The organism is Pantoea sp. SGAir0215, from assembly GCF_043543215.1.
Genome location: NZ_CP028031.1, coordinates 3,686,447 through 3,800,489 on the forward strand (window position 1 = coordinate 3,686,447; position 114,043 = coordinate 3,800,489).

Below are 114,043 nucleotides of genomic sequence, written 5' to 3' on the forward strand. Positions count from 1 at the left end.
CCATTTTCATCTGCCAGACCAGACCAGTAAACGCCGCAACGGCCATCGCGCTGTATATCCCCATCGACCACATGGCCGCCGGAACATGAATATACATAATGCGAAAACTGTCACCCTGCTGGTAGTCTGCCGGTGCATAGCCAAATCCCCATATCCAGGCCAGCAGCAGTACCGCCGCACTGGCCAGGGCGAACCCCGGCACCAGCCGACCGCACAACTGATACAGCCGTTCGGGCTTCGCCAGCTGATGTAATCCTTTCCACATGTTTACTTGCTCACTTTTAAATAAACGCGAATAACACGTCTGATGCGTGCTGATTTAGTGCAGCGTAATCCGCAACGCCGCGGCGGTGGCAAACGGGGCCAGCGTCGCACTCGCGACCAGCATCGCCCCCAGCAACGCCAGGTAACCGCCAATGGCTAACCCCTGACCTGCGGCGTCGATGGCCGCGCTGGCAAAAATCAGTACCGGAATAGCCAGTGGCAGAACCAACAGGCTGAGCAGCACGCCGCCGCGACGCAACCCAACGGTCAGCCCCACGCCAATCGCGCCGAGAAAACTCAGCGTCGGTGTTCCTAACAGCAGCGTCAGTGCCACCGCCCGCCAGCCCGGCATATCCAGGGACAGCAACAGGGCCGCCAGGGGCGAAAGCAGAATTAACGGCAAGCCCGTGACCAGCCAGTGGGCGATGATTTTCCCCAGCACCGTGACCGGCAGCGGTACAGGCGACAATAAAAGTTGCTCCAGCGTGCCGTCGTTAAGGTCATCACGAAACAGCCTTTCCAGCGCGAGCAGCGAAGAGAGCAATGCCGCAACCCAGACAATGCCGGGTGCGATCCGTGCCAGCTGATGAGGATCGGGACCGATACCCAACGGGAAGAGCGTGATGACAATCAGGAAAAACCACAGTGGATTCATCACTTCGGCGCCGCGACGACAGGCGATACGTAATTCGCGCTGAATAAGACGACACAACATTACTGCCACTCCACGGCATGCAGGCGGATAGTATTGATCTGCCCCGTCAGCCCCGGTAGCGCCTGATGGCTGGTCACGATGACAGCCCCCCCCTGCTGCGTGTGCGCCACAAAGCGGCTCATTAACGTCTCTACCCCCGTGTGATCGAGGGCGGTTAAAGGTTCGTCCAGGATCCATAAGGTTGCCCGGGTCAGCCACAGCCGGGCCAGGGCGATGCGCCGCTGTTGTCCGGCAGAGAGCTGCGCGGCCGCGACCTCTTCATAACCTGCCAGGCCGACGCTGGCCAGTGCAGTAAAAAGGTGTTCATCGCGGCAGTCTGGATGATAAAAGCGCAGATTTTCCAGCGCCGATAACGCCGATGAGATCCCCGGCAGATGCCCCAGGTAAAGCATGGCCTGATGCCAGGTGTCGCGTTGCCGGTGAATCGGCTGCGACTGCCAGCGCACCTCACCATGTTCAGGCGTGCTCAGTCCGGCCAGGATACGCAGCAGCGACGTTTTCCCGGCCCCGTTTGGCCCTTCAATTTGTACGATGTCACCTGCCGACACGCGAAACGTAAGCGCCTCAAAGAGCGCGCGCTCATCACGCACACAAAGCAGATTAATGATTTCCAACATGGAGGGGTAAATCGCGCCAGCCAAATAAGGCGCAAATGATAGCACAATGTTACAGCGTGCCGAAGGCTGTGCGCGCTCCCCTTTTGCGCAGGGCTTAGATATTCGTGCTTTTCAGCGCGTCTGGTGGATAAAAAGCGCACCACGGCAGAAGGTTGTCACGTTTGTTCGCTGTCGCAGAAACAGTTTCGTTAGCCAAAAAACGACTACGCTTATAACGCATTTGTACTGTTACCAGGAGAAAACATGAAGCCTTCATCAAGCATAAGTCAGGGACCTAACGATGTAGACAGCGAAGAAAAAGAACAGGGAAAGGAGGATATTGAAGTAGATGAAGACGCCCTGCCCTCGCGTGCCGCCGCTATCCACGAAGAGATTCGACAGGACGGGGAAAAAGAGCTGGAGCGGGATGGCATGGCGCTGCTGTGGTCAGCGATTGCGGCCGGGCTGTCAATGGGGGCTTCACTGATGGCCAAGGGCATTTTTCAGGTTCATCTGGACGGCGTCCCCGGCGCCTATTTACTGGAAAACCTTGGCTACACCTTTGGCTTTGTGATTGTGATTATGGCACGGCAGCAGCTTTTCACTGAAAACACCGTGACGGCCGTTCTGCCCGTTATGCACAAACCCACCACAAGCAATCTTGGTTTATTGCTTCGCCTGTGGGGCATTGTGCTACTGGGCAACCTTATTGGTACCGCGTTCGCCGCCTTAGCGTTTAACGAAATGCCCATTTTTGATGAAGCCACTCGCCAGGCCTTTACGGATATCAGCATGAAGGTGATGGAACATACGCCGGGCGAGATGTTTGCTAACGCGGTGATCTCCGGCTGGATCATTGCCACAATGGTCTGGATGTTCCCTTATGCGGGAGCGGCCAAACTGTTTGTCATTGTGATGATGACCTGGCTGGTCGCACTGGGCGATCTGGCACATATCGTGGTGGGTTCCGTTGAGGTGCTTTACCTGGTGTTTAACGGCAGCGTGCCCTGGACCGCGTTTCTCTGGCCTTTTGCTGTTCCAACCCTGTTGGGTAACCTGACGGGCGGTACGCTGATTTTCGCCCTGATAAGTCACGCCCAGATTCGCAATGATATGGGCGAAGCTGCTCAGGCAAAGGCGAAGGCAGAACGGCGCAAAGCGGAGAAAAAACGTCAGCAGCAGCAAGAAGAACGCTAAATTGCTGACAGAATGAGCAAACGCGCGGCAGTGTAGTGAATCCTGCCGCTTAACTGCGGTATACTGCGCTGGCGTCTCCTTAGTTAAATGGATATAACGAGCCCCTCCTAAGGGCTAGTTGCAGGTTCGATTCCTGCAGGGGACACCACGTACAGCCTTCTGACATTCACCAAATTCACTCATCCTTCTTATCTTTAATACCGCCTCTGCTCTGCCTGGGTGACGACGGCCAGTTTCTGCGCATTTCAACATGAACGATTACACATACACATTTCCTGTTTAAGCATTCACGCTTTATTAAGGCTCAGAACGGCCGGCACTTTTAGGCAAGCGGTCAACATCTCATCGTGTTTTTTGCGACCAGCTTGCCCCTGTCGACAGACTGAAGAAAAGTGTAACGCCTGGCCGATAACACGCAATCTTCCTAAATAATCAAGTCGGGGACATTCTCAGAATCAGAAAGAAAATGAAGCGCCTTTATGTGGATCGCTGTCGCATCCGACATCGCCTGTGCATCCTGCCAGATGTCCAGTGCACTCAACTCGGACACCGGGTTCAGATTGATTTTTTCAAACAGTGACGCATAAACCCCGGCAGCAGGACGCTCCAGCACCACACTCTCGCCACCCGCGGCATTTTCATTTTTTACAGACATCAGCATCTTCCTTATTAATCCGTTATTAATCCGTTAAAGCACCGTGAGCCTATGGCTGTTTCGGGGCCAGCGCAGACAACTCAGACCGGAGTTCGGCGCTTAATGCCGGATCGAGCAGGATTTTTTCCAGCTCTTTTCGGAATGCCTGGTTGTCCAGCAGGCTGGCCTTTAAATCACGAAGTAAATTGCGCATGGAAAGCATGGCTTTGAGCTGAGGTATTTGTCGGGAGACCTGCTCCGGCGAGAAATCCTTCATGCTCTGAAAGGTCAGACGGATATTTTCTTCGCTACCGTCACCAGCAAGCGTGTTTTTAACGGTAAGACTGACTTTCGGGGAATATTCGGAAAGCACAGCGTCGAAATTATTTTTGTTCAGATTAAATTTTTTTCGCTCAGATAACGGTGCTGTCTCCTGCCCATGGCTGAAATCGCCCGCAACCAGCAATTTCAGAGGGAGCTCGGTTTTCTTGCTCGCGCCGCCGGTATGCAGATCAAGTTTCAGATTAATACGTGCTTTGGGTATTTCGGACTGAAAGGAAGAATTAGACATAGCTGTCCCTGTACTATGAAGTTATAGAAGCGGTCACTGCCAGCGAGAAATTAAAAGAAAAGCAAACCCTTTATTAGCACTATCCCGGTTCCCGTCATCTGACAGGAATCAAAACCCCGGGATGTAAAGCGGGCGCATTCCATTCACCAGCACGTCGACACGGTATTTTTCAGGTACTTTTCAGAAATAAAAAAACGTCCAGCAAGCACCTGGAGACGGAGTTTATGAACGTTTCATGCATGACAGGAAATAAAAACATGTAACTAAAAGTTACAGAGATATGCTTTAACAATATTTTATCATATTTATGATTTATATGATTTTTATTTAAAAACCCTTCAGAGCTTATGGAATAAGGATGTTCAGTAAGTGATCAATGTATTTCAGAGTATGACATGTGCAAAATCCCACCAGTCACATGAGAACGTTAATTTTTCATTGTTAAAAAAATAACTTTCAGGAAGCGAGTGTGAAAAGGGGGGAATATGACGAGACCGTCATGTCAGCATAATTTCTTTTATTGACGTAAATCAATTCTGGTTATTTTCGCTTAAAAAAAACTGAAATCAATGTATGTCACCTGTCTGTATAAACGTATTTCAGACATCGGAGAGAGGAAAGATTATCGTTATCTGCGTGCTTGTCACCTGTCACCGCATCTGACCGCGAGTTATGCGATGCCATCACTTACGTCAGCCAGAATAAATCCGGCCGGTGCACTCACCTGCAGCTATCGAAGATGATGAAATCAGCTGGTGTCACGATGTTGTTTGCGTTGGGAACGAGAGGTTTACAATTAAACGGAAGGGAACGGTGCAGGGCATATTTACGCGATCAAAACGCGTCGATATAACATCATTGTCAGGCGCCCTCCAGGGCCGGGGCCTGCCAGATAATGTCGAAGGGCAGTACCGCAGCTGCCCTTCTCTGTTTACCCGTCATACCCGTAAACACGGGTAGCGACGCAGAACCTTATCGTTCAGTCGTTCTGTAAACCTATCGCCGTGTGTGGCTAAAGAGATCCGGGCGATTGAGGTTAATATAATCGACGCCCGCCGCCGCAATTTCCTGATGAATCGCTATATCGTCATCACCGTAATAAACCATAATCTCAAGCCCGGTCTTACGGCTTGCTTCAAGAATACCGGGATGACGCATCTGCTCTACGTTTACCTCAATGATCGATGCATGATGCACGGTGGCAACGAGAGAGGGAGACATCGCGATATTGAGGGTCATCATTTTGCGAAAGTCCGGCGCAACGGCCTGAAGGCCAGCGCGCATCGTTTCGGAAAACGAAAAGAAAAACGTATCACGGACCATACCGAGATCGCGTACCAGTGCAGCCACTTTGACCGGATCGCAGTATTTCAGCTCAATATAAACGCCCGCGCGGCCGCGCAGATGTTCGAGATAGGCATCAAGTCGCGGCACCCTGGCGTCTTTAAAACGCTCATCGAACCAGCTTCCCGCATCCAGTGCATCAATATCGCGCGACAGAGCATGCCCAACAGGGCCCGTCCCGTTCGTGGTGCGATCCAGCGTCTCGTCATGGATAACGTAGAGCACACCATCGGCGCTCTCCCGTACATCCAGCTCAATGTAATCAGCCCCCTGTTCAAGCGCCAGATCGGCGGCAAAGAAGGTGTTCTCTGGCGCAAAATGGTTGGCGCCACGGTGTGATACGATTCGGGTCATGGAAATCTTGTCCTGTAAGCTAGCCAGCGTGAACCTGTCTGCTGGGGTGGCCGGTTACGGCGAGGTTGGCATGAAGATCGACGATGCGTTTACCGACAGCATTGAAGATCAGAGTCAGTTCGGGTTGGCACGCTATTCCTACCCGGGAACCAGGCGCATGACGCACCGCTTCACCATATTCCAGCGCGCGAAGCGTGCCGGCCGGCGTGTCAATCGTGTAGAAAACTTCACGTCCCATCGGCTCAACGGTCATGATCTCCCCACACAAGGGAGCCTCGTCAGCGGCAATAAGGTTGATATCTTCCGGACGCAGACCAAAACAAACGGGGCCGTCGTATTCGTGGTTCAGTTCGAGTGTCGTTTGCCCCAGGTGCAGAAACCCGCCGACGGCCTGTCCTTCCACAAGATTCATCGGCGGCGAGCCGATAAACCCTGCAACAAAGCGATCGGCCGGACGTCTGTACAGGTCATCAGGTGTCCCAATCTGCACTATCTCGCCATGATTCATACAGATGATCCGATCGGCCATGGTAATGGCTTCCAGCTGGTCATGGGTGACGATCAAGGTGGTGAAGCCGAGACGTTTCTGGAGATTCTTGAGTTCCGTCCGCATGGTGATACGGAGCGTCGCGTCGAGGTTAGAAAGCGGTTCGTCGAGTAACAGAATATTCGGTTCCTTGACCAGTGCCCGCGCCAGCGCCACGCGCTGTTGCTGCCCCCCTGAAAGCTGCGACGGGCGTCGATCAAGCAGTGCGCTTATTTGCACCAGATTAGCCGCCTCTTCCACGCGCCTGGCAATGTGCTCCTTACCTGTTTTTTTAAAACGTAACGGAAAAGCGATGTTTTCGCGTACCGTCAGGTTCGGGTAAAGCGCATAAGACTGGAAGACGATACCGACGTTGCGATCGCGGGCATCGATGCGATTGACGTTGTGCCCGTCAAACGCGATCTCACCGCTGGTCGGCGCATAAAGCCCTGCCAGCAGAAACAGCGTTGTCGATTTACCGCATCCTGAGGGGCCGAGAATGGCGACGAATTCGCCGTTCTCAATGGTAAGATTCATCGGTTTCAGGACCTGAGTCTCGCCCCAGTTTTTGCTGACATTGTTAAGAGTGATCGAGGCCATGACAATTATCCCTTGATACCGCCAAAACTCATTTGAGTGATGTATTTCTGCGTAAAGGTGTAGAGAACGAGCACAGGGAGTAAATAAATGATGCCCACAGCGGCGATCATGCCGTAATCCGCACCCGTATTATCCTGTGCGACAAAGAACAGGTAGAGGCTCATCGTCATCTGGCTTTTGTCGATAAGTAGCGTCTGGACAAAAACGTACTCCTCCCAACCACGTAAAAAGGTGAAGGTGGCAATCGCAATCAGTCCGCTACGCACCTGGGGCAATACCACCATACGAAAAGCCTGAAAACGGGTCGCACCGTCGGTCACCGCGCTCATTTCAATATCCCAGGGCACTGCGTCGAAAAAGCCCTTCAGGACGAAGATCGCATAAGGCAGCTCCAGCGCACTCATCACCATCACCACACCGAAAAGATGGTTGAGCAGGCCCATAAAGTGAAGCTGGATAAAGATGGCAATGGTGAGCGCCAGCGCGGGGAAAGCATGTAACAGCAGCAAGCCACGCAGAAAATTTTGCCGCCCGGCAAAGGCAAAGCGCGATAACGCGTAGGCGGCTGGGGTAGCGACGATCGTGACAATCAGCGTTTGTGAAACGCCAAAGATCAGCGAGCTTCCAAGTGCCGTCCAGGCCGATGGCATCAGGTCCACGCGCGTGGTGCCCGTATTCGCGATGTCGCGCATCCAGAGAAAACGGTAGTTGTGCAACGTCATGTGTGGCATCAGAAAAATCATCACAAGCAGCAGCACAACGATCCCCAGCGCAGCCCAGGACAATACCGGTCTGCGTAAACGCTCTGCCAGGAAAGCAAGCGCGATCGCTCCGATATACGCGACGCCCGCAATTGCGCTGGTGCGCCACAGAACAAGCCGGCTGACGGACGCATCAGACGTGGTCAGCGATTTGGCCAGAAGCCAGAGGTAAGGCAGCAGAATCGGCACTGACATCACCGTCAGGAAGAGAATGAGCGCAGAAAGGAAGCCGACACGGTTGATTGTGCCTCTGCGTTCAAGACGCGCCCATTTCGATTTGGCCACGGCCGGGTTTGGAACGAGTGACATCACAATACCTCGATTTTCGGCGCGGCAAACGTCGCGCGCATATTACTGACCCGCCATTGCATTAAGGTCACGCCTACGCCGATCACCATCAGGCCAAGCGCCAGCACCGCGCCATAGGCGTAAGCCCCATTTTCAAAGGCGCGACGGTAGATATAGAGCGCATAAGGCGTCGAATCGTAGACGGGACCGCCACCGGTGATGAGCAGAATGTACTCGTAGGTCGTCAGCAAGGAGAGCCCCTGATAGATGGTGATAAACCGAATGGGCTGAGACAGTGCGGGGGCCACTACATAGCGCAGCACGCCCCATTCGCTCGCCCCATCCACTCGCGCCGCATTGGCAAGATGTGCAGGGATGGAACGAATGGATGAAGTCAGAATGACCATGGCAAACGATGCCCCGACCAGGCCATTTGCCACAATGATGAGAAACAAGGGGAAATCATTACGCAGATTCATGAGCGGCAGACCGAAGGATCCGGTTACCTGATTGAGCAAACCAGACGGCGTAGGATCGGCAACCCATATCCACAGAATACTGTAGAGGACGGCCGGCGACATGCGTGGCAAAAGCCAGAGACCGCGAAAAAGATTACCCAGCCTGTCGGGAATGGCCGTCGTTGTTATCGCCAACAGGACACCCAGCCCGACGTTAAAAATAAACAGCGTCGCCGTGACATAAATCAGCGTCGTCAGCAGCACCGCAGGCATGCGCGCATCGCGTAAGACAATCCGCTCGACGTTTTGCAGCGTGAAGTGACCGACCCGCAGATCAGCGCCCATATCGGTAAAGGCGATGACGGTATTGACGATAATGGGCGCCAGGAAAAAGACGGCCAACAGCGCGATAGCAGGCGCGAGATAGAACACAGGTCGGGCCGGCCGGTGCGCCCGAGGCTGAAACTGAGACATGACCACATCTCCCTGGAGAGTAAGCGACGCTTTACAGGCTAAGCACTATTTTTTGGCGACAGACGACCGGATTTCTATATCGTCGCCAAACTGCAGTTCGAGCTCTTCGGCGATAAAATCAACGGCCTGTTTTGCCGTCATTTTTGCTGTTTCAACCGCCTGGAGACCGCTGAACAGCACCTTGTTATAGCTGCCAAACTGGATATGATTAGGCACGAACTTCGCATGTACCATCATGGGCGAAGCGGCTGACAGCACCCAGTTATCGCGGTATTTCGGCATCGCCGTTTGCGCGTTGCTGATGGCCGTGTGATAGGACGTCACAGCATGTTCGTTGTTGAAATAAGGCAACGTCGCCAGTGCCACCAGTTCGGCAGCAATGTCAGCATTTTTGCTTTTGGCGTTCACCGTATAGAGAAGCGGATGCGACAGGTTTGAGGGCTGACCGCCCTTTTTGGCCGCAGGCGCCGGGATCCAGCCTATCTTATGAAAATACCCTTCTTTGTCTGTCGGCCAGACCGCGCCATTTTTGTCGCCCAGTTGCCAGGCAACCGCCCAGACGCCCTGGTGAAAGATAAAGGCCTTCTCCTGCTTGAACGCGTTCTGAATGGCATCCCAGCTCATCGCCGTGTTATCGACCGGCGTCACTCCCTGCTTCGCATTGCGCTCATACCAGCCAAGCGCATCCGCCATTTCTGCTTTAGGGAAGATGAGCTTGCCGGTCTTGTCATCCATAAATTTCACGCCGTAAGACTGAAAAACCATCAGATAATCAATACCGACATTCGGCCGGTGCAACATGCCGTACTGAGCCGCTTTACCGTCCACGACCTCTTTGGCAAGGGCCGTCAGATCGTCCAGTGTAAAATCACCGGACTCCACCCTGGCCGGTATGGCGTTGATAAAGGCTTCATCCTTGCCGATTTTTCTCAACATATCTTTGTTGTAAAAAAACATGCGTATTTCAGCATCCTGCGGTATGCCATAGATCTTTCCATCGTTTGCCTTTGCCGACGCCCACAGGACGGGCAGGATGTCGCCATAGACCCACGGTGCCGCCGCGATCTTATCGTTCATTTGCATGGCATAGCCGTCCTTCGCAAACTGACCAATCCATTCATGGGGCAGCACATAAATATCCGGCCCTTGTCCGACGGACATCGCCTTCAGCATATCCATGGCGAAGTCGTCCCAGCCTTTGACAGCACTGCTATTGGCCTGAATCACAATATGTTTGTCGACGCCCGCAGCCTTAAATTGCTTGTTCATGATGTCGGCTGCATCTTCAATGTTGGTAATGCGGTTCGGTGCGCTACGCTCGGCGAGCGTGGCGAGTTTAATCGTTATCTCTTCTGCGTGAGTCATGCCAACACACAACGCGGACATCACGAGGGTGGCGAGGACTGTGAGTTTTTTTGACATGGTGTTTATTCCCGTTGTGCCTATTATTTAAGTAAGTTAATTTATTTAAATGACAGGTTCATGACCATGTGAAAACGACAGGGAGAAGGTGCGTTGACTTCATCAAAACATTGGGAAGGAATCGGTACGACCCAGTCGGCCGTACTACGTTATCTGCGTCGCAACGACGCCGCATCACGTGCTGAGATCGCCGATTGTTGCGGGGTGACAGCGGCGGCCGTCAGCATGATGACCCGCGATCTCATCAAGCGAGGTATCATCATCGAAGGAGCCCGGCGTTCATCTGGCCGGGGCGCGCCCCACATTGATCTGATGCTTAATTCCTCCATCGGCTATGCCGTTGGGATTCATGCCAGCCGCTTCTCTGTTACGCTGATGCTGCTTGATTTCAAAGGGAAACGGGTCGACGAAATTGAACTGACCGGCCACTATGATACCTTTGCCCGCGCCCGCTCAGAGATACAGAAGGGCCACAAAACGTTGCTTGAGAGAAACCACATACCGGATCATTTACTGATTGGCGCAGGCATTGCCATGCCGACGCGCTTCCAGCGCGGTCAGGCTCCGCTCCATCTGGCTCCCGAAGTGCTTTCCTGGGATGAACCCGGGCTGTTCGAAGCCATTCAGCAGGCGCTGGGCTGTCCGGTGTTAATCGAAAATGATGCCAATGCTGCCGCCATGGGCGAAATGACGCTGGGTAATGCGGCTAATCATGACGATTTTATCTATCTCTATCTGTCAGAGGGCGTCGGCAGTGGCCTTATCCTGGGCAAACAACGTTATCGCGGTCATCTGGGCAATGCGGGCGAAATTGGGCTGCTGCTGCCACTCGACAGGCCCCGCCCCTCTTTTACTGACCTTGCGGCGTGGTGTAAGCATCGCCTTGGCCAGATACCTGAAGGCCGCGCTGAGGCTGTCTGGCACCATTTTCTTAGCGAAAACACAGCGGTTCTCGACGAATGGATCGCACGTACTGGCCCGGAGATCGCCCGGCTGGGCTTTATGCTGAATGCGGTCCTCGCGCCAGCGGCGATCTATCTGGGTGGGACACTTCCGCAGATGGTGCGTGAACGGCTTGCGGCCTGGCTCGACTTTTCCACTGTGGATACGTTAAACGGCACACCTGTCGTGCAGCCTGAAATCTGTCTGCCGGACGTCGCGACCACGGATACGGTCGCATTCGGAGCCGCCGCCATGGTCCTGCATAATGTTGCTCAGCAGGATAACGGGCATCGCGACGGGGTCAACTGACCGCTCAGCGGCGGTGACGGAATGAAGGAAACCGACGCGGCAAACATCGGCGACGGTTCTCTGAGTTGGCCGCGGATAAACAGGTCTCTGTGAAATGAGAGCCAGTCCGCAGCGAGCGTCGGTTTATTTGCGACCGCAGCGTGGGACAGGTTTGGTTTAATTTGCCCGCACTATAATCCCCACTTGGGGCCAGCCGGTGAAAGCGTGATCGGGATGGGCTTGCCGCTTACCGCCACGCGTGGTGCAGAAGGCGTGTTCCACTGAAAAAGACAGATATGCCAGCCGCCGGGAATAAGACGCGAACGGTCAATAATCCCATCCGCGCCTGTTGCTCTGGCTTTATCTGCGTTGTGCCATGAATCCGGGATTCGCCCCTGCTGCAGCGCCGTTCGCCAACTGCCGTCAGCGGCTTCTGGCAGGATTCCCAGTTGCTCACATTTAGCCTTATCGCGCTGATCTACCAGCCAGGCCCCTGACAGGCGTAGTGGAATCAGGACGCGTGAAAGGCCATCCTCACGCATATAGCCCGATACCGCCATGATGGACCATTCCGGCAGCGGACTCATATACAAGGCCGGTTGCCCGTGGCGATGATAACGCCCCGCGCTTTGCGGGCCGGGTGCGGCAAGCACCGCCTGCGCCTTCGCGGTTAACACAGCGCGATAAAAAAGGCCGCCCACGGGCAATAGTGCGTGATGCATGTTTGTCTTTTCTCCCGCAACAACCCCATCCCTGCGATTGCTGAACGCGCCAGTTAATCGCTTAGTGCGTAGCCACGAACCAGCCCGACCTGTCGGCGCATGTCTGCCTTGCCTGCGCACAAGCCGGTGATACACAGGCGCGGGGCCAGCCGATCATCAGATTCGTTCCATCTGCCCGGACGACACGGTGTGATGCCGTTTAGGATGCGACTTTGGATGCGCCGGATTACATTGCTCATGTGTGCCGGGCAGATAAAATCTGCCGTCCTGAGAGGGCGCAGTACCGCCGGGACAACCATTCATGCCGCGCTGACCATTGTGGCCAGGCAGCCCAGCACCGCCAGGTTGATTGTCCATACTTCCGCCGTTACCGCCCGCTCCGCCATTTCCACCTTCCCCACCGTTCCCCCCTGGCGCGGCATAGCAGACTGATGCGGTTAACAACAAAATAAGCAAAGCAGCGCCTCTGCGCATGGTGTGACCTCCGTGATTCGCGATTATTTTTCGACAGTAATGACATCCGGCGTTTGCGCCACAATCTTCAACGGCGTGCCTTTTATAGCCTGCCCGAGCGCTTCACGAAGCGTCATGGTGCCCTCTACAGGATTCACCTGAACAGCCCCAGTGCGCGACAAATCCGTCTGGATAAAACACCCGGTACCGTGCGCCAACTGTTGCGCCGTTTCGTCAAAGCGCGACAAATGAAGATTGTAGGTCGCTTCCGCATCACATTTACCCGCAGGGATGTGACCAGAAGATGACTGGCTGCACGACGTACACGTCAGCGCCAGCAGCAAGCAGGCTGAGTTGAAGGATGTGAAATGCATAACGCCTCCGGGCACAGGAAAACTTGTGTCTTTGTCCCATAGTCAACTGTTTCTGTCAGCGTGCAGAGTATGTCTGAGTGTGATCGCAGGCGAGGAGGTGGGAAATGTTCGGTTCGCTATCGTGCCGCTTCGCACTGGCGGTAATGACCTCTCTTAGCAGAGAAAGTCACGTTTTACGGTGTCGTGCTCACCGGGCGCGACGGAACGCGTCTTCGCCGTCCCTGGCGCTACCATGATTTTACGGTGATGTGTCCTGTGTAAACAAAACGGAACCGTAGCGGGCATGGCGCCCTTTCCTGTCTGGGCGTCATGCCCGTTTTTGCTGCGCATTGACAAGATGCTGGGGTTGATTGATCGCTTTGCGCGCAATCCAGTAGAGCAGAACCCGCTCGTCGTCACTGTCGCGGTCCGCCATTGACAATAATTTCAGTGCCAGGGTAGATTTCGTGACAGGCTGCTGTTCTGCGCTCAGTTCGATCACTGCCTGACCGATAATGCAGCAAACTTCATCCTCACTGGTGATGGATTCATATGTCCGGTCTTTCATATTTCCTCCTGTTGAATGGACTTTAAGCCTGGCAAAAAAATGCTAAGCCTGCCGGGAAAAGAGGTTGGCCGTAATATTCCCTTACTGCTGTTTACCTGCCTTCATTAACTTGACTCACCTCGTTACACTTACCCCACGCGGCCATTCATTCCGCCCTGACAGCATTTCATTCCGCGTTGCATTCCGTTCATGCGCTTTCCGCCCTCGCGCGTAGGGGTTTTGGTTATTCTGACGCCAGTATTCAGTTTCCCCCTGGGAGTAACATAATGAACGCGACTCAACAGACTGCCCACCAGCGTACACGCTGGCTCACACTTATCGGTACGGTGATAACCCAGTTAGCGCTGGGGTCCGTTTATACCTGGAGCTTATTCAATGGTCAGCTCGCGCAAAAACTGGATGCGCCCGTAAGCCAGATCGCATTTTCATTTGGTTTACTGAGCCTGGGGCTGGCCATCTCTTCTTCACTGGCTGGCAAGCTGCAGGAGCGTTTTGGCGTCCGTAAGGTCACTATCGGCGCAGGTATATTGATGGCGCTGGGATTAGGGCTGACCGCCCATGCAGATAATCTGATCATGCTGTACCTGAGCGCGGGCGTGTTGTTAGGTCTGGCCGATGGCGCAGGGTATCTGATGACGCTATCCAACTGTGTGAAATGGTTTCCTGAACGTAAAGGCATGATATCGGCCTGCGCCATTGGCGCTTACGGTCTGGGTAGTCTGGGATTTAAATTCATTTGCGGGGCACTGTTGGCACGATTTGGGCTTGAACAGACCTTTGTGCTCTGGGGCCTGCTGGCAATGGCGATGATTATTGCTGGCGGACTGATGATGCGCGATGCGCCGCTGCAATCTGCGTCAGCTACTCAGGCAGAAGCGACGCGTCAGTATACGTTGGCCGAATCGGTGCGTCTGCCACAGTACTGGATGCTGGCGTTGATGTTTCTGACTGCCTGTATGAGCGGGCTGTATGTGATTGGCGTTGCAAAAGACATCGGGGAAGGTTTGGTTCACCTCAGCACCCAGACCGCCGCTAACGCCGTCACGGTCATCGCGGTAGCAAACCTGAGTGGTCGGTTAGTACTGGGCGTGCTGTCCGATAAAATGGTGCGTATTCGCGTGATCTCACTGGCCCAACTGGTTTCACTGATCGGTATGAGCCTGATGCTGTTTACACAGATGAATCAAACCACGTTTTTCCTGTCCCTGGCCTGCATTGCGTTTAGCTTCGGCGGCACCATTACCGTCTTCCCTTCGCTGGTCAGTGACTTTTTCGGCTTGAATAATCTGACCAAAAATTATGGCCTGATTTATCTCGGCTTTGGCATTGGCAGCGTAATGGGTTCGCTGGTGGCCTCAATGTTTGGCGGCTTTACGGTCACTTTCAGCCTCATTATGACCCTGCTGGTTATATCACTGGTGCTGTCACTGACAATCCGCCTGCCGCAGAGCCAGCCAGCCCATGAACCGCTGTTGCAGCGTCAGTAATGTTACAGGGCCAGATAAGCCTGGCCCTCATCATCAGCCGCGAAAACGCGGCTCTTCCATACCGGCCACGTCGACATCCACCGCAAAAATATCGCCCGACTGCGGATAGCGGGCGAGATCCTCTTCGCTGAGGTTTTCGCGTGAGCTGGTGATGAACAGCGTCTTGAGATCGCTGCCGCCAAACGTCACCATGGTGGGCCATTTCACCGGCAGTGTAATCTCATCGACGATTTCACCGTCGTGCGGATCAATACGCACGACGCGTCCGCCGTCAAACAGGGCTGACCAATAATAGCCCTCACTGTCGACAGCCGCCCCATCGGGCAAGCCACCACGGGCATCAAACCGCCGGAAGATTTCACGCTGCCCCGGCTCGCCCTGAGCATCAAGCGGATAGCGATAGAGCACTTCATTCGGCGTATCGCTGTGATACATCCACTGACGGTCAGGAGAAAAGGCAACGCCATTGGAAATTTTGATGTCGCGTGCCTTCACCTCAAGCGTCAAATCAGGCGTTACGCGACAAAGCAAGCCGCCGTTTTTATCCTGTGGCTCCCATAAACTGCCGCACCAGAAATTACCCCAGGGATCCACGCGGCCATCATTGAAGCGGCTTTTCCCGGCGATACCGGGATTATCCGCCACTTTTTTTTGCGGTTTCCCCTGCTCGTCCAGCAGCCAGACGCCGCTACGCAGTGCGGCAATGATACCGCCCTGTTCCCGCAGGCCGATGCATCCGACTTCTTCTGCCTGAGGAAATGTAGAGAGCTCACCACTCGCCGGATCGAAACGATGGATGGCCGGTGCCAGAATATCCACACACCACAGCACCTGTTCCTGCACAGCCCAGAGCGGACATTCTGCCAGCTCTGCCTGAAGCGGCAGAACGTTTTTTACCCTATGCGTCATGTTTGTCTCCCTTTAATTGTCCTGATATTACTGTAGCGCTAATTTCCATCTTCACACATTCACGTCAGCCTTGTTTTTAAGACAGGTCTCACGCATATTAATACCTATTCGGTCTATTCCGATTGGAATATGCGCTCACCCTCTTTTTCGCGTTCTTTTTTGAAATATCGCGACATATTTATCGAAATAACTCTACACAGGCTGCATTTTTGCTGCACTTTTTCGGCGTATTATCCTGAGTATTGAAAAAGAGGAGGTGCCGTATGCCAGACATCGTTACCGCCGCGCTGTTCCCTCAGTCGGTAGCCTTTATTTCTCCTGGACAGGAGGCGTTATCCGCAGACGTTCCAGCGCAGCAGAAAGGAGACATAAAACAAAATGATATTCACTGAAGGGCAAAGATTTCACACAGCATAATATAAAAAGAAGGTGGGATATAATCCCACCTCATTTATTCATTAACTTTTCACTGCGTAATTACACTGATACCAGGTTTTCTTTAAACCTGGTATTGTGCTGTCCTGAACAGGGAGTGACTCTACTTTATCAAAACCTTTATTGCTGCAGTAATTCGCGATATCAATTTCCATTGCATCACGATTCACTTTCAGCGGGTCGAAACGATATTGTACGGTATTTGAACTGGGATCTTCATCAACACGTTCAAACGCCCCGGGTTTACTGGCGGTACAACCGCTCAGAAAAATAAGTGCAAATGCACCCATGATTGCCATTTTCATTTTATTTCCTCACATTTTGACGCAGTGTAAGGCGCTGCAAAATGCGCATCTATAGGATTAGTACGCGAACAACTGCGTATTTACGAAGTTTTACCAATTGATTCAATACGGTTAAACAACTGGCAGGTTATGCCAATAAACTGCGACACTGATTCCAGTGAAAAGCCTCACGAACAACACCAGGAATTACTCTAAAAAAAGCCTCTCTCAGCATTTAGCCCGCCACTGGCGGGCTTTTTTCTTTTTAACCTTCGCCTGAAAGCGCAATCATTCTACGAAGCAGATTGGCGGCTTGCTTGTCCGGGAGTGCGAGGATGGCACTATAAAGATCGACAGACATGGCACACATGGAAGACCGATCAACGGCGGCATCGGCAGGCATATTCAGCTGTTGCAGCTTATTGCCCCACTTCAGGTAGAGATGGTCGACGATGGTTTTGAGATCGTGCTGCGCCTGCTTGCGGTCCAGCGGTTGTTCGTCCCCCAGACTGTTAAGCAGCAAATACTCGGTGGCATCGGCATCTTTTTGGTTCAGGCTGGCGGGCAGAGTTTCAACCAGATTGATACCGCCCTTTACCTGCGGATAAAGGAACTGAAAACAGAGGCCCGGGTCAATTTTATTGAGCGTCTGCATTTCTTCCACCGAGACGCCAATATATTTCAATACGGCCGCGTCAGTACCCCGCATAAGGCGCTGATTGATCACATCCGTCAACAACCCGCGCAGTTCGCCCGTTGCCTGCAACATGGGTTCGCCTTCACGCAGTTTGCGCGCCAGATCGCGCGTCAGTATTTGCCACAGCGCGGGTTCCTGAGTGCGTAGCACCCGATACACCGTAGCCTGTGCCATATAATCTGCCGCGCGCTCGTAGCGTTTCTCCTGCTGCTGCTGAGGCTGGATCCAGCTGAACCATAAAACATTCGACAACAACAGCGGCAGGATAAAAAGAACCACGCCCTGCCACGCTTTAAGCCGGGTGGTTCTGACTAACATAACGATGATAATCGCCAGCAGCACAAAGGCGGCCAGCGTAAGAAAAAGCAGGAGAGTCATACTACGTTGTTAATCCTTACGCACATCGATCAGTACCGGGCAATGCGCGCGTTCAACCACAGCGGCACTCACAGATCCTTTTAATAACCGGTTAAAGGGCGATAAATGACGTCGCCCCATAATAATCATGCTGGCATTGAGCTGCTGGGACTGGGCCACGATTGTCTCCGCCGCTTCGCCGGCCAGAATCATACCTCGCGCCTTAATGCCGGCCTGGAGCAAGGGTGCCAGGGCATGACGTACCACCATTTCAGCGGTATTTTGCTCATCCTGCGCGGCCACAAAATCTGCCGGATCTTCACCGGCATCAATATCAATGGGCTGGCTACAGGATGAATAGGCGGGATCGATACAACACAGCACAATCACTTGTGCATCATGCGCCTGTGCTTCTTCGATCGTTAACGACACCACTTTCTTCGCGACCGGTGAATTATCGATAGCCATTAATACTGTTTTCATTGAGCACTCATCCTTCAACAGCGGCAATTTTGCCAATTTCACGAATCAGAGCCTGTTTGCACAGCAACATTTCTTCACGATAGCGTGATTCATGCTTCTTAAACCGCGCCGTGGGCACCAGTAAGGAGACCGCAAAGCGGCCAAACAGCGTATCGAGCGCAAAGGCCATGGTTGAAACGCCTTCAAGAGTTTCACCACGGTCGTAGGAAATGCTGGTTTCACGCACTTCCCGAAGCATCTCTAACAGTGCTGCCTGCGTCTTAACCGTCTTGTCCGTCAGTTCGCGCCAGGCATCCCCCACCAGCGTCCGGACGTCTTCATCGCTTTCCAGCGCCAGCAAGGCGCGGCCACCCGAGGTGCTGTAGAGCGGCAGCTCCAGTCCGATACGGGGAACCACCCGCAGCTCGCGCGACGCCACAACATAATGAATGACGGCAAGCTGCGCACCACTGGCGCGGGACAGGGAGACCGTTTCATTGGTATCCGCCGACAGTTTTTCCAGCAGTGGCTTGACCAAATCGACCACATCCGTGTTCACGCTGGCGAGCAGCTTCAGTAAAGCTGGCCCGAGACGCAATCCGCCCGCCCCACTGCTTCGAACCAGTTCGGCGCTGTCCAGCGCGGCCACAATGCGCTGTACGGTAGAACGCGGCAGATCGACCGCATGCGCAATTTCGCCCAGACTCATGCCACCGGGATGCTCGCCCAGAGCATTAAGAATTTTAGCCGCGCGCGCAATAACCTGAATACCGCCCGTTTTTTCATCTTCGCGGCTGGATGATTGTTGAGTCATAGCGTCGTCCTTTTTGAGCTGGCTTACTGTAACCCGAAAAGCGCACGTTTTACAGCGTGTACCACATTGCAATACAGCATATTGCCATGTAATATCGCCTCGCCTGTATCGCATCGCAATACATCGAACCAAAAAAACAATGAGACACCTGCTATGACGACCCAGCCTGGCACTGCGCCGCCGCTGCATCCCTTTACCTTACGTCTCGCCCTGGGCCTGCTTGGCGTCTGGATCGCGGCGCTGACCTCCGGGCTCAACGATCGCGTCAGTGATATTGCGCTGGCCGATATTCGTGCTGCCCTCGGTATGGGCTACGACGACGGAAGCTGGATTGTTTCGGCTTATCAGGCTGCCGAAGTGGCCGCCATGATGATTGCGCCGTGGCTCGCGGTGACGTTTTCCCTGCGCCGCTTTACGTTATTTGTTTCGGTCGGCTTTATGCTGTCCGGAATACTGTTACCGCTGATGACCGATCCTGTGCTCTTTATGGTATTACGCGTGATCCAGGGGCTCTTTGGCGGCGCGCTGCCGCCGATGCTGATGACCGTCGCCCTGCGTTTTCTGCCACCGCCGTTCAAGCTCTATGGATTAGGCGCCTATGCCCTTACTGCCACCTTCGGGCCGAATATGGCCGCGTCGCTGGCCGCCTTCTGGACCGATCAGGTCAGCTGGATGTTTGTCTTCTGGCAGGTTGTGCCCGGTATGCTGATAGCCCTCGTATTAACCGGCTGGGGATTGCCTCAGGATCCGTTGCGCACAGAACGTTTTCAGCAGATCGATCTGTTCGGGATGCTCACAGGCTGTAGCGGGATGGCGTTAATCATTCTGGTACTCAGCCAGGGCGAACGGCTTGACTGGCTGGATTCTCCGCTGATTGCCACTATGCTGCTGGCCGCCGTGCCGTTACTCATCGTCTTTTTAATCAATGAGTGGTTCCATCCCCTGCCGCTGTTTAAGTTGCAGATGCTGCGGCGACCTAACCTGCTGCACGGCCTGCTGGTACTGGCCGGCGTCCTGATCGTGTCGCTGTCTGGCTCTGCCCTGCCTTCCAGCTATTTTGCCCAAGTCGATGGCTTTCGCATCGCCCAGTTCGCGCCGCTGGCGTTGACCATTGGGTTGCCCCAGCTCATTGTGGCGCCGTTGCTTGCCGCCCTGCTGAATATCCGCTGGATTGACTGTCGCTGGATGCTGGCAGTGGGCTTGTGCTTCCTGATTGCCTCCTGCCTGCTCGGTATGCAGATCACAACGGACTGGGCGCGGGATAACTTCTGGCTGATTCAGGCGTTGCAGGCCGTAGGCCAGCCGATGGTGATTCTGCCCGTGCTGATGAGCGCGACCAGCGTGGTAGCACCGCCTGAAGGACCTTTTGCCTCGGCGATGTTCAACACGGTACGCGGGTTTTCCAGCATTGCGGCCTCTACCCTGGTGTCATGGTTTGTCAGCCATCGTGAACAGTTTCACTCCAGTATCCTCGTCAACCAGGCGGGCAGCAGGCCGTGGCTGATGACCGCCCCCAACAGCAGTCAGGCCAGCAGTCAGTTTCCGCTGTTGCCCGATGGCAGCGTGAGTTCCGTCGAGAATCTGCGCGGCTTTGCTACCCAGATAAAGCACCAGGCGCTGGTGCTCGGCCTGAGTGATACCTGGCTGCTGCTGATCGGTTTTGCGCTGCTGCTGCTGGTCGTCACCGCCTGGCTGCCCAAACGCGTCTGGCCGCCCCAAACCTTGATTCAACCTGCAACCTCCACGTCGAGATAACTGTATATGCGTGCTTTAGTAATGAGAAAAACCGTGCTGCTTTCCCTGCTGCTGCTGGTTTTGCTGGCGATGGCGCTGATTGTCTGGTCCGTGATGACCCGTAACGATCACCGTACCAATGATGCCTGGGTCAATGCCGATTACACCCTTGTTGCGCCCAAAGTGTCGGGGTACATCGCCAGCGTCAGGGTGAAAGATAACCAGCAGGTTGCCGCCGGTGAACTCCTGGCGACGCTGGACGATCGCGATTACAAAGTGGCACTGGAAAGCGCGGAGGCCGCATTGCAGGTCAGTGAAGCCAAACTGTTGAGCAGCAAAGCACAGCTGGAGCAGCAGCAGTCGGTCATTGATGAACAGAAGGCCAGCGTTTCCGCCAGTCAGGCTTCGGCGCAGTATGCCGGACAGAGTGCCGAACGCTATAACCGTCTCTATCAGCGCGGCACCGTTGCCGCTGACGAGCAGCAAAAAGCCAGCTCGGCACAGCGCTCTGCCAGCGCCGCGGTGCGTCAGAGTGAAGCCGCGCTCGCTTCTGCGATTAAGCAGGTTGGCGTGCTGCAGGCAGCCGTCCGATCCGCCGAAGCGGATGTTGCTGCCGCCCGAGCCAGCGTCGATCAGGCACGTCTTAATCTGTCTTACACCCGCATTGTGGCCCCGGTGGCCGGCATGGTGGGACAGCGCGCAGTGCGCCTGGGCGCCTATGTTTCCGCCGGTACCCGTTTGCTGGCGGTGGTGCCGTTACAACAAACCTATATCACCGCGAATTATCTGGAAACGCAGTTGCAGGATGTGCGTCCGGGTCAACCCGTCCGCATCAGGGTAGATGCTTTGCCTGACCAGATTTTTACCGGTCACGTCGACAGTATTGCCCCCGCGACAGGCGCGACATTTGCGGCGATTGCTCCCGATAATGCGACCGGCAACTACACGAAAGTGGTTCAGCGATTACCGGTTAAAATTGTCCTGGACCAGAACCAGAAAAACCTGGCGCAACTCCGCGTGGGCATGTCGGCAGTGCCGGACATTGACGTTCGATAAAAATGTGAACAAACTCTCAGAACCAAACTATTTATTTTCGGTCTGAATACGCGTAGATTAGCCCCGATCCTGTTCTGAGTTATTCAGTTCGTACGGGAGATCGTTGACCGTAAATCTGAACGGCGACCTTATCCTTTCTGTCCGCGTTGCGCTGGATGGGATCGCCAATATCGTAACCGCTCAGAGGAGTTCGCTTGTGAAATATGCGCTGATGGGAATTTCTTTCTTTGTACTACTTTGGGTCGGCACCTTTGTGCTGATGCTGTAGTCTCTGCAGGCATTCCACAGGGGCGACAGGTGGTCGCCCCAATGGGATGTTAAATCTGTTCTTCCATACTTTTCACGCTGCCCGGCAAAATGCCGTCGGCGCGAAACATCGCCTTAATGCCTCTTACCGCCTGTCGGATACGATCGCTGTTTTCAATCAGTGCAAAACGGACGTGCGTATCGCCATAATCACCGAAGCCCACGCCGGGTGAAACGCATACTTTCGCTTCCTGCAGCATGTGCTTGGCAAATTCCAGCGAGCCCAGATGCGCATAATGATCCGGAATCTTTGCCCAGACGTACATCGATGCTTTGGGAATATCCACCATCCAGCCCGCTTCATGCAGCCCTTTCACCAGCACGTCGCGGCGACGTTTATACTGTTCGGCAATATCGCGCACGCACTGCTGATCCCCTTCCAGGGCCGCAATCGCCGCGACCTGTAAGGGCGTAAAGGTGCCGTAATCGTGATAGCTCTTGATTCGGGCTAAGGCGGCGACCAGCTCTTTGTTGCCCACCATAAAACCTATGCGCCAGCCGGCCATGTTATAGCTTTTTGACAGGGTGAAAAATTCGACGGCCACATCCCGTGCGCCAGGCACCTGCATAATGGACGGCGCTTTCCAGCCATCATAGACGATATCGGCATAGGCCAAATCGTGAATGACCAGCACGTTGTACTGTTTGGCCAGCGCGATGACGCGCTCAAAAAAGTCCAGCTCTACGCACTGAGAAGTGGGATTCGACGGGAAACCCAGCACCATCATTTTAGGTTTGGGATAGCTCTCGCGAATAGCACGCTCCAGCTCATTGAAGAAATCAATGCCCTCCACCAGCGGGACGGAGCGCACCTGAGCGCCTGCGATAACGGCCCCATAGATATGAATGGGATAGCTGGGATTCGGCACCAGCACCGTGTCGCCATGGTCAAGCGTGGCCAGCATCAGGTGAGCCAGACCTTCTTTGGAACCAATGGTGACTATCGCTTCCGATTCGGGATCAATATCTACCTGATAACGCTCCTGATACCAGCGTGAAATAGCACGCCGCAGGCGAGGAATACCGCGCGATGTGGAATAGCCGTGCGTATCTTCACGTTGAGCCACCTGGCACAGTTTTTCGACAATGTGCGGCGGCGTCGCGCCATCGGGATTACCCATTGAAAGGTCGATGATATCTTCGCCGCGCCGACGCGCAGCCATCTTCAGTTCAGCGGTAATGTTAAAGACGTAAGGGGGCAGGCGTTCAATACGCGAGAAACGACGAGTGGTGCTGTTATCAGCCATGGTATCCTCTGGAAACGTTAGCGCCCGGACCGTCCGAGCGACGCTGGTCACTGTGGTGACCTCAACAAGAACATAACGCGCTAATAACAACTTTGTCGAGAGGAGCAGAAAATTTTTTATTTTCCCGGATTGAGCCGCTCGAGCAGCCAGTCATTCACCCAGCGGTCATTCAGCAGATAATTATTTTGCAGCGTCCGTTTCAGCAGAAAGCCGTTTTTTTCCAGAATTCGCCGGGAAGCCCAGTTTCCTTCCACCACCAGCGCCCGGAGTTTGAGAAAATCGGCGTCGAACAAACACGCACACAGCGCTTCCAGCGCTTCACTGCCAAACCCCTGACCACAGTGGCGATGCAGCAGCATATATCCCACCTCCGCCTGACGGGCGGGCTGCCATTCAGGCGTACAACCCAATAACCCGATGGCTTCCCCGCTGTCGCGCCGCCTGATGACCAGGCATAACATGTGAAAACTGCCGGGTTGCCAGGGTGCCAGACGCTGACGAAACCGCTCACGGATATCATCTTCATCGGGAATGTCACTTACCCAGCGCATAGTATCGCGATCTTCATGTACCGCACGAAACAGCTGCCAGTCTACAGGCTGCAAAGAGGTTAACGTCAAACGCGAGGTAGTCAGATGCATACATCACTCCGGGCGATAACACGTAATAAAGTCACCGGGCCTGACCACAGTGGACCGGGCCGCACTGGCAGCGGAAAAACGTTCCTCTTAAATGAGCTCAACATTTCCTCTTTTTCAGCTTTTGAATAAATTGATCTAAAACATGAACTGCCCGGCTGGCTGTCAGGCACGCTGGCACAACATCATCACATTTTTTATCATAACCTTCTTTGACCTCGCTGAAGAGTCGCCTGTGACTTCACACTTTACTATGCTTCTGGCCGTCTTTGACCGTGCGGCGCTGATGCTGATTTGCCTGTTTTTTCTGACGCGAACCCCACCTTTTCGTCAGATCCTGCAGAAAGATGAGCATACGGCGCTGGAAAAAGCGGCCGTGATTGCCATTTTTTCACTGTTTGCACTTTTCAGTACCTGGTCAGGGGTCAATGTCGACGGTTCATTGCTCAACGTACGGGTGATCGCCGTGATGGCTGGCGGTATTTTGTTTGGTCCCTGGGTTGGCATTACCACCGGTGTGATTGCCGGTCTGCACCGCTTCCTGATAGATATTCATGGTGTGACGTCAGTGCCCTGCCTGATGACCAGCATCATCGCCGGCATTGTCGCCGGTGCCATTCATCGCCGGGTGCAGCGCGAACGGCGCTGGCTGGTAGGGATTCTGGGCGGCATGTTTTGCGAAAGTCTGACCATGCTGCTTATCGTGTTGTGGGCCACGCCCACCGCGCTCGGGCTGACCATTGTTTCTGAAATTGCCCTGCCGATGATTCTGGGCGCCGCCAGCATTGGCTTAATCGTGTTGCTGGTGCAGAGCGTGGAAGGTGAAAAAGAGGCTATTGCGGCACGTCAGGCAAAACTGGCGCTGGATATCGCTAACCAGACCCTGCCGCTGTTCCGTCAGGTCAACAGCGATTCCCTGCGCCGTGTCTGTGACATCATTAGACGGGAAATCAAGGCCGATGCCGTCGCGATGACCAACAAGCAGAAGATTTTGGCCTATGTTGGCTACGGTGAACACAATTACCAGCATGGTGACGACGGGATCAGCCCGACGACGGCGCAGGCGATGCACAGTGGGAAGATCATCATCAAAAACAATGACGAAGCCCACCGGACGAAAGATATTCACTCCATGATCGTCATCCCCTTGTGGGAAAAAGGCAAGGTGACCGGCACGCTGAAGATTTATTACCGTCGTGCGCACCGCATCACCGGCTCGCTGAAAGAGATGGCGGTAGGCCTGTCCCAGATTATTTCGACGCAGCTGGAAGTCTCGCGTACGGAGCAACTGCGCGAAATGGCCAATAAAGCGGAACTGCGTGCCCTGCAGAGCAAAATTAATCCGCATTTCCTGTTCAATGCGCTGAATGCCATTTCGTCATCTATCCGGCTCAATCCCGATACGGCGCGCCAGTTGGTCATCAACTTATCGCGCTATCTGCGCTACAACCTCGAACTGAATGACGATGAGCTTATCGATATCAAGAAAGAACTCTGGCAGGTAAAAGATTATATAGCGATTGAGCAGGCGCGCTTTGGCGATAAGTTAACCATGATTTATGACATTGACGAGGATTTGCATTTTTCCCTGCCCAGCCTGCTGATTCAGCCGTTGGTGGAGAATGCTATTGTTCATGGCATTCAGCCCTGTAAAGGTAAAGGTGTGGTGACGTTAAGTGTGCGAGACCTGGGCGACCGCGTGCGCATCGCCGTGCGTGATACCGGTAAAGGGATCAGTGACGAGGTGATTGATCGTGTGGCTCGCAACGAAATGCCCGGCAATAAAATTGGCCTGTTAAATGTCCATCACCGGGTGAAGTTACTCTCGGGCGAAGGGCTGCACATTGCGCGTCATCAGCCCGGCACCGAAATCGCGTTTACACTGAGCAAAACCGGGCAGTTACTGGTGGGGAACCTTGCATGAAAGCCATCATCGTCGAGGACGAATTTCTGGCCCAGCAAGAGCTGAGCTGGATGATTCAGCAACACAGTAAGATTGAGATAGCGGCCTGCTTTGATGACGGTCTGGATGTCCTCAAATATCTGCAGCAGCATCGGGTTGATGTGATCTTTCTCGACATCAATATTCCCTCTCTGGATGGCATGTTACTGGCAAAGAGTATTCATCAGTTTGTTCATAAGCCCCTGATTGTGTTTATCACGGCCTGGAAAGAGCATGCCGTGGAAGCCTTTGAACTGGAAGCGTTTGACTATATTCTGAAACCGTATCATGAATCCCGTATCGTCACGATGCTGAACAAGCTGGATGCCACCTGGCAGCAACAGCACGCGCCCACTCAGACGCCAATGGCGCAGAGCGTACTGACCGTGAATCTGACCAAAGATGAACGCATTATCGTGACCGACGTGAATGACATTTACTACGTTGAGGCGCACGAGAAGTTAACCTTCGTCTATACCCGCCGTGAAGCCTATGTGATGTCGATGACAATGACGGAATTCTGCTCACGCCTGCCCGAACACCTGTTCTTTCGCTGCCACCGGTCCTACTGCGTCAACCTCAACAAAATCCGGGAAATCGAACCCTGGTTTAACAATACCTATCTGCTGAAGTTGCGGGATATGGAAGTACAGGTACCGGTCAGCCGCAGCAAAGTAAAAGCGTTTCGGCTACTGATGCGGTTGTGAGAGGGAAAGGCGGCTCTGCCCTTGCGTCGGGCAGGACAGAGCCTGCAAACTAGAGAATACGGCCCAGCGTCTGGCGCAGGTGCGCACCGGCACCCAACAGCCCGGGTTGGTCATGCGTGATCATATAAACCGGGATATCGGCAACATAGTCACGGAAGCGCCCTTTGTCTTCAAAAGCGGCACGAAAACCCGAGGCTTTGAAGAACTCCAGGAAACGCGGCACGATCCCGCCCGCGATGTAAACGCCACCGAAGGTCCCGAGGTTCAGCGCCAGATTACCGCCAAAACGTCCCATGATGACGCAGAACAGCGATAAGGCACGACGGCAGTCGGTGCAGCTGTCCGCCAGGGCGCGCTCACTGACTTCGCGTGGCTTCAGATTCTCCGGCTCACGCTTATCGACTTTTACAATCGCACGGTAGAGATTGACCAGACCAGCGCCTGACAACACACGTTCTGCTGAAACATGACCTAATTCTTCCCTTAAGACTTCCAGAATTTGATCTTCTTCTTCGCTGTTAGCGGCAAAATCAACATGTCCCCCTTCACCGGGTAAACTGACCCAGCGCTGATCGACGTGTACCAGATGGCTGACGCCGAGGCCGGTTCCCGCACCGTAAATCGCGATCGGTTTATCCTTCACCGCCGATTTACCGCCAAACTGGATGACATGCTCTTCGCCGAGCATAGGAATCGCCATGGAGACAGCGGTGAAATCGTTAATAATTTCCAGGTGTTCAAAACCGATGTTCGCCTTCAACTTTTTAGTCGAGAAGGCCCAGTCGTGGTTGGTCATTTCAACCCAGTCATCGGTAATCGGGCAGGCAATGGCGATACAGCCGTCTTTAATATCCTGCTTTTGTTCATCAAGATAATGGCGGATGACGGCTTCGAGGCTGTCGTAGTCTGATGTTGCGAATGTTTTGGTCTGGGAGATGCTGCCGCTTTCCACCTCACACAAAGCGAGGCGGGCATTGGTGCCGCCGACATCGCCGACCAAGGCATAAGTTGTCATTCTTCTGGTGCTCCGCTTGGGGGTCTTAAAGAGTTGGAGGACACTATAAAATCCTGCCGATAAAACAACAACGCCCACCGAAGCTTGAGGTGAGCGTCTGACTCGTGTGTGCAACAGCCTAACCGCGTTAGTCTGGCCTGCACAGAGGCAACTTTCCGAATCTCATCCGCCGTTGCGCTGGCTCAGACAGGCTGAGACTTTACGTAACAGGGGCGGCAGGTCATCTTTTTGCATCACGACTTCAATAAACGACAGTCTGTGTTGTTGTGTCAGTTGCGCCATCAGTGCGGTCAGTTGCACGGTTTCACTGATGCGCCAGCTTTGTGCCTGACAGTGTAAACTGAATGCCTGCGGCAGCGCTGTCCAGTTCCACTGGGCAATATCATTATAACGCTGGTCTGCGCCATGAATGGCCCGCTCCACAGTATAGCCTTCATTATTGAGCAGAAAAATGATTGGATGCTGATCATCCCGCAGCATTGAGCCGAGTTCCTGAATGGTCAACTGTGCCGAACCATCGCCAATGATCAGGATGACGCGCTGTGACGGGCGTGCCGTCTGGGCACCAAACGCGGCTGGCAGAGTATAACCGATGGATCCCCATAACGGCTGTACCAGCAGCTGCGCCCCGGCAGGCAGGCGCAGCGCCGCCGCGCCAAACGCCGCGGTGCCTTGATCCGCCAGAATAATATCGCCGGGCTGAATAAAAGACTGCATGGCCTGCCAAAAGGCAGACTGGCTGATGATGGCCGCGTCAGGGACAGGCGCCGCCGGTTTCACTGGCCCGGCGGACTGCCAGCCTGCGCCATAGCGTTCGAACAACGGCAGTAATGTCTGCAACGCATCGGCCATCGACAACGGGGCAAACGTCTGTCCCGCGACGCTGGCGCTGTGTGGCTGCACGTCGATCAGCCGATCGGGGCGAAATTGCTGAGTGAATCCAGCGGTAATCGTATCCGTAAAGCGCACGCCGACGCAGAGCGTGACGTCTGCCTCTTCAATTTGCTGGCGTACCCGGCCTTCACTGCCCTCACCTGCGTAAGTGCCCACAAACCCCGGCTGCTGCTCATCCAGCACGCCTTTGCCCATCAGCAGTGTGGCGCACGGAAAAGCACGCCCGGCACGTAACGCAGCCAGCGCCGGTTGCTGTTGCCAGCGCTGCGCCAGGAAATCGGCCAGGAGTGAGACGCGTTGCGCCGGTGCCAGTAACCGCTCGGCGGCCTGGCGAAACGCGCTGCGCAGGGATTCGGGTGACGAAGCCGACGATACCAGGGGATGAACGGGCGCAGCGGTTTCGGCCTGGGCAACATCGACAGGCAACAGCAGATAGCCCGGACGATGTTGCTGGATCACGCTGCACAAAACCCGGTCAATTTCGGCGGTGGCATTCTCAGCGGTCAGTTGCGCGGTGGCGACGTTAACCTCTTTTGCCATGCGGATGAAATGGCCAAAATCGCCATCCCCTAAGGTGTGGTGCACGCAGTCTCCCTGCTGCATCGCCTGGCTCGACGGCGCGCCCACGATATGAATCACGGGCACGTACTCTGCGAAGCTGCCTGCCAGACCGTTGATTGCGCTGAGCTCCCCTACGCCAAAGGTGGTCAGCAACGCCGCCATACCCGAACAGCGTCCATAGCCATCCGCAGCGTAAGCGGCATTCAGCTCATTGGCACATCCCACCCAACTTATTGTCGGATGCGCAATCACCCGATCCAGAAACTGCAGATTAAAGTCACCCGGTACGCCGAACAGATGTCGAATACCGCACGCCTGCAAACGCGCCAACAGATAATCACCAACCGTATAAGAGGACATAGCGAATTCCTTTAGGGGAGTGTTTTGATAAGTATCTGACATGGCGTTAATTTAGCGAACAGTGCCTGTCATTTCGCCAACGGATTACATGGCAAGCAAGCGTTACGACCGTGGATTATTCGGCAGATATGCGATCTGACACGGATTAATCCTGAGTGTAACCGTATACACTCCCACTGTTTTGGCACATTTAATCGTTTTCACTCAGGACTTTTCTATGACAGCTTTTCCTCGCCCCGACAGGTATCAGCATATGCAATGGCGTCGAAGTGGACGCAGTGGACTGAAGCTTCCTGCGATTTCACTGGGCCTGTGGCATAACTTTGGTGACAGCACCCAATTAGCGACCAGCCGGCAGTTGCTGCGCCATGCGTTTGACTGCGGCATCACCCATTTTGACCTGGCGAATAACTACGGTCCGCCGCCCGGTTCCGCAGAAAGCAATTTTGGTCGCATTATGCGCGACGATTTTCAGGCGCATCGCGACGAGCTGATTATTTCGACCAAGGCCGGTTATACCATGTGGGAAGGCCCTTACGGCGACTGGGGTTCGCGCAAGTATCTGGTCGCGAGTCTGGACCAGAGCCTGCGTCGAATGGGCCTGGATTACGTTGACATCTTTTACCATCACCGTCCCGATCCGGAAACGCCGCTGGAAGAAACCATGCGGGCGCTGGATCACGTTGTCCGTCAGGGCAAGGCGCTGTATGCCGCCATTTCCAACTATCCGGCAGAGCGGGCTGCTGAAGCGATGACGATTCTGCGCGATCTGGGGACACCCTGCCTGATTCATCAGCCCCGCTACTCCCTGTTTGAACGCACACCGGAACAGGGCTTATTGCAGACGCTGGATGAGCATGGCACAGGCTGTATCGCATTTTCGCCCCTCGCGGGTGGTGTGCTGACCGATCGCTATCTGAAGGGTATTCCCTCCGATTCCCGCGTCGCCAGCGGCAGTAAGTTCCTGAATGAAAATCAGCTGACGGAAGAGAAAATGGCCAGGGTGCGTAAGCTGAACGATCTGGCAGAACAGCGTGGGCAGAAACTGGCGCAAATGGCGTTAACGTGGGTGCTGCGCGATCCGCGCATTACCTCCGTGCTGATCGGGGCCAGTAAAACGGCACAAATTGACGACGCGGTGCAGATGCTGACCCAGTCACCGCTCTCGACAGACGAACTCGCCGCCATTGAGGCGATACTGGCCTGATACGGGTTGCCCGCGTACGCGGGCGGCTGTGCCAGAAAACTCTCAAAGCCCTGTTTTTCGCGTATTTTCAGACAACATGTGCAGGCTTCTTTGTGCAATACCGTCAGAATGACGTGACAGCAGTAATCATAAGCTGCTGCAGGAGAAGATAATGATACGTGGAGTATGCTTTGCTGCTTTCATAGCAGTGTTAACGCCGCTGGCGATGCACACAGCACAAGCCTCGGGAAATGAGATACGCCTGGCTCCAGGCGTCACGCTGCATCTGGGCGACCGGGACCGCCGGGGTTATTACTGGGATGGCGACCGCTGGCGTGAACCGCGCTGGTTTAACGATAGCTACGCTTATAAGGAAAGACGCTGGTGGCGGCATGATGCCTGGCGACGTCATCAGGAAGCGGAACGGGAACGTCGCTGGCACGCGCGTGAACGGCAACGCCAGTGGGAACATGAACGACGCCACTGGCGTCATGCGCACCCTGAGCCGCATCGCTACCGCTAACCGTCCTCTGCCGGCCTGCGTGCCGGCAGACAACCTGCGGTTACTCCTCGCGGCTTTTAACCCGGGCGAGCGCAAAGCCATCCCAGCCTTTTTCGCCCACGGTCTGAATCGCGGTCGCCTCCAGTCGGGGATCGCTGGCCAGCAGCCGCAGACACTCACGTACGCCCTGCACGTTGCCGTCGGTAGAACCGGCATCAATCACGGCACCTCCGCGAACAATGTTATCGACGATAATGAGACTGCCGGGCCGGGAGAGCCGAATGGCCCAGCGAAGATAGCCGGGATTATTTTTTTTGTCCGCATCAATAAAAATGAGATCAAAGGGAGCCTGCAGATGCGGCAGGACGTCCAGCGCCGCCCCCACATGCAGCCTAACCCGTTCGGACAGGCCAGCCTGATGAATATTTTCGCGGGCAACCTGCGCATGGCGGGGATCGGCTTCTATCGTGGTGATGGTTCCCCCCTCGCCCAGCGCCTGCGCCATCCAGATCGTGCTGTAGCCGCCGAGTGTGCCGATTTCGAGCACACGTGAGGCATTCTGAATGCTGATTAACAGCGCCAGCATTTTACCTTGCATCGCCGAAACATCATGAGCTGGCAGCCCGGCCTGACTGTTTGCCTGGAGGGCCGCGCTGAGGTGGTTATCGGGCGGCGCTAACAACTGTGAAAAATAATCGTCAACGGCGGCCCATTTCACATGGTCGTCTGAAGGGTAATCTGGCGTGCGCATGATGTCACTCCTGACTCGGGAAGAGAGTGACATTATAAACTGTGGCATTCAGCGCTTAAAGCCGTGCCCGATCGCTGCCGGGTAAGGCTACATGCCCATGGCCTGTCCGACGAGCAGGTAAATATTCAGGCTGACCACCAGCACCACAATGATTCGACCGGTGTTCTGCATCAGACGACTGTTTACCAGGGCTTCGCCCATCAGCTCACGGTTCCCCGTAAAGACCAGCAAAGGGATCAGCGCCAGTGCAATACCAAAGCTCAGCAGGACCTGGCTCATCACCAGCACACGCGTGGGATCCCAGCCCGCCCAGATCACGATAAATGACGGCACCATGGTGACGGCACGACGGACCCAGAGAGGGATATGGAAATTGATAAAGCCCTGCATTACCACCTGGCCCGCCAGCGTACCCACCACGGTGGAGGATAACCCCGCCGCGACCAGGCTCAGGCCGAATACCGTCGCGGCAGCATGACCGAGCAAGGGCTGCAAGGTGGTGTAAGCCTGATCGAGTTCCGCAATACCGCTGTGGCCGCTAAAGTGAAAAGCCGCAGCGGCCGTGGCCATCATCGCCAGATTAACAAAACCGGCGATGGTCATCGCGATCGCCACATCCAGCTTAGTGGAAGAGTAACGTTGCGCCTGGCTGTCGCGGCTTTTTCCCTGCGTTAAGGCAGAATGCAGGTAGATGACGTGCGGCATAATGGTTGCACCCAGCACACCGGCCGCCAGGAAAACCGCATCGGCATTCGGCAGTGAAGGCAGCGCCATGCCCGTCACCAGTTCGCTGACTTTTGGCTGGGAGAAAAACAGTTCAACAATATAAGCGGCCGCAACAAACAGGAGTAATCCGCCGATCACCAGCTCCAGCGGCTTTTGCCCGCGGTTTTGCAGCATCAAAATCAGAACGGTGGCCACACCGGTAAGGACCGCGCCCTGCATCAGTGAGACGCCCAGCAGCAGTTTGAATCCCAGAGCCGCGCCAATAAACTCCGCCAGATCGGTCGCCATCGCGATGATCTCTGCCTGCACCCAGTAAAACCACACGGCCGGACGCGGGAACCGATCGCGAATGTGTTCCGCCAGATTCTTGCCCGTGGCAATACCGAGCTTTGCTGACATCAGCTGGATAAGCATGGCCATAATGTTGGCCCACACCACCACCCACAGCAACTGGTAGCCATACGCGGCACCGGCCTGAATATTGGTCGCGAAGTTGCCCGGATCGATATAGCCGATCGCGGCGATAAAGGCAGGCCCCAGTAAAGCGAGTTTGATTTTTCTGGCGCCACGCGCTGCGCGTTCTGCGGCACGGCTTTCTAGCATATCGGGTACCCTGTCTGAGTTAACCTGTGTAGCTTAAGGCGACACAGGTACGAGTGAAATTCGGTTTCGCTAATCGCTATGATAGATAATGCTATAAAGTATAGCCATTGCTATAAATCAGGGCTAAGAAAGCCCTACTTATACAACGTATTTTAGTCACTCTACGTGTTGTGCAAATTACAGACAATAGATTTAAGTGAAATCCATGTGAATATTTTGGTTACAGGACGTGATCGCTGAGAGTTTTCTGAGAAATTTGGCGATAGTGAATACTTATATTGTGGATGAGATCTCGTTTTTCGGTAAGCCGTTACATAGAATACGCAGCAAAATACAATCCTCCTCAAATTTGGAGCAAACATGTCCCATATTTTGCAGTTTCTTTTAGCACTAGTGGTAGTCAGTGTGCTGGCCTTGCTGGTCAGCCACGACAGAAAAAGTATTCGGGTTCGCTACATTATTCAGCTTCTGGTTATCGAAATCATTCTGGCCTGGTTCTTCCTGAACTCAGAAGCCGGTCTGGGATTCGTCAAAGGCTTCGCCGGTTTCTTCGACCATCTTCTGAAATATGCGGCTCAGGGCACCAACTTTGTCTTTGGCAACATGAACGATAAAGGTCTGGCCTTCTTCTTCCTGAACGTCCTGTGTCCGATTGTGTTCATTTCGGCGCTGATCGGGATTCTTCAGCACTTCCGCATCCTGCCATGGGTGATTCGCGGCATCGGTACGGTGCTGTCTAAGATCAACGGCATGGGTAAACTGGAATCGTTTAACGCCGTAAGCTCTCTGATTTTGGGACAGTCTGAGAACTTTATTGCGTATAAAGACATTCTGGGCAAAATGTCACAGCGTCGTATGTACACGATGGCGGCGACCGCGATGTCCACCGTGTCCATGTCGATTGTAGGTGCCTACATGACCATGCTGCAGCCTAAGTATGTGGTTGCTGCGCTGGTGCTGAACATGTTCAGTACCTTTATTGTACTGTCGCTGATCAACCCTTACCGCGTCGATAACGAAGAAGACCTGCAGTTGCAGGATCTGCACCAGGGTCAGAGCTTCTTTGAAATGCTGGGCGAATATATCCTGGCCGGTTTCCGTGTAGCCATCATCGTCGCAGCAATGCTGATTGGTTTTATCGCCCTGATTTCTGGCCTGAATGCGCTGTTTGACTTCATTTTCGGTATCACGTTCCAGGGCGTGCTGGGTTACGTCTTCTATCCTTTTGCCTGGGTGATGGGCGTGCCATCAGGCGAAGCGCTGCAGGTTGGCAGCATCATGGCCACGAAACTGGTTTCCAATGAGTTTGTGGCGATGATGGATTTGCAGAAAATCGCCAGCCAGCTGTCGCCAAATGCCGAAGGTATTCTGTCGGTTTTCCTGGTGTCTTTTGCTAACTTCTCGTCTATCGGCATCGTCGCGGGCGCGATTAAAGGCCTGAATGAAGAGCAAGGCAACGTTGTTTCGCGCTTCGGTCTGAAACTGCTGTATGGCTCAACGCTGGTCAGCGTGCTGTCCGCAGCCATTGCAGGCCTGGTGCTGGCATTCTGATTCCGGGCTTACGCAACAGACAAGGCGAGCCAACTGGCTCGCCTTGTTGCTTTTAACCAGAGACGGTTTGACGCTTACGCTTTACCCTTCCTGAGTCACCCTGCTACTTTGCATTGACAGCAGTTTGCAGTCTGCCCCTTGCCACACAGTCCTCTCTCTTGTTAAAGGAGCGTTTATGGCGTTGGATGCCGAGGGTTACATCGCCGTTCCACCTGTGACCGCCTTTCAACCGGCGTTTCAGGCAATCGTTGACGATACTATTCATCAACTCCGTCTGACCGTCGGCGATGATCTTCACAGCCTGTGGCTCTATGGCAGCGTTGCGTTTGGCACAGCCGTCGAAGGGCAGTCTGATCTGGATGTCTGCCTTGTCTTTCGTCATCCGCTCGCGCCCGCTACGCGCGACAGCCTGGCGGCCGTAAAAGAGAGGCTTACGGCAAGGCATCCTGTCGTCAGTAAAATCGACGTTGATAAAGGCACGCTAAGTGAGGTGATGGATCCGAACAACCTTAATACATGGGGATACTGGCTAAAGCATCACTGCCGCTGCCTTTACGGTGAAGATTTATCGGTGCGTTTTAACCGGTTCAGACCCTCAAAAGCGCTGGCGAGGGCACTAAATGGCGATTTCACAAAGGTTTTAGACGAGTATGTCGCGAAACTGTCCTGCGCCTTGCCCGGCCGCCAGCAGTGGCAACGCGCCGCCGCCAGAAAAGTTATTCGCTCAACGAATATGCTGCGCCAGGATAGCGACGCGGACTGGCCTGCAACGCTTGCCGAGCATGTATCGCGCTTTGTTCTGCGTTATCCCGACCAGGAAGCTGCCATCGCCTTCTTTCTCGCCGAAAGTTATCAGCCCGGCGCATCAGCCAGGGAATTTATCTCGCAGCTTGACGCGTTCAGGGGATGGCTGGTTCAGCAGTTGGAACAATCGTAACGAGAACGTACGAGGGAAATATGAAAAGCGCCCGATAAAACGAGAAGGCGACGCAGGCTCAACTCACCCGTCCGTATGAGCCAGGCGGTGTTTTAAAATGAATAGTTAATTTACAGGTGAAACTGACAGGTTAACCCCTACTAACAGGATCGTTTTATCGATTATTAGCAACGCCCTCCCTGACTGGCACCCTTTGAATTCTTATTTCGTTAAAAGGATAAATCATCTCCCCATTAGCCAACGCCCTGCCTTTACTGATTCAGCAAACATTTTTACCGTCAGAGAATTTTTGTCTTGCTTAACTGGTTCAGTCGTAAACCATTTTCTGAAAAACCATGACATTTTCCAGGGATAGTCATTATCAATATTCAGTGTTGAACACCGATTTGAAACTGGTCAGAATACTGATCTAGCGCTTCAACTAAATCATCAAATTCTGCGTATTCCTGTAACCTGTCATTGATTTGAAGTGGAACGATGATGCCTGTTCGGGAGATGTGACTACAGACCAAAGCGGATTATTTTCACAAACCGCCACTAACATTCTGTGGAAAGGTATGAATAAAGTCACTCACTTGGTATTTTAGGGCTGCTTTGACCCTGACCCAAAATCCTGTTCCATTCATAAACACAATTCCGGCATGATTAATACTCCCCCGAGCGGACATAGAGCAGCGGGGAGAAAATGTAGTTGCCCGAAACGGGGATGAGGTAATTGTGATTATTTTTTATGTGGTATGTCATTGAGGGGATATGAGGTACACCCGCCCACAGTAGGATGAAGATTAAATAATTGTAAACCACTAATATTTTAGAATAAACCAACCATAATAAGGTATAATCTCTTACACATTACCCTGTGAGGGAGATTGATTTTCAATCAAATTTAAATAGCCTTTAATAGGATTAAAACACATATAATTAACTCATAAAAAATATCAATATTTTTTCAAAGCGCTGCTAATTAATATGATCCTCTTATCATACTATTGAATAAATCAATCAACGTTTTGCTTTGGGTAATCTCTACTTTGAGGATTTTTTGGTGGCTTCCCTTTTTGAGTTGTGATAAAAACTTAGTTGCTCTTGCCTCATGGAAGTCTTTACCTACAAAAAAATTATAATAAATAACAACCCCCTCAACTATGAAATACCAAGTTATTATTTTATGATTTTCACTAACTTTCTGTACAAAGTTAGATAATATATCTTTGATAATTTCATCTGAGATATGAAATGTACTATCAACAATTCTAAAAACTGAAACCTTGATAAAATGGTCTAACCTTAAGCCGCTAAGCTTGTTAATCCTTAGTTTCTTCTCCGCAATGCAATGTCTAAATAAATCATCTAAGCTCTCTGTGCCCTGCACAGTATCATAATAAGCGTCCTTTGCAATTGAAGCCCTCCAAAGGATACTGAATAGATAGAGGTAAAATTTTTCATACTGAAAAGATCCTATGATGATGTGGTCTGCATTTTTCCTGAAATTTTTGTGATCTCTTAATACTCTAATTCCGTACTGCTCGTAATTAATAGACAAAAATTGCTCACAATTCCTGCATAGCATAGGCTCTTTAGGGTCAAAATTGCCTACTAAGGATTTTATCCCATCTTCAAAAAGAACAATTTTACCATTTTCTTTTTTAAGCCGCTTAAAATAGCTTCTGGGGATAACGTGCGATTGTTGTAAATCACTTTCCGCTAAACATAATTTGCACATCCCTCTCATTATTTGTTCCTGTCAAATATTATAAAGCAACTATTCATAGATCCAACGACCTGCCTTTGCAGATTCAGCGAACATGCTTACTGTCAGAGGCTTCTTATTTTGTTTTACTGGCTCTTTTTTAAACCATTCATGGAAGAACCAAGGGGTTTTCCATGGGTAATAATTGTCAATATTCAACTTTGAAACATCGATATTGAATTGGTCAGAATACTTATTAATAGCTTCAACCAGATCATCAAATTCTGCGTATTCCTGTAACGTATCATTGATTTCAAGTGGAACGATTTTGAAGCTGAACGTTCTGACCTGCGGTAAATTTTGGCGAAAAAAATCCAAGACTTGCTCGTCAGTTACCATAACTTATCATTACCTCGTGCTATACGGTTGTAGTTAGTCGTGGCATTGAAAGCAATTTTTGATATGTCTGAAGCGACAATAACCCAGCCCAATATCGGCACAGTCCGTCCGACAAAAGCGCCAAGATTGGTAACGAATGAAAACCTCAATCTTTTTATGCTGGAATTAGTGAGTGTGGGAAGTCTGAAAGGAAGTTCAACATTGAGATAGCGTCTTGCTGTCTCTGAGATTAGGGAAGTGCCTTTAGTCGTCATTGTACCGCCAATTTTGCCACGTGTTGGACGATTTGGTTGTCCAACGATGATGAAAGTAGCAGCAGCAATATCTGATACCCCAAGTTGCTCATCTACAGCATCAAGAAATACCCAGAAAAACAACTCGCCTGCTGAAAGGTTAGATACACCTTTATAGAAGTACGTCCCGTTTAACTCTTCTGTTGTATCCATGCTAGCAGTCTCACAGATAAGATTGTTTTATCATATGAGTCAGTTTTGAAGGTGTCTATATAAAAAAACCATAGGAGCCAATAAGCCCCGTTGGTAATACTACCAACAAGCGGAGCGTAGCGACTTCATCAATTGTCCAGAATGACCACACCTTATCAGGATAACCGTGTACCCTTGCGGGAGCGTGGCTGAGACGCTGGCAGAGCCGGATCTGTAGCTACCGGAGCATTACCACCATAAACCTGTTTAGTGGCCGTGTATGGCCGCACATCCGGCTTAAATGCGTGTGATCAGACTGTTTTGTAAGAAGTGTTTTGAGACGGAGGCGCGTCATTAGCTTTCGAGTTTTGAACTGCTACCTGTTCGAGCTAGTAACTACAGGCCACAGGGATGTTATTCTCACAAATCGCCACTAACAACACTGTGGCAGTATATGAGTAAAGTCACTCACTCGAAATCTTTTAACTTATTGATTTTGAATAGAAAAAGATGATTGGTGGAGATAAGCGGGATCGAACCGCTGACCTCTTGCATGCCATGCAAGCGCTCTCCCAGCTGAGCTATACCCCCACATCTGGAAATCGTTTTTTCAGTGCCAAACTTTTGGGAGAAGTTTGGTGGAGCTAAGCGGGATCGAACCGCTGACCTCTTGCATGCCATGCAAGCGCTCTCCCAGCTGAGCTATAGCCCCGAACCGAAAAAACCGTCGTGTTACGCGACGGACGGCATAATATGAAACCCCCCAGGGAGTGTCAACGGCAAAATCACATTCTGTGTTTGATCGCTGAAAAAGACGGCAAACTTAACGCGATGACGTCCGTTTGCGCAGAAAAAGAGCTTGTTAATATGATGTAAGGTGTCTGGTCGGGGTTAAACCTTTTTGATCGGCGTTAAGTTAATGCATCGTTAAATATGTTATAGGAATTATCTTGTCTTCCCTGTAATGTCGTGTAAAACTTAGCCCGCTATTTAATACGGCTGCATGGTTTTCTCCAGCGCACCGTTCTTCAACCAGGCGTTTTCGCTCCACCACTAAAATCAATAGAGAATATATGTCGCTGCATACACCTAAAGAGATCGCCCAACTGGCGATTCAGGCAGGGGTGGCCAAAAGCCATGCCTCCATTAGCTCCCTTATCATTCTTGGTTTCATGGCCGGTGCCTTTATTGCTACAGGGTTCCTGCTGGATGTTCACGTCATTAACTCTTTACCCGCAGACTGGGGGTCATTTGGTGGCTTTTTAGGGGCTGCCGTGTTCCCGGTGGGATTGATCCTGACCATTCTGGCCGGGGGCGAGTTGCTAACGGGTAACATGATGACGCTGCCCATTGCCTGGTTTGCCCGCCGTGTTAGCGGTTACAGCGTATTACGTAACTGGTTCTGGGTAACGATTGCGAACTTCCTCGGCAGCATCGCGATTGCCTGGTTCTTTGGTCACATGCTGGCCATGACCGAAGGTGATTACCTGAAAAAAACGCTGGCGATTGCGAATGCGAAGGTGCATGCCGATTTCCTGCATGCCTTTATCTCCGGCATTGGCTGTAACTGGCTGGTGTGCCTGGCCGTCTGGCTGGCATTCGCCAGTAAAGATGTCGTCGGTAAAATTTTTGGCATGTGGTTCCCGGTGATGGCGTTCGTGGCGATTGGTTTCCAGCACGTTGTCGCCAACATGTTCATTATTCCTGCGGCGATTTTCGCCGGTCAGATGACCTGGGCTGAATACTTCCCGAATTTTGTGGCGGTATTTTTAGGTAATGCTGTAGGCGGTGCCGTCTTCGTGGGTCTGGCTTACTTCCTGGCGTTCCGCCCCGCTGCCGAACAGGCACACACTGCGCAATAATTCCTCATTGCCTTTTGTTGAGAGACAAAAGGCAATTTCGTTTTCCGTTACTTTCACCCGTTACGATTTCCTGTAATATGTATAGCTAATGTATTGAACAGGGACAGCATCGTGAAAAAGGAATGGCTTACTCCGGAAGAACTGGCAATCGAAACGGGCTACAGTCGGCAGACGGTGAACAAATGGATCAAACGCGAGAACTGGACGACGACGCCAAAACCCGGCGTTCAGGGCGGAAAAGCGAGACTGATCCACATTGATGAGCGCGTAAAAAGCTTCATTCAGTCGACACGTAATCTCAATGAACCTACAGGCAATTATACTCCTCCACCTAATTCATTACCTGCGTTATTAATAAGTTCTGTCCAGCAAATGAGTCAGAATGAACAGGATCAACTTATGGCCCTGATTTTGCGGGAAGGGATAAAAGGTGTGCTTGAGCGTCTGGGCATTCGTGAAGAATAAGAAAACCGGAAGCGCGAGGCTTCCGGTTTTTTTGCGCCGCTGACAATCACGTCCCGCGGCTCAGACTTTAGTCGGGTGTTGTCAGTAAGTGTCCTGATAACATCACCGCCAGCCGTCAAAGAGAAAGATTATTCGCTCTGCGCTTCGCGCTCAGCAATAAAGGCCAGCGCTTTCTCAATACGCTCAACGCTACGGCTGCGGCCAATCGCTTCGACCGTCACATCCAGTCCCGGTGACTGCCCTGCTCCGGTAACGGCTACACGCAATGGCATACCGACTTTACCCATACCGACGCCTAACTCATCGGCAGCCTGCTGGATAGCGGCATGCACCGTTTCGGCATTCCAGTCAGTCAATGCAGCCAGTTTATCGCGAACCAGTTCCAGTGGCTGGCGGGCGACCGGACGTAAATGCTTTTTCGCGGCATCCGCATCGAACTCTGTGAAGTCCTGGTAGAAATAGTGGCAGGATGCCGCCATCTCTTTCAGCGTTTTGCAACGTTCACCCAACAGCGTAACGAGTTTCGCCAGCTCCGGGCCGGTACGTGTATCAATATTTTGCTGTTCGATGTGCCATTGCAGATGCGTGGCAACGTACTCCGGTGGCAGCGCATTAATATAATGATGATTTAACCACTGCAGTTTTTCCGTATTAAAGGCGCTGGCAGATTTGCTCACCGCGTCCAGGCTAAACAGCTCTGTCATTTCTTTAACGGAGAACACTTCCTGATCGCCATGGGACCAGCCCAGACGCACCAGATAGTTGAGCAGCGCTTCCGGCAGGTACCCATCATCACGGTACTGCATAACACCGACTGCACCATGGCGCTTAGACAGTTTTTTACCGTCATCGCCCAGGATCATGGAAACATGCGCATAAACCGGTACCTGAGCCCCGATGGCTTTCAGAATGTTGATCTGACGTGGTGTGTTATTGATATGGTCTTCACCGCGCACAACATGCGTAATGCCCATATCCCAGTCATCAACCACGACACAGAAGTTGTAGGTTGGCGAGCCGTCGGTACGGCGAATAATCAGGTCGTCCAGTTCCTGATTACTGAATTCAATCGGGCCACGAATCTGGTCATCAAAAATGACCGAGCCTTCCTGCGGGTTACGGAAGCGCACCACATGAGGCTCGTCTGCGGCATGGTGCTCGTGGCTGTCGCGGCAACGGCCGTCGTAACGCGGTTTTTCACCGTTCGCCATTTGGGTTTCACGCAGCGTTTCGAGACGCTCTTTAGAGCAGTAGCATTTATAAGCCGTGCCTGCTTCCAGCATTTCATCAATGACGGCGTTGTAGCGATCAAAGCGTTTGGTCTGATAATACGGGCCTTCATCCCAGTCCAGACTCAGCCAGTTCATACCATCCATAATGGCTTCAATGGCTTCCGGTGTTGAACGCTCCAGATCGGTATCTTCGATGCGCAGCACAAACTCGCCCTGATGATGACGAGCAAAGAGCCATGAATAGAGTGCGGTACGAGCACCGCCTACATGTAAAAAGCCAGTAGGGCTTGGCGCGAAGCGAGTTTTGATTTTCATTCAGTATTGCCTTAAATGCGCGGGTTCTTGTCTGGATGACAAAAAACAGGTTAGACGCGAAAACAGTGCGCACATTCTAGCATCTGATGATGAATCCTCAATGCATGCAACGTAGCAGAGCGGCAGCAAAGCCCGCATTTCTGCTAAGAAAACCAGCATATTGGATAAAATCCCTGCGAGATGTTTAAAATTAAACCGAACGCACAATTAAGTTTTAAAAAGCGTTGACTCAAAATCAACTATCCCTATAATGCGACTCCACACAGCGGGGGTGATTAGCTCAGTTGGTAGAGCATCTCCCTTACAAGGAGGGGGTCGGCGGTTCGAACCCGTCATCACCCACCACTCTTAAGAAGGTTTAAGATGGCCCGCAGTGACAAGAGATAAGATATGGGTGATTAGCTCAGTTGGTAGAGCATCTCCCTTACAAGGAGGGGGTCGGCGGTTCGAACCCGTCATCACCCACCATATCTTAGTCAGATGACACTCTTGTGAAGCAGTACCGAAGTGGGTGATTAGCTCAGTTGGTAGAGCATCTCCCTTACAAGGAGGGGGTCGGCGGTTCGAACCCGTCATCACCCACCACTTCGGGTCGTTAGCTCAGTTGGTAGAGCAGTTGACTTTTAATCAATTGGTCGCAGGTTCGAATCCTGCACGACCCACCAATGTAGAAAGGCGCCCTAAAGGCGCCTTTTTGCTATGCGCAAAAAGTGCAGGATGAGAACCTGCTGCAGGTTCGACTGAATCGCGCAGCGATTCAGGCTGATGCGCCAGCATCACCCGAAGGGCGAGGCCCGCCGGGCCGAAGGCTATCCTGCACGACCCACCAATGTAGAAAGGCGCCCTAAAGGCGCCTTTTTGCTATGCGCAAAAAGTGCAGGATGAGAACCTGCAGCAGGTTCGACTGAATCGCACAGCGATTCAGGCTGTCACCCGAAGGGCGAGGCCCGCCGGGCTGAAGACTATCCTGCACGACCCACCAAATTCAGGAAAAAGCGCCTGAAGGCGCTTTTTTCGTTTCTGCGCTCCGATGCCTGACGTGCGGAATGAGAATCTGCCGCAGGTTCAGTTACCCGCCCTGCTTTTTCCCACTGCCGAAATAATGAAACCAACAGCCGTATCCGCCACCGTTACCCGTCTACTCAACTGAATGGTAAGGACTAACGTTAATCTGTAAAAATCTTTTCGTAAATTTAACATTTTGAGGCATTAAGCTTTTGCCGCGCGCATCCGATAACCTAAAACGTCTAATTGCAAGGAGATCATCATGACAACTATTTCAACCAGCACACCGAGCATCGGCAGTGGCTCAACGTCAGATACGACAAGCGCGTCATCAGACACGGCAGCACAAATTGCCAGCCTGAATAAGCAGATTTCGCGCCTGAACGACCAGTTAAAAAGTCTGGGCGATGATAAAACACTGACCACCGAAGAAAAGAAGAAGCAGCAGGATACAATCAAAGCGCAGATTCAGGTTTTAGAAGCGCAAATCCAGCAGCTGCAACGCAAAGAGCAACAAAAAGCCGAAGCGAAACAGGCGGAAAAAGAAGGTAAAACCGTGTCAGCCGACGGCGTCAATCGCCCTACCCAAAATAATCAGCTCGACGTCTATATTTAAAACGCAGGACTGGAAGCACGTTGTTGCGTCAGCAGAGCTCCCTGCTGACGCACCTCCTGCCATATGGCCTCGCCCGCAGGCGTTAACGAGCGATTCTTGCGCTTAATTAATGTCAGGCTGCGATTGATCTCAGGATAGAGACGTCTTACCGTTAACGCGCGCCCCGCAGGAAGCGGTAACGCCAGCGCGGGTAAAATGCTGATCCCGATACCTGCATCCACCATAGGAAACAGCGTGGCCGGATGACCGATTTCCTGAACCACATTGATACTGATGTTCTGCTGACGTAACGCCGCGTCAATTAATATCCGGCTGCCCGACGCATAATCCTGAAGCACCATCGTACGTCCCTCCAACATCGGCCACCTTGCCTGCCCGACCTCAGCAAGCGGATCATCCTCCCGGCACAGCAGTAAAAAGGGTTCATCCAGTATGGCGCAGCAGTCGAATTCACTGTCATTCAGCGGGCCAATCACAATGCCAAAATCGACCTCGGCGTGACGTACGCTCTGAAGCACGGCCTGCTGCACCCGATCGTGCAGGATGATCTTTATTTCCGGGTAGCTCTGCTGACTGGCGGCAAGGCATTGCGGCATCAGGTGGGCTGAGATCGTCTGACTCGCCGCGATGCGTACCGTACCACTGCGTTGTTCGCCATAGCTACGAATATCCAGCAGCGTGGTGTTTATCTCTTCCAGCAACCTTTCCATACGTGAAGCCAGCTGCTGCCCGGCTTCGGTCAGCACCACCTCGCGCGTCGTGCGATCCAGCAAGCGGACGCCCGTTTCCGCTTCCAGCTCTTTAATGCTGTGGCTGACCGCAGACTGACTCAGCCCAATCGCCTGCCCTGCCTGGCTAAAGCCACCATAATGCGCAACGGCCACAAAGGTGCGTAACTGACGTAGGGAGTAATTCATTAATTTCTCGCATAGATTCATTTAATAAATCAATTTTATTTCTAAACCCTCATCACGCACAATCACTCCAGACTTAATTTAACCGGATTTTAACGATGGGATTTCTCCGTATTGACCCGATGATGATCAAGCTGATCATCACTGTACTTCTGGCCTCTTTCATTCCGGCGAGAGGCGGCTTCGTGGACTTTTTCACGTACCTGACCACCGCCGCCATCGCCCTGCTGTTCTTCATGCACGGTGCCAAACTGTCACGCGAAAAAATCATCGCAGGCAGCAGCCACTGGCGGCTTCACCTTTGGATCATGTGCAGTACGTTTGTTATGTTCCCGGCGCTGGGGCTGCTGATTGTCTGGTGGCATCCGGTTAACGTCGGCGCAGAAATTTATACCGGCTTCCTTTACCTCTGCATTTTGCCTGCCACCGTCCAGTCGGCCATCGCCTTCACCTCAATGGCTGGCGGCAATGTGGCTGCGGCGGTGTGCAGCGCATCGGCATCCAGCCTGTTAGGTGTTTTCGTCTCCCCGCTGCTGGTTAATCTGGTGATGGACGTCAACAGTAACGGACCAGGCGATGGCCTTGAGCAGGTGGGTAAAATCATGCTGCAACTGTTAGTGCCGTTTGTTTTAGGTCATCTGTCACGCCGCTGGATTAGCGGTTGGGTGGAAAGGAACCGTAGCCTGATTGGCATCACCGATCAGACGTCCATTCTGTTGGTGGTTTATTCCGCGTTCAGCGAAGCGGTGGTGAACGGCATCTGGAAACGCGTCGGGATTGATACGCTGCTGTGGATTCTGGCGGGCTGCATTCTGCTCCTGACGCTGGTGCTGATTATTAACTATCTTGCTGCGCGCCTGTTTGGCTTCAGTCGTCCCGATGAAATCGTGGTGTTGTTCTGTGGCTCGAAAAAGAGCCTGGCGAACGGCGTGCCAATGGCCAATATCCTGTTCCCCGCCAGCGCGGTGGGTATCATCGTCCTGCCACTGATGATTTTTCACCAGGTTCAGTTGATGGTGTGCTCGTTTATTGCCGGACGCTACAAGCGAACCAATGCGTTGCAGGCGGAGAAAAGCAAAGCGGCTGTCGTGGAATCGCAGAAATAACGGAAACACGTTCAGACAAGCGGCCTCATGCGAGGCCGCGAACTCAGTCACCGCGCTTTAAAGGTTTAACTAACCCTTCCAGCCCTTCAATTTTTATCGCCAGGGTAAGCTGCATCAGCTCCCCCAAACGGCCAGCCGGAAACTCGCCGCTGCGGGCGAACCACAGCAGATAGGGCTCTGGCAAATCAATCAGCATCCGGCCTTTATATTTGCCAAACGGCATGGCCGTATTCGCAATCTCGATCAGCGCCTGCTTATCCATCTCAGGCACCGAGTCGCCGGATCATTTCGGCTTCATCAATGATCTCGATGCCCAGCTCCTGCGCTTTTGCCAGCTTCGAACCCGCAGCTTCTCCTGCGATCAGCAAATCGGTTTTCTTCGATACGCTGCCGCTGACTTTGGCACCGAGTTCGATGAGTCGCGCTTTGGCATCGTCCCGGTTCATCTGCGAGAGTGAGCCCGTTAACACTACGGTCTTGCCTGCAAACGGACTGTCGATCTCGCCGGGGTTCACCGCCACCACCTGGGGCCAGTGGATACCAATATCTTCAACCAGCTGCCGGATCACCTCGCGGTTGCTCTCTTCTTCCATGAAGTGACGTACGTGCTTCGCGACGACCGTGCCCACATCCTGAACCGCAATCAGCGCGTCCAGATCGGCATCCATGACCTTTTGCAGATCGCCAAAATGACTGGCCAGGTTTGCCGCCGTGGCTTCGCCGACTTCGCGAATACCCAGCGCATAGAGGAAACGCGCCAGCGTAGTGGATTTGGCTTTTTCCAGCGCGTCGACCACATTCTGCGCCGACTTCGCGCCCATACGATCTAACCCGGTCAGGGTTTCACGGCTGAGCCGGAACAGATCGGCCGGGGTTTTGACGTACTCTTTCTCGACCAGTTGATCGATAATCTTGTCACCCATGCCGTCAACGTCCATGGCGCGCCGCGACACAAAATGCTTCAGCGCTTCTTTGCGCTGTGCGCCACAGATTAAGCCACCGGTACACCGCGTGACCGCCTCGCCCTCAACGCGTTCAACATCGGAACCGCATACCGGGCACTGAGAGGGAAACACGATCTCACGGGCATTGTCAGGCCGTTCGGTGGTTACAACGTTGACCACCTGAGGAATCACATCGCCGGCACGACGAATCACGACTTTGTCGCCAATGCGCAGGCCAAGGCGTTCAATTTCATCGGCATTATGCAATGTGGCATTGCTGACCATCACGCCTGCCACCTGAACGGGTTCCAGCCGCGCAACAGGTGTAATAGCGCCCGTCCGCCCCACCTGGAACTCGACGTCACGCACAATCGTCATCTGCTCCTGCGCAGGAAACTTGAACGCCACGGCCCAGCGCGGCGCGCGCGCGACAAAGCCCAGCTTTTCCTGCAATTCCTGCGAATCGACTTTAATCACCACCCCGTCGATATCAAAACCCAGCGTGGCCCGCTCTGATTCAACCTCGTGATAAAACGCCAGCGCTTCATCGGCGTTCTGCACCAGACGAATACGGTCACTGACCGGCAGGCCCCAGGCTTTGAACTGTTGCAGTCGCGCCATGTGGCTGCGGGGCATCTCGCCCCCTTCCAGCAGGCCCAGTCCATAGCAGAAGAACGTTAGCGGTCGTTTCGCGGTGATACGGGGATCCAGCTGGCGCAACGAGCCCGCTGCCGCATTGCGTGGATTGGCAAAGACTTTGCCCTCCGTACGGCGCGCCTCGGCATTGAGTTTTTCAAAGCCGCTTTGCGTCATAAACACCTCTCCCCGCACTTCTACTCTGGCGGGAATATTGTCCCCTTTGAGGCGCAGCGGAATGGCACGAATCGTCCGCACATTCGTCGTGATATTTTCGCCTGTTGTGCCATCGCCGCGCGTCGCCGCGCGCGTTAATAAGCCATCTTCATACAACAGGCTGACCGCCAGGCCATCCAGTTTGAGTTCACAGCAATAGGTGAGATCGTCGGTGCTTTTCAGACGATCCTGGACGCGCTTATTGAAGGCCCTGAAACTGGCTTCATCGAACGCGTTATCCAGTGACAGCATCGGCACTTCATGGCGTACCTGCTCAAATACCATCAACGGGGCGGCCCCTACGCGCTGCGTGGGAGAATCAGGCGTGATCAGATCAGGATGCTGTGCTTCCAGATCCCGCAGTTCCCGCATGAGGCGATCATATTCCGCATCCGGCACTTCCGGCGCGTCCATAACGTGATACAGATATTCGTGATGGCGCAACGTGGTGCGCAGTTCAGTGATGTGTTCCTGGACGGATTTCATATAACCCCATCAGATAAAAAACCCCCGACAGGCGGGGGTTCATCATAATAATTTGAAAAAGTGTGGATTACTCGCGGGATTCGACCACATCGCGGATACGCGCTTTGTAAGTTTCCAGCTTTTGCGGCGTCATCATCCGGCGTTCGTCATCCAGTACCACACCGCCCACATCGTCCGCGATACGCTGCGCGGACTGTAGCATCAGCTTAAAGTTCTGATTCGCATCGCCATACGACGGCACCATCATGAAAATGGAGACGCCGGGCGTGGTGAAGTCGGTCATTTCGTCAGGATTGAAGGAGCCGGGTTTCACCATGTTAGCCAGACTAAACAGCACAGGACCGCTGCCTGCCGGGCTGAGATGACGATGGAAAATGTTCATTTCACCAAACTGAAAACCGGCCTGCAAAATGCCCTGTAGCAAGGCTTCACCATTCAGCTGACCGCCTGAGTGCGCCGCGACATGCAGCACAAGCACCGCTTCTTTGGGCTTACTGCTGGTCTGCGGACGAGGTTCAGGTTGTTTCGGCTGCGGCGGCGGACTGACCACCTCAGGCTCTGGCTCATAGTCAGGCTCAGGTTCGGCCTGATAAACAGGATTAGGCTGAACGCTGTCCAGCGGATCGCTATCCAGCAACGGATCGGCCTGAACCGGCGGTGCGGTAAAGGCTGGTGGCTGGCGAGTCGGTGCAGGCCGTTGTGGCGCACGTTCCGGTTGCGGCGCCGGGTCAAAAAGAGGATCGCTTTCAGGCTGCGGCGCAGAAGGCTGACGCGGGCGCTCCTTAACAGGCTCACGCCGCACTTCAGGCTGTGGCTCGCGGATGTCGTCAAAATGAGGCTCCTGGTGCCCGCGCGTATTACGCACACGCACTTCACCGACGCCGTCATCAACGTCGTCGGTCAGCGTCTCATCATCATGTTCATCACGTTGTTTCAAACGTTTGTGCGGGCGATCGCGGAAGACTGAAGAGCGTTCTTTACGGCTGGTCCACAGTCCGTGAATAAGAAGCGCTATAATGGCGATCGCGCCAACAACGATTAATATCAGACGCAAATCCTGCATCATTGTATTCTCTGTTGTTCCAATACCTTGCCACCGCGGCAAACTTTATTCTCTAACTGTATTTGCCCTGCCAGATAAGTGCAAGTCTGTGCAGTATTTTCTCACAAATAAGATAGCTTACCGCCACTTTTTCGTTGTTTTTTTACCCAAACGGCACCTGGTCAGCAGAAAAAGCCAGGTTATAGTAGGCGCGCCTTAACATCTTCAGGAGAACTGGCTCGATGGCTGTGAATAATTCCGTTTCCTCTTTTAATGGCGTGCACTATTTTAGCCAGGGCTGGAAGCTAATCAGGTTACCGGGCATACGGCGCTTCGTCATCGTTCCCTTGCTGGTCAACATCCTGCTGCTAGGTGGCGCCTTTGTCTGGTTATTTTTCCGTCTTGACGAGTGGATCCCCAAACTGATGTCGCATGTGCCGGACTGGCTGCAATGGCTCAGCTATGTGCTGTGGCCGCTGTCGGTGATTTCGGTGGTGCTGGTGTTTAGCTATTTCTTTTCAACGATAGCCAACCTGATTGCCGCGCCGTTTTGCGGCCTGCTGGCGGAACAACTTGAGGGGCGGCTGACGGGTAAACCACTGCCTGACAGCGGCTGGCTGGGCATGGTTAAAGACGTGCCGCGCATCATGAAACGCGAATTACAAAAGCTGGGCTACTACCTGCCCCGCGCACTGGGCCTGTTATTACTTTATTTAGTTCCGGGTTTTGGGCAGACGGTGGCACCCGTGCTGTGGTTTATGTTCAGCGCCTGGATGTTGTCTGTTCAGTATTGCGACTATCCTTTCGATAACCATAAAGTCAGTTTTCAGCAGATGCGTCATGCCTTACGCCAGCACAAGACAGCCAATATGCAGTTTGGCGCGCTGGTGAGCCTCTTTACAATGATTCCCGTGGTGAACCTGGCCATTATGCCGGTCGCCGTGTGCGGGGCCACCGCGATGTGGGTTGATCGCTACCGGGCGAACCTGGCTCGTGAAAGCCTGCGCTGAACATATCAACTATCCTTATGCAATTTTCGGCAGGTCTTATCGCCATGAGACATATAGATATATGATTTCTTTCCTTCCGCCACGGGGCAGAACAGGTATGCTCAGAGGGTTCCCAATAATTCATACAGTTAAGGACAGGCTATGAGTAAGATCTATGAAGACAACTCTTTGACAATTGGTCATACGCCGCTGGTTCGACTGAACCGCATCGGTAACGGCCGCATCCTTGCGAAGGTTGAGTCCCGTAACCCGAGCTTCAGTGTGAAATGCCGTATCGGTGCCAACATGATTTGGGACGCAGAAAAACGCGGTATTCTTAAGCAAGGTATTGAACTGGTTGAACCGACCAGCGGTAACACCGGTATTGCATTAGCCTACGTGGCCGCCGCGCGCGGTTACAAACTGACGCTGACCATGCCGGACACCATGTCTGTTGAGCGCCGTAAGTTGCTTAAAGCCCTGGGCGCAAATCTGGTCCTGACCGAAGGCGCAAAAGGCATGAAAGGCGCGATCGCCAAAGCCGAAGAGATCGTGGCCAGCGATCCCGACAAGTATTTGCTGCTGCAGCAGTTCAGTAACCCGGCCAACCCGGAAATTCACGAGAAAACCACCGGTCCCGAAATTTGGGAAGACACGGATGGTGAAGTGGATGTGTTCATTGCCGGTGTGGGGACCGGCGGCACGCTGACAGGCGTAAGCCGTTACATCAAAAACACCCAGGGTAAGAAATCCTTGATCACCGTGGCCGTAGAACCCACTGACTCACCGGTGATTGCGCAGGCGATGGCGGGCGAAGAGCTGAAACCCGGCCCGCATAAGATTCAGGGGATTGGCGCGGGCTTTATTCCGGGTAACCTGGATTTGGCGCTGATCGATTTAGCTGTCGGCATCACTAATGATGAAGCGATCGCCACGGCCCGTCGCCTGATGGAAGAAGAAGGCATTCTGGCAGGTATCTCTTCGGGTGCCGCCGTTGCCGCCGCGCTGAAGTTGCAGGAAGATGAAGCCTACGCCAACAAAAACATCGTTGTCATTCTTCCTTCTTCCGGTGAGCGCTATCTCAGCACCGCGCTGTTCGCCGATCTTTTCACGGAAAAAGAGCTGCAATAGCCCGTAGTTCGCCTTGGACAAACGCTTAAAAAGCACCCTGACGGGTGCTTTTTTGTGGCGCAGATCTCACTTTTACCATGCAGCCAATTGATTTCAGTCGTGTGGCTCTGGTATTTAGACTGCCAATTATTTCGATGCCTGAAATTAATCCTCCTTTGAAGTGGATCAAGCTGAATCAAGTTTCAGATTTAGTGAAAGGGCGAATCACGGCATAATTACCCGGTGACGTGCTCAACTCGTGTTTTGACACGCAGCGGGAATGAAACACTCATTCAAGCGCATTTGTTCGATTGTAAGTTGTATACCCGCGCACCTACACAGGCTAAAGTTACGGCTCCAGGCTAGACTTTAGATCCATAACACTCATCCTGAAAACGTTGGGGAAATAGAATGTTCCAGCAAGAAGTTACCATTACCGCACCAAACGGACTGCATACTCGCCCTGCTGCGCAATTTGTCAAAGAAGCTAAAGCCTTCCAGTCAGAAATCACCGTGACCTCCAACGGCAAATCGGCCAGCGCCAAAAGCCTGTTTAAGCTGCAGACTCTGGGTCTGACTCAGGGCACCGTTGTCACACTTTCTGCGGAAGGTGAAGATGAGCAAAAAGCCGTAGAGCATCTGGTTAAGCTGATGGCGGAACTGGAGTAATCTCCTTTCTGCTCCGCTTAAAACGACTCTTCTGCGCCATTGTGTGCAACATCTTGATCGCGGACAACCTGTCCGCGTTATTGCTTTCGTAGAGTACGTGTCACACGACTATGGCAACGCAACGAGTCCAGTCAGCCATCGTGATAAAAAGGTAGGGTTATGATTTCAGGCATTTTAGCATCACCAGGTATCGCTTTCGGCAAAGCTCTGCTGCTGAAAGAAGACGAGATCGTCATCAACCGTAAAAAAATTTCAGATGACCAGGTTGAGCAGGAGGTTCAGCGCTTTCTGCAAGGGCGTAGCAAAGCGGCTGAGCAACTTGAAGCTATTCGTATCAAAGCCAGCGAATCCCTGGGTGAAGAAAAAGCAGCCATCTTCGAAGGCCACATTATGTTGCTGGAAGACGAAGAGCTGGAGCAGGAAATCATCGACCTGATCAAAAAAGATCACGCCACTGCTGATGCTGCTGTGAACTCCGTCATCGACGCCCAGGCAAAAGCCCTGGAGGAGCTGGACGACGAATACCTGAAAGAGCGTGCGGCAGACGTGCGTGACATCGGTAAGCGTCTGCTGCAAAACATTTTAGGTCTGCACATTGTCGACCTGAGCGCAATCCAGGAAGAATCTATTCTGGTGGCGAAAGATTTAACGCCATCCGAAACCGCACAGCTGAATCTGAAAAAGGTGCTGGGCTTTATTACCGATTTGGGTGGCCGTACCTCGCACACCTCAATCATGGCACGCTCATTAGAAATCCCGGCGATTGTCGGCACCGGTAACGTGACCGCCACCATCAAAAACGGCGATTTCATCATCCTGGACGGGGTGAACAATGCGATTCACGTTAATCCGTCTGAGGCGGTTCAGGAAGAGCTGAAAGCGGTTCAGAATCAGTATCTGTCTGAAAAACATGAGCTGGCGAAGCTGAAAGATCTGCCGGCTGTTACGCTGGATGGCCACCAGGTTGAAGTCTGCGCCAACATCGGTACGGTACGCGATATCGCCGGTGCCGAGCGCAACGGCGCAGAAGGTGTTGGCCTGTACCGCACTGAGTTCCTGTTTATGGATCGCGACTCACTGCCGACCGAAGAAGAGCAGTTCCAGGCGTATAAAGCGGTCGCAGAAGCCATGGGATCGCAGGCCGTGATCGTCCGTACCATGGATATTGGCGGTGATAAAGACCTGCCTTACATGAACCTGCCTAAAGAAGAAAACCCGTTCCTGGGCTGGCGCGCCATCCGTATTGCGATGGATCGTAAGGAAATTCTGCATGCACAGCTGCGTGCTATCTTACGTGCCTCTTCTTTCGGTAAGCTGCGCATCATGTTCCCGATGATCATTTCGGTTGAAGAAGTGCGTACGCTGAAAGCGGAACTGGAGCTGCTGAAAGCGCAGTTACGCGAAGAAGGTAAAGCGTTTGACGAGTCAATCGAAGTGGGCATTATGGTGGAAACGCCTGCCTCTGCCGTGATTGCACGTCACCTGGCGAAAGAAGTCGACTTCTTTAGCATTGGGACAAACGATTTGACGCAGTATACTCTTGCAGTAGATCGTGGTAATGATTTGATTTCGCACCTGTATAACCCGATGACGCCTTCGGTACTGAACCTCATCAAGCAAGTCATTGATGCGTCTCATGCTGAAGGTAAATGGACTGGCATGTGTGGTGAGCTGGCAGGTGACGAACGTGCTACACTACTGTTACTGGGAATGGGGCTGGACGAATTCAGCATGAGTGCCATTTCTATCCCTGGCATCAAGAAAATTATTCGTAATACACATTTCGAAGATGCGAAGGCGTTGGCAGAGCAGGCACTGGCTCAACCTACGGCGGAAGACTTGATGAACCTGGTGAACAAGTTCATTAAAGAAAAAACGCTCTGCTGATCCACGAGATGCTGGCCCCAAATTACTGCTTAGGAGAAGATCATGGGTTTGTTTTCTAAACTTTTTGGCGAAAAAACAGATAGCGCTGGGACAATTGATATCGTAGCGCCTCTGTCTGGCGAAATCGTGAATATTGAAGACGTACCAGATGTGGTGTTTGCAGAAAAAATCGTGGGTGACGGTATTGCGATCAAACCAAGCGGCAACAAAATGGTTGCGCCGGTTGATGGGACTATCGGCAAGATTTTCGAAACCAACCATGCCTTTTCAATCGAATCCGATAATGGCATTGAGCTGTTCGTGCATTTCGGCATCGATACCGTCGAACTGAAAGGCGAAGGCTTCAAACGCATCGCCGAAGAAGGTCAGAAGGTTAAAAAAGGCGACGTGGTGATCGAATTCGATCTGCCGCTGCTGGAAGAGAAAGCAAAATCCACACTGACCCCTGTTGTCATTTCCAATATGGATGAAATCAAGGATTTGACAAAACTGTCTGGTCAGGTCGTCGTGGGTGAAACCCCGGTGATTCGCATCAAAAAGTAATACACAAACGGCACCTCAGGGTGCCGTTCTCTTATGCTTCACGTCTCTGCTTAATGCGGCTGCCAGCGGGGCAAACGCAGTGTCAGCTCCAGTCCGCCTTCAGGCCGGTTAACCGCCCTGACCTCGCCATGATGCGCCAGTACCACTTTACGCACAATTGCCAGCCCCAGCCCGTAGCCTTTACCCAGTAACGGCGAATTGACCCGGACAAAGGGATCAAAGATGCTGGACAGCTTATTCTCATCGACGCCTGGCCCCTGATCCCGCACCTGAATCGCCAGCCACTGTTGCTCAACCTGCAGGCTGACCTCAATGCGCTGACCCGGCAGCGAAAAGCGTAAAGCATTACGCAGCACGTTCTCAATGCCTCGCCGGCATAACTCAGCATTCCCGCGTACGGTATGATCGGCCTGCTCATCAACGTTAAACACGACCTCGACGCCGGGGATCTGCGCTTCATAACGGAGATCGGTAACCACCGCCTCTAATAAGCCGGCCAAATCAAAATAGTGTTCGCCCGGCACACTTTCATGCTCGGCACGCGCCAGGGTTAACAGTTCACCAATCATCTTATCCAGCCGCTGTGCCTCTTCATCGATGCGATCCAGCGAGTCATTCACGTTTTCTGGCCGCTGTCGCGCCAGGCCCGTTGCCAGCTGCAGACGGGCAAGCGGCGAGCGCAGTTCATGAGAGATGTCATGAAGCAGGGCTTCACGGGCACGCACCAACGTGTCCAGGCGTTCAACCATGGCATCGAACGCCTGCGCCACGCTGGAGAGCTCGTCATGACGCTTACGCAGCGCAGGATAGAGCCTGATGCTTAAGTCGCCATTGGCTACCCGCGAAAAACCTTCACGCAGTTGTCGCATAGGGCGCGTCAGGTTCCATGCCAGCAGCAGGCTAAACAGCAACCCCACAGACCCGGCGAAAATGAACATGGGCTCCGGAATATTCAGGAAATTATGTGGCCGCCCCTCCCGGCTCATTGTGCGTATGCCTTTCAGATCGTACAGCAGTTCATAGCTCTTGCCGTCCGGGCTCTGTGCCTGGCGCACAAGATGGTCGGGAAAAAAGGATTTTTCGGGCGTTTCGGGCGCAAGCGGCGGTGCCTCTGCGTTGCGGAGATTATCCAGTGCGCGTACATGCAAAAACGCCCGATCTTCCGGGGCCCACTCCGCCATCATCGCATCCAGCGCTGACGGGCCGCCCCGCTCCAGCACCGACACGGCTGACGCCATCAGCGCGTCAGCCAGCCGCTGGGTGACCAAATATTCAGGGGGATGATGCCGCGTACCGGAAAGTGAGAAACCCAGCCAGATCAGCTGACTGATAATCAGGAAAACCAGCCAGAACCCCAGCAGGATCTTCCAGAACATGCGCCCACGGTAAGTTTGATTCATCGAATGCGATAACCAATGCTGCGAACGGTTTCGATGGTGATGCTGTCGGCGGTGAGCGCGCTGAGCTTCTGACGGATATTACTGATATGCACATCCACGCTGCGATCGTACGCTTCACGCGGTCGTCCCAGGCCTTTCTCAGACAGCTCGTCTTTCGTCACCACCCGGTCCGGTGAACGCAGCAGCAAATCCAGCAGATTAAATTCAGAGGCGGTCAGATCAAAGGCTTTCCCCTGCCATTCCGTCACGCGGTTGGCCGCATTGAGTGTTAACTCTCCCCATTGCAGCGTCTCTTTTTTATCCTGCAGAGGCGCATGCTCCTCAATCCGACGCAGTACGGCACGCAAGCGCGCCACCAACTCACGGGGATAACACGGCTTGGGCATATAGTCATCGGCCCCCATTTCCAGGCCGATAACCCGATCAATATTGTCGCCCTTGGCCGTCAGCATAATCACCGGCAGACGGCTTTGCTGGCGCACCTGCCGCAGGACATCGGTGCCGCTCATATCCGGCAGCATAATATCCAGAATCATGGCGCTGTACTCACCGGACAGCGCCCCCTGCACACCGGCAGTGCCGGTTAACACCAGTTGCGTATCAAAGCCTTCCGTGATCAGATACTGGCTCAGCATCGTGCCTAATTCTACGTCGTCATCTACCAGCAGGATTTTCATTGTTATCTCTCTTACGTCACTGGCGCTATTTTGAACCGGGCCAGCGAAACGCGCAGCCAGTTTTACGCGATCCTTACAGATGCCAGTAAGCTTAGCCAAATAAACAAGACTCAGGCAGCCGACGGCGCAGCATAAGCCTTCAGAGGGCGTAATGGCTGCGTGGCGTTACTGATAAACGCCGGTAGAGAGATAGCGATCGCCACGGTCACAAACAATGGCCACCACGACGCTTCCAGGATGGGCGCTGGCAATACGCAGCGCGCCCGCGACCGATCCGCCTGAGCTGACGCCGCAGAAAATACCTTCACGCCGGGCCAGCGCCCGCATGGTCTCTTCGGCTTCCTGCTGCCCCATATCAATTACCTCATCCACCAACTCGGGCCGGTAAATGCCGGGCAAATACGCCTGAGGCCAGCGGCGAATCCCAGGAATGCTACTGCCTTCTTTAGGCTGCAGGCCAATCACTTTCACGCCCGTCTTATGTTCTTTTAAAAACCGCCCTACGCCGGTAATCGTGCCGGTGGTGCCCATACTGGAGACAAAATGCGTCATGCGCTGATTCGACTGGGCCCACAGCTCCGGTCCCGTGGTCTGGTAGTGGCCCAGTGGATTGTCTGGGTTATTAAACTGGTCCAGCACCGTTCCCTCACCGCGCGCCGCCATCGCCTGGGCTAAATCACGCGCGCCCTCCATGCCCTGCTCCCGACCTATCAGGACTAACTCGGCCCCATAGGCACGCATCGCATCCTGCCGCTCCTGGCTCATATTATCCGGCATCAGTAAGCGCAACCGGTAGCCTTTCATCGCCGCGATCATCGCCAGCGCGATACCGGTGTTGCCACTGGTGGCCTCAATCAGCTGATCGCCCGGTGTTATCTCGCCTCGCCGTTCCGCCTGATGAATCATTGACCAGGCTGCGCGATCTTTGACGGAACCGGCGGGGTTGTTGCCCTCCAGTTTCAGCCAGATCTCACTGCCATTGTCAGGCGTCAGGCGCTGTAACCTGATAAGCGGTGTATTACCGATTGTGTGTTCCAGAGTGGTCACGGTGCATATCCTGGCGAAACGATACCGTTACGAATCAGGCCAGAGCCTGAGGTATGGCGGTATAAACATTAAAAAAGGGCGGGACATTGTCCCGCCCTGCGTGAAAAAGAAAATATCAGGCGCTGTGCGCAAAGGCAACTGCCCGCAATGGCGTGGCGCCCTGATAGAGCCTGGCCTGTTGCAGCCCGACAAACAGGCGCTCGCCGCGCAGTGGCGCGGTCTGATCACCATCGAACACCAGCGAGAAAGGTTCGCTCTGCCAGCCCGCAGGCTGCACGACCAACTGCCAGAAATGGCCACGCGGACTCACCTCAAGGACCTGTACCGGTAAAGGGGTTTCCAGGCTGCTTTTACGCGAAACATCAATTTCCCAGGGACGCAGGAACAGATCAACCGCGCCCTGATGGGCAGAGGTATAGCCTAACGGCCAGTGATGCGCCCCGACATGGAACTGGGAACCATGAACCTCACCATCAAAGCGGTTAACTTCGCCCAGGAATTCCAGCACGAAGCGCGTCGCCGGATCGCGCCAGACCTCATCCGGCGTGCCCACCTGCTCGATGCTGCCCTGACTCATCACCACGACGCGGTCGGCAACTTCCATTGCCTCTTCCTGATCGTGCGTGACAAACACGCTGGTGAATTTTAATTCTTCATGAAGCTGGCGTAACCAGCGGCGCAGCTCTTTACGCACCTGGGCATCCAGCGCACCAAAAGGCTCATCCAGCAGCAGAATTTGCGGCTCGACGGCCAGTGCTCTTGCCAGCGCCACGCGCTGCTTCTGACCACCCGAGAGCTGAGCCGGAAAGCGGTTTGCCAGATGCGACAACTGCACCATCTCCAGCAGACGTGTTACACGATTTTTGATTTCGGCACTGGATGGCCGCTCACGACGCGGCAGCACGGTCAGGCCAAAGGCAATGTTGTCAAACACGGTCATATGGCGGAACAGCGCATAGTGTTGAAAAACAAACCCGACTTTACGATCGCGGGCATGCAGGCGACTGACGTCATACTCATGAAAACGAATCTGGCCGCTGTTCTGATGCTCCAGCCCGGCGATAATACGCAGCAGGGTCGTTTTACCGGAACCGGACGGCCCCAGCAACGCCACCATCTGGCCCGACGGGATATCCAGTGAAATATCGTTCAGCACCGCTGTGCGACCAAAGGATTTGTTGATTTGTTTAATCTCAATGCTCATGATTTTCCTCCAGTTGCAGGCGTTTGTGCTGCTGCTCTAAGCGCCACTGCACAATGCTTTTCAAAAACAGGGTCAGGATGGCCATGACGGTCAGCAACGCGGCGGCAGTGAAGGCACCCACCGTGTTGTAATCCTGATGCAGTAATTCGACCTGAAGCGGCAAAGTGTAGGTTTCGCCGCGAATGGAGCCGGATACCACAGATACCGCACCGAACTCGCCAATGGCGCGGGCATTGGTCAGCACCACGCCGTACAGCATTGCCCAGCGAATATTCGGTAACGTCACACGGCGAAACATCTGCCAGCCCGACGCGCCCAACAGCACCGCAGCCTCATCTTCATGACTGCCCTGGCTCAGCATGACCGGCACCAGTTCGCGAACCACGAACGGACAGGTCACGAAGACGGTGACCAGCACCATACCCGGCCAGGTGAACATCACCTGAATATTGTGGGCATCCAGCCAGCCGCCTGCCGGACCGTTAATGCCCCAGAACAGCAGGTACATCAGGCCAGCCACAACCGGCGAGACCGCGAACGGAATATCAAACAGGGTTAACAACAGCTGGCGACCAGGAAACGTAAAGCGGGTGACCAGCCAGGCCAGCAAGGTGCCGAAGACCAGATTAACCGGCACGGTAATCAGCGCCACCAGTACGGTCAGCCAAATCGCGTGCAGCATATCGCTGTCGGTCAGGTTACGCAGAGTCAGGCCAAGCCCGCTGTGCAGCGCTTCCCAGAAGATGGAGACCATCGGCACCACCAGCAGCAGCACCGAGATCAGCACACCCGTGCCGATAAGCAGCCATTTACCCCAGTTTACGGGCTGGCGATCGGCATGATTGAGTTGCGAAATATCAGCCATCAGTGACCTCCCAGACGACGGCCAAAGCGGCTCTGTAAGGTATTAATGGCAAACAGCAGCAGCAACGACGCCGCCAGAATGACCGACGCGATGGCGCTGGCGGCCGGATAATCAAACTCCTGCAGACGGACAAAAATCATCAGTGAGGTCACTTCTGTTTTCCAGGCAATATTGCCCGCGATAAAGATCACCGCGCCAAACTCGCCCAGGCTGCGGGTAAACGACAGCGCAGTGCCCGCCAGCAACGCCGGAGCCACTTCCGGCAGCACAACGCGACGGAAACTTTGCCAGGGCGTTGCGCCCAGAGTCTGCGCCGCCTCTTCGTATTCCGGACCTAACTCTTCCAGCACCGGCTGCACCGTCCGGACAACAAACGGGATACTGGTGAAGGCCATCGCCAGCGCGATACCAATCCAGGTGTAGGAAATCTTCATGTCGAAATGAGCAAACCATTGACCGTACCAGCCGTTTACCGAAAACAGACCGGCCAGGGTTAACCCTGCGACGGCGGTTGGCAATGCAAAGGGCAAATCCATTAAACCATCCAGCAGCGTGCGACCCGGGAAGCGATAACGCGTTAAAACCCAGGCCATCAGCATGCCAAACAGGGCATTGAACAATGAGGCAACGCCGGCCGACAGCAGCGTCACTTTATAGGCTGCAATCAGTTGGGGATTGGTCACCACGTCCCAGTATTGCTGCAATGTCATCTGCGACAACTGCATGATAAGGGCACTGATGGGCAGCAGCAGAATCAGGCAGGTAAACAGCAGACTGGTGCCCAGGCTCAGGCCGAAACCGGGCAAAACACGTTTTTGGCTGGCTGCAAACATTATCCACGCCCCGCCGCTAACAGTTGATCCAGTTCACCGCCACTTTCGAAATGGGTTTTCATAACGTTATTCCAGCTACCAAATACGTCTTCAACCCGAAACAGCTGTGTGGCTGGAAAGCGATCTTTTTGCTGCTCCATCAGCTGCGGATTGTTCACGCGATAATAAAAGTCCGTAATGATTTTCTGTGCCTCGGGCGAATACAGCCAGGTCAGATAAGCCTTCGCCGCGTCGGCTGTTTTATTGTGTTCAACGTTTTTATCGACCCAGGCGACGGGGAACTCCGCCAGGATATCGGTTTTTGGCACCACGACTTCGTAATCCTCTTTGCCGTACTGATTACGAATGGTGTTGACCTCCGATTCGAAGCTGATCAGCACATCCCCTAAGCCGCGTTCAGCAAAGGTGGTGGTGGCGCCGCGTCCGCCTGTGTCGAAAACCTCGACGTTTTTCAGAAACTGTGTCATCCAGGCGCGCGTTTTTGCCTGGTCGCCGCCGTCCGCTTTCTCTGCGGCACCCCAGGCGGCAAGATAGGTATAACGCCCGTTACCCGAGGTCTTCGGATTCGGGAAAATCAGCTTCACGTCGTTACGGGTTAAATCGGACCAGTCATGAATCTGCTTAGGGTTACCCTTGCGAACCAGAAACGCCATGGTGGAATAAAACGGTGAACTGTGATTCGGCAGGCGCGTTTGCCAGTCGGCCGGGATGAGTTTGCCTTTGTCATGCAGCACCTGTACATCCGTCACCTGATTATAGGTCACCACATCGGCACGCAGCCCTTGCAGAATGGCCAGCGCCTGTTTAGAAGAACCCGCATGCGACATTTTGATGGTGAGTTTATCGTCCGGATGTTGCGCATCCCACTGGCTGACAAAAGGCGCGTTCAGGGCGACGAACAGTTCACGTGAAACGTCATAAGAGCTGTTTAACAGCTCTGTGGCGTGCGCGGCGCCAGCAAGGCCCAGCGACAGCGCGATTCCGCTCACGATTTTTTTCATCGCTTTGAAGGTCATGGTTCACCCTGAAGAAATTTGATGCAGATCTCATCCGCAGATACAGCAGTTTATTTATAACTCAGCGTAAACCCGTAACGGTTTTATATATCGTTTATTGATTTCAAAGTCGAAAAAGGCATAAGGCGGCGGGAAAAGAATGCGCAAAAACAGAATTGGGTTGGCAGGGCGCACTGAACGCCCTGCGGGAGGCAAAAATTACGTGGCTTAACGCTGCCAGACGAACTTGCTGAGTTTCCAGCTTTTCAGCGTGTCATCGGCGGGCAGTAATCCTTCCGGACCGTGCCAGGTCCCGCTGTAAACGTAGCGCAGATGCGGGCTGCCAGGCACACGGCATTCGACGTCATGATTGTCTAACCCGGCAGCCACAATGCAGTTATTAAAGGCTTTGTCATATCTGGCGCTAAACGCATCGCCAATTTTGCTGCCGTCGGCACTGGCAATGTCGTTGTCCGTCACCTCAATGCGGTCAACCTGTGACTGACCATAAATGACCAGCTTAACCTGACCGTTCTTCATCGCCTGCCAGAAGGACACCACCTGACCGTTCTGGCCACGCATGCCCTGACGCAGATCGTAGTTGCCCTTAAGCCCGTCTTTGATGGCCGATTCGTTCATCGCCGTGGCACTGTTGATCCCACCAACGCCCTGATCGCTGATCGTCAGTGAAGGACCAAACCAGTTCCATGGCAGCGCAGAAGACCAGTGGTAACTCAATGGATTCCACCAGCGTACCTGCTGGCTGCTGTTGGCGTCAGGGCCGGAGGAACTGGCACACCCACTGACCAGCATGGCCACCGTCAGTATCGTGTAACGAACAGCTTTCATGAAAACTCCTGTTAATAAATAGATCTGGGCAAAACGGATTGGAGTCGCAAAGCGGCAAAAAGTTTATTCGGGATCGTGTGGCGGCAAAAAGCAGGCGCGAAGCCGGACACTGATCAGTAACCACAGCAGTGCCAGCAGATCAAACAGCGTAAACAGCAGCGGCAACGGTGAGCTGAGCAGATCGGTCTGGACGAGTTGTACGCTCTGCCAGAGCAAATTCGCCCCTAACGATACCACCAGCACCAGGCGCCAGCTGCGCCACACTCGGGGTAAACGCGACCGGTAGCCCGTGAGCAACAGCCCCGACAGCGCTGGCAGACCCAACACCAGTCCTGACCAGAACGCCTGGCGATCCGGATAGAAAAGGGCCAGAAGATCGTTTCCCTGCTGGCGTGACGCGCCAGCCATCACCAGGAGCCACCAGGTGCGCGACTGCAATAGCAGAATCAGCCAGAAAAGAAACGGCAGGCGCAGTTGCCCTTTGTCGTCGTACTCCTCAGGCGGCCAGACCGAATTAATATTCACGATCTTCGATTAAACGTTTGCCCAGCAACACCACATCGACCGTTTCATAATCCAGCTTTTCATAGAAGGCAACGACCTGGTCGTTCTCTTCCCGCACCATCAGGTGAATTTTAGGGCAACCGCGCGCAATGAGTTTTTTCTCCAGGCGATTCATCAGGGCATTGGCAAAGCCGCGGCCCTGATAATCCGGATGCACCGCCAGATAGTAAGCCGCGCCACGGTGACCATCGTAACCGCCCATTACGGTACCGACGACTTCGCCCCCGACTTCCGCCACCAGAAACAGGTCGGCGTCATGATGCATTTTGCGTTCGATGTCCAGCTCCGGATCGTTCCATGGCCGTAACAAATCGCAGCGTTCCCAGAGCGTGATCACTTCTTCAAAATCTTCCTGGCGGAAGGTGCGGATTTCCATCTTCTGTACCTGCAGTTCACCTCAATTTGCTGATTATCACGCTTTCTTCGGCGGGTGCAACCCTGACTGCTGACGGCAACGTTAAAAAAAAAGAAATTGCCGGTTACCAGGCTGAAAAACAAAGTAATAACCTGAAATGGTTGAAAGATCGCACCGGGCATAATGTTACGCTATAACACGGTGCATTATGATTGCTCAGGGACATGCACATGCACTTACTCAAACGTTTAATTCATCGTCGCCAGCTGCTGCTGTCCGGGCTGGCGCTCGCCATATTGTCCCCGCGCGCGGTGCAGGCGAAGGAACAGCAGGCTTCGCTCTCTAACCGACCCTCGTCGCCCAGGCCGCGGGTTAACAACGGCAAGCGCATCGTGATGCTCGATCCGGGCCACGGCGGTATCGATTCGGGTGCGGTCGGCGAAGAGGGTTCCGAAGAAAAACACATTGTTTTAGACATCGCCAGTAATGTGCGCAGTCTGCTGCAGTCACATCCGCGTATCGAGGTCCGCCTGACGCGTGACAGCGACCATTTCATTCCGCTCTACCAGCGAGTGGAGATTGCGCATCAGCACGGTGCGAACCTGTTTATGTCAATCCATGCGGATGGCTATACCAGCCCGGATGCCAGCGGTGCCTCTGTGTTCGCGTTATCCAATCGGGGTGCCAGCAGCAGCATGGCGCGTTACCTGTCGAAACGTGAAAATGACGCGGACAAGGTCGGCGGAGCCAACGTGGAACAGCAGGACCAGTATTTACAGCAGATTCTGTTTGATCTGGTGCAAACGGACACCATCAGAAACAGCCTGACCCTGGGCAAACACGTTCTGGACCAGATTCGCCCGGTGCATCACCTTCACAGTCAGCATACCGAACAGGCCGCCTTTGCCGTGCTGAAGTCGCCGTCCATTCCCTCGGTGCTGGTGGAAACGTCTTTTATTACCAATCCGCGCGAAGAGCAGTTGCTGGGCACGACCGCCTTTCGGCAGAAGATTGCCTCGGCTATCGCCACAGGTATCATTAACTACTTTGATGAGTATGATCGTCGAATGTCATAGTAGATCAGCTATAATCACGGCCAATTTTTACTAAGAGAAGCCTATCCCATGCCTGATATCTCCCGCGTAAAAACGTTCCTGCTGGATTTGCAGGATGAGATTTGTCGCAAGCTGACTGCCGAAGACGGTGGCGCGCAGTTCACTGAAGACCGCTGGGAACGCCCCGGCGGTGGCGGTGGACGAAGCCGTGTGCTGCGTAATGGTGCCGTGTTTGAACAGGCTGGCGTGAATTTCTCCCACGTTCATGGCGACCAGATGCCCGCCTCCGCGACGGCACATCGTCCTGAGCTGGCCGGATGCAGTTTCGAAGCCATGGGCGTTTCGCTGGTTATCCATCCCAACAACCCGTATGTACCGACCAGTCATGCGAATGTGCGCTTTTTCATTGCCGAAAAACCCGGTGCCGAGCCGATCTGGTGGTTTGGCGGCGGCTTTGATATGACGCCGTTTTACGGGTTTGAAGAAGATGCGCTGCACTGGCATCAGACCGCCTTCGATATCTGCCAGCCTTTTGGCGAGGATGTCTATCCCCGGTTTAAAAAGTGGTGCGACGACTATTTCTATCTGAAACACCGCGACGAGCAACGCGGTATTGGTGGGCTGTTTTTTGACGATATCCACGAGCCGGGCTTTGAACAAAGTTTTGCCCTTATTCAGGCCGTCGGCCGGGGCTTTCTGGACGCTTACCAGCCGATTGTGGCGCGCCGCAAGCACATGCCTTATGGCGACCGCGAACGGCAGTTCCAGCTTTACCGCCGGGGTCGCTATGTAGAGTTCAATCTGGTGTGGGATCGGGGCACGCTGTTTGGCCTGCAAACCGGAGGCAGAACGGAATCCATTTTGATGTCCCTGCCGCCCATGGTGCGCTGGGAATATAACTATCATCCTGAACCTGACTCACCCGAGGCCGCGCTCTACCGTGACTTCCTGCCGGTGAAAAACTGGCTCAACCTGCCTGAGTAATCCACGTTGCCGGCTCAGGAACGTGCCGGGGCGGCAACCCGGGTCGCCGCCCCGGTTGACTACAGCGGCTGCGTCTGCGCTTCCACCACCGCCAGCGCCACCATATTGACGATCCGGCGCACGGACGCGATGCGCGTCAGCACGTGCACCGGCCGGGTCATGCCCATCAGCACCGGCCCGACCGTTACGCCTTCCGAACAGGACACGCGCAGCAGATTGTAGCTGATGCGCGCCGCTTCCACGTTGGGCATGATCAGCAGGTTTGCGCTGCCTTTCAGCGGGCTGTCGGGCATGATTTCCCGCCGGATGCTTTCCACCAGCGCCGCATCGCCGTGCATTTCCCCGTCGATTTCCAGCTCAGGCGCGCGCTGTTGCACCAGCGCCAGCACATCGCGCATTTTCTGCGCACCAGGCGCACTGGAGGTGCCAAAGCTGGAGTGCGACAGCAACGCCACGCGCGGCTCAATCCCAAAGCGACGGACGGTTTCCGCCGCCATTAACGTTATATCCGCCAGCTGTTCCGGTGTAGGATCGGCGTTGACGTAAGTATCCGCAATAAACGTGTTGCCATTCGGCAGTAACAGCGCATTCATGGCACCGGCCACCTTCACATCACTCCGCAGGCCCAGCACGCGCTCCACAATCTCGTAGTGCTCGTTATAATCGCCGATGGTGCCGCAGATCAGCGCATCGGCCTCACCACGGTAGACCATGATGGCACCGATGAGGGTCGGATTGCCAATAACGGCGCGTTGCGCCTGCTCGGGGGTGACACCGCGCCGCTTCATCATCTGGTAATACTCATTCCAGTACGCTTTAAAGCGGGGATCGGATTCGTTATTCACGATTTCAAAATCCTTTCCGGGCTCAATTTTGAGCCCCTGTTTTTCTAACCGCATGGCGATCACGTTGGGGCGACCTATCAGGATGGGTTTCGCCAGCCCCAGCGAGACCAGCTCCTGCGTAGCATGCAGCACCCGCACCTCTTCGCCCTCCGCCATCACCACCCGTTTCGGGGCTTTACGCGCCTGGGAAAAGATTGGCTTCATAAACAGGTTGGTCTTATACACAAACTCCGTAAGTTGCTCCCGGTAGGCATCAAAGTCAGCCACAGGCCGGGTTGCCACGCCGGACGCCATCGCCGCTTTCGCCACGGCAGGGGCTATCTGCACGATTAAACGTGGATCAAAGGGTTTGGGAATCAGATAGTCCGGTCCGAAGCGCAGGTCCTGATCGCTATAGGCCGAAGCCACTACGTCGCTTTGTTCCGCCTGTGCCAGTTCGGCAATGGCGTGTACGGCCGCCAGCTTCATCTCTTCATTGATGGCGGTGGCCCCCACATCCAGCGCGCCACGAAAGATAAACGGGAAGCAGAGCACGTTGTTCACCTGATTAGGAAAATCAGAACGTCCGGTGCAGATAATCGCATCCGGCCGTACGGCTTTCGCCAACGGCGGCAGAATTTCGGGATGGGGATTTGCCAGCGCCAGAATCAGCGGATCTTTCGCCATGCTTTTCACCATATCCTGCGTCAGGACATCCGGTCCGGAACAGCCCAGGAAAATATCTGCGCCCTGGATCACGTCGGCCAGCGTGCGCTTGCCGTGATCCTCCACGGCATAATCGGCTTTGGTGGCCGCCATATTGGGTTCGCGGTCACGGTAAATCAGCCCTTTCGAATCGCACACCCGAATATGGTCTTTCTGCAAGCCCAGCGCGACCAGCAGGTTCATACAGGCAATGGCCGATGCGCCCGCGCCTGACACCACCAGCCGTACATCAGCGATAGCCTTGTTGACGATGCGTAGTCCGTTCAGCACCGCCGCCGTACAGATGATGGCCGTGCCATGCTGGTCATCGTGAAACACCGGAATTTTCATGCGCTGCCGCAGTTGCTGTTCGATATAAAAACACTCGGGCGCTTTGATATCTTCAAGATTGATTCCGCCAAACGTGGGTTCCAGCGCGGCAATCACCTCGATCAGCTTATCGGGATCCTGTTCGTCGACCTCAATATCAAAAACGTCAATGCCCGCGAATTTCTTAAACAGAACGCCCTTGCCTTCCATCACCGGTTTCCCGGCCAGTGCGCCGATGTTCCCCAGCCCCAGTACCGCCGTACCGTTTGAAATCACCGCCACCAGATTGCCGCGCGCGGTGTACTTGTGCGCCGCCAGCGGATCGGCGGCGATTTCTAAACAGGGCGCCGCCACGCCAGGAGAATAGGCCAGCGCCAAATCCCGCTGGGTGGCAAGAGGTTTGGTGGGGGAAACCTGAATTTTTCCGGGAGTGGGATACTGATGAAAATCAAGCGCACTTTGCTTCAGTTGGTCATCCATTTGACATCCTTCTTCGCCAGGTAAGTGGATGTTCAGTATAGAAAGCACACCATCACAAAGCGGTGAGGCGGTTCAAAGAACCTTCTTTCTTAACGCACAGATTGCCACAGTCTACCCTGCGTCATTTTTCATGGCTGCTATCCTTAATGGCTGGACAGTCGTTATCCGCAGAAATGTCATCTCGGGTGGTTGCGCGCAACCCTCATCGCACAACATTCAGAGAAAACGCATTTTCACTGCACCTGGTCTGTTGCAATGTGGTGAGTCGGCGTTACTACGACGGGTAATGTCTGCACTGATTAGGGCACGAGGCCAGAGGTGTTCCCTTTTGTTACAACGTATTTTTCAAGGAGTGTAGAAATGAACCAGCTTGAAGCCCTTAAACAGTTCACGACCGTGGTGGCTGACAGTGGCGATATTGAGTCCATCCGTAATTATCACCCACAAGATGCGACGACTAACCCTTCGCTTATTCTGAAAGCATCTGCTCTCCAGCCTTACAAACATCTGATTGATGACGCCATCGACTACGCGAAAAAACAGGGTGGCAGCAAAGAAACGCAGATTATTAACGCCAGCGATAAAGTGGCCATTAACCTCGGTATGGAAATTCTGAAAAGCATACCAGGCCGTGTTTCGACCGAAGTGGATGCGCGCCTCTCCTTCGATCGTGGCATGTGCGTCACGAAAGCAGAAAAGCTGGTCCGCATGTATGAAGAGCACGGCATTGATCGCTCTCGCATCCTGATCAAACTGGCCTCCACATGGGAAGGCATTAAAGCCGCAGAAGAGCTGGAAAAGAATGGTATCCAGTGCAACCTGACGCTGCTGTTCTCCTTTGCCCAGGCGCGCGCCTGCGCCGAAGCCGGGGTTTATCTGATTTCGCCGTTTGTCGGCCGTATCTATGACTGGTACAACAGCCGCAAGCCCATGGACCCGTATAACGTCGACGAAGATCCGGGCGTGAAATCGGTGCGCCGTATTTACGATTATTATAAGAAGCATCGCTATGACACCATCATTATGGGTGCCAGCTTCCGTAAGGTCGAACAGGTACTGGCGCTGGCCGGGTGTGATCGGCTGACGCTGTCACCTAACCTGCTGGAGGAGTTGCAGAACAGCGAGGCGCCCGTAGAGCGTAAGCTTGAGCCTTCCACTGAATGTTTCCATCAGCCGTCGCCGCTGTCCGAAGCGGAGTTCCGCTGGGAACATAATCAGGACCCTATGGCGGTCGAAAAACTGGCAGACGGTATTCGCCAGTTCGCCGTTGACCAGCAAAAACTGGAAGATGTGCTGGCGGCGCGCCTGTAGTTTTTCCCCTCTTTTACCGGGCGGGCTCACTCCCGCCCTGATGCTTAACAAGGGAGACCCTTTATGTCCTCACGCAGAGAGTTGGCGAATGCGATTCGCGCATTAAGTATGGATGCGGTACAAAAAGCAAAATCCGGTCATCCTGGTGCGCCAATGGGCATGGCAGATATCGCCGAAGTGCTGTGGCGCGATTTCCTCAAGCATAATCCGACCAACCCCGCCTGGCTGGATCGCGACCGCTTTATCCTGTCTAACGGTCACGGCTCAATGCTGCTTTACAGTTTGCTGCACCTGACCGGGTACGATTTACCGATTGAAGAGCTGAAAAACTTCCGCCAGCTGCACTCCAAAACACCGGGCCACCCGGAAATTGGCTACACGCCGGGCGTGGAAACCACGACCGGCCCGCTGGGTCAGGGTCTGGCAAACGCCGTGGGTCTGGCCATTGCGGAACGGACGCTGGCTGCGCAGTTTAACCGTCCACAACACGATATCGTTGACCACTTCACCTATGTGTTTATGGGCGACGGCTGTCTGATGGAGGGGATTTCCCACGAAGTCTGCTCACTGGCCGGAACGCTTGGTCTGGGCAAACTGATCGGCTTCTATGACCACAACGGCATTTCCATCGACGGAGAGACCGAAGGCTGGTTTACGGATGACACGCACAAACGTTTCGAAGCCTATAACTGGCACGTGGTCGGTGAAATTGATGGTCACGATGCCGAGGCCGTTAAAGCTGCAATTAAAGAAGCGCAAAGCGTCACCGATAAGCCGTCACTGATTATCTGCCGCACGGTTATTGGCTTTGGTTCACCGAATAAAGCCGGTAAAGAAGAGGCACACGGGGCCGCGCTGGGTGAAGAAGAAGTCGCCCTGACGCGCAAGCAACTGGGCTGGAATTATCCGGCGTTTGAGATTCCGCAAGAGATTTACCAGCAGTGGGATGCCAAAGAAGCTGGCGCGGCGCGCGAAAAAGCCTGGAACGATAAGTTTGCCGCGTATCAGCAGGCTTATCCTGAACTGGCCGCAGAATATACGCGGCGTATGAACGGCGAAATGCCCGCAAACTGGGAAGCGGAAACTGCCCGATTTATTGCCGATCTGCAGGCGAATCCGCAAAAAATCGCCAGCCGCAAGGCCTCGCAAAATTCACTGGAAGCCTACGGCAAAATGCTGCCTGAATTCCTGGGCGGCTCTGCCGACCTCGCCCCCAGTAACCTCACCATATGGTCAGGTTCGAAATCCATCAAAGAGGATCCGGCCGGGAACTATATCCACTACGGTGTGCGTGAATTTGGTATGACGGCCATTGGTAACGGTATTGCCCACCACGGCGGTTTTGTGCCCTATACCGCGACCTTCCTGATGTTCGTCGAGTACGCCCGTAATGCCGCGCGCATGGCGGCCCTGATGAAGGCCCGCCAGATTCTGGTTTATACCCATGACTCAATCGGTCTGGGTGAAGATGGTCCAACCCACCAGCCGGTAGAGCAGATTGCCAGCCTGCGCGTTACGCCGAATATGAGCGTCTGGCGTCCGTGCGACCAGGTGGAAACCGCTGTGGCCTGGCAGGCTGCGATTGAGCGTCATCATGGACCTACCGCCCTGATCCTGTCGCGTCAGAATCTGGCACAGCCAGAGCGTACGGCGGAACAGGTGGCGAATATCAAACGCGGCGGTTACGTCCTGAAAGACTGTGAGGGCACGCCAGACGTCATTCTGATTGCCACCGGCTCTGAAGTGGAGATCACGCTGGGTGCAGCAACGAAGCTGACGACCGGCGGCCATAAGGTGCGGGTCGTTTCACTGCCTTCAACGGATCTGTTCGACGCGCAGGATGCGGCTTATCGCGAATCCGTGCTGCCTTCCGCTGTGAAAGCACGCGTGGCCGTGGAAGCAGGCATAGCGGATTACTGGTATAAATATGTCGGGCTGGACGGTGCCATTGTCGGGATGACTACGTTCGGTGAATCTGCGCCAGCAGAAAAGCTGTTCGCGGAGTTTGGCTTCACGATAGAAAACATCGTCAGCCATGCCGAAGCCCTGCTGAAACCGGCATAATCCTCGCACTCACGCGATCCGGCTTCCTCAGCCGGACCGCGGTTTTGCTCTCAGCACGCCAGCCTGACGCTGGCGTGCTGCTCTCTGAAAACCCACCTTCTTCGGTAACCACGTTTTTCGCCGTACCCCTGCATGCTGTGGTTAATCCTGCCGCCTTGCTGACCTTAACAACCGTTACTTTAAAAAGTGGCTCAGCAGCAGCAAAGAGAGCGAAACGTTGATGGCTCCGCCGATACGCGTCGCGATCTGAGCAAACGGCATCAGGCCCATGCGGTTACCGGCGGTGAGAATGGCTACATCGCCCGTCCCGCCCTGCCCACTCTGGCAGCAGGAAACAATGGCGACATCAATAGGATGCATGCCAATCTTTTTCCCGACAAAGAAGCCCGTTGCGACCAGCGCACTGACCGTGCTGATAATGACCAGCAGATTGGTGAGCGTAAACGCGGTGACCAGCACATGCCACGGCGTAATGGCCACACCGACAGCGAACAGGACGGGATAGGTCACTGCGGTGCGGAAAAAGCGATAGACCACCTGAGAACCGGCCAGAATACGGGGCGAAACGCCATTGACCAGTTTCACCAGCACGGCCAGGAACAGCATCCCTACCGGCGCAGGCAGCCCTGTCAGCTTCTGCCCCAGCATCCCTACCATATAGAGCAGCACCGCAAGCAGCGCCCCGGAGGCAATGGCCGTTACGTCAACTTTACCGGAAAAAACGGACTGCAGCGGCTCGGGCTCAACGTTCGTGACATTCGGCATCAGCTGGCCTTCCCCGGTGAGGTGCGGATAACGTTTACCCAGTTGGTTCAGGCAGCCGGAAATAATAATGGCGGTCACGCCCCCCAGCATCACCATCGGCAGGATACGGCCCAGCGCCACGCCCTGATCCATATGGAGCAACGCCGCATAGCCGATGGAGAGCGGAATGGCCCCTTCGCCGACGCCACCCGCCATAATGGGCAGAATGATAAAAAAGAAAATCTGGAACGGCTCCAGCCCCAACGCTAATCCGACGCCCATGCCGACAATCATGCCCACGATTTCACCGCACAGCATGGGGAAAAAGATGCGCAGAAAGCCCTGAATCAGCACCGTACGGTTCATGCTCATGATGCTGCCGACGATGATGCAGCAAATATAGAGATAGAGAATATTGGTCGATTTATAGAACTGCGTTGTTGAGGTCACCACAATATCGGGAAGTAACCCGTAATAGACCAGCGCAGAGGGAATAAAGGTTGCGCAGATAGCTGCGGCGCCCAGACGGCCCACCACCGGCAGACGTTTACCAAATTCACCGCAGGCAAAACCAAAAAAGGCCAGCGTGGCGACCATGACGACGATATCGCTGGCCAGTTTCCCGCTCAGGCAGTCCAGTGCAATGAGCCCACCGGCCAGCACAAACAGAGGAAGAGGGATAATCCCGACTTTCCAGTTATCCATAATATGCCACCACTGCTCCTTCAGGGTTTTCCTGCGCGGTGAACGGGCCAGTGTATCAGACAGAAAAGAATTATCAGGTGAGCGCATTATTAACCTCTTTGCATCATCGTTTTTTTTCAGAATGCCGTTAAAAAAAGCGGAATTACGTGAAGGAGAAGGTATCTGGCATAAAGTTTTAATGGTGTTATTTCCAGAGCGTGATCCGCATCCTGGTAATCGTCGTGGTGTTTATGGTTTTTATTCCCCGCAGCCGTTGTTTGTCCTTTGCTGACGCTTCCCTGCCCTCTGAAAACGATTTAATCCCATTAATATCAAACAGATAAACGCATGTAGTGTCTATTGTTAAAAAGATGATACATTGAAGTTATTATTCCAAAATGCGCGTGACAGTCATGAAATTGTCATTTCAAACGAAGCTGTTTCTTTCGCTCGTTGTTTTTTCGTCTGTCCTGTTCGTGTTACTGGGAAGCTATTACTACGTCAGCATCACCCGGCAGCTTTATCAGGCGATGAGCATGCGCGCGAAGGTGCAGGCAGACGAAATCGCGCTGATTCCGGAACTGAGAAAAGCGGTGGCGGATCGGGATATCCCGGCCATTAATATGCTGATGCGGGCTATTGCCCGGAAAAGCGATGCCAGTTTTATGGTGATTGGCGATAACCGTGGCCTGCACCTTTTTCACTCGGTGACGGCGGACCGGGTTGGCAAACCCCTGGTCGGCGGAGACAACGCGGCAGTGCTGGCAGGGAAAAGTATCACCACCATCCGGACAGGCGGACTGGGAATCTCCCTGCGCAGCAAAGCGCCCATCCTGAACGATCGCGGGCAGGTGGTCGGTATCGTGTCCGTTGGTTATCTCGCCCGCTATCTGGATGCCATCACGTTCAGCAACATGATCAACCTGCTGATCGTGGCGGCCCTGGTGCTTATCGCCCTGTTTATTTTCTCCTGGTTTTTCACCTGCAATATTAAAAAACAGATTTTCTCGCTGGAACCGCGCGAGATCGGCCTGATGGTCCGTCAGCAAAACGCCATGATGGAATCGATCTATGAAGGCGTGATTGTCATCAATGAACACCTGCAGATCGAAGTGATCAACCAGGCCGCCCGAAAGCTGTTAGGCCTGTCACAGTCCGCCGAGGCGCTGCGAGGGCAGTCTGTCAGCCAGATCATTTCGCCCGTCCCCTTTTTATCGCAGCCCGTGATGCTGGAGAAAGATACCCACGATGAGATTAGTCAGTTTAATGCGCTTACCGTCATCGCCAGCCGGGTACGTATCATGCTGGAGGACGCGCTGATGGGCTGGGTCATCTCCTTCCGCGATTTTAACGACATCGACTCCCTTAGCGCCCAGCTCAGCCAGGTGAAACGTTATGTCGATAATCTGCGCATTATGCGGCATGAGCAGCTTAATCGTATGAACACGCTTTCCGGGCTGTTGCACATGGGGCGTTTTGAAGACGCGATTGACTACATTGAGGCGCAGTCAGAACACGAGCAGGAGTGGCTGGACTTTGTCTCCGCACGCTTCAGCTCGCCACTGCTGTGCGGCTTGTTACTGGGCAAAGCGGCACGCGCCAGAGAAAAAGGCGTTATCCTCCACTTTGATCCCGCATGTCTGATAGACAAGCCCTTTCCCCCACTGTCAGAGGCTGAACTGATCTCGGTCATTGGCAATTTGCTGGACAACGCGATTGAAGCCACGCAACGCGCCCCGATGCCTCATGAACCTGTTGAAGTGCTGATTAAGCTCAGCGCCCGTGAGCTGATCATCGAAGTGGCGGATCACGGCGTGGGCATTGCACCTGCCATCCGCGAACACATATTTGAACGTGGCGTCACCACGAAAACCCGGGGCGATCACGGCATCGGGCTGTATTTAACAGAAAGCTATATTACCCGCACAGGGGGAACCATTGAGGTCAGCGACAATGTGCCTCGTGGCGCCATTTTTTCGCTGTTTATCCCCTGCGCGCAAACCCACCGCTGTCCCGTAACGGAAACGGAGAAGGTCCGCGATGCAACATGAGCCTGTGACTGTCCTGATTGTGGAAGATGAGCCTGAACTGGCTCAGCTTCATGCCGAACTGATTGGTAAACACCCTGAACTCAGGCTGATCGGTATCGCCGGGTCACTGGCAGAAGCCAGACAGCAGCTTGCCATCAGTGCGCCACAGCTGCTATTGCTGGATAATTATCTGCCCGATGGCAAAGGCATCACCCTGATTGGCGATCCGTTGCTGGCCCACGCAAACTGTTCCATTATTTTTATTACGGCGGCCAGTGATATGGATACCTGTAGCCAGGCCATCCGCAACGGTGCCTTCGATTACGTCCTTAAACCTGTGTCCTGGAAACGGCTTAACCGCTCGCTTGCCAACTTTATCGCTTTCGCAGACCAGCAGCGCACATGGAAGATTGTCGATCAGGAAAATGTCGATGTCCTTTATCAGCTACAGGCGAAGAAATACCCGCATGATAACGGCAGCAAAGGTATTGAGGAAACGACCCTCGCGCGGGTCCAGACACTTTTTACGCCAGCCACCACGCGGCTTTTTTCGGTTGATGAGGTGATGGCCGAAACCGGGCTCAGTAAAACAACCGCCCGTCGCTATCTGGAGCACTGCGTGGAAACCGGTTTTCTGACGGTAGAAATGCTGTATGGCAAAGTGGGCCATCCCAGGCGCATGTACAAACGGCCATGAACTGCGGCGCGCCACGCCGCCAGTGCAGCGGCTCGGTCCGGCGGCCTCTGCGGGGCAAAACATATCCCCCGCCCGCTGATGTCCATGGCCGCCATCGCCAGCTGACTGTAATCTGAAATAAAAAAAACTGTGCTTTGCTCTTCCCGTCATCCTTAAACTGATTACTATAGGTTTTCACCCGACTCCTATAGCGAAGCCCTCTCCGTTGAAAATGCGCACTCCTTATTTACTGGCTTTACTGGTTTCTTTGCTTCCCCTTAAAAGCACAGCGCAGGTTGCGCCCGATCCCTTACTGGCCTCCCAGATTGTCGATCGCTATGCAGAGCATATCTTTTATGCCAGTGGTGCCACCGGCATGGCCCTGGTGGCAATAGACGGTAATCAGCGCGTCTTTACCAGCTTTGGTGATACCCGGCCCGGCAACAATATTCGTCCGCAAAAGGATTCGTTAATTCGTATTGCCTCGCTCAGTAAATTAATGACCAGTGAGGTGATGGTAAAAATGGCCGAGCGCGGCGAGATTCGTCTGGACGATCCGCTGAGTAAGTATGCGCCTCCGGGAAAACGGGTCCCTGGTTTCGACGGTCAACCGATTCGGTTGATTAACCTCGCCACTCACACCAGTGGCCTGCCGCGCGAGCAGCCCGGCGGTAAGCCGCATCGTCCGGTTTTTGTCTGGCCTACGCAAAGTGAGCGCTGGAACTGGCTGAACACCGCCAGCCTGAAAGCGGCCCCCGGCACCAATGCGGCCTATTCCAACCTGGGTTACGATCTGTTGGGTGATGCGCTGTCACGTGCGGCGGGTAAACCCTATCCGGCCCTGTTTCAGCAGCTGATCACCCGCCCGCTGGGCATGAAGGACACCACGTTTACCCCGTCACCCGAACAGTGCGCCCGTTTAATGGTGGCGGAAAAAGGAGCCAGTCCGTGTAATAACACGCTGGCGGCTATCGGCAGCGGTGGCGTCTATTCAACGCCGGATGATATGGGACGCTGGATGCAGCAGTTTCTGAACTCCTCCGTGAATCGCCGCACGCCACAGATCGACCGCCTGCAGACATTAATCTACCGTCGCGATCAGCTTCACAAAGTGGATGGAATGGACGTGCCAGGTAAAGCCGACGCTCTCGGCATGGGTTGGGTTTATATGGGACCGTCAAAGGGGCGTCCGGGCATCATTCAGAAAACCGGCGGTGGCGGGGGTTTCATCACCTATATAGCGATGGTGCCGCAGAATAATGTGGGCGTTTTTGTGGTGGTGACCCGATCTCCTCTGACCCGCTTCACGCCAATGAGTGACGGTGTAAATAACCTGCTGGCGGAGTTGGTGGGCAATCAGACCGGTTCCCCCATGATGGTGCAGGCGATTCCTTAACGGCTGCCATCCGCAGAGGCTGACTGGCTTACCCAGAGCGTGGGCCAGTCATCGCTGCTGTGCCAGGCATCGCAGGTTGATTCTTCGGCATATTCCGCTAACACAAAGTGCTCACCGTTAAACTGCCAGCGGGACGCTGTACCGCAGTCGCCCAGTCCCCGCCCTTTACCAAAGGTGTAAAGCTGGCCGGTTGCCGCATCGTAATCCGCATTAATCAGCTCCAGCTGACGCTCTCCTCCCTCGGGCGGCGTAAAGGGTAAAGTCAGGCTGACACCGCGTGCCACATAGGGCGGCGCGCGCGTCACTTCAAACGCCCGATCGATCACGTTATACGCCCCCATCTCACAGCTCACCAGCAGCAAGGCTTTTTTGTCCGTCAGCGGCGAGACGCTGACTTCGCGTCGCAGTGGATCGAGCGAACAGGTGTCTGAATTAACCCGCCAGGTGCCGTAATCGATCAGGCCACTGGTTTCTTCCCGCGTCAGCGGTGCAGGCGCGGCCATGGGAGGTGGCAGTTGCGGAATCGCCGGAGCAGCAGGCACGCCGTTGCGTTCGCCCCGTCGAACCCAGGCGCTCATGCTATTCACCCGCCCCTGCACGTCGTCCATGTACAACAGGGCCGCTTTCATGCCACGCAATGAAACCTGTGGGCTGGCGCTGAACGTCAGCTGCAGATTTTTTGCATCCATGGTGAGTTCAAGAAATTCGTTAATGGCAATCGGGTTGCGGGTGGCAAGATGATGCGGCTCTACGTCCCAGTGCTTGAAATCAGGACGAAGACGACGCTGATCCACCAGCAGATTATCTTTGAGCGCCGGCCCCGGCAGCGCACCACTATAGGCACTGCCGTAATCAATACGTAACAGGGGCTGGTCATCCGCCCCGGCATGTCGCGACAGGGTCATCACCAAACCACGGTCACCCTGCGTGCTGCGCGCAACGCAAAAGGCCGCGTTATTGCAGGTTAACTGCCAGTCAGAAAACAGTTTCTGCACCGGATCAGCCTGGACGGCGGCAACCATGAATAAAGGCAACGCAAACAGCGATTTCATCCTGTACCACATTAAGAAAATCGAGCCCCAACTTCTCTGAGTGGAAGATGATAGCGCAATCGCGCACGTCACGACGTTCGCATTCTGTGAAGTGCCCAGCAAGCGCAGCTAACTGCCTAAAAAACATCCATTTTGCAACAGCCGTAGCGCCCTGTCGTGCGCAATGCGGTCATCATGCGTATTCGTCAGCGTTCTCTCAATCGGATTCGTCGGACTATCCGGACAGGCAAAGCGGTCAAATACACATAAACGGGCAAAAGCGGGCATGATAGAGTCGCCGCAGAATGCAGGATAAAATGTTCACAGCGGATCCTGAGACCGCTAAATAACCCTTATTTAGTGAGACAAATCACTAAACAATATTATTGCTTTCATTTCGTTTCATTAAAACCCAACACTGATCTCTTTATGCGCGTTGCAAAAACAGGTCCTGCGTACCCACGCTCAGGCCACATTTTTGCCGCGTGCCTTCCAGTACTTTATAGCCATCGGAGGCCATTATGTTGCCGATTGAACGCCAGCAGAGAATTATCGATGAATTAATGTGTAACGGACGGGTTATTGTCGCTGAACTCACCGCGTTATGTCGGGTTTCTCAGGAAACGATTCGCCGCGATTTAGCACAACTGGAAAAGAAAGGTATTTTACAGCGAAGCCATGGTGGTGCGGTTCCGGCTAAACGACACAGTGCAACGCTACAGGTTAATAATCGCGAGATTAATGAATCTGAATCGTCTTTTCGTCAACGCGTAAACGAACATGTTGACGCCAAAATGGCAATCGCGAAACGCGCGCTGGATTTTATTAGTGTGGGCGACTGCTTATTACTCGACAGTAGTACCACGTGTTTTTATCTGGCACGGCAATTACCGGATATTGAATTAACGGTATTAACCAATTCGTTACGCATTGTCCAGACGCTGGCAGCGCGCGGCAGTATTCGCACCATTTGTCTGGGCGGAGAATATTCAGATCGTTATGAAGATTTTCACGGCATTGTTACCGAGCAGCCGTTAAAAGAGTTTCAAATAAATAAGATCTTTTTTTCATGCAGCAGTCTGGGCAATGACGGTTATTTACGCGAAGGAAATGAACGTCATGCACATTTAAAACAACAGCTGATTCTGGCAGCAGAACGAAAACATTTATTACTGGATAGCTCTAAGTTTCTTCGGCCCTCATTCGCGCGTATTTGCCATTACCGTGATGTGGATTTTCTCATTACTGACCAGTTGAAAGATAAAGAGCTGGAACAGGAACTGGCCTGGAACGGCGTCAATATTATTGACTGCTCGCAGCGCCCCCAGTCTGTGCAGCTTATAAATAATTAAATGGAGCCTTTATGAAAAAACAGCTTATCGCCTGTTCGTTGTTCGCATTACTGGCTTTTCAGTCCCATGCGGCGGACAAAATACGCATGGGCATCGTGGTGAAAATCGGTGGTATTCCGTGGTTCAACGCTATGGAAGCCGGAATTAAAAGCGAAGCGGCCAAACGCGGCATTGACGCCTGGATGGTGGGGCCGACCGCAGCCGATCCTGCCCTGCAGGTGCGTGCCATTGAAGATTTGATTGCCCAGAAAGTGGACATTATCGGCGTCGTCCCCAACGATCCCAAAGTGCTTGAGCCCGTCTTGCAGCGCGCCCGTGAAGCCGGCATCAAAGTCATTACCCACGAATCGCCAGGCCAGAAGTTTGCAAACTGGGACTTTGAATTAGTGGATGCCGCAATGCACGGCATCAATCATATGAAAGCGCTGGCGCAATGTATGCATGACGAAGGGAAATACGCCATATACGTGGGGAGCCTGACGGTGCCGCTTCATCAGCAGTGGACCGATGCCGCGCTGGATTATCAAAAGCAGCACTATCCCAACATGCAGTTGGTTACGGACAAATTTGGCGTAGGCGAATCCCTGGACGAGTCCATCCGTACCACCAATGAACTGATGTCTAAGTATCCCGATCTGAAAGGCATTTTAGCCTTCGGTTCGCAGGGCCCTATTGGTGCCGGTCGCGCCGTTATGAACCGCAATAAAACCAATCAGGTCTGTGTCATTGGGGCGTTCAGTCCGGGTCAGGGCGCGCAACTGGTTAACCGCGGGGCGATCAAGGGCGGCTATATCTGGAATCCACATACCGCCGGTGAAGTGTTTATCCGTATTGCCGAGAAGGTGGAGAAGAACGAACCGATTACGGACGGTATGACGATTGACGGCCTGGGCAAGGTGAAAGTGGATCAGACAACGCACACCATTCTGGGCAACAACACGGAAAGTCTGGATAAAGCTAACCTGCCTAACCTGATCAAGCTGGGGCTGTAATGATGCAATCGGTCGCGCCGCAAAGGCTTATCACCCTGGAAAAACTGTCGAAGACCTTTGGGGGGAATCGTGCTCTGAGCGATATCTCGCTGACCTTGCTGGCGGGCGAAGTGCACTGCCTTGCCGGTACCAATGGTTGTGGCAAAAGTACGCTCATTAAAGTGATATCCGGCGTACATGCGCCGGATCGTGGCAGCGAAATTCGTTTAGGTGACGGAGACTGCTTGCCCCGTCTCTCGACTCAGCAGGCCAGAGACTTTGGTATTCAGGTCATCTATCAGGATCTGTCCCTGTTCCCGAACCTGAGCGTGGCCGAAAACATCGCATTTGAACACAATCTGCGCGGGTTATTTGGCTGGCATCAGCGCAAAACCCTGGTTGACAGTGCCCGGCGTATTGTTGAGGAACTGCAGTTTGACCTCAATCTTGACGACAGTGTCGCGCACCTTTCCATCGCTCAGCGACAACAGGTCGCCATTTGCCGCGCGCTGGTGGCGGATGCGCGGCTGGTGATCATGGATGAGCCCACCGCTTCCCTCACCCGTACCGAAGTCAATCAACTGCTGCGCACGGTACGCTATCTCAAACAGAAAAAGATTTGTGTGGTCTTTGTCAGCCATCGCCTGGACGAGGTGCTGGAAATATCAGATCGCGTAACCGTCATTCGCGATGGCCGCAAGGTTGGCTGCTGGCCGGCGCAGGCTATGACACCGCACCATCTCACCGAGCTGATGACCGGGCAAGAACTTGATTATCAGTTAAAAACCCCTACGCGCAACGGTGATCGGGTCATTCTGGAAGTGGAAAACCTGCACCGTGCAGGTCAGTACCACGATGTTAATTTTCGGCTGTACGAAGGTGAGGTGCTGGGGCTGTGTGGTCTGCTGGGATCGGGACGTACTGAGCTGGCTCTTTCCCTGTTCGGCATGACCCGGCCTGACCGCGGCAGGATCTGGCTGGACAGTAAACCCGTGCGCTTTCGCAGTCATGAAGATGCCATCAAAGCCGGGATTGGCTATGTATCTGAGGATCGCCTGACGCTGGGGCTGATTCAGCAACAATCGGTGGCCGACAATATGGTGCTGCCCATTCTTAACCAGCTGCAAAACCGCTTCCACCTGATTGATGAATACCGCAAGAACAAGCTGATTCTTCAGTGGATTCAGCAACTGGGCGTGCGCGTTGCCGATCCACAGCTAGCCATCTCAACGCTGTCCGGCGGCAATCAGCAAAAGATTGTGCTGGCGAAATGGGTCCTGACGCAGCCGCGCCTGCTCATCCTCGATTCGCCCACCGTCGGCGTGGATGTGGGGGCAAAAGCGAGTATTTATCAACTTATTCACGAACTGGCACGCGAAGGCCTGTCGATCATTTTGATTTCCGATGAAGTCACCGAGGTCTGGTACAACTGCGACCGCATTTTGCATTTCCGCGAGGGCACCATCCAGGCCGAATATCAACCAGGCCGCATAGCGCAACAGCAACTGGCGGAGGTGATCAATGCCTGATTTTTCCCGTTTACGTCCTCATTCCAGTCAGGGCTGGCTGACGTGGGTATTGTTGCTGTTCATTGTGATTTTCTCCTTCGCCAGCGACCAGTTTCTGACCGTGCAAAACCTGCTGGATCTGGCCGAGAGTTACGCGGTTACCGGCATTTTCGCCCTAGGACTGTTTGTCGTGCTGGTGACCGGCGGCATTGATATTTCCTTTGCGGCCGTCGCCTCTGTGGTGCAGTACCTGATCGCCTCGCTGTTTGTACATTACCAGTTTGCTAACGCGCCGCTGAGTATTGCACTGGCGATAGCCTGCGGCACGCTGTTTGGTGTCATTAACGCCTGGCTGATCACCTGGCTCCGGGTCGTCTCCATCATCATCACCATTAGTATGCAGTCGCTGCTGTTTGGCCTGCTGATGTGGGTGACCGGTGGACGCAGCCTGTATCAGCTTCCGGACTGGTGGATCACGCTGCGTAACGTGCTGCCGTTCGAATGGCAGGGACAAGTCTTTCAGCTCGGCCTGCCGCTGCTCATCCTGTTGCTCATTGCGGCGCTGACAGCGGTGCTCCTCAACAAAACACATTTAGGTCGTCAACTCTATGCCGTGGGCGGCGATGCGGAATCCGCACGGCGTATCGGGATTCGCGTTGGCCTGATCTCCCTCTTTGCCTATGGCTGGCTGGGGGCCATGGCCGCGATTGGCGGACTGGTTCAGGTCTACCGCATGGGTGAAGTCGTCCCCAACGCCCTGGTGGGCGGTGAGCTGGATGTGCTGGCGGCAACCGTACTGGGCGGAGCCAGTCTGATGGGCGGCAAGGGCACCGTCAGTGGCACCTTGATGGGGGTTTTCCTGATCGCGGTTCTGAAGAACGGACTCAACCTGATCGGCGTATCCAACTACTTCATGAACATCGTGGTCGGTACCGTCATCATGGCCGCCATTGCTGTCACCCACTTTAAGAAGCGCAAAGAAACTGACGTCAGCTTTGTCTGAGGAGAGAAACAGAGATGAAAAGATTCGCTGCGTTAAAACCGGATGGCACCAATGTTGGCCTGCTGCTTCTGATTGCCTTCTCGCTGGCGCTGTTCGGCATTCTGTTACCCGGCCGCTTTTTTACCGACGCCACTTTCCTCAGCATGGCGTTCCAACTGCCGGAACTGGGCTTACTCACCCTGGCAATGTTTATTGCCATCCTGAGTGGCGGACTCAATCTGGCGATTATCACCACAGCCAATCTGACCAGCCTGTTTATCGCCTGGGTCTTACTAAACAGGGTGCCGGACGGGGCCGGAACCGCTCAGCAACTTTTGTGGTTACTGCTGGCAGTACTGGGTGCGATGCTGATTGCTGCACTCATTGGCCTGATTACCGGCGTCATGGTAACGCGCATTGGCGCACATCCCATCCTGGTGACGCTGGCAACCATGATCACGATTAACGGCATCGGTATCTGGCTGACCAAAGGCGCGGCGGTAAGCGGTATGCCTCCCGTTGTAAGGGCTCTGGGTGCCGATACCTTACTGGGCGTGCCGTTGCCGCTGTGGCTCTTTCTGCTGGCGGCCGCCCTGCTGGCCCTGTTTCTGGGCAAAACCCGCGCCGGTAAGTGCATCTATATGGGCGGCAGCAACATCAACGCGACCTGGTTTAGCGGCATCAACACGCACCGCATGGTGATGCTGGTATATATCCTTTCCAGCCTGTTGTGCGTACTGGCGGGGCTGGTGATGATGGCGCGCTTTAACTCCGCCCGCATGGGTTATGGCGATGCCTATCTCTTACTCACCGTGCTGGCCATCATCCTTGGCGGCACCGATCCCAATGGCGGCTTTGGCCGGGTTACCGGCGTCGTGCTGGCGCTGATCGCGCTACAAATTCTTTCCACCGGGTTCAGTCTGATGAACATCAGTCCGCACGTCAGCCTGGCAATGTGGGGCGCGGTATTGATTGTGGTGCTGGCCATTAAACAGGGCAAAGCCCGACTGAATGAAAGCCGGGCCGTAACGCGCAGCAAACGTTTAAGCGCGGCCCTGAATCCCTTGACTGAGAAAAAGGAAGTATGATGCGTATTCAAATCTCGCCGTCATTAATGTGCATGAATCTGATGGAGATTAAACAGCAGCTGGCGGTCCTGAACACCCGCGCTGATTTCCTGCACGTTGATATCATGGACGGGCATTACGTCAAAAACATCACGCTGTCGCCGTTCTTTATTGAGCAAATTCGTCCGCATACGACCGTAGCGATAGACGTTCACCTGATGGTGGAACAGCCGACCGATTTTATCGAGGCCGTCGCGAAAGCGGGAGCAGACTATATCTGTCCGCATGCGGAGACCATCAACCGCGATGCCTTCCGGGTGATCAACCTGATCCGCAGTCTGGGGAAAAAGCCGGGCGTGGTTTTAAATCCCGCTACGCCCGTGTCGTTTATTCATCACTATCTTCATCTGCTGGAGAAGATCACCGTAATGACGGTCGATCCGGGTTATGCCGGGCAGCCATTTATTCCCGAGATGGTGCAGAAGATCCAGCAGCTTAAGGCCCTGAAACAGGCACAGGGCTATGACTTCCTCATCGAAATTGACGGCTCCTGTAATCAACGAACCTACCGCACGCTACTGGAGGCCGGCGCAGAAGTGCTGATTGTCGGCACCTCAGGCCTGTTCAACGTGCATGACGATCTCAGCACCGCCTGGGACATGATGCGCAGCAGCATTGATGCCGCACAGGGACTGGCACAGGAGTCTGCATGAAACAACGCTGGCTTGGAATGGATATCGGTGGCACCAGCACCCGACTGCAACTGATGGAAGACGGCCAGCACTGGTGCGGATTCCGTAAAATAGCGACCGCCAGTTGGGCACAGCAAACGGATGCGCTCCACGCCCTGGGCGATGTGATTATTGACACGCTGGCGTCACAAGCGATCAGTGGCGTAATGCTCGGGCTCCCCGGTATACTCAGCCGCGATCGTCAGCAGGTTATCTCGTTACCCTTTATTCAGGCGCTGGATGGGCAACCTGTGGCAGCCCAGTTGAGCAAGCGACTGGGCGTGCCGGTCGCCATGGATAAAGACGTCAACCACCTGATGTTATGGGATCTGCTACAGCTTGATGCCCTGCCCGACAACGCGGTGGGATTGTATCCCGGCACCGGTTTAGGCAACAGCCTGTGGCTGGAAGGCCGCTTTTATCATGGTCATCATGGCGGCGCGGGTGAACTGGGGCATATTCCCCTGCCCGGCAATGACCTGCCCTGCCCGTGCGGCAATCGCGGCTGTGCGGAAACGCTGATCTCCGGTCACTGGCTGAGCCAGTGGGCGGCGACGCATCAGCCGGACACCGCCCTGTCACAACTGTTTACGCGACACGGGGATCATCCCGATCTGCAGGCCTTCGTTCAGCGGCTGGCGCACCTGATTGCCAGTGAAATGAACATCCTCGATCCGGAATACCTGATTCTGGGCGGTGGCGTGCTGGCGATGGCCGGTTTTCCGCTGGCGCAGTTACAACACCACATTCAGCGCAGTTTGCGGCCACCCGTCACGCGCCACGGTTTACGTATCGTGTTCAGTCATGCCACCGATTACACGGGCTGCCGTGGTGCCTGCCTGGCTGCCGAACGCCACTTTGGGGAGCGAAAATGAAAGGCAAAGTCTGTGTGTTTGGTTCATTCAATCTGGATATTGTCGCCGGTATGCGCCGCTTTCCCCTGCCGGGCGAATCGCTGATTGCTCAGCACAGCATGATGGGACCGGGCGGTAAAGGTGCGAATCAGGCCACCGCCGCACTGCGCGCGGGCGCCCGGGTGCACTATATTGGTAAAGTGGGCAAGGACGACTTTGGTGTGTTTGCCCGCCGCCATCTGGAAAAAACCGGGTTTGATGCGATTACACTGTTCACCTGTAAGGAGAAACCCACCGGCAATGCGTTGATCTACGTTGCCGGAAACGACGCCGAAAACATGATTTCCGTCTATCCAGGCGCCAACCTTACCGTGACGGCGGCGGAAGTCACGCGCTGCAAACCCACCGTCGCGGCGGCGGACATTCTGCTGGTCCAGCTCGAGAACAACCTGAGCGCGATACAGCGCATGATGGATAATGCGCGGGCCGCCAATACCTTTGTGATTCTTAATCCCGCGCCGTTTCAAAAAATCAGCGATACGTTGCTGGCAAAAGTCGATCTGCTGACCCCGAACAGTACGGAAGCGAGGCTGCTGACCGGCATCAACGTCAACGATATCCGCAGTGCCCGGCAGGCGGCAGAAATTCTGCATCGCAAAGGGGCGCGCCAGATCATTATTACACTGGGGACGGCGGGTGCGTTACTGTCTGACGGCCAGCAGCAACGGCATATTCCCGTGTTTCCTGCCACCCCGCTGGATACGACCGGCGCGGGTGATGCGTTTAACGGCGCGCTGGCGGCCAGGCTCGCGGCGGGCGTTGCGCTGGATCAGGCGGCGCTGTATGCGGCCGCGTTTGCCTCATTATGTGTGGAGCGACCGGGTGCGGCCCATTCGATGCCTTCGTATGCCGAGGCACTGGCGCGTCTGCAGGCGCACCCGGAGTGCGTCGCCGACAGCGTGATGACGTGCGTATAAAGCGGAAAGCCGATGCGATGGTTTGCGCATCGGCTTCGTGCAGGATTACAGCGTTAGCCAGCCTGCGATCAGGGCGTGCTGCAATAACATGATGGTTTTACCATCACGAATGCGTCCGTCTTTCACCCACGCCATGGCCTGAGGAAAAGGCATTTCCAGCACATCAATGGCCTCATCTTCGACACCGCCACCAGCGTTCTCGCGCAGGGATTCGTGATATTCCGCCGCAAAGAAGTGAATCAGTTCAGTGACGCCGCCCGGTGACATGTAGACCGAATACAGTTTTTCGACCTCGCCTACCGCATAGCCGGTCTCTTCAATGGCCTCTTTACGGATGCAATCCTCTGGCGAGTCGTCATCCAGTAAACCCGCGCAGGCCTCAATTAACATTCCGTCTTCATTACCGTTCACGTAGGTCGCCACGCGGAACTGGCGCGTCAGCACCACACTGTTTTTTTCACGGTTATAGAGCAGAATTGTCGCACCGTTGCCGCGATCGTACACCTCGCGTTTGTGACGCACGACGTCGCCATGGCTGTCGGTTAGCTCATAGGTGATGTTACGCAACACAAACCAGTTCTCAGACAGCAGCTTATCTTTGATGATAGTGATTCTGGACGACATAGGCGCTCCGCAAGTAAGAAGGGAGCCAATGATGATAGGTCGTGGGATGCAAGAAAACTATCTGAATTACGTGTCTGCGCACGCAATCATCAAGACCGCCCGAAACACCGAAAAAAAATGCCAGCACGCAGGCTGGCATTGATATTTCAGGCAAGATCACCGTCAGGATGATTTGCCATCGTGCTCGTGATGCTCGTGCTCCGTGGCGGCAATTTCGTTAACGCGCTTACGCACACCAAACCAGCCCAGAACCAGAATCACCGCAATCAGCGGAATAGAGGCAATAGTGTACGTGCCGTTTGGATAGTCAAACGCCATTAAGACCAGCACACTGAACAGGAACAGCAGCGTCAGCCAGGAAGTGAAAGGCGCGCCCGGCAGCTTAAAGCTGACGTCGTCGGCCTTGCCTTCTTTAATAGCTTTGCGCAGACGCAGCTGGCACAGCACGATAAAGCCCCAGGACGAAATGATCCCCAGTGACGCGACGTTCAGGACAATCTCGAATACCTGTGACGGCACATAGTAGTTGAGTATTACGCCGACAACATAGACGCAAACGGTAACCAGAATCCCGGCATAAGGCACCTGCTGGCTGCTCATTTTTGACATGAATTTCGGTGCTGAGCCGCCCATCGACATGGAGCGCAGAATACGGCCTGTCGAGTACAGACCGGAGTTCAGACTGGACAGCGCGGCGCTGAGGACCACGATATTCATGATGCTGCCGATATACGGCACGCCCAGTTTAGAGAAGAAGGTCACAAACGGACTTTGCCCGGCCTGATAGGCATTCCACGGCAGTAACAGCACCAGCAGCACCACGGAACCGACATAGAACAAACCGATACGCCAGATTACGCTGTTGATCGCTTTCGGCAGCATGGTTTCCGGATCTTTACACTCACCTGCGGCCGTACCCACCAGTTCGATCGAAGCGAAGGCAAAGACCACCCCCTGCACCAGCACCAGCGCCGGTAACAGGCCGTGCGGGAACAGGCCGCCGTTATCCGTGACCAGGTGGAAACCTGTTGCATTGCCGTCCAGCGTTTTACCGCTGCCCAGGAACACCACGCCGACCACCAGAAATATCACTATCGCCAGCACCTTGACTAACGCGAACCAGAACTCCATTTCGGCAAACCACTTTACGCCGATCATGTTCATGGTACCGACAATCGCCAGCGCGCCCAGGGCAAACACCCATTGTGGGACATCGCCAAACGCGCCCCAGTAGTGCATATACAGTGCCACGGCGGTGATATCGACAATCCCGGTCATGGCCCAGTTAACAAAATACATCCAGCCTGCCACATAGGAGGCTTTTTCACCCATAAACTCGCGTGCATAGGAAACAAAGCTTCCACTGCTGGGACGGTGTAAAACCAGTTCGCCCAGCGCGCGCAGAATGAAGAAGGAGAAAATGCCACAGACCAGATAGATTACCGCCAGAGCGGGACCCGCAGCCTGTAAGCGGGCACCTGCGCCCAGGAACAGACCTGTACCAATTGCGCCACCGATAGCGATCATCTGTACGTGACGATTACCCATGGCTTTCTTATAGCCGGAGTCGTGGGAATTGAGCCAGCGTCGTTTCGCAGCGCGCATGTCTGCTGCGGTTTTCTTCGTAGATTTCATAGCCTTCCTGTTTGTCCTGACCATAAGTCATCGCGCATCCAAACGATTGCGTTTAGCAGTGCGAAATGGGTTTTCTTCCTCTGTGCGTTTGCCTGTGAGTTAACGAAAAGCAGCGCGGGAATTTACGGCGATGAATCCTAACCGTTATGCAACATCGAAGCAAAATATACCGAGGAGATAAGCCGGACGATTTGTAAAAAACTTTTCTGAGATCACAAAAAAACCGGCCGACAGGCGACCGGTAAGGGCTACAGGGAAGGTAACAGAGGGGTTTAGCGGTAAATTTCGGCAGTGCCGGTCCACAGGCTGGAGTCGCCGGGGTTATCAACCCCGATGACACGGAAATGGCGGGCACCTTCTGATTTGGCCTCCTGCGAAAGCTGGCGGGTGACATCATCCAGAGAGCCGTTCACATTTGTCACCGAGACGCTGCCGATACGTTGCAGCCCCTGGGCTTCCTGCCGGTCCACTGCCGTGGCAGCAAGAGTAGAAAATGAAGCAGTGGCCAACAGAGCAGCGCTAAGGTACACAGGTAATCGTTTCATACTTCCTCCTGAACTTGCGTGGGTCACTGAGTAAAACATGGTGTTGAGTATTAGCGAGGCAATGAAAGCCAACATGGGCAAGGTGTAAAGCTATGGCAGTAATGTTCATTCGTAAGTGGACATTCCTGGGAAACGTCAACGGGGGTGAGTTTGCGTACACAGCGCCGCTGTTTTCGGGCATTTTGTAATAAGTCGTCGGGTGTCTCTGGCACCGCTCTTATGATTCCCTGTCAGTAAAGGTGTTATTGTCGTGATTGTTAAACGCTCTGTTACCAGAAGTATCGCGCTGTCGTTAACGTGGATTGTCTTGCTGGCGTTACTGACGACCGGCCTGGCGCTGCTGACGCTTTCCAGTAGCCTGCGCGATGCGGAAGCCATTAATCTGGCCGGATCGCTGCGAATGCAAAGTTACCGCCTGGCCTGGGATGCCAGAGCAGATCCGCATCTGCTGACGGCGCACCTGGCGCAATATCAACAAACGCTTGATGCCGCCGTGTTACAGGAACTCGATCGCCCCTGGGTGCCGCGCAAGGTTATTAATCACTATCAGCGTTTACGCGAAGGCTGGCCCGGTCTGGCACAGCATCTGCAGGCGAACGCGTCAGATGCCTGGCGGCAACAAATGCCCAACTACGTTGACGAAATTAACCGCTTCGTACTGGCGCTACAGCGCTACGCCGAACTGAAAATGCGCGTCGTGGCCATCAGCAGCCTGACGGGCGTGATCGCCATTGTTGCGCTCGCTTTGATGACGATCCGCTTTACCCGCCAGCAGGTCGTTAAACCCCTCAATGCACTGGTCAGAGCCAGCCGCTATGTGGAAAGCGGCAATTTTGCCTTTCCGCCCCTGCATGTGCAGCAGCAGAACGAGCTGAAAGTCCTGTCACAGACTTTCAGCAGCATGGCTGCACAATTACAGTGCCATTATCAGCAACTGGAACAACGGGTCCGCGACAAAACCCGGGACTTAACCCAGGCGAATCATACGCTCTCCTTACTCTATGAAAGCTCACAAATCCTGACCAGCCGTTCGCTGCAACCGGCGCTTTTCGATGATGTGCTGAACCGCATCGTCGGCAAAGAGAATATTGCCTTCATTCAGCTTCAGGGCGAGCAGTTTACCTGTGAGGCGGGCCAGCACGATCCCGCGCTGGCCTGGCAGCATTTACCGCTGAAACAGGACGATCAACGTGTTGGCACGCTGCGCTGGCAAACCGGCGGCATGGCCCCTTCCGCCGCGTTAATGGGCAGCCTGGCCGCGATGCTGGGACGGTCGATCTGGATCTGGCAAACCCAGAAGCAGTACCAGCAAATGCTGCTGATTGAGGAGCGCGCCACGATTGCACGTGAACTGCACGACTCGCTGGCGCAGTCACTGACTTACCTACGGATACAGCTGATGCAGCTTCGGCGCAGCCTGTCCGCCTCCGATCAGTCGGCACAGGCGATCATTGCAGATTTTGATCGCGAACTGGCAGAGGCTTACCGCCAGCTACGCGAACTGCTGGCGACCTTTCGTCTGACGATCGAAAAGGCCGATCTGGAGGCTGCTCTGCACGTGATGATTGCGCCGCTTCAGTCTCAGACTGTCGCTGATATCCGGTTGACCTGCCAGCCAGGCCTGCAGCAACTGGATGCCCGGCAACAGGTCCACGTCCTGCAAATTGCCCGGGAAGCCGTCCTGAATGCCATTCGCCATGCGAATGCCCGTTTGATTACCGTCGACTACCAGATCACGGATACAGGTGAGCATTCACTGACAATCACTGATGACGGCACGGGCATGATCAGCACAGAAGAACCTCCGGGGCATTATGGTTTCATCACCATGACCGAGCGCGCAGCATGCTTGTCTGGCCAGTTAGACATTCGTTCGCAGCCGTGTGGAACACAGATTGTGTTGCGCTTTCCACCGCGTCCGGCATCAGAGATTGACTAGCCGCACGTAACACGGCTTTACTTTTATTGCATCTCGCATCACAGGGCATGTGGCAGATCAACGGCAGGCCATCGGGTTAATCTTTACAATGACAGCACCACAGAGGGTCGCTGCAGCCGCCGCTTGACGAACCGCATTGCCCATGCGACAACCTGCAGCGTCAGGTGACAGGGAGAAAACATGAAACAACCGACTTTAACAATCATGATTGTGGACGACCATCCGCTTATGCGTCGCGGTATTCGGCAGTTACTGGCGCTCGACCCGACGCTTCAGGTCGTCGCGGAAGCCAGCAACGGCACCGAAGCACTGGCTGAGGCCCGTCGCCTGACACCGGACGTCATCCTGCTCGACCTGAATATGAAAGGGATGTCGGGCCTGGACACGCTGAAAGCGCTTCGTCATGAAGGCATCCACTCGCGGATACTGGTGCTGACGGTGTCGGATGCGCGCAGTGATATCTTCGCCATGGTGGATGCGGGAGCCGATGGGTATTTGCTGAAAGACAGTGAACCGGAAATCCTGCTAAACCAGATCGTACAGGCCACACAGGGCGAAAATGTCTTTAGCGAGGCGGTCCGGCATTCGCTCGCGACGCGTCACAACAGCGACGATCCGTTCCGTTTGCTGACCGAACGCGAACGCGACGTGCTTCAGGAAGTGGCGCGAGGCCTGTCCAACAAAGCCGTTGCTGATACCTTGCAGATTTCAGAAGAGACGGTGAAGGTACATCTTCGTAATATCCTGCGCAAACTTGAGGTTCGCTCACGCGTTGCGGCGACCATCCTGTGGCTTGAACGTCGACATCGTTGAGAAAAAGCGCGCCAATTTACACATTCTTTATAATTTCTCCACTTTTCAAACCCTGCCCGCACGTAAAGTAGTCGCCTGGTCGTGCGTGATGTCATGGAATACTTTCGTACGTTACGCGCTGCATCGGTCATATTAATAATAAAAGCAGTGAGGAGTGCCGATTCCATGTCGAATTTCTTTATCGACCGCCCTATTTTTGCCTGGGTTTTGGCAATTTTATTGTGTCTTTGCGGCACGCTCGCCATTATTTCGCTTCCCGTTGAGCAATATCCCGACTTAGCGCCGCCCAACGTGCGTATAACCGCGACCTATCCTGGTGCCTCGGCGCAAACGCTGGAAAATACCGTTACCCAGGTTATCGAACAGAATATGACCGGTATCGATAATCTGATGTATATGTCCTCGAACAGCAGTAATACCGGCCAGGCGCAAATCACCCTCACCTTTACTGCCGGCACGAATCCCGACGAAGCCCGTCAGCAAGTCCAGAATCAGTTACAGGCAGCCCTGCGTCAGTTACCTCAACCGGTGCAGTCACAAGGTGTGACCGTCAATAAAACCGGTGACAGCAATATTTTGATGGTGGCATTTGTCTCCACTGACGGCAGCATGAACAAACAAGATATTGCTGATTATGTCGCCAGTAATATTCAGGATCCCATAAGCCGAATTGATGGTGTCGGTGAGGTGGATGCCTACGGCACCCAATATGCCATGCGCATCTGGCTCGATCCCTACAAGCTGACCGCCTATGCCCTGACCACCGATGATGTGGTGAATGCCATCAAATCCCAGAACACTCAGGTGGCCGTCGGCCAGGTGGGCGGTTTGCCGGCAGTCAATAATCAGGCGCTGAACGCCACGGTGAACGCGCAGTCGATGCTGCAAACGCCCGACCAGTTTAAAGCGATTACCCTGAAGAATAATCCCGATGGCTCCGTCGTCACGCTGGGCGATGTCGCAACGGTGGCACTCGGCGCTGAAAAATACGATTCCCTCAGCCGCTACAATGGCCAGGCCGCCTCCGGACTGGGTATCAAACTGGCCTCCGGTGCCAACGAGATGAACACGGATAAGCTGGTGCGGGCACGTCTGGATGAGTTATCACACTATTTTCCGCATGGGCTGGAAGCGAAGATCGCTTATGAAACCACGCCTTTTGTCAAAGCCTCAATCACCGATGTGGTCAAAACCCTGCTGGAAGCCATTCTGCTGGTATTTGGCGTAATGTATCTGTTTATGCAGAACTTCCGGGCCACGTTAATCCCTACCATCGCCGTGCCGGTGGTGCTGCTTGGCACTTTCTGTGTGATCTTTGCCTTCGGCTACAGTATCAACACCCTGACCATGTTCGCCATGGTGCTGGCGATAGGCCTGCTGGTGGACGATGCCATTGTGGTCGTCGAAAACGTCGAACGTATCATGAGCGAGGAAGGGATCTCGCCGCGCGCAGCCACCCGAAAATCAATGGGGCAAATTCAGGGCGCGCTGGTGGGGATTGCGCTGGTGCTGTCCGCCGTCTTTATTCCCATGGCCTTTTTTGGCGGCACCGTCGGCGCCATCTACCGCCAGTTTTCGGTGACGATTGTCTCCGCCATGATCCTGTCCGTGCTGGTCGCAATGATCCTGACGCCAGCCCTGTGTGCCACGCTGCTCAAACCCATCGCCAAAGGTGAACACCACGGCGAGCGCGGCTTCTTCCGCTGGTTTAACTATCATTTCAACCGCAATGCCGATCGCTATGAGCGTGGCGTTGCCCGCATTCTGCACACTGGCGGCCGCTGGCTGCTGCTTTATGTGGGGATAATTGGCGTCATGGCGTTTCTGTTTCTTCACCTGCCTTCGTCGTTTTTGCCACAGGAAGATCGCGGCATGATTTTGACGCAGGTCCAGTTGCCCGCCGGTTCCAGCATGGATCAGACCTCGGCGGTGGTGGCCAAAGTGGAAAAATACTACCTGACGAAAGAGAAAGATAACGTGCTGTCGGTCTTCTCAACGATCGGTTCAGGTCCCGGCGGGAATGGACAAAACGTCGCGCGTCTGTTTATCCGTTTGAAAGACTGGGGTGACAGACCGGGTGCCGATCGTACCTCGTTCGCCATCATTAAGCGCGCGGGTAAAGCCTTTAAACACATCAATGAGGCCATGGTCATTGCGAGCAGCCCGCCGGCCATTACCGGGTTGGGTAGTTCATCGGGCTTCGACCTGGAGATACAGGATCATGGCGGCATCGGGCATGACAAGCTCATGGCCATGCGCGACATGCTACTGGACAAAGCCAGCAAAGATACGCTTCTGTCCCGTGTCCGTCATAACGGCCTTGATGACAGCCCACAGTTGCAAATTGATATTGATGAGCGTAAAGCGCAGGCGCTGGGCGTGTCGCTGGATACCATTAACGACACGCTCGCCACCGCCTGGGGCTCAAGCTACGTAAACGACTTTCTGGATCGGGGGCGGGTAAAAAAAGTGTATGTGCAGGCTGATGCGCCCTATCGCATGCTGCCCGATGATATCGACAAATGGTACGTGCGTAACAGCAGTGGCACCATGGTGCCCTTCTCGGCCTTTGCCACCAGCCGCTGGGAAACGGGCTCGCCGCGTCTGGAACGCTATAACGGTTACGCCTCACTGGAGATGGTGGGAGAAGCCGCAGAGGGCGTGAGTAGCGGTACCGCGATGAACGAAATGGAGAAGCTGGTTGAATCCCTGCCGCTCGGTGTGGGCTTCCAGTGGACGGGTGCGTCGTATCAGGAGCGGTTGTCCGGCTCTCAGGCTCCGGCGCTGTACGCCGTTTCGCTGCTGGTCGTGTTCCTCTGTCTGGCGGCCCTGTATGAGAGCTGGTCGATTCCGTTCTCTGTGATGCTGGTTGTGCCGCTCGGTGTGGTCGGCGCCCTGATCGCCACCTGGACGCGCGGGCTGGAAAACGACGTCTATTTCCAGGTCGGCCTGCTGACCGTTGTCGGGCTTTCGGCGAAGAACGCCATCCTGATTGTCGAGTTCGCCAACGAGCTTAACAGCAAGGGCGGCGAGCTGATTGAATCCACGCTTGCGGCTTCACGCCAGCGTCTGCGCCCGATCCTGATGACTTCACTGGCCTTTATCTTCGGCGTCCTGCCAATGGCGATCAGTAGCGGCGCAGGGTCAGGCAGTCAGCACTCCGTGGGCACCGGCGTGATGGGGGGAATGATTTCCGCCACGCTGTTAGCCATCCTGTTTGTACCGCTGTTCTTTGTGCTGGTGCGTCGTCGTTTCCCGCTGAAAGAGAAACATCCCGACTAACCTGCCCGCCTGTCTGGCGAACCAGACAGGCAAAAAAAACGGCCTCTGGAAACAGCGGCCGTTTTATTTCTGTGTGTGGTAAGAACTACAGCAGAGGGGAAAGTGCCCTGCTTTTCTCGTCACGTGTTACTTGTTACGTAACATCGCTTCGATAAATTCTTTCCAGTTCCCCATTTCGGTGTCAATCATAGAACCCTCTCTTATTGTAGTGGCAATATTACGCCTTTTTTTTCGCCTGGTGAATACGTTTACACCTGTTAGTACTATCGGCAAAGACGCAAAAAAGCTGAGTCTTTTCTGATTTGCTGGCTGACGCACATTTCAGCAAAGCCTTAGCCTGACAGGTTTCGCGGGGTGCTTAACCAGGACGTAGCCTAAAAATGGTATTTAAGGAAATTCTTAAAGGAGAAGTGATAAACCAGGAAATCATTAGCGCTCAAACTGAAACCGTTTACGTACACCTCAGGGCTGTCTGTTTACGTATTTTATTCGATGCGGAGCGCCGCTGGCGGATGCTGCATAAGATCACACTATGGTAAACTGCTCAGCGCATTTTTACGGGACAGGAGTAGGCGATGAGCGGGCAATGGGTCATGTTTGGCATTAAAAATTGCGACACAATCAAAAAAGCACGGCGTTTTTTAGAGGCGGCCGGTGTGGATTATCGCTTTCATGATTACCGGGCTGACGGCCTGACCGACGAACAGCTCCAGCAGTTTATTGATGCCCTCGGTTATCAGGACCTGCTGAATACGCGCGGTACCACCTGGCGCAAGCTGCCCGAATCCGAGCGTGACAGCATTACGGATGCCGCCAGCGCCAAAGCGTTGATGCTGGCGCAGCCCGCGATCATTAAGCGCCCTGTGCTGCGCACCGCCGATGGCACCTTGCTGCTGGGTTTCAGTGAAACCCTTTACCAGAATCTTCTTCAGGAGAAGTCATAATATGTTTTGTCCGGTCATTGAGCTGACGCAGCAGCTTATTCGTCGTCCCTCTCTCAGCCCCGATGACGCCGGATGCCAGGCGCTGCTGATTGCCCGCCTGCAGGCAATCGGCTTCCACATCGAAACCATGAACATCGACGACACGCTGAACTTCTGGGCTACGCGCGGTGAAGGGGAAACCCTGGCCTTTGCTGGTCATACCGATGTGGTGCCACCGGGTGACGCCAGCCGCTGGATCAATCCGCCATTTGAGCCGACCATTCGCGACGGCATGTTGTTTGGTCGTGGTGCTGCCGACATGAAAGGCTCGCTGGCCGCCATGGTGGTTGCCGCAGAACGTTTTGTCGCAGTCAATCCTCACCACAAAGGGCGACTGGCGTTTCTGATTACTTCTGACGAAGAAGCCAGCGGCACCAACGGCACGGTCAAAGTGGTCGAGCGGCTGATGGCGCGTAACGAACGTCTGGATTATTGCCTGGTCGGCGAACCCTCCAGCAGCGAAATCGTGGGCGACGTCGTGAAAAACGGCCGCCGTGGCTCGATTACGGCTAACCTGACGGTACATGGGGTACAGGGCCATGTGGCCTACCCACAGCTTGCCGATAATCCGGTACACCGCGCGATGCCCGCGCTGAATGAACTGGTGGCGACCGAATGGGATCAGGGCAACGCGTTCTTCCCGGCCACCAGTATGCAGATCGCCAATATCCAGGCAGGCACCGGCAGCAATAACGTGATCCCCGGTGAACTGTTCGTGCAGTTCAATTTCCGCTTCAGTACCGAACTCACCGACAGCCTGATCCAGCAACGTGTGGCAGAACTGCTGGATCGCCATCAGTTGCGCTACACCATTGAATGGAAGCTCTCCGGTCAGCCCTTCCTGACGTCACGCGGTAAACTGGTGGATGCCGTAGTCAACGCCGTTACGCACTATAATGAAATCAAGCCGCAGTTGCAGACGTCTGGTGGCACCTCTGATGGGCGTTTTATTGCCCGCATGGGGTCGCAGGTGGTCGAACTGGGGCCTGTGAATGCCACGATTCACAAAATCAACGAGTGCGTGAAAGCATCCGATTTGCAGATGCTGAGCCGGATGTATCAACGCATCATGGAACAATTGATCGCCTGACAGCGAGGAAAGGAGCGGGCCTGTGGAGTTTATTAAAGATTACTGGTGGATCCTGGTGGTCCTGCTGATGGTCGGTGTGCTGATGAATGTGTATAAGGATTTGAAACGCATCGATCACAAAAAGTTTATGGATAACAAGCCCGATCTCCCGCCTCATCGTGATTTCAACGACAAATGGGATGACGACGAAGACTGGCCGAAGAAGAAATAACGCGTTTGCGCCCTCGCGGTCGCGAGGGCGTGCCCGGTTACATTGTCATAATCACATCATCATCGCCGGGTTTAGCCCCGCCCAACGCCTCGTCAAAGTAGCGTTTCGGCACCGTGTACTGCAGATGATGCAGGGCAAAATTCATGCTGCGGTGGTCGATGGCGTGGGCCAGATCGTCCACAACATTCAGCGTGACGTCACCGCCGAGTGCGGTTAAACGCTGTTCGGCCTGATGAGCATGTGCCAGTGGCACGCGGTCATCATAATCGCCATGAATCAGATGCACCGTCGTGCGGGTGCTGGCGCTCTCCGGCAGGGTAATAAAACGTCCGCTGAACACCACTGCGCGTCCCGCCAGATCGTTGTGCGCTTTGATGCCCTCCAGCACCATGCTTCCGCCCTGTGAAAACCCGACCAGCGCCGTGGCTTCCGGACTTATGCCGCTCTGCTGCTGCCAGTGACGAACGGACTCAACAAACTGCGGCATACTGGCGTTAACGCACTGCTGCTCGCTTTTATCATGAAGTCCGGCCTCACTAAACCATTGACCGCCAGGCCCTGGCGATCCCACCGACACGACCAGCGCCGCAGGGAAGGTTTTCGCAAACCAGCTGCCAATTTCCCCCATGGCGTCAGGGTTATCACCCACGGCATGGTAAAGCAAAAACAGCTGGGCAACTTTTGGGGGTTGCTGAACAATTACATATCTCAGTGTCATATCGACCTCCTGCTACTACTTTACGCGCCCTGGCGCAGGATCATATTGGGAATATTTGAACGAGTTGGTGGATTTATTGCAATTGCTGACGAAACCCTTCGCCATCAATGCTTTGCAACGCCAGAAGTGCTTCTGCGGCTTCCGCGCGCAGTGCGGTGATCAACGCCTTGCGTCCGTTTAGCTGCGCGGTCTGCGCCAGCCGGGACAGATTGGTGTCGGCCCTGACGGCCTGCCTGAGAAGGCATAACGGAGCCTGGCTGACAATGACCAGGCGCTGGAGCACCGCCAGACTTGCTTCAAACGGGCGTTGTGCCCAGGCGAACCCGGCTGCGAGCCGGGCATCAAACGGGGTAAACGCGCAGTCATCGGCTGCGGACAGGGGCAATGCCAGTGGTATATGTGCGCTGAGAAATGACCAGTCCCGCGCCAGCTGCTGCGCCGCTTTCTGCTGCAACTGCCTGCCGGACGACGTCAGTCCCAGCAGCGCCATCGCGGCATAGCAACCACTGCTGGCTTCGCGCTGGCTGCCAATGCGCGCTAACGTAAAGCCACAGGCGCGCCAAAACGCCCACAACGCTTCAGTGTAGCCGAAACTCACCGAGATATAGTCGTATCCGGTCGCCGCCGCGCAGGCCGCCGTGACCAGTTGCCTGCCGGTTCCCTGACGGCGTCCGCGGGGTGCCACGGCAATCCGGCTGATACGTAAAGCCCGCAGCGTGGCGGCGTCGGTGAAACCGGCATGGGCCGCCAGTGACTGCGCCACCAGATTGCCGCGCGGCCGTCTGTGGCCCGCCCATACTGCCTGAGCTAACGCCTCGCTCAGTCCGCCCTCTTCCACCAGCCAGAGCGCGCCCTGCAATACCGGGACAGTGCCCGCCAGCCACAGGTGCATACCTGGCGCATCCAGCAGGCGGCGTAAATCCAGCGGCGAGGTGCGATAATGAGCGCTGGTAAGCAGCTGATAAGCCGCCCGTAAGGCAGGCATATCCGTGCGTTCCGCCCGACGCGGACCGCCCACTCTCGCAGGGGGCATATCGGGCGTTTCTTCAAACAGTAGCGCCTGATTCAGCCAGTTTTCCAGCGGATCGTTGCGCGCCCAGCGCAGCGGTTCATCCAGCGTAAAATGGCGTACCTGCTCCAGCGCCGCACAAAACTTCAGCATAAAACCACGTCCGCTGCCTTCATAACCCTGAATGGTCGTTACCAGCAACACGCGACGAAAACGCGCTACCAGCGCATGCAGCAGCGGTGCGGGAATCGCCGCCGCCTCATCGACAATAAGCCAGTCAACGTCTGGCACGGTTTCCAGAGCCAGAATGGCATCGGGCGCCATAAAGCGGTAGTGCTCACCCGCGAAGGCAGACAGGACGCCCGTAGCCACTTTTGCCGGGGCGGTAATAAGGCAACGTGTGTTCTGGCGGGCGAGCATCCCGGCCAGAGCCGATTTGCCTCTGCCGCGTGCAGCGGTCAGGACCGCCACGCCTGCAGAAAGGCCGTTCAGCTGACATAAGATTGTCTGCTGCTGGACGGTTGCCTGGCTGTGCCATTCCGGTAAGGCTGGCCAGTCGGGCACGTTAAGTGGCGACGGCTGCCGCAGTAAGAGTCCCTGCGCATCCTGTTCGATCAGGCGTTGCAGATGGCGGATAAAGTGAGGTGTGGCAATGGGTTCGCTGACGTCGGCCCAACGCAGGCTGTCCGCGTCGGGTTGCTGTGGCCACTGTCGCCACGGCGGCACTAACAGCAGCAGCCAGCTGCCAGCCGTCAGCGTGCCCGCCAGCGCGGCGAATGCCTCGGCATGAAAGCCCGATCGGGCATCGAAAACGGCATGATGAAACTCACGCCCCAGTAAGGTACGGAACGCCGCTGGCACACAATGCGGGCCGGGGCCGAGAGGGACGTCACTCAGACACAGCCAGTCGCCCGCCAGTGCGTCGAACCAGCGCGCAGCCATCGTCAGGCTGTAGTCAGCATCACCACTGATAACGGCTACGCGCCGTATGCCCGCCGACGCCATCGCGCGGCTGGCGGCCGCCAGCGTCATCCTTTACCGGCGAAGGTATCGCACTGGCCAGGATTGCCAGTGTCAAAGCCACGCTTAAACCAGGTATAGCGCTGTTGCGATGTACCATGGGTAAAGCTGTCGGGCACCACGCGCCCCTGACTTTTCTGCTGCAGGCGATCGTCGCCAATAGCTTCGGCGGCATTCAGGGCTTCCTGCAAATCGCCCACCTCAAGGATCTTCTCCTGTTCCATATAGTGGCCCCAGACGCCGGCAAAGCAGTCGGCCTGAAGTTCCATTTTAACGGACAGCTGATTGATCTGGCTTTGACTGGCGCCCTGCTGCATCTGGCGTACACGGGGCTCAATGCCCAGCAGCTTCTGCACATGGTGGCCGACTTCGTGTGCAATCACATAACCCTGCGCAAAATCACCGCCTGCGCCCAGTTTGTGTTTCATTTCGTCATAGAACGAAAGATCGATGTAGACGGTCTGGTCTGCCGGGCAATAAAACGGTCCCATAACCGACTGCCCGGTTCCGCAGCCGGTGCGCGTGGCACCGCGATACATTACCAGTTTGGGTGGCGTGTACTGCTTATGCATTTGTCTGAACAGCTTGTCCCAGGTATCTTCGGTCGTCGCCAGAATGACCGAGGTAAATTTGGCCGCTTCATCCTGATGGGGATCGGCGCTGCGCTGTTGCTGCTGCTGTTGGTTGCCCGGCGTCGCCTCGCCGCCCGTCAGCAACGGCGTCAGGTCATAACCGTAATAACCCGCGACGGCGACCAGAATCAGCATGATAATGCCCGCTTTACCGCGTGGCAGAGGAATGCGTCCTCCTCCCATGCCTGATGACTGATTACGGCGGTCTTCAACATTGTCGCTTTCGCGACGTCCTTGCCAGCGCATGTTTTGCTCCCTGTGGCCTGTTATGCAGATGGCATGATTTTAGTTGTGTGAGGCCGCAATCACCAGCTTTCCACCAAAATGAAAAAGGAGAGCCCGCGCTCTCCTTTTGCCGGCAGACGAAGGGCAGACTCAGTCCAGCTTCACGCCCAGGCGACGGGCCACCACTTCGTAAGCTTCAATCAGGCCACCCAGGCTCTGACGGAAACGGTCTTTGTCCATTTTATCCAGCGTTTCTTTGTCCCACAGGCGCGCACCGTCCGGGGAGAATTCATCACCCAGCACGACCTCGCCTTTAAACAGGCCAAACTCCAGCTTGAAGTCCACCAGGATCAGCCCGGCATCATCAAACAGTTTACTCAGTACGTCGTTCGCCTTGTACGTCAGCTCTCGCATCCGCGCCAGGTTTTCTTTACTGACCCAGCCAAAGGTTTCGCAGTAGGATTCGTTGACCATCGGGTCATGCTTCTCGTCATCCTTCAGGAACAGGTCGAACAGCGGAGGATTCAGTACCATGCCCTCTTCAACGCCCAGGCGCTTAACCAGCGAACCCGCTGCGCGGTTACGAACGACGCATTCTACCGGTACCATCTCAAGCTTTTTCACCAGCGCTTCGTTATCCGACAGCAGGGCTTCCATCTGCGTCGGAATGCCCGCTTCCTGCAGCTTCGTCATGATGAAATGGTTGAACTTATTATTGACCATGCCTTTGCGATCAAACTGCTCGATGCGGGCACCATCGCCTGCTGATGTATCGTTGCGGAACTCAAGTATCAGCAGATCCGGGTTATCGGTGCTGTATACGGTTTTCGCTTTACCGCGATACAACTCAGCTCGCTTTTGCATCTTATTAACTCCAAACATGAAAGATCCGGTTCTGAGGCAACATATTCAGGTCGATTGCCGTGACGCAATCGATTACCTCGACGTGCGCTATTATGCCAAAAAACAAAATAAAAAGGCCGGAGAATCTCCGGCCTGGGGTAATTTTATTTGTTCATTGCGGCCTGGAACACCGACACCAGCGCATCATTTTGCGCCTGCGTCAGCACATGGCCTTTAGGATCAATGAATTGCAGACTGGTTCGGTTATCGAGATCGCCAACCTGAACCTTGTAATCGCCGTTTGGCAGTTCAGGATCTTTGGCGCCAAGGCTGTCCCAGGTGCTGCTGCCCGGCGCTTTGTAGGTCACTTTCATGCTGCCGGTTGAACGGGTCGTGTCCGTGACGTCCATGCCGACGCGTTTCATTGCCGCAGGCAGGCGCTGCCAGGCGACGTTGAACGGCGTACGTAATACCAGCATAGGCAGGCCGGTATCATCCGCTGCACTCTGCACATCAATCGCACCGTTCACGCGGCCCGCTGCGGCGTTTTCATTCGCCGTGGCAACCTTGTCCATGCCCGCCGCAATCTCATTCAGCATCTGCGCGGTATAGCGTTGGATCTGCTCTGGCGAGGTGATGTTAGTGCCTTCCTGCTGCAGTTCCAGCAGACGCACGGTCAGCACCTGCTGATAGCTCTGTGATTTCACACTGATCTGGTAACGCCCGCGATATTGCTTGTCTTCATCTGCGCGGTTCCACTGCACCCAGTCGGTGGTCAGCTGCTGTCCGGCGTCATTGCGCGACGCAATCGGGAAGTTTTTCGCCTGCACAACGCCCACAACCTGCGACCAAATTGATCCACGGTTGTTGTCGAAAATCAGTGCGCCGGTGTTATTGCTGAACTGCGCGCGTGAGCCGTTCATCAAGGCCAGCGGCTGCGCCGGTGGACGGATATCCAGCTGCTTGCCAACCGGTGCCTGACTGGTTGACGGTGGGATATCGTATTCGCCGTTCTGAACAGGCAGAATCATGCCCGGCGGCGCTTTTAACTCACGCAGCCCGCTGGCCTGCAGGTAAGATTCATCACCGCTGACCTGGCGCTTATAACGCTGATCGTTCGAACAGGCCGACAACAGCATCAGGGTGGAAAGCCCCACCACCGTTGCAATCGTTGACCGCTTTACTGAGTAATTCATTCACACTCCCTAAATTATCGCAAACCCGCTTTCACCAGCGCCTGCTCCACTTTTGGCTGTGCAACCGCCGTCAGTGGCGTCATTGGCAGACGCAGCGTGTCATTAGCGATTAATCCTAGCTGTTTTGCCGCCCATTTAACCGGGATTGGATTAGGTTCACAGAAAAGCGTCTGATGCAGGTGCATCAGACGCTGATTCAGACGGCGAGCTTCAACGAAATTGCCCTGCTGTGCCAGTTTGCACAGTTCGGCCATTTCGCGTGCTGCTACGTTTGCCGTCACCGAAATGACGCCGTTACCGCCCAGTTGCATAAAGTCCAGTGCGCTGGCGTCGTCGCCACTCACCAGGATGAACGCATCATCAACCAGCTCTTGGATCTGGCTGACACGCGATAAGTTCCCGGTTGCCTCTTTGATTCCGATAATATTTTTGATTTCAGCGAGGCGGGCAACGGTTTCCGGCAACATATCACAACCGGTACGGGAAGGGACGTTATACAGCATCTGCGGCAGGCTGGTGCTCTCGGCAATCGCTTTAAAGTGCTGGTATAAGCCTTCCTGGGTAGGACGATTATAGTAAGGTGTGACCGTCAGGCAGCCAACAACGCCTGAATTTTCAAATCGTTTGGTCAGCGAGATGCCTTCCGCTGTCGCATTGGCGCCGGTGCCGGCAATCACGGGAATACGCCCATCCGCCAGATCCAGGGTTTGCAGCACCACATCACCATGTTCTTCATGGCTCAGGGTAGCTGATTCGCCGGTGGTGCCGACGGAAACGATCGCCGCAGTACCGCTGGCGACATGGTAATCAATCAGTTTTTTCAAACTCGCACGGCAGACATTACCTTTGTCATCCATCGGCGTAACGAGTGCAACAATACTTCCCGTAAACATTGGCGATCCCCTCGACAAACAAGTGCTTCATGGTACGGTTTACACTTAGGGAAAAGCAAGCAAGCTCCGCTATTCCCGCGCTTGTCAGCAGTTTTTTTTATGTTTACCTTATGGTTATTAGCAAATGCACAGGGAATCCTATTTTGTCGCAATCTCAACCCCATCACTTGGTGATCACCGCTCTGGGTGTTGACCGTCCGGGTATCGTTAATACGATTACTCGCCACGTCAGCAGTTGCGGTTGCAACATCGAAGACAGTCGCCTTGCCATGCTTGGGGATGAATTCACGTTCATTATGCTGCTGTCCGGCAGCTGGAACGCGATCACGCTGATTGAGTCCACGCTCCCGCTCAAAGGCGCAGAGCTGGAACTGCTGATCGTGATGAAGCGTACGCACGCTACCGCACGCCCTCCGATGCCCGACACGGCCTTTATCCAGGTCGAGGTAGCTGACTCACCGCATATCATTGAGCGCTTTACGGATCTCACCGATAAGCACCAGATGAACATTGCGGAACTGGTTTCACGTATTCAGCCTGCTCAACACGGCAAACCCGCCACACTCTATATTCAGATGACGGCACACAGCCCGACGCGCAGCGACGGCCCGGCATTTGAACTGGCGTTTAATGCGTTATGTCAGGAACTGAATGCAGAGGGTTCGTTACGGCTTTACAGTCTCAGCGATGCGGACACCCACGAACTGGTTGTACCCGGCAGGTAAAGACGAGCGCCTCGCAGACTGTTCTGCTACGTTAAAAGTACGGTCAGGTGAGGAAACCGTCTGAAATTGATAATTTTCCATTTGGCTGTTTCTCGCCTCATGGTGTATTAACCACAGCATGAACCGAAAAAATGGAGAGATGTGATGAATCCACTGAAAGCCGGTGATACCGCACCGAAATTTAGCTTGCCCGATCAGGATGGCGAACAAGTGAATTTAGCCGACTTCCAGGGTCAGCGCGTTCTGGTCTACTTTTACCCTAAAGCCATGACGCCAGGCTGTACTGTTCAGGCATGTGGTCTGCGTGACAACATGGATGAACTAAAAAAGGCGGGCGTTGAAGTCCTGGGAATCAGTACGGATAAACCGGAAAAGCTGTCACGTTTTGCAGAAAAAGAGCTGCTTAACTTCACGCTGCTGTCGGACGAAGATCACCAGGTATGCCAGCAGTTTGGCGTCTGGGGTGAAAAAACCTTTATGGGTAAAACCTACGACGGCATCCACCGCATCAGTTTCCTGGTCGATGCCAACGGCAAGATTGAAAAAGTGTTCGACGATTTCAAAACGTCCAATCACCACGACATCGTGATGGACTATCTTAAGTCTGCATGAGCCTCTCAGGGCGCGGTGAAAACCGCGCCCTGATTGTTTACCGACTCAGCGTTTCGTCAAGCGTGGCATCCGGCCAGGCGTGCACCACCGCCTTCACCAGCGTGGCGAGCGGAATCGCAAAAAATACGCCCCAGAAGCCCCATAACCCACCAAAGATCACCACGGATAATATAATCACCAGCGGATGCAAATTAACCGCTTCGGAGAACAACACCGGAACTAACACATTGCCGTCCAGCGCCTGGATGACCAGGTAGACGGTCAGCAATGTCCAGAATTCCGTGCCCAGCCCCCACTGAAACAGGGCGACGCCAATGACCGGTATCGTTACCAGCATGGCGCCAATATAGGGAATCAGGACCGATATGCCCACCAGCACCGCCAGCAGAAGAGAGTAATTGAGACCGAGATACAGAAACGCCAGCCAGCTGGCGATGCCGACGACGATCATCTCCAGCACCTTGCCACGAATATAGTTGGTGATTTGCTGATTCATTTCCTGCCACACCTCGGCGGCCAGACCACGGTTTCGCGGCAGAACACGCCGCACGGCGTTCAGCATCTGGTCTTTGTCTTTCAGCAGAAAGAACACCATCAGGGGCACCAGCACCAGATAAATCATCAGCGTCATCAACCCGACCAGCGAGGCCAGTGAGTATTTCACCAGTGAGTCACCCACGCCGCTCAGACGACCACGCAGGTTCTCGACAATCACATCAATAATGCCGGCATCGACCAGCGCCGGGAAACGTCGGGGCAAACCGGCCGCGTAGAGATAGAGCTTGTTAAGCATGTTAGGCAGATCCCGCGTCAGGTTAATGCCCTGCTGCCACGCCACAGGCGCGACGATCAGCACTAACACCAGCAGGATGCCGGCAAACAGCACCAACACAATGCTGGTGGCCCAGCTGCGCGTGCAGCCAATACGTTGCAGGCGCACGGTTGGCCACTCAAGCAGATAAGCAAGCACCACGGCCACCAGCAATGGTGCCAGCAGGCCACTCAGGAAGAACAGAATGCAAAATCCCGCCAGCAGAATCACCAGCAGGCCAATCGCCTGTGGGTCGCTAAAACGGCGTTTGTACCATTGAATCAATAAAGCCAGCATGCCGTTGGGTCCATGACGTCATAAGGGGCCACGATTGTACCGGATATTTGGGGGCTGAAAAGGCGCGAAAACCGCGCTGACGAAAAATCCTCGCTGCTGGCGGCAGATCGTTGAACACCGCAGACGCTACGAATCAGATCGCGCCTGCGGCAATTCAGACCGGACACCGGGCCCGGCTGCTGGCAGAGATGACGCCGTTAGGCCTCATTCACCCAGATACGCATCTCCCCTTCTCCGCGATTGGCCCAACAGAACCAGGGAATAAAGGTTAAGGTCTGGGGTTGCGCCAGCGCAGGTGCCTGATCGTAATGCCATAGCAGCTGTTGCTCAGGTTCACGCGCCGCTTTTCTGATCCCTTCCGCCTGAATCAGCACCTTGTGCGCAAAAACCCCCTTCCCTTCAAAGGTACGGAATGTCGCCGACGCAGGCAGCCACAGATTATGTAACTGCTCGCCGTTATCCGCCTGTTCCAGGCAATAGATCAAGGGCCCGCGCTGAACGGCCACTTTGCCCGCCACATGGCGCACCAGCGGATTGCCGTAAACCCGGCGCACCGGCATGGGCAGGGTTAACGTTACCGTATCGCCTTCCTGCCAGTGACGGGTCAGATACAGGTAACCTTTGCGCGCCGCCTCATTCACTTCCGTCCCGTTACAGGTAATCTGCGGCGACGCACACCAGTCGGGCAGGCGCATGGCCAGCGTATGGTTCACAGGCTGGGTGGAATCGATGGTGATTGTGACGGTTTCCTGCCAGGGAAGATTACCGCTGATCCGCAGGCCCAACGTTTGATTGCCAACCGGGATCTCGACCCGGTTACCAATATAGAGATTGATAAACAGCGCATCCTCGCGCGGCGTATAAATATAGTGGCCGAGAGAGGTCAGCAAACGGGCGATATTGGGTGGGCAGCAGGCGCAGCCGAACCAGCGCTGACGAACCGGTTTCACATGATCGTAAATATGATTAAAAGGCAGGCTTTTCGGATGGACTTCCAGCGGATTGACGTAAAAGAAATGTTTTCCGTCCAGCGCCATACCACCCAGTACTGTGTTATACAGGGCGCGCTCCATGACATCGGCGTACTGGCTGTCCGCCTCCATTTCCAGCATGCGACGGGCAAACATCATCAGCCCAATCGAGGCACAGCTTTCGGCATAAACCGTATCGTTCGGTAAGTCGTAATCGCTACTGAACGCTTCACCGCTGCTCTGCGAACCGATGCCGCCGGTAATATAGAGCTGTCGCTGCGCCATGTTGTGCCACAGACGCAGACAGTCCTGTCGTTTCGATTCATCCTGGCTCAGCCGTGCGAGGTGCGCGACACCGGTCATCAGATAGACAAAGCGCACGGCGTGCCCCACCGCGTGCTGCTGTTTCGCAAGAGGTTGGTGCGCCTGGCTGTAAGCCTTGTCCTTGATCATCCACGCGGGCCCATAGGTGTGCCAGTACGACGTCTGACCACGCTTCTGGTACTCATCATCATAGAAGTGCGGCTGCGTTCCCCGCTGCGTGATAAAATAGTCGGCCAGCGCCATGTAGCGCGGCTCCTGGGTCACGTCATACAGCCGCATCAGCGCCAGTTCGATCTCCGGGTGACCAGGATAACCGTGCAGTTGCTGCTCGCCGGGGCCAAACACGCTGTCGATGTGATCGGCGAGTTTGCACACCACCGCCAGCAGTCGTCGTTTGCCGGTGGCCTGAAAAAACGCTACGCCCGCCTCAATCATATGTCCGGCGCAGTAGAGCTCATGACACTCGGCCAGATTCGTCCAGCGATCCTGCGGGGCTTTTACCGTAAAGTAGGTGTTGAGATAGCCATCCTCACATTGCGCCGCCGCGACCAGCTCTATGACCTCATCGGCGGTCTTCTCCAGCTCAGCATCCGGCTTCTGGCACAGTGACCAGGCCACGGCTTCCAGCCACTTTGCCACGTCGCTGTCCTGGAACACCATCCCATAGAATTCGCCCGTCTGCTGGCCCGCCGCAATGCGGAAATTAGCTATGGCATGGCTCGGTTCGGCGTCGTCAATACGATCGTTAAGCGCGGCCCATTGATAAGGGATCACCACGTCCCGCACCAGATGCTGATACTGACCAAGAAACGGATCGTGAATCTGGAGCTTATGCAGATCGACTTCATTTACAGACATCATGCTCTCCTTAAGACTGGACATGGCGAATACGCAGGTCATGCGAAATCTGCGTCATCATCGGGTTAGTCAGCTTGCAGGCACGGACGGCAAAGGCCAGCAGCAGGTGAAAGAGGGCCGGTAACAGCGTTTCCATGGCGGTAATCGCATGCAGCGAAGCCGGGGTTTGATTGCCTGTGCCCGGTTTATAGGCCACCGCAATAAACAGCAGGCTGATGATGACGGCACTGGATGCCCATGCCAGCTTGATAAAGAACAGGTTAAAGGCGAAATTCATCCCCGATGAACGGACGCCGTTTTTCCACTCGCCATAGTCATCGGCAAAGGCCATCAGGGCGAAGTGCAGCGGCAGGGTAAACCCAAGAATGACACCATTACTCAGAATGACCACCAGCCAGAGACTCTGCCACGCCGGCCCAACCGGCAGAAACCACATGCACAGCGCCACCGCCGCCAGCACGATATTGGTCCAGAAGTAAAGCCGGACGGTATCAATGCGTCTGGAAAGCGGATTCACGATGAACGAGCCCAAAATGGAGGCTAAGGTCACCATGGTAAAAAACAGGGAGGTATAGGCCGTGCTTCCCTGAAGGACATAGGTAATGAAGTACATGTAGCCGCCGCCGCGGATGTTGAAGACGTTAATCAGCAAAAAAGACATCAGCAGCATCAGTAACAACTGATCGTTTTTGCGTAACCCGGCCAGATGTTCCCGCAGGGTGAACTTGCCCAACGTATCCAGCGGTACGCGCTCCCGCACCCAAAAGAAACAGCACAGAAACATCACCACCGCCAGTCCGCACAGGATCCCGACCCCTGCGCGATAGCCGAGCACCGCGTTTCCTTTTCCCAGTTCAGCGACCAGCCACGGCAGCCCTACTGAGACCAGAAAGCCAGCCACACCACACAATACAAAGCGCCAGGACTGACAGGACAACACTTCCGAGTGGCGCGTCGTCATGGTGTTAATCAGCGCGCAATAGGGCACATTGATGGCGGTATAGCTGAGTGAGAGCAGCAGGTAGGTTGCAAAGGCCCAGACCATTTTCATGTCCATGCTAAGCGCAGGCGCGGTGAAAGTCAGCGTGCCAATAATTCCGACAGGCAGGGCTATCCACAGTTGCCAGGGACGAAAGCGGCCCCACCGGCTGTGCGTGCGGTCCGCTATCACGCCCATCACCGGATCCGATATCGCATCAAAAATGCGCAGCACCATAAACAGCGTACCGACCAGCGCTGGCGTTAAGCCAAACACATCGGTATAGAAAAAGGTTAGAAAATTCGTTATCAGGCAGGTAATGACGGTGCCACCGGCGTCACCCAGTCCGTAGCCGATTTTTTCACGCAGGGACAGTATCTGCTGTGTGTTCGACTGCGCCAGTGTGTTCTGTTCAAGTGTCGTAGACGTCATAAAGTCTTCCTCATGCAGGACAGAGAGGGTTGCCCGCTTTATAACGGGCTTATCGGTGTTTTGGCGCCTTACCCGATGTATTCTGTCAGGAATCGGCTAACCCACAAGAGAACGAAAAAGTATAAAAAAGGGAGGATTCCGACCTGAGCGTTAAACTGTGAGCTTGATCAGACACGGCGGCTATTTTTAGTTAATAATCAGGGAGAAGAGTCTAAAAAACGCTATCAGCAGCGGGAAAAGGCATCATGATGTTCGACTTATCCATCGCGTTTCCGGTTCGGGTGCAAAACGGCGGTCTGTTTATTTCGCGCGGGACAGGGTCACATCCGGCGCGCAGACTGACCTCCTGGGAAATTATTTTCGTTGAGCGTGGGCAACTCACTATCCGTGAGGACGACGTGCTGTTTCGCGTGACGGCGGGAGAAAGTTTACTGCTCAGGCCCGGGCACTGGCATGTGGGAGAAGGCGTATTTCCGCCTGATCTGAAATTTTACTGGCTGCATTTCGACTGGTTGAAACATCCTGTACCGCAGACAACGTTACACCAGAGCCTGCTGCACCTTCCTCAACATACGCGCGTAGGCGATCCGGCTTATGTCATTGCCCTGTTCCGGCAGTTTCTCAGTGAACAGCAGAATATTCACCGTAGCGTGGCGCTGGAGTGTATTTTACTGCTTATCCTGCAGCAGCTTACCGTCCCGGCCATGCAAGAGAACACCGTTGACAGCCCCGGTGCCGATCTGGCCTGGAAGGCGAATCAGCTGATTCGCACGCAGTATCATTTGCCCCTGTCCACCTCGGGTCTGGCGAAAACGCTGCACTGTAATGCAGATTACCTTGGGCGGGTTTACCGGCGCGTTTTCCGCTTAACGCTGACGGAAGCCATTCACCGCCAGCGTATCGTCATGGCAGAAAAATTGCTGACCGGGGATTCCCTCTCGTTAACCGATGTGGCGCGTCAGTGTGGCTTTAATGATGTCGGATACTTTCGCCAGATTTTTCGCAAGCTAACGGGCTTAACGCCCGCCAGCTGGAAGCGACGCTACTGCCGGGAACATATCAATTCCTGAGCGCAGCCCTGCTGCATCGGGCATCGTTTCTGCCTTCAGACGATGAAAAGGGTGCGCCGCTTTCGCGCTATTTCGCGACGACAGTGCAGTTACGTCCTGCGTTTTTGGCCTGATAGAGCGCATCGTCGGCACGCTTCAGACTGGTTTCCAGCGGCACGCGGCGTGCACTCCATTCGGCCACGCCAATTGAGAGCGTGATATTGCCGACATTTTCCACCGCCTCGCCTGCGATGCTCAGACGTATGCGCTCAGCGATGGCCTCGGCGTCGGCCAGACTGGTATCCGGTAACAGCATCAGGAACTCTTCCCCGCCGTTACGGCTGACAATATCCTGCTTTCTGGCGCTTTGCTGGAGCGTTCTGGCCACCTGCTGGATCACCCGGTCGCCGACGTCATGGCCCCAGTTATCGTTAACGTTTTTGAAATGATCGATATCCAGTGCCAGCACGGCAAAAGGCTGTTGCAGCGTCTGGAAATAATCGAGCACGGCATTCAGGCCACGTCGGTTGAGGAGCTGAGTCAGCGGATCGGTTTGTGCCTCAGAACTCAGACGGCCAATCTTATCCTGCACCAGCCCGATACCGGTCAGCAGGGCACGTTTCACCTGCGCCGCCTCAAAATACCAGGCATGAATGCCGCCGATATCGTTGGTGGCGCTCTGACCATCAATCTTGCTGGCTTTGCGGGCCAGTTGCCAGAGCGGCATAGCGATCATCCGGGCCAGAATCACCGCCACCAGCAAGGTCAGAAGCGCGAAGGGAACCGAGTGTTTCAGGACTTTAAGTATCAGACCCGACAGCGGTTGCAGCGTCGCGTCTACCGGTTTTAGCGCCACGACCATCCAGCCCGTGGTCGGAACGATGGCATAGCCCGCCAGCCGGGTGGGTTTGTCGGTTTCCGTTAACACCAGTGAACCGTTATCTTTTTCCTGCCGTTCACGGTCGCTCAACAGCGGCGGTATGGTTTTGCCAACCAGTTGCCGGTTCTGGTGATAGAGCACCTGATTATTGCTGTCGAGCACAAAGACGCTGGTGCCGTCCCGGTAAAACTGTTCACCCAGCAGGGCATTCAGAATGCTTTTCTTTTTCAGGTAAATGGTGCCGCCGACATAACCGAGATAGCGTCCCTGACTGTTCCAGATGGGCCATGAAACAAAGATAAGCAGGTTATTGGCGGCGGAAACCGTGGGCTTGCTGATCATGGGCTGCCGGGTTTGCAGCGCTTCACGTGACGCATCACTGGTCAGATGCATGCCGGTCAGGGTCAGCGACTCCGGCGAGATGGCCCGCACCGTACCGTTTTCATCCACGACGGCCACCGAGTTAAAACTGTCCGTCTGCTCGCGCAGGCGATTCACTTCCGTTTTTAACAGTTCTTCGTTATCGAAATCCTTTCCCAGTACATTGGCACTAAAGTGCAACTGTGACTGCGCCAGACGAAAAAAAACCTCACTGGTCGAGGCCAGCTTAGCCGCGTAGGCGCGGTTGGCTTCCAGCGTACTGTCGATCAGCACCATGCGCTGCACGCGCCATGTGGCATATAAATTATTGGCCAGGGTGATAACGATGCTGATGATGACCAGCAGCGCAATAAGCGTGCGTAAGTCAGCTCTTGGACGGAAATTCATTAACATGGCGTTGACGCCACAGTGCGAAAATTCATTGTGCTGTGCCTGGCTCTGTTGTTTTTATCATATCGCGGTTCTACAGCCTGTAAGTCTACACGCTGTAGGACATTTTGAGCAGGCTTAAGCACAGTACAGTTCAAAAAATCGCCCTGACGCACATTTAATCGATTAAACCGTTTTCGTCATAGAAGGGCCAGGGGCCGTCGTAGTCGCCGATTGCGCACTGGTGGGTGGTCATGCCCTGCTCCCGTTGCCAGCGATGCAGCAAAAACCCCGCCGGTTCCAGCACAAAATTGGCCGGGCCATCCGGTTGCAGATCCAGCGCAACCTGGTGAGAAACGCCGGGCGCAATACAGGCCAGCGTGCCGGCAAACCGCGTCTGAACAGCCCGATGTACATGCCCACACAGCACCCGTTCAACCTGGGGATGGCGGGCAATAATCGCCGCCAGTGCTTCGGGCTGACGTAATCGCTGACGGTCCATATGAGCAATACCGCAGACAAACGGCGGATGGTGCAGCATCACCAATGTGGGCATGTCTGGTGACGCAGTGAGTGCGTCATCCAGCCAGCGAAGCTGCCGATCATCAAGTTCACCCCATGGCTGGTGCGGCACGCTGGAATCCAGCGCCAGTAGCTGGACGTCCCTGACGATAAGCCGCCAGTTGAGCGTCGGGCCCTGTTGCAGATAAGTGTGATCGGGAAACGCGGCCCGCAGGGCCTGGCGGTCGTCATGATTACCTGCCATCAGGTAAAAGGGCCGTTCCAGCCTCTCCAGCGCCTGGCGCAGCGTCTGGTACTCTGCGGCGGTGCCGAAATCCACCAGGTCACCGGTAATCACGACCACGTCAGGACGCGGTTGCAGTGCATTCAGCGTGGCGATGGCCCGCAGTAACGCCGTGTGCGTATCGACTTTCTTATACGACAAACGCCCCTGCGCTTTAATATGTAAGTCACTGATCTGTGCGATCAGCGTAGGATTAGCGGACACTCTTTCACTCCTTAAGCGGTAAATTCCAGCGCGGCCTGCCCGGCCAGTGACCAGCTGATACGCTGCCCGGCATGCCAGTTTTCGCGCGCGTGACGCTCAACCTGGATGGGCTTATCCAGGCCAATATCGATCTGCAGGCGTTGAGAGGCACCGAGAAAGGTGCTGGCGACGATACAGCCGTGTCGGGCATAGCGCCCCGCTTCTGCCAGCAGGACATCCTCTGGACGACAGAATCTCACCGGCTGCCCCTGCTCATCGGTTTCAATGCAGTTAATCGCGCCCACGAAGTCCGCCACAAAGCGCGAAGCCGGACGCTGATAAATGGCCTGCGGCGTCGCAATCTGGACCAGGCGGCCCTGCTCCATGACCGCAATACGGTCGCCCAGTGCCATGGCTTCCTGCTGATCGTGCGTCACATAGACGGCGGTAATCGCCAGCTTTTTCAGCAGATCGCCGATGTCTGCGCGCAGGCGTTCGCGCAGTTTGGCGTCCAGCGCCGCCAGCGGCTCATCAAAGAGCAACACTTTAGGCCGGGCCGCCAGGGCTCTTGCCAGCGCAACGCGCTGCTTCTGACCACCAGAGAGTTTATCGATATGGCGCTGGGCCAGTGCAGTCAGATCGACCAGTTCCAGCATCTCCTGGACTCGTGCCTCGCGTTCGGCACGCGGGATGCCCTGCACTTTCAGGCCGTAGGCCACGTTTTGCGCCACGTTGAGATTGGGAAACAGCGCATAGTTTTGGAACACCATCCCGACGTTACGTTTTTCAATCGGCAAATCGGTCACGTTGCGATCGTCAAACCAGACTTCACCCGGCGCATCGGTACGCTCCAGGCCACTGATAATGCGCAACGTCGTGGTTTTGCCACAGCCCGATGGCCCCAGCAGCACCAGGGTTTCGC

105 protein-coding genes, 7 tRNA genes, 2 other RNA genes and 2 pseudogenes (2 of these 116 cut by a window edge) are annotated in these 114,043 nt (G+C 54.5%); 52 read left to right on the plus strand and 64 right to left on the minus strand.

Annotation, left to right across the window (positions count from 1 at the left end; genetic code table 11):
- The 3 genes in view from C1N64_RS17160 to ccmA are tightly spaced (at most 54 nt apart) and all read right to left on the minus strand, a layout consistent with a single transcriptional unit that may run on beyond the window.
- Window positions 1-265 carry the beginning of a heme ABC transporter permease gene (locus C1N64_RS17160; RefSeq protein ID WP_033740732.1) on the minus strand. It extends 476 nt beyond the left edge of the window, so 265 of the gene's 741 nt are visible here — the first part of the coding sequence; its start codon is at window positions 263-265; its stop codon lies off the left edge, out of view.
- Between the two features lie 54 nt (window positions 266-319).
- Window positions 320-979, minus strand: a complete 660-nt coding sequence (gene ccmB / locus C1N64_RS17165) for a heme exporter protein CcmB (protein ID WP_033740735.1) — start codon at window positions 977-979, stop codon at window positions 320-322.
- Window positions 979-1,596, minus strand: a complete 618-nt coding sequence (gene ccmA / locus C1N64_RS17170; RefSeq protein WP_039340141.1) for a cytochrome c biogenesis heme-transporting ATPase CcmA — start codon at window positions 1,594-1,596, stop codon at window positions 979-981. Before ccmA ends, ccmB begins: the two co-directional genes overlap by 1 nt.
- A gap of 243 nt (window positions 1,597-1,839) precedes the next feature.
- Between ccmA and C1N64_RS17175 the strand changes: the two genes are divergently transcribed.
- Together C1N64_RS17175 and C1N64_RS17180 are read left to right on the plus strand one after the other, a co-directional pair.
- Window positions 1,840-2,772: a formate/nitrite transporter family protein gene (locus C1N64_RS17175; RefSeq protein WP_039339756.1), complete on the plus strand. Its 933-nt coding sequence runs from the start codon at window positions 1,840-1,842 to the stop codon at window positions 2,770-2,772.
- A 73-nt stretch (window positions 2,773-2,845) separates the two neighbouring features.
- Window positions 2,846-2,920, plus strand: a tRNA-Arg gene (locus C1N64_RS17180).
- A gap of 339 nt (window positions 2,921-3,259) precedes the next feature.
- Here the strand turns inward: C1N64_RS17180 and C1N64_RS17185 are convergent.
- The 7 genes and pseudogenes from C1N64_RS17185 to C1N64_RS17215 form a co-directional block, all read right to left on the minus strand.
- Window positions 3,260-3,433: pseudogene (locus C1N64_RS17185) on the minus strand (type VI secretion system contractile sheath large subunit); the annotation flags it as partial.
- Between the two features lie 43 nt (window positions 3,434-3,476).
- Window positions 3,477-3,977 carry a type VI secretion system contractile sheath small subunit gene (gene tssB / locus C1N64_RS17190; protein ID WP_394515027.1) on the minus strand — a complete coding sequence of 167 codons (501 nt, stop codon included), beginning with the start codon at window positions 3,975-3,977 and terminating at the stop codon, window positions 3,477-3,479.
- Between the two features lie 996 nt (window positions 3,978-4,973).
- Complete coding sequence (gene ugpQ, locus C1N64_RS17195) at window positions 4,974-5,675, minus strand: glycerophosphodiester phosphodiesterase (RefSeq protein WP_006120339.1); 702 nt, start codon at window positions 5,673-5,675, stop codon at window positions 4,974-4,976.
- 19 nt (window positions 5,676-5,694) lie between these two features.
- Window positions 5,695-6,801 (minus strand): ABC transporter ATP-binding protein, encoded by a 1,107-nt coding sequence (locus C1N64_RS17200; protein ID WP_325990475.1) that lies wholly within the window; start codon window positions 6,799-6,801, stop codon window positions 5,695-5,697.
- Window positions 6,802-6,806: 5 nt separating this feature from the next.
- Window positions 6,807-7,871, minus strand: coding sequence for a carbohydrate ABC transporter permease (locus tag C1N64_RS17205; protein WP_054633394.1), 1,065 nt, complete (start codon window positions 7,869-7,871; stop codon window positions 6,807-6,809).
- Entirely contained in the window at window positions 7,871-8,782 is a 912-nt protein-coding gene (locus tag C1N64_RS17210; protein WP_394515028.1) for a carbohydrate ABC transporter permease, read from the minus strand. Before C1N64_RS17210 ends, C1N64_RS17205 begins: the two co-directional genes overlap by 1 nt.
- A gap of 45 nt (window positions 8,783-8,827) precedes the next feature.
- Window positions 8,828-10,204, minus strand: a complete 1,377-nt coding sequence (locus C1N64_RS17215; RefSeq protein ID WP_394515029.1) for an ABC transporter substrate-binding protein — start codon at window positions 10,202-10,204, stop codon at window positions 8,828-8,830.
- A gap of 93 nt (window positions 10,205-10,297) precedes the next feature.
- Here C1N64_RS17215 and C1N64_RS17220 point away from each other — a divergent pair, with 93 nt between their 5' ends.
- Window positions 10,298-11,455, plus strand: a complete 1,158-nt coding sequence (locus C1N64_RS17220; RefSeq protein WP_394515030.1) for an ROK family transcriptional regulator — start codon at window positions 10,298-10,300, stop codon at window positions 11,453-11,455.
- 170 nt (window positions 11,456-11,625) lie between these two features.
- Here C1N64_RS17220 and C1N64_RS17225 read toward each other — a convergent pair whose 3' ends face one another.
- From C1N64_RS17225 to C1N64_RS17235, 3 genes are all read right to left on the minus strand, one after another.
- A complete protein-coding gene (locus C1N64_RS17225) occupies window positions 11,626-12,156 on the minus strand; it encodes an RES family NAD+ phosphorylase (RefSeq protein ID WP_058707743.1) in 531 nt (176 codons plus the stop codon).
- A 497-nt stretch (window positions 12,157-12,653) separates the two neighbouring features.
- Window positions 12,654-12,983: an STN domain-containing protein gene (locus tag C1N64_RS17230; RefSeq protein ID WP_033740761.1), complete on the minus strand. Its 330-nt coding sequence runs from the start codon at window positions 12,981-12,983 to the stop codon at window positions 12,654-12,656.
- Window positions 12,984-13,290: 307 nt separating this feature from the next.
- The gene (locus C1N64_RS17235; protein ID WP_006120349.1) at window positions 13,291-13,530 is read right to left on the minus strand and encodes a hypothetical protein; all 240 of its coding nucleotides are present in this window, start codon (window positions 13,528-13,530) and stop codon (window positions 13,291-13,293) included.
- 266 nt (window positions 13,531-13,796) lie between these two features.
- On the opposite strand from C1N64_RS17235, the gene C1N64_RS17240 reads away from it, so the two are divergent.
- Window positions 13,797-15,017: an L-lactate MFS transporter gene (locus tag C1N64_RS17240; RefSeq protein WP_367143806.1), complete on the plus strand. Its 1,221-nt coding sequence runs from the start codon at window positions 13,797-13,799 to the stop codon at window positions 15,015-15,017.
- 33 nt (window positions 15,018-15,050) lie between these two features.
- On the opposite strand, the gene C1N64_RS17245 is transcribed toward C1N64_RS17240, so the two are convergent.
- From C1N64_RS17245 to C1N64_RS17265, 5 genes are all read right to left on the minus strand, one after another.
- Entirely contained in the window at window positions 15,051-15,926 is an 876-nt protein-coding gene (locus tag C1N64_RS17245; RefSeq protein ID WP_110268161.1) for an SMP-30/gluconolactonase/LRE family protein, read from the minus strand.
- A 458-nt stretch (window positions 15,927-16,384) separates the two neighbouring features.
- Entirely contained in the window at window positions 16,385-16,666 is a 282-nt protein-coding gene (locus C1N64_RS17250) for a hypothetical protein (RefSeq protein WP_006120355.1), read from the minus strand.
- A 244-nt stretch (window positions 16,667-16,910) separates the two neighbouring features.
- Window positions 16,911-17,720, minus strand: coding sequence for a hypothetical protein (locus C1N64_RS17255; RefSeq protein WP_033740770.1), 810 nt, complete (start codon window positions 17,718-17,720; stop codon window positions 16,911-16,913).
- A 9-nt stretch (window positions 17,721-17,729) separates the two neighbouring features.
- The gene (locus C1N64_RS17260; protein WP_006120358.1) at window positions 17,730-18,182 is read right to left on the minus strand and encodes a universal stress protein; all 453 of its coding nucleotides are present in this window, start codon (window positions 18,180-18,182) and stop codon (window positions 17,730-17,732) included.
- A gap of 7 nt (window positions 18,183-18,189) precedes the next feature.
- The gene (locus C1N64_RS17265; RefSeq protein ID WP_006120359.1) at window positions 18,190-18,975 is read right to left on the minus strand and encodes an IclR family transcriptional regulator; all 786 of its coding nucleotides are present in this window, start codon (window positions 18,973-18,975) and stop codon (window positions 18,190-18,192) included.
- Window positions 18,976-19,128: 153 nt separating this feature from the next.
- Between C1N64_RS17265 and C1N64_RS17270 the strand changes: the two genes are divergently transcribed.
- The 3 genes from C1N64_RS17270 (at window position 19,129) to ypdK (ending at window position 22,033) form a co-directional block, all read left to right on the plus strand.
- A complete protein-coding gene (locus tag C1N64_RS17270; RefSeq protein WP_394515031.1) occupies window positions 19,129-20,730 on the plus strand; it encodes an MFS transporter in 1,602 nt (533 codons plus the stop codon).
- A gap of 6 nt (window positions 20,731-20,736) precedes the next feature.
- The gene (locus tag C1N64_RS17275) at window positions 20,737-21,765 is read left to right on the plus strand and encodes an HlyD family secretion protein (RefSeq protein ID WP_006120361.1); all 1,029 of its coding nucleotides are present in this window, start codon (window positions 20,737-20,739) and stop codon (window positions 21,763-21,765) included.
- A gap of 196 nt (window positions 21,766-21,961) precedes the next feature.
- The gene (ypdK, locus tag C1N64_RS17280) at window positions 21,962-22,033 is read left to right on the plus strand and encodes a membrane protein YpdK (RefSeq protein WP_006120362.1); all 72 of its coding nucleotides are present in this window, start codon (window positions 21,962-21,964) and stop codon (window positions 22,031-22,033) included.
- Window positions 22,034-22,082: 49 nt separating this feature from the next.
- Here ypdK and alaC read toward each other — a convergent pair whose 3' ends face one another.
- Window positions 22,083-23,318, minus strand: a complete 1,236-nt coding sequence (alaC, locus tag C1N64_RS17285; RefSeq protein WP_006120363.1) for an alanine transaminase — start codon at window positions 23,316-23,318, stop codon at window positions 22,083-22,085.
- Between the two features lie 116 nt (window positions 23,319-23,434).
- Window positions 23,435-23,959: a GNAT family N-acetyltransferase gene (locus C1N64_RS17290; protein WP_394515032.1), complete on the minus strand. Its 525-nt coding sequence runs from the start codon at window positions 23,957-23,959 to the stop codon at window positions 23,435-23,437.
- A 250-nt stretch (window positions 23,960-24,209) separates the two neighbouring features.
- On the opposite strand from C1N64_RS17290, the gene C1N64_RS17295 reads away from it, so the two are divergent.
- Together C1N64_RS17295 and C1N64_RS17300 are read left to right on the plus strand one after the other, a co-directional pair.
- Window positions 24,210-25,880, plus strand: a complete 1,671-nt coding sequence (locus C1N64_RS17295) for a sensor histidine kinase (protein ID WP_039340149.1) — start codon at window positions 24,210-24,212, stop codon at window positions 25,878-25,880.
- Window positions 25,877-26,605, plus strand: a complete 729-nt coding sequence (locus C1N64_RS17300) for a LytR/AlgR family response regulator transcription factor (protein ID WP_054687347.1) — start codon at window positions 25,877-25,879, stop codon at window positions 26,603-26,605. The genes C1N64_RS17295 and C1N64_RS17300 overlap by 4 nt, the downstream gene beginning before the upstream one ends.
- Window positions 26,606-26,654: 49 nt before the next feature.
- Here the strand turns inward: C1N64_RS17300 and glk are convergent, their stop codons facing one another.
- Together glk and C1N64_RS17310 are read right to left on the minus strand one after the other, a co-directional pair.
- Window positions 26,655-27,620: a glucokinase gene (gene glk / locus C1N64_RS17305; RefSeq protein ID WP_394515033.1), complete on the minus strand. Its 966-nt coding sequence runs from the start codon at window positions 27,618-27,620 to the stop codon at window positions 26,655-26,657.
- A gap of 162 nt (window positions 27,621-27,782) precedes the next feature.
- Window positions 27,783-29,435 carry a thiamine pyrophosphate-binding protein gene (locus C1N64_RS17310; RefSeq protein ID WP_205953400.1) on the minus strand — a complete coding sequence of 551 codons (1,653 nt, stop codon included), beginning with the start codon at window positions 29,433-29,435 and terminating at the stop codon, window positions 27,783-27,785.
- 217 nt (window positions 29,436-29,652) lie between these two features.
- Here C1N64_RS17310 and mgrA point away from each other — a divergent pair, with 217 nt between their 5' ends.
- Together mgrA and C1N64_RS17320 are read left to right on the plus strand one after the other, a co-directional pair.
- Window positions 29,653-30,642, plus strand: coding sequence for an L-glyceraldehyde 3-phosphate reductase (gene mgrA, locus C1N64_RS17315; protein WP_205950617.1), 990 nt, complete (start codon window positions 29,653-29,655; stop codon window positions 30,640-30,642).
- A gap of 151 nt (window positions 30,643-30,793) precedes the next feature.
- Entirely contained in the window at window positions 30,794-31,144 is a 351-nt protein-coding gene (locus tag C1N64_RS17320) for a DUF2502 domain-containing protein (RefSeq protein WP_394515034.1), read from the plus strand.
- 40 nt (window positions 31,145-31,184) lie between these two features.
- On the opposite strand, the gene C1N64_RS17325 is transcribed toward C1N64_RS17320, so the two are convergent.
- Both C1N64_RS17325 and C1N64_RS17330 read right to left on the minus strand, forming a co-directional pair.
- The gene (locus C1N64_RS17325) at window positions 31,185-31,874 is read right to left on the minus strand and encodes an O-methyltransferase (protein WP_282498053.1); all 690 of its coding nucleotides are present in this window, start codon (window positions 31,872-31,874) and stop codon (window positions 31,185-31,187) included.
- Between the two features lie 87 nt (window positions 31,875-31,961).
- Window positions 31,962-33,206: pseudogene (locus tag C1N64_RS17330) on the minus strand (Nramp family divalent metal transporter); the annotation flags it as partial.
- 357 nt (window positions 33,207-33,563) lie between these two features.
- Between C1N64_RS17330 and C1N64_RS17335 the strand changes: the two are divergent.
- Together C1N64_RS17335 and C1N64_RS17340 are read left to right on the plus strand one after the other, a co-directional pair.
- Window positions 33,564-34,754 carry a NupC/NupG family nucleoside CNT transporter gene (locus C1N64_RS17335; RefSeq protein ID WP_006120376.1) on the plus strand — a complete coding sequence of 397 codons (1,191 nt, stop codon included), beginning with the start codon at window positions 33,564-33,566 and terminating at the stop codon, window positions 34,752-34,754.
- Between the two features lie 175 nt (window positions 34,755-34,929).
- On the plus strand, window positions 34,930-35,691 hold the full coding sequence (locus tag C1N64_RS17340) for a nucleotidyltransferase domain-containing protein (RefSeq protein WP_172912880.1): 762 nt from the start codon (window positions 34,930-34,932) through the stop codon (window positions 35,689-35,691).
- Between the two features lie 222 nt (window positions 35,692-35,913).
- Here C1N64_RS17340 and C1N64_RS17345 read toward each other — a convergent pair whose 3' ends face one another.
- From C1N64_RS17345 to C1N64_RS17370, 6 genes are all read right to left on the minus strand, one after another.
- On the minus strand, window positions 35,914-36,033 hold the full coding sequence (locus C1N64_RS17345; protein WP_080577421.1) for a DUF1493 family protein: 120 nt from the start codon (window positions 36,031-36,033) through the stop codon (window positions 35,914-35,916).
- A gap of 622 nt (window positions 36,034-36,655) precedes the next feature.
- Complete coding sequence (locus C1N64_RS17350; RefSeq protein ID WP_394515035.1) at window positions 36,656-37,423, minus strand: hypothetical protein; 768 nt, start codon at window positions 37,421-37,423, stop codon at window positions 36,656-36,658.
- A gap of 30 nt (window positions 37,424-37,453) precedes the next feature.
- Window positions 37,454-37,780, minus strand: coding sequence for a DUF1493 family protein (locus C1N64_RS17355; RefSeq protein WP_058707736.1), 327 nt, complete (start codon window positions 37,778-37,780; stop codon window positions 37,454-37,456).
- Window positions 37,774-38,226, minus strand: a complete 453-nt coding sequence (locus C1N64_RS17360; RefSeq protein WP_164482383.1) for an STM2901 family protein — start codon at window positions 38,224-38,226, stop codon at window positions 37,774-37,776. The genes C1N64_RS17355 and C1N64_RS17360 overlap by 7 nt, the downstream gene beginning before the upstream one ends.
- A 494-nt stretch (window positions 38,227-38,720) precedes the next feature.
- A tRNA-Ala gene (locus C1N64_RS17365) sits at window positions 38,721-38,796 on the minus strand.
- Between the two features lie 45 nt (window positions 38,797-38,841).
- A tRNA-Ala gene (locus C1N64_RS17370) sits at window positions 38,842-38,917 on the minus strand.
- 361 nt (window positions 38,918-39,278) lie between these two features.
- Between C1N64_RS17370 and C1N64_RS17375 the strand changes: the two genes are divergently transcribed.
- Entirely contained in the window at window positions 39,279-40,067 is a 789-nt protein-coding gene (locus tag C1N64_RS17375; protein ID WP_006120379.1) for a formate/nitrite transporter family protein, read from the plus strand.
- Window positions 40,068-40,178: 111 nt separating this feature from the next.
- Window positions 40,179-40,532, plus strand: a complete 354-nt coding sequence (locus C1N64_RS17380) for a YfeC-like transcriptional regulator (protein WP_033740792.1) — start codon at window positions 40,179-40,181, stop codon at window positions 40,530-40,532.
- 128 nt (window positions 40,533-40,660) lie between these two features.
- Here C1N64_RS17380 and gltX read toward each other — a convergent pair whose 3' ends face one another.
- Entirely contained in the window at window positions 40,661-42,079 is a 1,419-nt protein-coding gene (gltX, locus tag C1N64_RS17385) for a glutamate--tRNA ligase (protein WP_058707734.1), read from the minus strand.
- A gap of 269 nt (window positions 42,080-42,348) precedes the next feature.
- Between gltX and C1N64_RS17390 the strand changes: the two genes are divergently transcribed.
- The 7 genes from C1N64_RS17390 (at window position 42,349) to C1N64_RS17420 (ending at window position 43,700) form a co-directional block, all read left to right on the plus strand.
- Window positions 42,349-42,424: transfer RNA gene (locus tag C1N64_RS17390), tRNA-Val, on the plus strand.
- Window positions 42,425-42,471: 47 nt separating this feature from the next.
- Window positions 42,472-42,547 (plus strand) — tRNA-Val (locus C1N64_RS17395).
- Between the two features lie 41 nt (window positions 42,548-42,588).
- Window positions 42,589-42,664: transfer RNA gene (locus C1N64_RS17400), tRNA-Val, on the plus strand.
- A gap of 4 nt (window positions 42,665-42,668) precedes the next feature.
- A tRNA-Lys gene (locus C1N64_RS17405) sits at window positions 42,669-42,744 on the plus strand.
- Window positions 42,745-42,775: 31 nt separating this feature from the next.
- Window positions 42,776-42,908: non-coding RNA, RtT sRNA (locus C1N64_RS17410), on the plus strand.
- 31 nt (window positions 42,909-42,939) lie between these two features.
- Window positions 42,940-43,061: non-coding RNA, RtT sRNA (locus C1N64_RS17415), on the plus strand.
- 285 nt (window positions 43,062-43,346) lie between these two features.
- Window positions 43,347-43,700 (plus strand): FlxA-like family protein, encoded by a 354-nt coding sequence (locus C1N64_RS17420; RefSeq protein ID WP_006117791.1) that lies wholly within the window; start codon window positions 43,347-43,349, stop codon window positions 43,698-43,700.
- On the opposite strand, the gene C1N64_RS17425 is transcribed toward C1N64_RS17420, so the two are convergent.
- Complete coding sequence (locus tag C1N64_RS17425; protein WP_033740794.1) at window positions 43,697-44,617, minus strand: LysR family transcriptional regulator; 921 nt, start codon at window positions 44,615-44,617, stop codon at window positions 43,697-43,699. The genes C1N64_RS17420 and C1N64_RS17425 overlap by 4 nt on opposite strands.
- Before the next feature lie 95 nt (window positions 44,618-44,712).
- Here C1N64_RS17425 and C1N64_RS17430 point away from each other — a divergent pair, with 95 nt between their 5' ends.
- Complete coding sequence (locus C1N64_RS17430) at window positions 44,713-45,720, plus strand: bile acid:sodium symporter family protein (protein ID WP_006117793.1); 1,008 nt, start codon at window positions 44,713-44,715, stop codon at window positions 45,718-45,720.
- A 43-nt stretch (window positions 45,721-45,763) separates the two neighbouring features.
- On the opposite strand, the gene C1N64_RS17435 is transcribed toward C1N64_RS17430, so the two are convergent.
- The 3 genes from C1N64_RS17435 to zipA all read right to left on the minus strand — a co-directional run bounded on the left by C1N64_RS17435 (window position 45,764) and on the right by zipA (window position 49,068).
- Window positions 45,764-45,982: a DUF3820 family protein gene (locus C1N64_RS17435; RefSeq protein WP_039339860.1), complete on the minus strand. Its 219-nt coding sequence runs from the start codon at window positions 45,980-45,982 to the stop codon at window positions 45,764-45,766.
- Between the two features lies 1 nt (window position 45,983).
- Window positions 45,984-48,002 (minus strand): NAD-dependent DNA ligase LigA, encoded by a 2,019-nt coding sequence (ligA, locus tag C1N64_RS17440; protein ID WP_054633376.1) that lies wholly within the window; start codon window positions 48,000-48,002, stop codon window positions 45,984-45,986.
- A gap of 67 nt (window positions 48,003-48,069) precedes the next feature.
- A complete protein-coding gene (gene zipA / locus C1N64_RS17445) occupies window positions 48,070-49,068 on the minus strand; it encodes a cell division protein ZipA (RefSeq protein WP_033740799.1) in 999 nt (332 codons plus the stop codon).
- A gap of 218 nt (window positions 49,069-49,286) precedes the next feature.
- On the opposite strand from zipA, the gene cysZ reads away from it, so the two are divergent.
- The 5 genes from cysZ (at window position 49,287) to crr (ending at window position 54,242) form a co-directional block, all read left to right on the plus strand.
- A complete protein-coding gene (cysZ, locus tag C1N64_RS17450; protein WP_054633375.1) occupies window positions 49,287-50,054 on the plus strand; it encodes a sulfate transporter CysZ in 768 nt (255 codons plus the stop codon).
- A gap of 141 nt (window positions 50,055-50,195) precedes the next feature.
- Window positions 50,196-51,164, plus strand: a complete 969-nt coding sequence (gene cysK, locus C1N64_RS17455; RefSeq protein WP_033740801.1) for a cysteine synthase A — start codon at window positions 50,196-50,198, stop codon at window positions 51,162-51,164.
- Between the two features lie 390 nt (window positions 51,165-51,554).
- Window positions 51,555-51,812 (plus strand): phosphocarrier protein Hpr, encoded by a 258-nt coding sequence (ptsH, locus tag C1N64_RS17460; protein ID WP_003848868.1) that lies wholly within the window; start codon window positions 51,555-51,557, stop codon window positions 51,810-51,812.
- Between the two features lie 159 nt (window positions 51,813-51,971).
- Complete coding sequence (gene ptsI, locus C1N64_RS17465; protein ID WP_006117799.1) at window positions 51,972-53,699, plus strand: phosphoenolpyruvate-protein phosphotransferase PtsI; 1,728 nt, start codon at window positions 51,972-51,974, stop codon at window positions 53,697-53,699.
- 42 nt (window positions 53,700-53,741) lie between these two features.
- A complete protein-coding gene (gene crr, locus C1N64_RS17470) occupies window positions 53,742-54,242 on the plus strand; it encodes a PTS glucose transporter subunit IIA (RefSeq protein ID WP_006117800.1) in 501 nt (166 codons plus the stop codon).
- A 50-nt stretch (window positions 54,243-54,292) separates the two neighbouring features.
- Here crr and C1N64_RS17475 read toward each other — a convergent pair whose 3' ends face one another.
- From C1N64_RS17475 to C1N64_RS17520, 10 genes are all read right to left on the minus strand, one after another.
- Window positions 54,293-55,642 carry an ATP-binding protein gene (locus C1N64_RS17475; protein ID WP_006117801.1) on the minus strand — a complete coding sequence of 450 codons (1,350 nt, stop codon included), beginning with the start codon at window positions 55,640-55,642 and terminating at the stop codon, window positions 54,293-54,295.
- Complete coding sequence (locus C1N64_RS17480; RefSeq protein ID WP_006117802.1) at window positions 55,639-56,319, minus strand: response regulator transcription factor; 681 nt, start codon at window positions 56,317-56,319, stop codon at window positions 55,639-55,641. The genes C1N64_RS17475 and C1N64_RS17480 overlap by 4 nt, the downstream gene beginning before the upstream one ends.
- Window positions 56,320-56,484: 165 nt before the next feature.
- Window positions 56,485-57,366 (minus strand): cysteine synthase CysM, encoded by an 882-nt coding sequence (gene cysM, locus C1N64_RS17485; protein ID WP_006117803.1) that lies wholly within the window; start codon window positions 57,364-57,366, stop codon window positions 56,485-56,487.
- Window positions 57,367-57,481: 115 nt separating this feature from the next.
- Window positions 57,482-58,570: a sulfate/thiosulfate ABC transporter ATP-binding protein CysA gene (gene cysA / locus C1N64_RS17490; protein ID WP_205950625.1), complete on the minus strand. Its 1,089-nt coding sequence runs from the start codon at window positions 58,568-58,570 to the stop codon at window positions 57,482-57,484.
- A complete protein-coding gene (cysW, locus tag C1N64_RS17495; RefSeq protein WP_006117805.1) occupies window positions 58,560-59,435 on the minus strand; it encodes a sulfate/thiosulfate ABC transporter permease CysW in 876 nt (291 codons plus the stop codon). Before cysW ends, cysA begins: the two co-directional genes overlap by 11 nt.
- Window positions 59,435-60,268: a sulfate/thiosulfate ABC transporter permease CysT gene (gene cysT, locus C1N64_RS17500; protein WP_394515036.1), complete on the minus strand. Its 834-nt coding sequence runs from the start codon at window positions 60,266-60,268 to the stop codon at window positions 59,435-59,437. Before cysT ends, cysW begins: the two co-directional genes overlap by 1 nt.
- Window positions 60,268-61,284 (minus strand): sulfate ABC transporter substrate-binding protein, encoded by a 1,017-nt coding sequence (locus tag C1N64_RS17505; RefSeq protein WP_054633371.1) that lies wholly within the window; start codon window positions 61,282-61,284, stop codon window positions 60,268-60,270. Before C1N64_RS17505 ends, cysT begins: the two co-directional genes overlap by 1 nt.
- Before the next feature lie 207 nt (window positions 61,285-61,491).
- Window positions 61,492-62,112, minus strand: a complete 621-nt coding sequence (locus C1N64_RS17510) for an RpoE-regulated lipoprotein (protein WP_054633370.1) — start codon at window positions 62,110-62,112, stop codon at window positions 61,492-61,494.
- 63 nt (window positions 62,113-62,175) lie between these two features.
- The gene (locus tag C1N64_RS17515) at window positions 62,176-62,637 is read right to left on the minus strand and encodes a DUF2919 domain-containing protein (protein ID WP_033740808.1); all 462 of its coding nucleotides are present in this window, start codon (window positions 62,635-62,637) and stop codon (window positions 62,176-62,178) included.
- Entirely contained in the window at window positions 62,627-63,052 is a 426-nt protein-coding gene (locus tag C1N64_RS17520) for a GNAT family acetyltransferase (protein ID WP_006117810.1), read from the minus strand. The genes C1N64_RS17515 and C1N64_RS17520 overlap by 11 nt, the downstream gene beginning before the upstream one ends.
- Before the next feature lie 209 nt (window positions 63,053-63,261).
- Between C1N64_RS17520 and amiA the strand changes: the two genes are divergently transcribed.
- Both amiA and hemF read left to right on the plus strand, forming a co-directional pair.
- Entirely contained in the window at window positions 63,262-64,107 is an 846-nt protein-coding gene (gene amiA / locus C1N64_RS17525) for an N-acetylmuramoyl-L-alanine amidase AmiA (protein WP_006117812.1), read from the plus strand.
- Between the two features lie 48 nt (window positions 64,108-64,155).
- Window positions 64,156-65,070 carry an oxygen-dependent coproporphyrinogen oxidase gene (gene hemF / locus C1N64_RS17530; RefSeq protein WP_033740812.1) on the plus strand — a complete coding sequence of 305 codons (915 nt, stop codon included), beginning with the start codon at window positions 64,156-64,158 and terminating at the stop codon, window positions 65,068-65,070.
- 59 nt (window positions 65,071-65,129) lie between these two features.
- Here hemF and maeB read toward each other — a convergent pair whose 3' ends face one another.
- Window positions 65,130-67,409 carry an NADP-dependent oxaloacetate-decarboxylating malate dehydrogenase gene (maeB, locus tag C1N64_RS17535; protein ID WP_394515037.1) on the minus strand — a complete coding sequence of 760 codons (2,280 nt, stop codon included), beginning with the start codon at window positions 67,407-67,409 and terminating at the stop codon, window positions 65,130-65,132.
- 360 nt (window positions 67,410-67,769) lie between these two features.
- Here maeB and tal point away from each other — a divergent pair, with 360 nt between their 5' ends.
- A complete protein-coding gene (gene tal, locus C1N64_RS17540; protein WP_033740815.1) occupies window positions 67,770-68,720 on the plus strand; it encodes a transaldolase in 951 nt (316 codons plus the stop codon).
- Between the two features lie 63 nt (window positions 68,721-68,783).
- Window positions 68,784-70,784, plus strand: coding sequence for a transketolase (gene tkt, locus C1N64_RS17545; RefSeq protein ID WP_033740817.1), 2,001 nt, complete (start codon window positions 68,784-68,786; stop codon window positions 70,782-70,784).
- A gap of 174 nt (window positions 70,785-70,958) precedes the next feature.
- On the opposite strand, the gene C1N64_RS17550 is transcribed toward tkt, so the two are convergent.
- The gene (locus tag C1N64_RS17550) at window positions 70,959-72,320 is read right to left on the minus strand and encodes a 2-hydroxycarboxylate transporter family protein (RefSeq protein ID WP_367143790.1); all 1,362 of its coding nucleotides are present in this window, start codon (window positions 72,318-72,320) and stop codon (window positions 70,959-70,961) included.
- A 305-nt stretch (window positions 72,321-72,625) separates the two neighbouring features.
- Here C1N64_RS17550 and C1N64_RS17555 point away from each other — a divergent pair, with 305 nt between their 5' ends.
- The 3 genes from C1N64_RS17555 to ampH all read left to right on the plus strand — a co-directional run bounded on the left by C1N64_RS17555 (window position 72,626) and on the right by ampH (window position 76,314).
- Window positions 72,626-74,263: an ATP-binding protein gene (locus tag C1N64_RS17555; RefSeq protein WP_394515038.1), complete on the plus strand. Its 1,638-nt coding sequence runs from the start codon at window positions 72,626-72,628 to the stop codon at window positions 74,261-74,263.
- Window positions 74,253-74,939, plus strand: a complete 687-nt coding sequence (locus C1N64_RS17560; RefSeq protein WP_185199114.1) for a response regulator — start codon at window positions 74,253-74,255, stop codon at window positions 74,937-74,939. Before C1N64_RS17555 ends, C1N64_RS17560 begins: the two co-directional genes overlap by 11 nt.
- Window positions 74,940-75,150: 211 nt before the next feature.
- The gene (gene ampH / locus C1N64_RS17565; RefSeq protein ID WP_170317965.1) at window positions 75,151-76,314 is read left to right on the plus strand and encodes a D-alanyl-D-alanine-carboxypeptidase/endopeptidase AmpH; all 1,164 of its coding nucleotides are present in this window, start codon (window positions 75,151-75,153) and stop codon (window positions 76,312-76,314) included.
- Here ampH and C1N64_RS17570 read toward each other — a convergent pair.
- Window positions 76,311-77,378 (minus strand): DUF1176 domain-containing protein, encoded by a 1,068-nt coding sequence (locus C1N64_RS17570; protein WP_033740825.1) that lies wholly within the window; start codon window positions 77,376-77,378, stop codon window positions 76,311-76,313. The two genes, ampH and C1N64_RS17570, sit on opposite strands and share 4 nt — an antisense overlap.
- Before the next feature lie 488 nt (window positions 77,379-77,866).
- Here C1N64_RS17570 and C1N64_RS17575 point away from each other — a divergent pair, with 488 nt between their 5' ends.
- The 8 genes from C1N64_RS17575 to C1N64_RS17610 are packed head-to-tail and all read left to right on the plus strand — an operon-like array spanning window position 77,867 to window position 85,787.
- Window positions 77,867-78,697: a DeoR/GlpR family DNA-binding transcription regulator gene (locus C1N64_RS17575; RefSeq protein WP_006118387.1), complete on the plus strand. Its 831-nt coding sequence runs from the start codon at window positions 77,867-77,869 to the stop codon at window positions 78,695-78,697.
- Window positions 78,698-78,708: 11 nt separating this feature from the next.
- Window positions 78,709-79,689: a substrate-binding domain-containing protein gene (locus C1N64_RS17580; protein WP_394515039.1), complete on the plus strand. Its 981-nt coding sequence runs from the start codon at window positions 78,709-78,711 to the stop codon at window positions 79,687-79,689.
- Between the two features lie 2 nt (window positions 79,690-79,691).
- The gene (locus tag C1N64_RS17585; protein ID WP_394515514.1) at window positions 79,692-81,197 is read left to right on the plus strand and encodes a sugar ABC transporter ATP-binding protein; all 1,506 of its coding nucleotides are present in this window, start codon (window positions 79,692-79,694) and stop codon (window positions 81,195-81,197) included.
- Entirely contained in the window at window positions 81,190-82,179 is a 990-nt protein-coding gene (locus tag C1N64_RS17590) for an ABC transporter permease (RefSeq protein ID WP_164482391.1), read from the plus strand. The genes C1N64_RS17585 and C1N64_RS17590 overlap by 8 nt, the downstream gene beginning before the upstream one ends.
- Before the next feature lie 14 nt (window positions 82,180-82,193).
- Window positions 82,194-83,246, plus strand: coding sequence for an ABC transporter permease (locus C1N64_RS17595; protein ID WP_394515040.1), 1,053 nt, complete (start codon window positions 82,194-82,196; stop codon window positions 83,244-83,246).
- On the plus strand, window positions 83,246-83,938 hold the full coding sequence (alsE, locus tag C1N64_RS17600) for a D-allulose 6-phosphate 3-epimerase (RefSeq protein ID WP_394515515.1): 693 nt from the start codon (window positions 83,246-83,248) through the stop codon (window positions 83,936-83,938). The genes C1N64_RS17595 and alsE overlap by 1 nt, the downstream gene beginning before the upstream one ends.
- Window positions 83,935-84,831 (plus strand): allose kinase, encoded by an 897-nt coding sequence (gene alsK / locus C1N64_RS17605; RefSeq protein ID WP_054633362.1) that lies wholly within the window; start codon window positions 83,935-83,937, stop codon window positions 84,829-84,831. Before alsE ends, alsK begins: the two co-directional genes overlap by 4 nt.
- Window positions 84,828-85,787 (plus strand): ribokinase, encoded by a 960-nt coding sequence (locus tag C1N64_RS17610; protein WP_394515041.1) that lies wholly within the window; start codon window positions 84,828-84,830, stop codon window positions 85,785-85,787. The genes alsK and C1N64_RS17610 overlap by 4 nt, the downstream gene beginning before the upstream one ends.
- A 45-nt stretch (window positions 85,788-85,832) precedes the next feature.
- On the opposite strand, the gene nudK is transcribed toward C1N64_RS17610, so the two are convergent.
- From nudK to C1N64_RS17625, 3 genes are all read right to left on the minus strand, one after another.
- A complete protein-coding gene (gene nudK / locus C1N64_RS17615) occupies window positions 85,833-86,411 on the minus strand; it encodes a GDP-mannose pyrophosphatase NudK (protein ID WP_033740833.1) in 579 nt (192 codons plus the stop codon).
- A gap of 162 nt (window positions 86,412-86,573) precedes the next feature.
- The gene (ansP, locus tag C1N64_RS17620) at window positions 86,574-88,046 is read right to left on the minus strand and encodes an L-asparagine permease (RefSeq protein WP_394515042.1); all 1,473 of its coding nucleotides are present in this window, start codon (window positions 88,044-88,046) and stop codon (window positions 86,574-86,576) included.
- A 272-nt stretch (window positions 88,047-88,318) separates the two neighbouring features.
- Window positions 88,319-88,591: a YdgH/BhsA/McbA family protein gene (locus C1N64_RS17625; RefSeq protein ID WP_006118378.1), complete on the minus strand. Its 273-nt coding sequence runs from the start codon at window positions 88,589-88,591 to the stop codon at window positions 88,319-88,321.
- Between the two features lie 250 nt (window positions 88,592-88,841).
- On the opposite strand from C1N64_RS17625, the gene narQ reads away from it, so the two are divergent.
- The 3 genes from narQ (at window position 88,842) to acrD (ending at window position 94,625) form a co-directional block, all read left to right on the plus strand.
- A complete protein-coding gene (gene narQ, locus C1N64_RS17630) occupies window positions 88,842-90,530 on the plus strand; it encodes a nitrate/nitrite two-component system sensor histidine kinase NarQ (RefSeq protein WP_375093505.1) in 1,689 nt (562 codons plus the stop codon).
- 180 nt (window positions 90,531-90,710) lie between these two features.
- On the plus strand, window positions 90,711-91,343 hold the full coding sequence (locus C1N64_RS17635) for a response regulator (protein WP_058701227.1): 633 nt from the start codon (window positions 90,711-90,713) through the stop codon (window positions 91,341-91,343).
- A gap of 165 nt (window positions 91,344-91,508) precedes the next feature.
- Complete coding sequence (gene acrD / locus C1N64_RS17640) at window positions 91,509-94,625, plus strand: multidrug efflux RND transporter permease AcrD (protein ID WP_394515043.1); 3,117 nt, start codon at window positions 91,509-91,511, stop codon at window positions 94,623-94,625.
- Between the two features lie 126 nt (window positions 94,626-94,751).
- Here the strand turns inward: acrD and ypfM are convergent, their stop codons facing one another.
- Window positions 94,752-94,814, minus strand: coding sequence for a protein YpfM (gene ypfM, locus C1N64_RS17645; RefSeq protein WP_139015967.1), 63 nt, complete (start codon window positions 94,812-94,814; stop codon window positions 94,752-94,754).
- A gap of 386 nt (window positions 94,815-95,200) precedes the next feature.
- Between ypfM and C1N64_RS17650 the strand changes: the two genes are divergently transcribed.
- The 3 genes from C1N64_RS17650 to C1N64_RS17660 are packed head-to-tail and all read left to right on the plus strand — an operon-like array spanning window position 95,201 to window position 96,909.
- The gene (locus C1N64_RS17650) at window positions 95,201-95,569 is read left to right on the plus strand and encodes an ArsC family reductase (protein WP_006120416.1); all 369 of its coding nucleotides are present in this window, start codon (window positions 95,201-95,203) and stop codon (window positions 95,567-95,569) included.
- A 1-nt stretch (window position 95,570) separates the two neighbouring features.
- A complete protein-coding gene (gene dapE / locus C1N64_RS17655) occupies window positions 95,571-96,698 on the plus strand; it encodes a succinyl-diaminopimelate desuccinylase (RefSeq protein ID WP_006120418.1) in 1,128 nt (375 codons plus the stop codon).
- A gap of 22 nt (window positions 96,699-96,720) precedes the next feature.
- A complete protein-coding gene (locus tag C1N64_RS17660) occupies window positions 96,721-96,909 on the plus strand; it encodes a YpfN family protein (protein WP_006120420.1) in 189 nt (62 codons plus the stop codon).
- A gap of 37 nt (window positions 96,910-96,946) precedes the next feature.
- Here C1N64_RS17660 and ypfH read toward each other — a convergent pair whose 3' ends face one another.
- From ypfH to dapA, 6 genes are all read right to left on the minus strand, one after another.
- Window positions 96,947-97,627 carry an esterase gene (ypfH, locus tag C1N64_RS17665; RefSeq protein WP_006120422.1) on the minus strand — a complete coding sequence of 227 codons (681 nt, stop codon included), beginning with the start codon at window positions 97,625-97,627 and terminating at the stop codon, window positions 96,947-96,949.
- A gap of 73 nt (window positions 97,628-97,700) precedes the next feature.
- Complete coding sequence (locus C1N64_RS17670) at window positions 97,701-99,668, minus strand: tRNA(Met) cytidine acetyltransferase TmcA (RefSeq protein ID WP_054633357.1); 1,968 nt, start codon at window positions 99,666-99,668, stop codon at window positions 97,701-97,703.
- Window positions 99,665-100,534: a KPN_02809 family neutral zinc metallopeptidase gene (locus C1N64_RS17675; protein ID WP_039339910.1), complete on the minus strand. Its 870-nt coding sequence runs from the start codon at window positions 100,532-100,534 to the stop codon at window positions 99,665-99,667. Before C1N64_RS17675 ends, C1N64_RS17670 begins: the two co-directional genes overlap by 4 nt.
- 129 nt (window positions 100,535-100,663) lie before the next feature.
- Window positions 100,664-101,377: a phosphoribosylaminoimidazolesuccinocarboxamide synthase gene (purC, locus tag C1N64_RS17680; protein ID WP_394515044.1), complete on the minus strand. Its 714-nt coding sequence runs from the start codon at window positions 101,375-101,377 to the stop codon at window positions 100,664-100,666.
- A gap of 143 nt (window positions 101,378-101,520) precedes the next feature.
- Complete coding sequence (gene bamC, locus C1N64_RS17685) at window positions 101,521-102,552, minus strand: outer membrane protein assembly factor BamC (protein WP_033740841.1); 1,032 nt, start codon at window positions 102,550-102,552, stop codon at window positions 101,521-101,523.
- Between the two features lie 14 nt (window positions 102,553-102,566).
- The gene (gene dapA / locus C1N64_RS17690) at window positions 102,567-103,445 is read right to left on the minus strand and encodes a 4-hydroxy-tetrahydrodipicolinate synthase (protein WP_033740842.1); all 879 of its coding nucleotides are present in this window, start codon (window positions 103,443-103,445) and stop codon (window positions 102,567-102,569) included.
- Between the two features lie 110 nt (window positions 103,446-103,555).
- Here dapA and C1N64_RS17695 point away from each other — a divergent pair, with 110 nt between their 5' ends.
- Both C1N64_RS17695 and bcp read left to right on the plus strand, forming a co-directional pair.
- Window positions 103,556-104,170, plus strand: coding sequence for a glycine cleavage system transcriptional repressor (locus tag C1N64_RS17695; RefSeq protein WP_375093515.1), 615 nt, complete (start codon window positions 103,556-103,558; stop codon window positions 104,168-104,170).
- A gap of 144 nt (window positions 104,171-104,314) precedes the next feature.
- Entirely contained in the window at window positions 104,315-104,782 is a 468-nt protein-coding gene (gene bcp, locus C1N64_RS17700) for a thioredoxin-dependent thiol peroxidase (RefSeq protein ID WP_006120436.1), read from the plus strand.
- Window positions 104,783-104,819: 37 nt separating this feature from the next.
- On the opposite strand, the gene C1N64_RS17705 is transcribed toward bcp, so the two are convergent.
- The 3 genes from C1N64_RS17705 to C1N64_RS17715 form a co-directional block, all read right to left on the minus strand.
- Window positions 104,820-105,890, minus strand: a complete 1,071-nt coding sequence (locus C1N64_RS17705) for an AI-2E family transporter (protein WP_006120437.1) — start codon at window positions 105,888-105,890, stop codon at window positions 104,820-104,822.
- 197 nt (window positions 105,891-106,087) lie between these two features.
- The gene (locus C1N64_RS17710; protein WP_394515516.1) at window positions 106,088-108,043 is read right to left on the minus strand and encodes a glycoside hydrolase family 127 protein; all 1,956 of its coding nucleotides are present in this window, start codon (window positions 108,041-108,043) and stop codon (window positions 106,088-106,090) included.
- 10 nt (window positions 108,044-108,053) lie between these two features.
- Entirely contained in the window at window positions 108,054-109,454 is a 1,401-nt protein-coding gene (locus C1N64_RS17715; protein WP_367143782.1) for an MFS transporter, read from the minus strand.
- A gap of 248 nt (window positions 109,455-109,702) precedes the next feature.
- Here C1N64_RS17715 and C1N64_RS17720 point away from each other — a divergent pair, with 248 nt between their 5' ends.
- Complete coding sequence (locus C1N64_RS17720) at window positions 109,703-110,524, plus strand: helix-turn-helix domain-containing protein (protein ID WP_039339919.1); 822 nt, start codon at window positions 109,703-109,705, stop codon at window positions 110,522-110,524.
- Window positions 110,525-110,591: 67 nt separating this feature from the next.
- Here C1N64_RS17720 and C1N64_RS17725 read toward each other — a convergent pair whose 3' ends face one another.
- The 3 genes from C1N64_RS17725 to C1N64_RS17735 all read right to left on the minus strand — a co-directional run.
- Window positions 110,592-112,157, minus strand: a complete 1,566-nt coding sequence (locus C1N64_RS17725; protein WP_164482402.1) for a sensor domain-containing diguanylate cyclase — start codon at window positions 112,155-112,157, stop codon at window positions 110,592-110,594.
- Window positions 112,158-112,311: 154 nt separating this feature from the next.
- A complete protein-coding gene (locus C1N64_RS17730; RefSeq protein ID WP_367143781.1) occupies window positions 112,312-113,142 on the minus strand; it encodes a phosphodiesterase in 831 nt (276 codons plus the stop codon).
- A gap of 11 nt (window positions 113,143-113,153) precedes the next feature.
- Window positions 113,154-114,043, minus strand: partial view of an ABC transporter ATP-binding protein gene (locus C1N64_RS17735; RefSeq protein WP_033740849.1) — the 3' portion only. Its footprint extends 97 nt past the window's final position; only the last 890 of its 987 coding nucleotides appear in the window; the start codon falls outside the window, past its right edge; its stop codon occupies window positions 113,154-113,156.

What these genes read in the sequence shown, in the direction of transcription:
- ccmB (WP_033740735.1), bottom strand. Translation starts at nt 979, where the DNA reads ATGTTGTGTCGTCTTATTCAGCGCGAATTACGTATCGCCTGTCGTCGC.
- ccmA (WP_039340141.1), bottom strand. Translation starts at nt 1,596, where the DNA reads ATGTTGGAAATCATTAATCTGCTTTGTGTGCGTGATGAGCGCGCGCTC.
- C1N64_RS17175 (WP_039339756.1), top strand. Translation starts at nt 1,840, where the DNA reads ATGAAGCCTTCATCAAGCATAAGTCAGGGACCTAACGATGTAGACAGC.
- tssB (WP_394515027.1), bottom strand. Translation starts at nt 3,977, where the DNA reads ATGTCTAATTCTTCCTTTCAGTCCGAAATACCCAAAGCACGTATTAAT.
- ugpQ (WP_006120339.1), bottom strand. Translation starts at nt 5,675, where the DNA reads ATGACCCGAATCGTATCACACCGTGGCGCCAACCATTTTGCGCCAGAG.
- C1N64_RS17200 (WP_325990475.1), bottom strand. Translation starts at nt 6,801, where the DNA reads ATGGCCTCGATCACTCTTAACAATGTCAGCAAAAACTGGGGCGAGACT.
- C1N64_RS17205 (WP_054633394.1), bottom strand. Translation starts at nt 7,871, where the DNA reads ATGTCACTCGTTCCAAACCCGGCCGTGGCCAAATCGAAATGGGCGCGT.
- C1N64_RS17210 (WP_394515028.1), bottom strand. Translation starts at nt 8,782, where the DNA reads ATGTCTCAGTTTCAGCCTCGGGCGCACCGGCCGGCCCGACCTGTGTTC.
- C1N64_RS17215 (WP_394515029.1), bottom strand. Translation starts at nt 10,204, where the DNA reads ATGTCAAAAAAACTCACAGTCCTCGCCACCCTCGTGATGTCCGCGTTG.
- C1N64_RS17225 (WP_058707743.1), bottom strand. Translation starts at nt 12,156, where the DNA reads ATGCATCACGCACTATTGCCCGTGGGCGGCCTTTTTTATCGCGCTGTG.
- C1N64_RS17230 (WP_033740761.1), bottom strand. Translation starts at nt 12,983, where the DNA reads ATGCATTTCACATCCTTCAACTCAGCCTGCTTGCTGCTGGCGCTGACG.
- C1N64_RS17235 (WP_006120349.1), bottom strand. Translation starts at nt 13,530, where the DNA reads ATGAAAGACCGGACATATGAATCCATCACCAGTGAGGATGAAGTTTGC.
- C1N64_RS17240 (WP_367143806.1), top strand. Translation starts at nt 13,797, where the DNA reads ATGAACGCGACTCAACAGACTGCCCACCAGCGTACACGCTGGCTCACA.
- C1N64_RS17245 (WP_110268161.1), bottom strand. Translation starts at nt 15,926, where the DNA reads ATGACGCATAGGGTAAAAAACGTTCTGCCGCTTCAGGCAGAGCTGGCA.
- C1N64_RS17250 (WP_006120355.1), bottom strand. Translation starts at nt 16,666, where the DNA reads ATGAAAATGGCAATCATGGGTGCATTTGCACTTATTTTTCTGAGCGGT.
- C1N64_RS17255 (WP_033740770.1), bottom strand. Translation starts at nt 17,720, where the DNA reads ATGACTCTCCTGCTTTTTCTTACGCTGGCCGCCTTTGTGCTGCTGGCG.
- C1N64_RS17260 (WP_006120358.1), bottom strand. Translation starts at nt 18,182, where the DNA reads ATGAAAACAGTATTAATGGCTATCGATAATTCACCGGTCGCGAAGAAA.
- C1N64_RS17265 (WP_006120359.1), bottom strand. Translation starts at nt 18,975, where the DNA reads ATGACTCAACAATCATCCAGCCGCGAAGATGAAAAAACGGGCGGTATT.
- C1N64_RS17270 (WP_394515031.1), top strand. Translation starts at nt 19,129, where the DNA reads ATGACGACCCAGCCTGGCACTGCGCCGCCGCTGCATCCCTTTACCTTA.
- C1N64_RS17275 (WP_006120361.1), top strand. Translation starts at nt 20,737, where the DNA reads ATGCGTGCTTTAGTAATGAGAAAAACCGTGCTGCTTTCCCTGCTGCTG.
- alaC (WP_006120363.1), bottom strand. Translation starts at nt 23,318, where the DNA reads ATGGCTGATAACAGCACCACTCGTCGTTTCTCGCGTATTGAACGCCTG.
- C1N64_RS17290 (WP_394515032.1), bottom strand. Translation starts at nt 23,959, where the DNA reads ATGCATCTGACTACCTCGCGTTTGACGTTAACCTCTTTGCAGCCTGTA.
- C1N64_RS17295 (WP_039340149.1), top strand. Translation starts at nt 24,210, where the DNA reads ATGCTTCTGGCCGTCTTTGACCGTGCGGCGCTGATGCTGATTTGCCTG.
- C1N64_RS17300 (WP_054687347.1), top strand. Translation starts at nt 25,877, where the DNA reads ATGAAAGCCATCATCGTCGAGGACGAATTTCTGGCCCAGCAAGAGCTG.
- glk (WP_394515033.1), bottom strand. Translation starts at nt 27,620, where the DNA reads ATGACAACTTATGCCTTGGTCGGCGATGTCGGCGGCACCAATGCCCGC.
- C1N64_RS17310 (WP_205953400.1), bottom strand. Translation starts at nt 29,435, where the DNA reads ATGTCCTCTTATACGGTTGGTGATTATCTGTTGGCGCGTTTGCAGGCG.
- mgrA (WP_205950617.1), top strand. Translation starts at nt 29,653, where the DNA reads ATGACAGCTTTTCCTCGCCCCGACAGGTATCAGCATATGCAATGGCGT.
- C1N64_RS17320 (WP_394515034.1), top strand. Translation starts at nt 30,794, where the DNA reads ATGATACGTGGAGTATGCTTTGCTGCTTTCATAGCAGTGTTAACGCCG.
- C1N64_RS17325 (WP_282498053.1), bottom strand. Translation starts at nt 31,874, where the DNA reads ATGCGCACGCCAGATTACCCTTCAGACGACCATGTGAAATGGGCCGCC.
- C1N64_RS17335 (WP_006120376.1), top strand. Translation starts at nt 33,564, where the DNA reads ATGTCCCATATTTTGCAGTTTCTTTTAGCACTAGTGGTAGTCAGTGTG.
- C1N64_RS17340 (WP_172912880.1), top strand. Translation starts at nt 34,930, where the DNA reads ATGGCGTTGGATGCCGAGGGTTACATCGCCGTTCCACCTGTGACCGCC.
- C1N64_RS17345 (WP_080577421.1), bottom strand. Translation starts at nt 36,033, where the DNA reads ATGTCATGGTTTTTCAGAAAATGGTTTACGACTGAACCAGTTAAGCAA.
- C1N64_RS17350 (WP_394515035.1), bottom strand. Translation starts at nt 37,423, where the DNA reads ATGAGAGGGATGTGCAAATTATGTTTAGCGGAAAGTGATTTACAACAA.
- C1N64_RS17355 (WP_058707736.1), bottom strand. Translation starts at nt 37,780, where the DNA reads ATGGTAACTGACGAGCAAGTCTTGGATTTTTTTCGCCAAAATTTACCG.
- C1N64_RS17360 (WP_164482383.1), bottom strand. Translation starts at nt 38,226, where the DNA reads ATGGATACAACAGAAGAGTTAAACGGGACGTACTTCTATAAAGGTGTA.
- C1N64_RS17375 (WP_006120379.1), top strand. Translation starts at nt 39,279, where the DNA reads ATGTCGCTGCATACACCTAAAGAGATCGCCCAACTGGCGATTCAGGCA.
- gltX (WP_058707734.1), bottom strand. Translation starts at nt 42,079, where the DNA reads ATGAAAATCAAAACTCGCTTCGCGCCAAGCCCTACTGGCTTTTTACAT.
- C1N64_RS17420 (WP_006117791.1), top strand. Translation starts at nt 43,347, where the DNA reads ATGACAACTATTTCAACCAGCACACCGAGCATCGGCAGTGGCTCAACG.
- C1N64_RS17425 (WP_033740794.1), bottom strand. Translation starts at nt 44,617, where the DNA reads ATGAATTACTCCCTACGTCAGTTACGCACCTTTGTGGCCGTTGCGCAT.
- C1N64_RS17430 (WP_006117793.1), top strand. Translation starts at nt 44,713, where the DNA reads ATGGGATTTCTCCGTATTGACCCGATGATGATCAAGCTGATCATCACT.
- C1N64_RS17435 (WP_039339860.1), bottom strand. Translation starts at nt 45,982, where the DNA reads ATGGATAAGCAGGCGCTGATCGAGATTGCGAATACGGCCATGCCGTTT.
- ligA (WP_054633376.1), bottom strand. Translation starts at nt 48,002, where the DNA reads ATGAAATCCGTCCAGGAACACATCACTGAACTGCGCACCACGTTGCGC.
- zipA (WP_033740799.1), bottom strand. Translation starts at nt 49,068, where the DNA reads ATGATGCAGGATTTGCGTCTGATATTAATCGTTGTTGGCGCGATCGCC.
- cysZ (WP_054633375.1), top strand. Translation starts at nt 49,287, where the DNA reads ATGGCTGTGAATAATTCCGTTTCCTCTTTTAATGGCGTGCACTATTTT.
- cysK (WP_033740801.1), top strand. Translation starts at nt 50,196, where the DNA reads ATGAGTAAGATCTATGAAGACAACTCTTTGACAATTGGTCATACGCCG.
- ptsH (WP_003848868.1), top strand. Translation starts at nt 51,555, where the DNA reads ATGTTCCAGCAAGAAGTTACCATTACCGCACCAAACGGACTGCATACT.
- ptsI (WP_006117799.1), top strand. Translation starts at nt 51,972, where the DNA reads ATGATTTCAGGCATTTTAGCATCACCAGGTATCGCTTTCGGCAAAGCT.
- crr (WP_006117800.1), top strand. Translation starts at nt 53,742, where the DNA reads ATGGGTTTGTTTTCTAAACTTTTTGGCGAAAAAACAGATAGCGCTGGG.
- C1N64_RS17475 (WP_006117801.1), bottom strand. Translation starts at nt 55,642, where the DNA reads ATGAATCAAACTTACCGTGGGCGCATGTTCTGGAAGATCCTGCTGGGG.
- C1N64_RS17480 (WP_006117802.1), bottom strand. Translation starts at nt 56,319, where the DNA reads ATGAAAATCCTGCTGGTAGATGACGACGTAGAATTAGGCACGATGCTG.
- cysA (WP_205950625.1), bottom strand. Translation starts at nt 58,570, where the DNA reads ATGAGCATTGAGATTAAACAAATCAACAAATCCTTTGGTCGCACAGCG.
- cysW (WP_006117805.1), bottom strand. Translation starts at nt 59,435, where the DNA reads ATGGCTGATATTTCGCAACTCAATCATGCCGATCGCCAGCCCGTAAAC.
- cysT (WP_394515036.1), bottom strand. Translation starts at nt 60,268, where the DNA reads ATGTTTGCAGCCAGCCAAAAACGTGTTTTGCCCGGTTTCGGCCTGAGC.
- C1N64_RS17505 (WP_054633371.1), bottom strand. Translation starts at nt 61,284, where the DNA reads ATGACCTTCAAAGCGATGAAAAAAATCGTGAGCGGAATCGCGCTGTCG.
- C1N64_RS17510 (WP_054633370.1), bottom strand. Translation starts at nt 62,112, where the DNA reads ATGAAAGCTGTTCGTTACACGATACTGACGGTGGCCATGCTGGTCAGT.
- C1N64_RS17520 (WP_006117810.1), bottom strand. Translation starts at nt 63,052, where the DNA reads ATGGAAATCCGCACCTTCCGCCAGGAAGATTTTGAAGAAGTGATCACG.
- amiA (WP_006117812.1), top strand. Translation starts at nt 63,262, where the DNA reads ATGCACTTACTCAAACGTTTAATTCATCGTCGCCAGCTGCTGCTGTCC.
- hemF (WP_033740812.1), top strand. Translation starts at nt 64,156, where the DNA reads ATGCCTGATATCTCCCGCGTAAAAACGTTCCTGCTGGATTTGCAGGAT.
- maeB (WP_394515037.1), bottom strand. Translation starts at nt 67,409, where the DNA reads ATGGATGACCAACTGAAGCAAAGTGCGCTTGATTTTCATCAGTATCCC.
- tal (WP_033740815.1), top strand. Translation starts at nt 67,770, where the DNA reads ATGAACCAGCTTGAAGCCCTTAAACAGTTCACGACCGTGGTGGCTGAC.
- tkt (WP_033740817.1), top strand. Translation starts at nt 68,784, where the DNA reads ATGTCCTCACGCAGAGAGTTGGCGAATGCGATTCGCGCATTAAGTATG.
- C1N64_RS17550 (WP_367143790.1), bottom strand. Translation starts at nt 72,320, where the DNA reads ATGCGCTCACCTGATAATTCTTTTCTGTCTGATACACTGGCCCGTTCA.
- C1N64_RS17555 (WP_394515038.1), top strand. Translation starts at nt 72,626, where the DNA reads ATGAAATTGTCATTTCAAACGAAGCTGTTTCTTTCGCTCGTTGTTTTT.
- C1N64_RS17560 (WP_185199114.1), top strand. Translation starts at nt 74,253, where the DNA reads ATGCAACATGAGCCTGTGACTGTCCTGATTGTGGAAGATGAGCCTGAA.
- ampH (WP_170317965.1), top strand. Translation starts at nt 75,151, where the DNA reads ATGCGCACTCCTTATTTACTGGCTTTACTGGTTTCTTTGCTTCCCCTT.
- C1N64_RS17570 (WP_033740825.1), bottom strand. Translation starts at nt 77,378, where the DNA reads ATGTGGTACAGGATGAAATCGCTGTTTGCGTTGCCTTTATTCATGGTT.
- C1N64_RS17575 (WP_006118387.1), top strand. Translation starts at nt 77,867, where the DNA reads ATGTTGCCGATTGAACGCCAGCAGAGAATTATCGATGAATTAATGTGT.
- C1N64_RS17580 (WP_394515039.1), top strand. Translation starts at nt 78,709, where the DNA reads ATGAAAAAACAGCTTATCGCCTGTTCGTTGTTCGCATTACTGGCTTTT.
- C1N64_RS17585 (WP_394515514.1), top strand. Translation starts at nt 79,692, where the DNA reads ATGCAATCGGTCGCGCCGCAAAGGCTTATCACCCTGGAAAAACTGTCG.
- C1N64_RS17590 (WP_164482391.1), top strand. Translation starts at nt 81,190, where the DNA reads ATGCCTGATTTTTCCCGTTTACGTCCTCATTCCAGTCAGGGCTGGCTG.
- C1N64_RS17595 (WP_394515040.1), top strand. Translation starts at nt 82,194, where the DNA reads ATGAAAAGATTCGCTGCGTTAAAACCGGATGGCACCAATGTTGGCCTG.
- alsE (WP_394515515.1), top strand. Translation starts at nt 83,246, where the DNA reads ATGCGTATTCAAATCTCGCCGTCATTAATGTGCATGAATCTGATGGAG.
- alsK (WP_054633362.1), top strand. Translation starts at nt 83,935, where the DNA reads ATGAAACAACGCTGGCTTGGAATGGATATCGGTGGCACCAGCACCCGA.
- C1N64_RS17610 (WP_394515041.1), top strand. Translation starts at nt 84,828, where the DNA reads ATGAAAGGCAAAGTCTGTGTGTTTGGTTCATTCAATCTGGATATTGTC.
- nudK (WP_033740833.1), bottom strand. Translation starts at nt 86,411, where the DNA reads ATGTCGTCCAGAATCACTATCATCAAAGATAAGCTGCTGTCTGAGAAC.
- ansP (WP_394515042.1), bottom strand. Translation starts at nt 88,046, where the DNA reads ATGAAATCTACGAAGAAAACCGCAGCAGACATGCGCGCTGCGAAACGA.
- C1N64_RS17625 (WP_006118378.1), bottom strand. Translation starts at nt 88,591, where the DNA reads ATGAAACGATTACCTGTGTACCTTAGCGCTGCTCTGTTGGCCACTGCT.
- C1N64_RS17635 (WP_058701227.1), top strand. Translation starts at nt 90,711, where the DNA reads ATGAAACAACCGACTTTAACAATCATGATTGTGGACGACCATCCGCTT.
- acrD (WP_394515043.1), top strand. Translation starts at nt 91,509, where the DNA reads ATGTCGAATTTCTTTATCGACCGCCCTATTTTTGCCTGGGTTTTGGCA.
- C1N64_RS17650 (WP_006120416.1), top strand. Translation starts at nt 95,201, where the DNA reads ATGAGCGGGCAATGGGTCATGTTTGGCATTAAAAATTGCGACACAATC.
- dapE (WP_006120418.1), top strand. Translation starts at nt 95,571, where the DNA reads ATGTTTTGTCCGGTCATTGAGCTGACGCAGCAGCTTATTCGTCGTCCC.
- ypfH (WP_006120422.1), bottom strand. Translation starts at nt 97,627, where the DNA reads ATGACACTGAGATATGTAATTGTTCAGCAACCCCCAAAAGTTGCCCAG.
- C1N64_RS17670 (WP_054633357.1), bottom strand. Translation starts at nt 99,668, where the DNA reads ATGACGCTGGCGGCCGCCAGCCGCGCGATGGCGTCGGCGGGCATACGG.
- C1N64_RS17675 (WP_039339910.1), bottom strand. Translation starts at nt 100,534, where the DNA reads ATGCGCTGGCAAGGACGTCGCGAAAGCGACAATGTTGAAGACCGCCGT.
- purC (WP_394515044.1), bottom strand. Translation starts at nt 101,377, where the DNA reads ATGCAAAAGCGAGCTGAGTTGTATCGCGGTAAAGCGAAAACCGTATAC.
- bamC (WP_033740841.1), bottom strand. Translation starts at nt 102,552, where the DNA reads ATGAATTACTCAGTAAAGCGGTCAACGATTGCAACGGTGGTGGGGCTT.
- dapA (WP_033740842.1), bottom strand. Translation starts at nt 103,445, where the DNA reads ATGTTTACGGGAAGTATTGTTGCACTCGTTACGCCGATGGATGACAAA.
- C1N64_RS17695 (WP_375093515.1), top strand. Translation starts at nt 103,556, where the DNA reads ATGGTTATTAGCAAATGCACAGGGAATCCTATTTTGTCGCAATCTCAA.
- bcp (WP_006120436.1), top strand. Translation starts at nt 104,315, where the DNA reads ATGAATCCACTGAAAGCCGGTGATACCGCACCGAAATTTAGCTTGCCC.
- C1N64_RS17705 (WP_006120437.1), bottom strand. Translation starts at nt 105,890, where the DNA reads ATGCTGGCTTTATTGATTCAATGGTACAAACGCCGTTTTAGCGACCCA.
- C1N64_RS17710 (WP_394515516.1), bottom strand. Translation starts at nt 108,043, where the DNA reads ATGTCTGTAAATGAAGTCGATCTGCATAAGCTCCAGATTCACGATCCG.
- C1N64_RS17715 (WP_367143782.1), bottom strand. Translation starts at nt 109,454, where the DNA reads ATGACGTCTACGACACTTGAACAGAACACACTGGCGCAGTCGAACACA.
- C1N64_RS17720 (WP_039339919.1), top strand. Translation starts at nt 109,703, where the DNA reads ATGTTCGACTTATCCATCGCGTTTCCGGTTCGGGTGCAAAACGGCGGT.
- C1N64_RS17725 (WP_164482402.1), bottom strand. Translation starts at nt 112,157, where the DNA reads ATGTTAATGAATTTCCGTCCAAGAGCTGACTTACGCACGCTTATTGCG.